This window comes from Streptomyces cavernicola (assembly GCF_029968035.1).
Classification (GTDB): domain Bacteria; phylum Actinomycetota; class Actinomycetes; order Streptomycetales; family Streptomycetaceae; genus Streptomyces; species Streptomyces cavernicola.
In genome coordinates this window covers 1-112,360 of the sequence record NZ_JASCIQ010000017.1, presented here as the reverse complement: position 1 = coordinate 112,360, position 112,360 = coordinate 1, and the positions used below count along the sequence as shown (strand labels likewise).

The following is a 112,360-nucleotide window of genomic DNA, read 5'->3' as shown; positions in this document are numbered from 1 at the left end:
GGGGGCCGGTCGGCGATGTGCGCGTGCGAGGTCAGGCGGCGGGGGCGCCGTTCAGGCGGAAGCGGACCTTCTCGACCTCCGAGGCAACTCCCAGGGCCTCCAGGTCCTTTCCGTCGACGCGCCCGTCACCGTTCAGGTCCTTCACAGCGTCGGGGGCGTCGTCGTACACCCCGTTGTGGTCGAGGTCGTCGATCACCGCGACGGTCAGGACGGTGTCGACGTCCTTGCCCATGATGGAGTCGCCGACGATCCAGGTGTCCCACAGCCTGGTCGCGTCGGCGGACCGGTCGCTGATGCCCGTCACGTTGAACAGGTTGGCCAGGTTGGTGCCGGGGCCGGCGAACTTGCGGTCCGGGTTGTCGATCGTCGTGGAACCGAGGACGACCAGGCCGGGAAGGCGGTCGTCCTGCCCGGGGGAGAACGTGCCGGGCAGCGGCGGCACGTTGTTGTGCCCGGCGGGGCCGGTGAGCTGCGCGCCGCTGAACCCGGCCTGGCGCAGCCCGTCGGGGCCGCCGGGGTAGGACACCTCCAGGTCCACGAACCAGCCCTTTCCCTCGGCTCCGGCGACATCGCCCTCGGCGGGGGCGAACACCTCGACCTCGACGGGCCTGTCGTCCTTCGGCCGGGCCGCGTTGTCGGACTCGGGGGCGGCCACGGCGGCCGCGACCGCGGTGGCCGCGGCGACCACTCCGGCGGTGGCGGCGGCGAACAGGGCACGCTTGGACGGCTTGTGACGCATGTCTGCTCCTCATGTGCTGATGGGGTTGGTGGAGTTGGTGGGGTTATGGGTGTGCGGTCAGGGACGTGCGGGGGGTGGAGTATTGGGGGTGTGGCCGGGGGTGATCCCGGCAGGGCTGCGTCAGTCGTCGTGCGCGTGCGCCCCGTGGTCCCCGTGGCCCGCGGCGGCGGACTTTCCGGTGGCGCGCGCGACGGTCAGACGGTCGTCGTAGACGCCGGTGAAGCGGGCGAAGACCAGCACCTGGGGTGCGGCGCCCTTGGCGTCGGTGGTGAAGTCGACCAGCGGGACGCGCTCTCCCGACCGACGGGCGTAGAGGGTGTACGCGGTCGAGGGCTCAAGTGCCCTTGCGGAGAGCTGGAGTTGGTCGAGTCCGTCGACGGGGCGTGCGGTCACCTCGACATCGGCGTCCGCCGGTGCGTCGGCCGGTGCGTCGACCGGGACGTCGCGAGTGGCCGCGGACAGGCCCTGGCGTCCGAGTCCGGCGTTCGCCGCGGGCGCGGACCGCGCCACGTACACCAGAGCCTGCGGATCCTGGCCGACGTCAAGGGACTTGGTCACGGTGCGGGTACGGGTGTCGATGACGTCCACGCCGTCGCCGCGCTCAAGGGCCACGTAGACCTTGCTGTTGTCCGGGCTGGGCCAGATGCCGTGCGGTGTGGAGCCGGAGTTGCGGATGCGGTCCACCAGTCGGGGGTGCGCGCCGCGGCGCTCGTAGACCAGGGTCTCGTCCCGGCCTCCGACGGTCACGTACGCGTAGGCGGTGTCGGCCGTGGTGACGAAGTTGATGTGGTTGGTCTCCGGCCCGGTGTCGAGCACGGTCAGGACGCGTCCGGCGCGCACGTCGACGACGGTCACCTTGCCCGCCTTCTTCTGGCCGACCCACAGCTCCCGTCCGTCCGGGGAGAGCGCCGCGTCCGGGGAGAACACGTCGCCGATGCCGCGGATACGCTGCACGACCTTCTTCTGCTCGGTGTCCACGACGGCGACCTCCGCGGTCCCGATGTGGTTGACGTAGGCGCGCTCGCCGTCCGGGCTGAACAGGACCTTGCTCGGCCCCTGCCCGGTCCGGATCCGCTTCTTGACGCCGCCGTGCCGCACGTCGACCACGGCCACGGTGTCCTGCCCGCGCTCGGCGGCCCAGAACTCGCTTCCGTCCGCGCTGAAGAAGCCCTCGTGGGCGGCCCGTCCGACGTACGTCTTGGACACGATCTCGTTGGTCGCCGTGTCGATGACGACCGCCGAGTTGGTGGTGACGCTGACCACGCCGAGGTGGCGTCCGTCGCGGGAGAAGCCGAGCCCGTGGACCCCGACCTCCTTCAGGTACTGCGCGCCCAGAACGCCGTCGAGCCGTTGCGAGCCCAGGGCGAGCGTGCCCAGGACCTGGTCCTTCGAGGGGTCGATGACGGTGACGGTGTTGGACGTCTGGTCCGCCGTATAGACCCGGTCGGACGGGGAGACCGCCTGTGCGCCCGGCAGCGCCGGCGCCTGCACCGGGGCGTTCGACCGTCCTGCCGCCGGGGCGCTTTCGGACGACCGCGGCGCCGGCGCACCGCCGCGGTCCGCCATCGCCACCCCGACCCCGCCCGCGGCCACGACCGCCGCAGCCGCGGACGCCGCGACCACGTTCCTGCGGAACTTTCTCGTTCCCACTTCGACCTCCTCCGATGACCGGTTCCGGGTCGTGTACGCCGGGCGGGACGTTCCGGTTCACCGAAGGGTGAATAAAATTCGAGCTGCTTCGTTCCGTATTTCGAGATCGGGCCCTGGCCAGGCGGTATCGGGATCCCGAGGTTGCGGCGTGAGCCGTCCTGGCTCCGGTGACCCACGCCGACGTTCAGGTGCGCATCTCCAGCAAGGGCTTGCCGTCGCGGGTGGCCACGCGCAGGGTCGCGACCTGATCTCGCGGGATCGAGGAGGCGCCGCGCAGCCGGGCGCTGCCGTTCGGCGTGGACGTCCAGACGGCGGCCTGTTCCCGCCGCCCGTCCCGGTCGACCACCCAGGCGACGAAGTGCTCGCCCGCCGGCAAGTCCTCGACGTGCAGGGCGACTTCGGTGCCCCAGGCCCGCGCCTCCAGACTGCCGTGACCACTCGCGGGGCTGCCCGCGAGGGCGGTCAGCGGTACGCCGTCCGGCCCTGGCCCGGCGGGCGCGGCGGGGTGGTCGTGGTTGAGGCCGACGACCCCGACAGTGCCGCCGCCGATGATCAGGCCCGCTGCCGCCGCGGCGGCCACCAGGGCAAGGCGCGGCCGCCGGCCCCAACGGCCACGGCGTCCGTCGGACCGCCCGGCGGACTCGTCGGACCGCTCGGCGCGGGCCTTGGCGACCAGCCCCTCCCACGTGGACTCCGGCGGCGGAACGTCCTCGGGCGGTGGCCCCGCCTGGTGGAGCAGGCCCGGCAGGACGGCGTATGCGGACAGTTCCTCCCGGCAGGAGTCGCACCGCGCCAGATGGGATTCGAGGCGCTCCCGGTCTCCCGCGCCCAGGCCGCCGAGCACATAGGCCCCGAGCAGCGTGTGCAGCTCCTCGTGCTGCTGCCGGTTCTGCTCCTTCACCGCACCACTCCCATTTCCTCCAGCACCGTCCGCAGCGACCGCACGGCGTAGTACGCCCGGGACTTCACGGTCCCTGCGGGAATCCCGAGCTTCGCGGCGGCTTCGGCAATGCTGCGTCCCCCGTAGTACAGCTCGACGATCGTCGCACGGTGCTCGGGTGAGAGCCGGGCCAGCGCCTCGGTCACCAGCCAGCCGTCGAGCATCCGCTCCAAGTCGTCGGCGGCCGCCGCGGACTGGATCGCCTCGTCGTTCTGGACCAGGCGCGGCCTACGCTGCTCCGCGCGCCACTGGTCGGTCAGGACGTTGCGCGCGACCGAGAACAGATAGGAGCGGGGGTTGCCCCGGTGCGCGTCGATGGCGTCCAGATTCCGCCAGGCCCGCAGCAGCGTCTCCTGCACCACGTCCTCCGCGCGCTGCCGGTCGGACACATAGCGCAGCACGAAGGCGTGCAGGACGCCCGCATGTTCGTCGTACAGCGCGCGCAGCAGCTGTTCATCCGCCGTCATGACCCACTTCCGCTCCGCTGTCGTCGGCTCACCACGGGTGGTGTACGACAAACCGGCGCCCCCGGTTCACCACCTCGGCGCCTTCCGGTTTTTACGACAGCGTCCCCGGCCGCTCGGTCCGCCTGCCGGTCGGAGCCGGGTCGGGATATTCGTTGGCCGCCGCCTGTTGCCGGTGTTCATACTGCCGCGATGGATCCAGTGACTCTCGGGACGGACCGTCTGGTGCTGCGGGCCTTCACACCTGCCGACGTGGATGCGGTGTACGAAGCCTGCCAGGACGAGGACATTCAGTTCTACACCCCGGTGCCGGTGCCGTACCGGCGTGCGGACGCGGAGCAGCTGGTCGGTGAGAAGTTGCCCGCTCAGTGGGCCGAGGACAGGGACTACACCCTCGGCGCGTTCCGCAGGGACACCGGTGCCCTGGTCGGCTCGTACTGCCTGACCCTCATCAGCCGTGGCGTCTGGGAGCTCGGTTACTGGGCGGTCAGGGAACAGCGCGGACGCGGGTACTCGGTGGAGGCCGCTCGCGCCCTGTGCGACTGGGGCTGGGCCACCCTCGACGTGCACCGCATCGAGTGGTGGGCCATGGCCGGGAACACCGGCTCGCGTGCCGTCGCCGAGAAACTCGGCTTCACCGTCGAAGGGACCCTGCACCGTCGCGGCATCGCCAACGACGGCAAGCCGCACGACTGGTGGGTGGGCGGACTGCTGAGGCCCTGATGCCGCCAACTCCGCTGTGTTGCGGGGCTGTTCACACCCCCGGGTGCGTCGCCGGCCGGGCCGCCCACGCGGCGGCCGCCGCCCGGTAACTGCCGAAGGCCGAGAAGTCGACCTCGCCCGGCGGCCCCCAGACGACCAACAACCGCAACGACCCCTCCCCCGTGTTACGTACGTCATGCTGCGCACCCGGAGGGGCCAGAACCGCATCGCCCGGACCCAGTCGATACTCGACATCGTCGACCCGCATCACCGCACTGCCCTCGACGACGACATACAGCTCCTCCAGCGGCCGGCCCTCCCCATGGGCGTGCATCCCCTCCCTGCCACCAGGCGCCAGAGTCCAGGACTGAACTGCCACGGGCAGCCGCGTGCGGTCATGGAAGTACCACTGGATACGGGTGTCGGGGGAACCTTCGTGCAGCGCGTAGTCGAAGTCCCCCTCCCCTGCACGTTCGATCATGAGTGGGCTCCTGCGGTCATGCGGCGGTTCCTCCGACCGACGCATGCAAACACTGGATGATCTCCGATGGCAAGGGAGGGGAGCGGACAGCCGGGACGGCCTGACCGTGCCCGCCCTGCAGCCGCCCGACTCCCCCTCTACACCGGCTCCGTGACGTCCCGGTAGTTGCCGAGGAACTTCACCGCGCCCTGCTCCACGCGGTACAGGAACAGGCCCTCGAGCCACTCGAAGGAGCCGTCGGCCGGGTTGAAGCCGAGGGGTTTGGCGAGGCCGTCGTACCGGGCGGCGCGCAGGCGGGTCGTCGTCGAGCCGCGTTCCGGGCCGCCCTCGGACGGGCGGCGCAGGGAGCGGGCGACGAGCAGCAGCGCGTCGTAGGCCTCCAGGGCGAACGGCGCGGCGGGGCCGGGGGCGGGGGCGTCGGGGAAGCGCTCGGCGTAGGCCGCGGTGAAGCGGCGGGCCGCGGGCAGCCGGCTCGCATCGGCGTACGTGGCCACGCACAGCCAGCCCTCGGCGGCGTCCCCGGCCTCCTGCAGGAACGGGAACCGGGACCGTTCGGGGCGGAGGACGGGTTCCGGTGCCATGCGGGGGCCGTCGAAGCCGCCGCGCCGCAGGGCGAGTGCGCACCGGGCGGCGCGGCTCGGCGACGTTCCGGCGTAGACCACCGCTCCGGCGCCGGACTTCCGTACCGCTGCGGCCGCCGCGTCGAACTCCCCGTCGTCCTGGGCGACTTGGTGCACGGTGACGCGGCCTCCGGTGGGCGGGGCCTGCTGGATCCGTTCGACCAGGCCCCAGTCCTCGTCGCCGGTGGCAGCGCGGTCGTCGACGACGGCGGTGTGCGCGATGCGCTCGACGGCGCCGAGGTGGCGGACGAACGCGGTGCCCAACTCGGTGGTGTCGGCGCGGAGTTGGAAGAGGGCCTGGCGTGATCCGAGGTTCAGGAGCGACGGGGACGCGGAGACGGTCACCATGGGCAGCAGCGCCTCCTCGTACCGCTCGGCGGCGGCCGTGAAGCCGGCGTCCCCGGTGGGCCCGAGTACGGCGACGACCGCGCGGTCCGCCACGAACCGGCCCGCCACCTCCGCGGCCGTACGGGCTTCGCCGCGGTCGTCGCGGACCTTCAACTCCAGGTCGAAGGGCCGGTCTTCGGCGGCGTTGAAGTGCGACACGGCGAGCTGTGCGCCGCGTTGCTGCGCCCGGCCCGACTCCCGCTGGTCGCCGGACAGATCGGCGTGCAGACCGATGGTGTGGCGCGGCAGGGCGGCCTTGCCGCCGCCGGTCCGGGCCCCGCGTGCGGCGTAGAGCCCGGCCCCGGCGGCCGCCGCTCCGAGCCCGGCGCCGAGGCCGATCCGGAGCAGCCTCCGCCGGGTGGGGCGGCCCGTCCCGTGCACGGTCGCGGCGGCCGTGCCGTCCTCGGCCGTTGCGCCCGGGTCGGAGGCCGGGGGCTCGGGGACGGGGGGCTCGGGGACGGGCAGGGAGAGGACGGCGGCGGTGCGTTCCGCGACGATGCCGGGCAGCGGGGCGGGCAGCCAACTGCCGTCCGCCACAGGCGAGTCGGCCGCGAGCTCTTCCCGTACGGCCGTGGTGTCGGGACGGTCGGCGGGGGACTTGGCAAGGCAGGCGTGCAGCAGCGGCAGGAGGGCGGCGGGGGCGCCGGTCAGGTCGGGCTCTTCGTGGACGGTGCGGAACAGCGAGCCGGCCACGGTGGCCGCGTCGAAGGGGCGCCGGCCGGTCGCGGCGTAGGCGAGGACGCAGCCGAGGGCGAACACGTCGCTCGGCGGTCCGGCGGTGTCGGACCGGGCCTGTGCCTGCTCCGGAGAGAGGAACCCGGGTGAGCCGATGACCAGGCCGCTGGCGGTCAGCGCGGTGCCGCCGTCGGCGCGGGCGATGCCGAAGTCGATCAGGCGGGGCCCGTCCAGGGCGAGCAGGACGTTGCCGGGCTTGACGTCGCGGTGGACGAGCCCCGCCGCGTGCACCTCGGCCAGCGCCTCCGCGAGCCGGACGCCCAGGACGCGCACGGCCGGCTCGGGCAGCGGGCCGTACCCGTCGACGGCCTCGGCGAGGCTCGGGCCCGGCACGAACGGGGTGGCGAGCCACGGCAGTCGGGCCTCCGGGTCGGCGTCCAGGACCGGCACGAGCCAGCGTCCCGACAGCCGTGCCGCGGCCTGGGACTCGCGCCGGAAGCGCACCCGGAACCGCGGGTCGGCGGCGTGCTCGGCGCGCACCAGCTTCACCGCGGCGTGCGTGCCGTCCGGCGAACGGGCCAGGAAGACCACGCCCATCCCGCCCGCGCCGAGGCGGCCGAGCAGCGCGCGGCCGCCGATCTCGGCGGGGTCGCCGGGCCGCAGCGGCAGCACGGCGGCCGGCCGGCCGCGTGCCTCTTCGCTCATCGGCCCGCCTTCGTCGGGTCGTCGTTCGCCGGGCCCTTCGCCGGGTCGCCTCCGGGCACCGGGCCGAGGAAGCGGAGCTTGCTGTTCTCGACCCGGTGCCGGTAGCAGAGCTCGCCCTCGTAGCGGCCGTTGTCCCGGTTGAAGGAGAGCGGCTTGGTGACTCCGCGGAACTCGGCGGCGCGCAGCAGTTCCGCGAGCCGTGCGCGCTCCGGCGGGCGTCCGTCCCGCGCCGCCCGCACCAGCCGGTCGATCGCCAGGTTCGCCGCGTCGTACGCCTCCACCGCGTACCGTCCGGGCGACGCATCGAAGCGGCGGCGGAACGCGCGGACGAACTCCGCCGCCTCGGGCAGCCGCTCCGGGTCGACGTACGACGTGCCGAGCAGCCAGCCCTCCGCAGCCTCGCCCGCGCCGTCGAGGAAGGCGGCGTCGGCGAGCTCCTCCGTCCCGAGCCGGGGCCCGTCGAAGCCGGCGTCGGCGAGCTTCCGGGCGACGCTCACCGCGCCCTCGGCGTGCCCGGCGTAGACGAACGAGTCGACCTTCGCCCGCAGCATCTCGCCGACCTGCGGCCCCAGATCGTCCAGGCCGGCCGGGACGACCCGCGGGTGGAAGCGCGTCTTCTCCTTGCGCATCGCGTCGGCGACGCCCTGCGTGATCTCCCACGCGACCGGGTCCGTCGTACGGTCCTGCAGCAGCCCCGGGTACGAGACCTTCTCCTGCCGGGTCAGCTGGATCGCGAGCCCGAAGCCGAGCGCGTACACGAGCGGCCTGCAGTGCAGCGGCGCCCGGTACCGGCGGCCGACCAGGCGGAACGCGCCCGGCTTGACGAGCAGCATCGGCAGCAGCGCCTCCTCGTACGTGCCGACCGCGCCGTCGACGCACGCGTCGGACGTGGGGCCGACGACGGCGAGCACGCCACGGTCCTGCACCAGGCGCTGCGCGGCGGACCGGGCCCGCCGCTCGGAGCCGCCGTCGTCAGCGGTCCGCAGGTCGAGCGGGAACGGCTTGTCACGGCGCGCGTTGTACTGCTCGACGGCGAGCCGCACGCCCTGCTCGTGGGCCCGCCCGTCGGACTTGCCGGGGCCGCTGAGGTCGGCGTGCACACCGAGCGCCCAGCGGTCGGCGTCCGGGGGCGAGTCGTCGCCGCGGCTCCACGCCCACAGGGCCGCGCCCCCGCCCGCCGCGAGCAGCGCGCCGCCCGAGCCGAGCAGCAGGAACCGGCGCCGGCTGGCAACACCGGCCGCCGGCACCGCAGTTGACGTCGGGGCCGTGGGGTCCGTCGGGTTCGCCGGGTCCGTCGGGTCCGTCGGCCGGTCGGCGAGGGTCGCCTCGATGCCGGGCAGCGCCAGCATGCGCGCCGAGCGGTCCGCGATGTCCCGTACGACGTGGTCGGGCAGCCAGCCGCCGCCGGGCTCGTCGGCCCCCGCGAGGCGGGACTCGATCTGCTCGGGAGCGGGCCGGGCCGCGGGGTCCTTGGCCAGGCACTCCGTGAGCAGCGCGCGCAGCGCGTCGGCGTCGGGGTCCGCGCCGCCGGTGCCGCCGATCCCGGCCAGGTCCGGCTCGTCGTGCACGGTCCGGTAGAGCATCGCCTCGGCGGCGCCCTCGCCGAACGGGGCCCGCCCGGTCGACGCGTACGCGAGGAGGCAGCCGAGCGAGAACACGTCGCTGGGCGGGCCGAGTTGACCGGTCCGTGCCTCGGCCTGTTCCGGCGAGAGGAAGCCGGGGGTGCCTGCGACGAGGCCCGTCGCGGTGAGCGCGGTGCGGCCGGCGGACCGGGCGATGCCGAAGTCGATGAGGCGGGGTCCGTCGACGGCCAGGAGCACGTTGGCGGGCTTGACGTCGCGGTGGACGAGCCCGGCCGCGTGCACGGCGCGCAGCGCGGCGGCGAGCATCCGGCCGAGGGCGCGCACGCTGTGCGTCGGCAGCGGGCCCGAGCGGCGGACCTCCTCGCCTAGGGACGGGCCCGGCACGAACTCGGTCGCCAGCCAGGGCGTGGGCTCGTCGGGCCCGGCGCCGGTCACCGGTGCCGCCCACGGGCTGACGACCCGTCGGGCGGCCTCGACCTCGCGCCGGAAGCGGGCCCGGAAGTCCGGCTCGTCGGCGAGTTCGGGCAGCACGACCTTCACTGCGGCGAGTGCCCCGGCGGCGGACCGCCCGAGGTAGACCACTCCCATCCCGCCCGCGCCGAGGCGGCCAAGGAGGCGGTGCCCGCCGATCGCCGACGGATCACCGGGCAGCAGCGGCTCGGTCACTTCCGCACCCCCAGTTCGAGGTCGACGCGGGCCGCCATATGGCCGACGGTCTTCGCGCCGACGGCGAACACCTCGTCCGCGGTGTGCCCCTCGCTGCCGTGCACCGCGACGGCCAGGGTCACGGTGCCCAACCGGAACACGTCCCAGACGTACGGGTGCGGGCTGCCCGGCAGTTCGCTGTGGACCTGGCCGCTCTCCTGCAGGTAGTCGGTCGCGCCGCTGGTGTCGGGGTCCAGGTCGCCGCCGGAGCGCAGCCCCGTGACCCGCTCGGCGCCGCTCAGCCGCTGTTCGGGGCAGCGCAGCGGCTCCTCAAGCGTGCGGGCCATCTCCCAGCGGGCGGCACTCTCGGTGCGGTGGACCGTGACCACGGCGGTGACCCGCAGCGGCCCCGCGTCCCCCCTCTCGGGCAGCTCACCGCGCCGGCCGACGCTGACGAAGTCCCCCTCGGAGAGCGGGCGTTGGGCCCACACGCAGTCGTCACCCAGCTCGGCGCTGCGCCGCGGGCTGCCCTTGTAGCCGGAGTCCCTCTCGTACCCGGCGCCCCAGTCCTCCGGCCGCGCGATCACCTTGCGGGCGAGCTTCAGGGCCTCCGCCCGGTTCTCGGGCTGCCGCTCGGGGTCGGGCACGAAGTCCAGGAACCGCTCGGAGGGCTTGTCGGTCGGCGTTCCGGAAGGCTTGCCCGAGGGCTTGTCGGAAGGTTTCGCAGTGGCGGGCGGCCGGGTCCCGCCGGACGGTTCGGCGGCGCTCCCGTCCGCCTCGCCCCCACCGCCCCAGCAACCCGTCACGAGCAGGCCGACGGCCACAACCCCACTGCACAGCCGCACCTGCGCGCGCCTCCGCGCGCTCGCCTTCCGCGCCATCCCGTCCCCCTGAGCACCGCTTCCACCACGGCGAATGTCGTCGTACGGGGCCATCGTGCCCGCTGCCCACGCACCTGCCGACAGCGGGACGGCCACCTGTGACGGAACCGATGCGCGGCGACAGCCACGGCGTTACGCAGTGGATGGCCGGTGCGTGCCCGGCGTGGTCCGCCTGGTCGGTGAGTTCGTCGACGAGCGGTCGGCTGGACCGGCTCGACGCCGGCCAAGACCGGGTTCCGATGCCGTCGGCGTAGGGAGCCGAGTCTCCGCCGGGGGCCAGTGGGGATTTCTCATGAAGATCACTTGCAGTGGCGGTCGAGGGCCAGCAGGCATGACGGCCCTGATCAGCAGCCTGAGGGCACGCACAGTGCGAGGTGGACGTCGAGGCGTCGTGACGTCTCCGCTACCTGACGCGCACCAAACACGCACACTTCGCCTGACAAACTGCGCGGGACATCGCCGTATCGGCGAACAATTTCATGACATAGCGAGGGTCTGAACACATGCGCAAGGCACGTATCGCACTGACGGCCGCCCTGGTCACCACGCTCGGCCTCGGGCTCACGGCCTGCGGTGGCGGCAGTGAGGACGGAGCGACGGAGAAGGAGTCGCCGGCGGCTTCGACGCCCGCGTCGGCCAAGGAGAGCCCGAGCGCCGACGGCGGCGAGAACGAGGGCGGCGACACCGAGCCCGCGGGCGACGTCGCCGCGCCGGGCTCCGAGCTCAAGGTCGGCGACAAGGCGGTCCTGCCCTTCGAGTACGCCAAGAAGAAGGGCACCCTCGCCATCACCGTCACGGCGATCGACAAGGGCGCCGAAGCCGACCTGTCCCAGTTCGGCGCGCGGGCGAAGGGCCTGACTCCGTACTTCATCAAGATGAAGGTGGAGAACGTCGGCGACGCCGATCTCTCGCGCGCGTACGTGCAGTTGAGGGGCCTCCTCGACGGCGGCCAGAGCACCGGCGTCTCGCTGATCGGCGACATCCCGGGCAAGTGCGACAAGGAATCCGCGCCCGCCGAGTTCGCCAAGGGCGCGTCGTTCGAGACCTGCTCGCTCGCCGCGTCGCGCAGCGGTGACGTCACGGGCGCCGAGTTCGACGAGGGCGACGCGTACAGCGACAAGCCGGTCGTCTGGACCGCCGGCTGATCCGTCCCCGTAGCCCTGCGGAAGGGGCTCGGCTCTTCGGAGTCGGGCCCCTTTTCCGTTGCCTGCCTCCACCTGCCCCTGCCCCTGCCCCTGCCTCTGCCTCTGCCCCTGCCTCTGCCTCTGCCTCTGCCCCCAGATCGCACTTGTTGCACTATTGGCAACGCGTTGCGCCCACCGCTACGCTGAGCGATCTTCGTGTCGCCCTGGAAAATCCGAGCGGAACGGAGCAACGGGCAATATGCCGAAGGTTTCTGACTGGCGGCCGGGCCGCGCTGTGACGAAGGTTCGACCGGCACGGCTCTTGGCGGTGATCGCGCTGGCCGTAGCGCTGATCGTCGGCGCCACCACGCTGTGGCCCCGCGGCGAGGCCACAGCCGCGGAGACGGGTGGGACGGGTGGGCGGGCCTCGGCCCAGCTGAAGCACTGGCCGCAGGCCGTGCGCGCCGAGCTGGCCGAGCTCATGGACAAGAACGCCCATCAGGGCCGGTACGCGGTCTTCGACGCGGACAACACCACGTACCACCACGACCTGGAGGAGGCGCTGCTGCCCTACCTGGAGATGAAGGGGGTGCTGACGCGCGCGACGATGGACCCGTCCTTGAAGGTCATCCCCTTCAAGGACACGGCGGATCACCGGGAGAGCCTCTACAGCTACTACGTCCGGCTGTGCGAGATCGACGACCAGGTGTGCTACCCCTGGGTCGCCCAGATCTTCTCCGGTTTCACGTTGAAGGAACTCAAGGGCCACGTCGACGACTTGATGGCGTACGGCAAGCCGATCCCGGCGGAGTACTACGACGACAACGGCCGCCCGACGCCGACCGAGGTCGAGCCCCCTGAGCTGCGCACGGGCATGCAGGAGCTCTACCAGGCCCTGCGGGACAACGGCATCGAGGTGTACGTCGTCAGCGCCGCGAGCGAGGAACTCGTGCGGATGGTCCTGGCCGACCCGAAGTACGGATACGGCGTGAAGCCGGAGAACGTCATCGGCGTCACCATGCAGCTGCAGAACCGCAGGACGGGCGACGTCACCACCGCCCGACAGCGGATCGCCCAGGGGAACTACGATCCGGCCCAACTCGCCGACTGGGAGCTGACCCCGCGACTGTGGGCGCCGCTGACCTGGTACCACGGCAAGCCGGCCGCGATCAGCGAGTACATCGACGAGTGGAAGAAGCCCATCCTCGTCGGGGGCGACACTCCGGCGAGCGACGGGCCGATGCTGTTCCACTCGCTGGACGTGGACCGCGGCGGCGCACGTGTCTGGGTCAACCGCAAGGACAAGTACCTGACGCAGATTCAGGAGATGCAGCGGAAGAACGCCGCGGCGCAGCGCGAGGCCGGACTGAAGGTGACCGCCGACAAGCGCTGGTTCGTGGTCACCCCGGAGGAAGTCGCCTGACGTGTTGTCTGCACCGGTCGGGTGACCGTGCGGAGGGCGGGGCCCCGGCGACAGGACGACTGTCGCCGGGGCCCCGCCCCCGTTCCACGGCCCGCGTCTCTTACCGGAGCGACAGCTCACGACACGCTAATTTGGGGCGCCCCGAAGCAGAGGAGAGCCCCGTGGGCAAGGTGGTCATGTACAGCTCGGTGTCGGTGGACGGCTTCGTCGCGGACGAGAACGACCAGCCCGGACCGCTGTTCGACTGGCTGTCCAGCGGTGACGTCCCGTTGGACGAGAGCGGCGTGCTGAAGGTGTCGCAGACGTCCTACGACTACACCCGGCCGTACTGGGACCAGATCGGAGTCACGGTCGTCGGCCGCCATGTCTTCGACCTGACGGACGGCTGGGACGGGCAGCCGCCGGGCGGGATCGACCACGTGGTCGTCGTGACGCACCGGCCGGCGCCCGAGGGCTGGGACCCCGGGGCGCCGTTCCACTTCGTCAACGGCGTCGAGGCAGCCGTGGCCAAGGCGCAGGAGCTTGCGGGAGACCGCCTGGTCGAGGTCGCCGCCGGCGACGTCGGTGGCCAGGTGCTTGCCGCGGGCCTCATCGACGAGGTGCGCATGGACGTCGTACCCGTCGTGTTCGGGTCCGGCAAGCGCTACTTCGGATCGGTCCACGCGCAGCACCTGCTGGAGGGTCCTGACGCGGTGCTTCAGGGCAACCGGGTGCTTCACCTGCGCTATCGGGTACGCCGAGCCACTCACTGAGCCGAGCGGAGCCGGGCCGACCCGAGCCGAGCCGCGCGCGGCCGTCCGCGCAGCCGCCCGCGCAGCCGCCCGCGCAGCCGCCCGCGCAGCCGCCCGCCACGACACAGAACCTGCTCAAAGCGCATAGGGGTAGAGACCGACCTTCTCCCGGTCGACAAAGAGCTCGACCCACGTGACATCGACATCACCGGGCAGCGGATCAGCAAGGTCCAGCAAGATGCTCGTACCAGCGGACCGCGGCGTGACCGAACGAGGTCCGGACATCGGCCAGCCACCGGCCTCCGGGAGACTTTGCCACCTGCACCACTTCGACCAACACCGCTCGATCATGCAGAGGAGACCGACGCGGCAGCAACGGGCGGCGCAGGACTCTCACTTCGGTGTCGCTGTCGATGACGTCCGAGGCGACGGGGCTGCTCGCCGGGCCTCAACTGCGCCGTACTGACGTCCCGTTCATGGTGCCCGGGACCGGGGCGCCCTGCCCGAAGGCCGCGCAGAGTCAGCCGCTGTCGCAACCGATGCCGTCACCGTCGGCGTCGAGCCGGTGGGGATCGTCGGAGCCGACCCACACGGGGTTGGGTACGTCACGGCAGTCCACATCCGGCGCGCCGGCGGGCGGGCCTGGCGGGAGACCGGCCGGGTTGTCCGCGTCCGGGGGATCTGGCGCGACCGGTTCCGGTTCGGGCTCCGGCTTGACCGGAGGGTTCGGGGTGACCGGAGGGCTCGGCTCGTCCGGAGGGTTCGGCTCGTCCGGAGGGTTCGGCTCGTCCGGAGGGTTCGGCTCGGGGCAGGCCGCCCAGAGACCGGTCGCGGTGGTCTCGGCTTGCTCGCCGTCGCGGCTGATCTCCGGCCACCGGGCGTCGTTCGGCGGGTACAGCTTCGCCTTGGCGTGACCGCTTTCCACCAGGGACGCGTTCACGAACACGCCCTGCTCGTTGAAGAGGTAGAGCAGGTAGCGGTCATAGGGGTCTTTCAGGTCGACGTCACGCTCGTATCGCAGGGCCGACCCCGGGGGCAGCAGCTCCGCCAGTCGCGCGGTGGCCCGCTCGGCGAAACAGGTGCCCTTCTCCGGCGCGTCGATCGCCAGCAGACGCACCCGCGCCACCTCACCGGCAGGCAGCACGTCGCCGTCGCCCCGTACGTCGAGCGTGTCCCCGTCGACGATGCGTACGACGGTGGCCTCCGGGCGCGGAGCAGGAGCGTCGGGATCGCTTCGCCGCGGGCCGGGGTCGGCGGGGCGGGAGGGCGGGGTGGCCGGCGTGCCGCGCTGCCGGTCGGAGTCGGAGGGCGGGGTGGGCGGGGTGGGCGAGGTGGGCGGCGTGGACGTCGTGGCCGGCGGGGAGGAGGCGGGCGCGGACGCGTCCTCGGGGTTGCCGGACAAGCCGATCCCCAGGCCGACCAGGGCGACGAAGCAGGCGACGAGGACGATCAGAACGGTCCGCCAGCGAGGCCCGCGGCCGCCGCCCCCCGCACGCCGGAACCGCCCCCGGCGCGGAGGCCGCGGGCCGTCCGAGCCGGGCGGCCGTCGAAGAGCGCGCGAAGACGCGGGCCGCGGAGTGTTGCGGCGCCAAGCTCCGGGATCGGGTGAAGAGCCCATGTCGTGCCACCCAAAGCGTAGGTATATCGCCTTTCAGTACACGCAGGCGCGGTCGGCGCGACAAGAGCCGAGTGGCCCATATACGCAGGACACGTGGACATACCTTCCGAACCGCCGCACCCGCATCAGTTGTGTGGCCCAGCAGCAGATCCGCAGCCCGGGTGTGGGCCGAACTGCACCGCGCGGTGCTGGACCGACTCGGTGCGAACGGGGAACTGAACTGGTCGCGGTATGCCATCGACTCGGTCAGTATCCGCGCGGTCAAACGGGCCGCTGACCGGACCGAATCCGACCGATCGCGGCAAGCTCGGGTCGAACGATGTCTTGGCTCAACGGCTGCCGCCGGTTACACCGCCGACACGAGCGCAAGGCCGAGCACTTCCTGGCCTACGTCGGCATCGCCGGCACCCTCATCTGCTACCGCCGCTCCACCAACTGAGGTGACGCTCTACCCGAACGGCGTTACGCCCGTGGTTCCCTGGTCGGTATAGATCGCCACGGCGCCGAACGCGACGCCCAGGCCGTCGCTGAGCACCAGCAACCGCCCGGCGAAGCTGCGCACCTCACCGTCCGCGCACAACACCGGCAGGTCAGCTGCAAGATCCTTTACCTGGGGTTCTCGCATAGCCCGGTGGAACCCTGCCCAGTGTGTCTCACGCAGATGCTCGGGCACGATCAGATCCAAGGTGCTGCCGACAGCCTGCGCAGCGGGGTACCCGAACAGTCTCTGACACCCCCCGTTCCACTGCGTGATCACGCCGTGGACGTCGGCGACAACAATCGCCCGACCACACTCAGGCTCCCGCTGAACAACCGCCTCCATGGCTGACACAACGATGCCGAACGAATCAAGACACTGCCTTAGCCGCTGCGTTCGACCACGGGCGACAACCTCGGTGCCGCCAGGGGCACGGATGCCGGAGTCGTCGATTCCTGCGCAGAGTTGATGCTCCGCACGGGCCATGGCCATGAGGCGCAGCCAGGCTGCCCATTCCGCTTGGTTCTCCGGCCGAACTCCGTACATCCGTACATCCGTAGGTGCACCGCATCGGCTGCGGCGGTCGAACCAGGTGCTTCCACCACCCAGGCGCAAGCCGCGGCATCGAGAAAAGCGGCGGCAGGCAAGTTGGCCAACACAGCGCCGCCATCGAGGAGTTCACCGAAACGACCGGCCTGCACGGCGTGCATGGCAAGCCCCTCGGCGGCATACTGAGACGCTTCTGCGATCAGCGCACCGAGGGCGTCCTGTGCGTCGTCGCGGAACCTGTCGTCACGATGCAGTACGCGAATGTGACGTGAGCCGGCACTGTCGTGCGGGGCGGTATCCATCACAACTCTCGGGCCATTGAGGCTCCATGAGTATGCGTTGCTCTGGATCGGTACGAACGCCGGCACGGCGGAGGCCGAGCTTCGCGTAGAGCTCGGTTCCTCAGATGGTCAACGCCTGGGGCTGGGCGGTGAGTTCGTCGAGTGCGCTGGGTCCGGTGACGGCGGAGCTGTTTCCGGGCTTCCTGGTTAGCGTCCCTGACAGGCGTGGTTCGTGGGTGGCTCGGATGCAGTGGGGGTTCTGGTCGTCAGGCGGCGGTGGTGAGGGGTTGTTTGGTGTCGGCCGTGGGGGTCGGTGCTGCGGTGACGGTGTGCTTGGCGGTGCGGCGGCCGTAGAGGTTGTTGGCGATGACGGCGGTGAGGGTGAGGGCGGCGCCGGCGAGTTCGGCGGTGGTGGGCCGGTGGCCGCGGACGGCTTCGACGGCGAAGGCGGTGAGGGGGACGAGGTTGATGAACAGGACGCCGTTGGCGGGTCCGAGGGTGCGGGTGGCGTGGTTGAAGGCGAGGATCGCGACGGCTGTGGCGGGGACGGCCATGTAGAGGATCTGCCACCAGCTGGCGGTGTAGTCGGCGATGCCGGGGGTGGGGATGGCGCCGAGGGCACCGGCGGTGAGCGTGACGATCGCGATGGTGAGGGTGCCGAGGACGCTGGTGACGGCGGTGTAGCGCAAGACCGAGAAGGCCGGGAAGCCGGCGGCGCTGGTGGTGTAGATGACCCAGCCGATCACTCCGGTCAGGATGCAGAGCCCGCCCGCACCTATGCCGCCGGTGAACACGACGAGCGGGTTGCCGTCGCCCAGGACCATGGCCACGCCGGTCAGGGCGAGCAGGACCAGGCCCAGGGTGATGCCGGTGGGGCGCTTCTTGGTGCGGGCCCACATCACGATGACGGTGATGGCGGGCATCGCGGCCATGATCAGGGAGGCGGTGGGGGCCGGGGTGGACTGCAGGCCGACGTAGGTGAGGAGGTTGAAGGCGGCGAAGCCGAGCGAGCCGAGCCCCCAGAGCTTGAGGAACTTCCCGTCGGTGCGCAGCGCCGCGCGGCCTTCGACGGCCAGCAGGGCGATCACGAAGATCGCGGACCCGAGGGCGAAGCGGGCCAGAGTGAGGTGGAAGGGGTCCACGTGGCCGAAGGCGGACTTGGCGACGGTGAACATGCCGCCGAACGCGAGGGCGGTGGCCAGTCCCCCGGCAGCTGCGGCGGCGGTCTTCATCTCGGCCATGTGGGTCTCCCAGTGGTGCGGGTGGCGCAGATTCGCCAGTTCCAGTGTTCGCTTGTTGGCGAACACCTGGGTTAACGTATGCGCATGACCGAGAGCCGGTCAACAGGTGTTCGCCAACTCACGAACACATCGTTCTGATCTGGGAGAACAGTGCCGTGAAGCCGCTCCAGCACCCCCGTGCCGAAGACATCAACATCTATGCGGTGCTCCACGCGCTGGCCGAACCGGCCCGGATGCAGATCGTGCGGACTCTCGTAGAGGCCGGTGGCAAGCCGTGCGGGACCTTCGGCATCAACCTGAGCAAGTCGACCCTGTCCGCGCACTTCAAGGTGCTGCGCGAGGCCGGGATCATCCGCCAGGAGACCGCCCCGGGCAACTCCCGCGTCAACACCCTGCGCCGCGAGGAACTCGACACCCGCTTCCCCGGCCTGCTCGACTCCGTCCTCAACGGGGTCGAGCAGACCGAGCCCGCCCTCCCGTCCGCCTGAGCCCGCGCGGCGCAGGCTGCTCGCCCGAGCCCGCGCGGCGCGGGCAGCCCGCGGTCAGCTGCGTTGTGCCAGGGCGAAGAGGTGGGTGCGGGCGGAGACCGCGTCGGTGGGTGGGGTGTGGTGGGCGGAGGTGAGGGAGTGGACGGTGAAGCCCGCCGCTTGGACGAGGGCGGTGAGGGAGTCGGCGGTGCAGGGCGACGGGACGTACGAGAAGTCGAAGAAGGGGACGGGGGCGTCGCCGTCGGATTCGAGGTGCTGGACGCCTGCGAAGGAGAGGAGGCCGCCGGGGCGGAGCAGGTCGCGGGTCTTCCGTAGTCCTGTGAGGACGCGTTCGGGCTCGCCGAGGAGGCTGAAGTGTGTGGTGGCGGCGTCGAACTCCCCGAGTTCCGCGGCCTGTTGGGGGGACAGGGCGAACAGGTCGCGTTGGCGGAAGGTGGCGCCGGGGACCTGGCGGGCGGCGAGGTCGACCATGACGCCGGAGACGTCGATGCCGGTGACGTCCAGGCCGGCCGCGGTGAGCTGCTCCGCCGTGGGCCTGCCGGTGCCGGAGCCGACGTCCAGGACGCGGGCGCCGGGCGCGAGACGGGCGATGAGCGCGGCGCAGGCGTCGAGTTGACCCTGGTTGTGGGCGAAAGCGTGGTCGTAGCGCTCGCCGATGCGGTCGAAGACGGCTTCGGGGCTGATGTCGTGCGGAGGGAGGGGTGCGGGAGCGGGCGCGGCCATGGGGTTGCGTCTCCTCGGGGTGGGGCGGCGGATTCCGGTCGCGGGCTGAGGGTCGCCGGGGTTGCTGGGGGTCAGAGTTCCACCGGGAGGGCCTTCGGGAGGCGCTTGATCATGCCCCAGCTCCAGATCAACTCCCGTGCGGGGCAGGCCATTACGAGTTTCGGCAGCCGGGTCAGCAGGGTCTCCAGGCCGATGTGGGCATGCAGGCGGCTGAGGCTGGTGGCCGGGCAGTAGTGGCGGCCGCCGCCGAAGGTCAGGTGGGGGTTGGCGGCGCGGTCGAGGTCCAGGCGCTCGGCGTCGGGGAAGACGGCGGGGTCGTGGTTGGCGCCCTCGACACAGACCAGTACGAGGGAACCGGCTGCCACCAGGGTGTCGCCGAGCTGCACGTCGGCGGTCGCCAGGCGGGGCAGGGCGTCACCGATCGAGAGGTTGCGGCGGTACAGCTCCTCGATGGCCTGCGGCATGAGTGCGGGCGTCTCGCGAAGCCGCGCCGTCGCCTCCGGGTCACGCGCCAGGAGCATGATGGCGTGGCCCAGGAAGGCGGCGAGGCTCTCGTAGCCGGCGACCATCAAATTGCAGCCCACATCGCAGAGTTGAGCCTCCGTCAGGCCGTCCTGCGGACGGTCCTCGCGCAGCGCCGCAAGGCGGGGCAGCAGCCCGGCGGCCGTGCGGTCCGGGCGCAGCGCCGTGGCCATGACGGCGCGCAGCTCGTCCCAGTTGCGGGCCGCTTCATCGGGGGTGTATGCGCTGGTGCCCATCGCTACGTCGGAGCATCTGGCGAGCCGCGCGTCGTCGGCGTCGGACAGGCCGAGGATCTCCACCATCAACCGGGTGGAGAGCGGGGATGCGTAGTCGCTCCAGAGGTCGGCCGGGCTGCCCTCCGCCACGGCCTTGTCGAGGAGTTCGCCCGCGGTCGTCTGCAGGAAGCGTGTCAGCTGGTCGTTTCCGCGTGGGGAGAGGGACTTCATCACCTCGCTGCGCAGCCCGGCGCTGGTGATGTTCGCCATGTTGCTGACCGCGTCCGGCGGGAACGCGCGCGCGTACTGCTGCGGTACGCCGTCGTCGGCCGTCGCGTGCAGGCTGAAGCGGGTGTCCGTGAGGACCTGGTCGCACAGTTCATGGCTGGTGACCAGCCACGCCTCGTCCCCGGCCAGGGTGACGACCCGGGCCACCGGCCGGTTCGTCCGCAGCCAGTCGCATTCGGCGGGGACTTCGTCGCCGCGCTGGGAGAACGGGAAGCGCAGCGGAAGTTCATCGACCGTCATCGGAGAGGGTTCCCTTCATTGAGCAGGACATGGCCTTGGTTGTCCGCGGCGCGCAGCACGCTGCGGCCGGTGTAGATCAGGTCGGCGAACTCGACGGGTGCGTGGTAACTGACAATGGAGGAGGGCACGTTGAGGATGCTCGGGGTGTCGACGAAGAACGGCAGCTCGGCGATGAGGTACTCCATGGCCAGAGCGGTGTCGAGACCGTCAGCCGCGTCCTCCCCCACGTCGCCGGCGGCTGCCCTCAGCGCGCGGCGGGTCATGCCGAAGCAGACGCGGTACAGCTCCTCGTCCTCGGCGAGCGCCTTCTCCGCCCTGGCCCGAAGTTCCTTGTACGCAGGGGAGTTCGCCAGCTCGGACAGAAGCCGGGTGCGCTGCCCGTCGACCGGTACGCCGCTGCGCTCCCAGGCCCGGCGAATCCTGCGCCGGACGCCGGAGACTTCCTTGCGGGCCTTGCGGGCCGCCTCCTCCTCCGTATATCCGAGTGCGCGGTAGGTGAAGACCAGCCCGTTGTCCGGGCACACCACGTCCAGGCTCCGGAAGGCCGCGTGGCCCCAGCGCATCAGGCGCGCGAGGTTGGCGATGCTGAAGTAGCTGTTGCCGGGGCTGACTCCGATGAGCAGGTGGTCGGCGAGGTCGAGTACGCGCTTGCAGTTGGGGGTCAGGGGGACTGCCGTGAATGCGGGCAGGACGGACGGGTGCGGGGGCGGCAGAGCCATGCAGGAGTTCCACGTGGTGAGAGCGCGGGGACGCGCGCCTGGGGACGGGAGGGGGAAGGCGGGAGCAGTCAGGGAAGCGGCTGTTCAGACGGTCGTTTCCGTGAGCGCCGGGTCCGGGTCCAGGTCCGGGTCCGGGTCCGGGCTCATGTTCTTGAGGCCGTGGGCCGTCTCCAGCACGAGGCCTTCGAGGAGCTCCGCGAAATCCATGTTCTCGATGGGTGCGAAGAGGGCCGTTTCGATCTGCTGTCGTACGGATGCCAGGGCGGGGTTGTGCACTCCGCTGTCCTCAAGGATCCGCAGCGCCCTGCGGGCCGCGTCCATGAAGCGGAAGGGTCCGTACGCCGGCGGCTGATGCGGCAGGCCGATCGCGCTGCTGAGGAGGAAGGCGGCGAGTACGGCGATGTCCTCAGCCGATTCGGGCGGCAGGGCCTTGTCCCAGGCGCTCATAGCTGATGACCTCGTTTCTGTTCCGGCGGGGCGGGGAGGCGGGTTCCTGCGCCGGATGTCCGATCGGCACGACGAAGTGGGCTTCGATGTGCGAGGGGAGTTCCAGGAGCCGGCTGATCGCGGAACCGCGGAAGCTGCTCACCGGGCAGGCGCCCAGGCCCTGCGCGTGAGCGGCGAGGAGCAGGTTCTCCACGGCCATCGCCAGGCAGAGCAGGCTGTGTCCGCCGCCGGGGTCCTCCGTGCACCGCTGCCGGTCGACGCAGGCGACGACGATGGCCGCGGGATCGCCGATGATTCCCGGGGCGAAGGCTCTGACCCGCCGTACGTTGGTCCTTTCCCGGACTGCTACGAAGGCCCACGCCTGGCGGTTGGCGGCGGTCGGCGCGGCGACCGCCGCGTCGAGCATCCGGTCCAACAGGGCGTCGTCCACAGGGGCGTCGGTGTAGTGGCGGACCGCGCTGCGTGTGCGCAGCACTTCGAGGACGGCGTCGGTCGTCGTGTCGGCCGTCGAAGGTAATTGATCACTCAGCACACCAAGATCGTAACTCTGGGTGATCAGCACTGCCGTGCGTGACACGCTCAGGTGTTTCAACGTCGAACGCGCACGCGTGAGCGGAGGATTCAGCCGCGGCCGAGGCGGTACACGTGGTAGGTCATGTTGGCCCGCGCGGCAGTGCCGTCCCGGAGTGGATCGTGCGCAGATGCGTGGCGTCCTTGAAGGCGACGGCCAGCGAGTCACGGGCGATCAGGTCGGTGGTCTTGACGGCGATCAGGCAACTCAGCCCGGCGCGGGACCGGATGATGCCGTCGAGGATCTCGGGCACCGGCGGCGACGTGCGGAGCAGGTCGAGGCCTTCGGCGGTGACGGCCGGGCCCCACGGCGGCTCGACCAGGTAGATGTCGCGCGGCCCACGGGGCGGGAGTTCGCGGAGCAGGTCGCGGTAGTCCCCCCGGCGGAGTTCCACCGCGGCGCCGATGACGTCGAAGTTGTGACGGGTCGCCCGGTGCACGTCCGGGTCGAGCTCGGCGGCGAACACGGGGCGTCCGAGGCGCACGCCGATGTGGAAGCCGAAGTTCCCGGACCCGCAGAAGAGGTCCGCGACCATGGCGTCCGCCGCCGGTGGCAGCGCGTCCTGAAGTTCGGCGAGCGCGTCGGCGACAGCCGCGCAACTGTCGTCCGTACAGCACTCGATGAGCGTACGGCCGAGGATCGTGAGGCCCTCGGCTTCCATGTCCGGCGCGGAGATCCCGTACAGGGAAAGGCCTTCGGCCCGGCCGAAGACGAGGCGGGCGGCGGCGCACACCTGCGCACCGGTCAGCTTGCGATTGCGGGAGGGGCCGAGCAGCTCGTCGCGAAGGTCGAGGGCGCTGCGGTGAGCGGCCGGCGGGTGAGGGTCGGGAGAGCGGGTCATGGGGATCGGCTCCTGCCGCCGTTGCGGGCTGCCCATGGGCTGTCGACGGGCTGTCAACGGGCTGCCACTTCGCTACGGAGTGTAGCGATGGCGGGGAGCCGCACCCGGCCACTCGCAGCCGCTCCGGTGCGGCGTTTCCGGACCGGCCGACGAGCCCGAACTGCGCCGGCACCGTGCCGAGATGACGTACGACGGCGACCGGGCCGTCAGGGCTCGTAGGGGCCGCCCCGGAAGTACAGGCTCCTGTGCACTCGGGGGCGGTCACCGCGGCCGAACGCGGCGTCGGAGCGGTCGGCGGGCGCCGTCCGTGCGGCCAGCTCCCGCAGGGTCTGCAGGCCGGCCAGCACCTCCGAGCGATGGTCCGACCTCTTCATCCACGCCGGCAGCCGGCCGAACATCGCCCTCGTCGGCCGTACACCACCACGCTCTCGCAGAAGCGCCGCGACATAGGCGGACAGCGCATCGACGTGCTCCTCGTTGAACGCCCACAGGATCCGGCCTGCGCAACGGGTCTGCAGCCACAGAGGCCTCTGGAAGAACGGCTCCTCGCTACCACCCAGCACCGCACCGACCAGACCGGCTCCCCGCACCTCGGGGTTCCAGTCGGCGACGGCACCGCACCCTCCACAAGCCAGGCGACGCGGGAGGAACAGGAGCTCTCCGTAGTACCTGAGATCGGGAGTGCCCGGCCGGGGAATCACGAGTGCGCGGCCTCCGCATCGCGGACAGACCACGAGTATCCGACCCGCGAACCGACTCAGCGGAACCCCTGGGTCATGATGACGAGCGGAATCGGTACGCGGCTCGGAATCCATGCCGGACACCCTCTCAAGTGCGCGAGACGGCCTAGGGGGCGTCTCCCCGATCTTTGCGGGTGCGGAGCCGGAGGAGGAACCGTCGGCTGCCGCTGGTGCCCGCGTCCCCGCCGCTCCGCTGGCCACGGCGGCCAGGGCGGCGATGCCGGCGGTGATCAGCTCGCGCGCAACGGCCGCGCCCCCTGGCCCTGCGTCACTTGAATTCCAGCTCCGTGCCCTTGGGCACGATCTGTATGTCCAGGTCGATCTTGATGCTCGAGCCGACCACGGCGATGTTCCGGGCCAGCATGGTCTGCCAGTTGATGGTGTAGTCCTCGCGGTGGAGTTCGGTGGTGGCGCGTACGGCGCCGCGGGTCTCGCCCTCCATGCCGACCCGCAGGCCGTTGTACTCCGCGTCGAGGGTCACCGTACGGGTGACTCCGTGCAGGGTGAGGCCGCCGGTGATGGCCCAGTGGTGGCCGCCGCGGTGCACGAAGCGGTCGCTGTAGAACTCAAGGGTCGGGAACCGCTCCACGTCGAGGAAGTCCGCGGAGCGCAGGTGGGTGTCGCGCATCCGGACCTTGGTGTCGATGGAGGCCGCGTCGATGACGACGTGCATCGCCGACCTCTCCATGGTGTCGCCGATCCGGATGGCGCCGGCGAAGTTGCCGAAGCTGCCGTACACGCGGCCGAGGCCGATGTGCCGGGCGCTGAAGCCGATCCGCGTGTGAGCCGCCTCGATCTCCCATTCGCCCGGTTCGGGCAGCGGCAGCGTGGGCGCGGCGTGCAGGGTGATGTCGCCGAGGGGGACGAGGGTCCCGCCCTGCCTCACGGAGGCGTCTCCCCGGTACGGGGTGAAGCCGTTGCTGGAGATCGCCATGCGGTATTCGCCGAGGGGGACGAGCACGACGACCCAACCGAACGGATCCGTCTCGCCCTTGACGACCTTGCGGCCCCGGCTGTCGCTCAGCGTGTACTGCGCCTCCCGCACGGGCTCGCCGAAGGGGTCGAGGACGCGGAAGGTGAGAAGACCCGCGTTCGGTGGCAGGGGGAAGCCGGAGAGCGGGTCCTTCCCCTGGTTCACTCCGGTCTGTCGGCCCAACAAGCGGCTGATCACTGTCTGGTACCCCTGTGCAATCGATCCTGCGAGAACAAGCGCGCACCGCCATCACCAACGGCGCTAGTTAGTACAGCATTTGACCATCGTGGGCCGTCAGCGCCAAAACACGACCGCGGCACCGGCCGGGCTCGGCCGGCGCGACGGTCATTCCTCGGAGCTCGACGGTCATTCCTCGCAGGAGGAGTACTTGTTCAGGTCTTGCGGGTCGGGTCGGAATCGGTTCTCCCAGGTGCCGGGGTAGGCATCGACCAGTGCGGGCAGTTGGGCCTTGACATCGCGGGCCCACTCCTCGGTGAGATAGGTGCGCAGAGCGTTCCGGAGTTTCTTGCAGTCGCCTTGCCAGCCCTCCTGCAGCCCGATGCCGTACCTGTTGAAACTCCCGTACGACACGTCGGGGACGACCTTGAGCGGCGCCTTGCTGTTCTTGTGCTGCTCGACATATCCGTAGAGCAGCGCCTCATCGGTGAACACGGCATCGACATCACCCTGCTGGACCTTGCGCACGCAGGTCGAGTAGTCGGTCTCCATGTGCAGAGTCGTCTTGGGGGGCAGGGCGACGTTCTCCGACGTCGAGCCCTCGACGGTGCAGAGGCTCTTGCCCGCCACGTCCTTCGTGCCCTTGATGCCCTGGTAGTCCTCGGCGACGAGGAAGCCCTGCCGGGTGACGAAGTAGGGGCCCACGAAGTCGACCGTCTCGTCCCGCTCCGGGGTGATGGAGTAGGTGGCGATGACCAGCTCCGACTCTCCCTCGATGAGGGTCCGCTCCCGCTTGGCGGACACCACGTCGTGGAACTTCGATTTGAAGCCGATCTGTTCGCCGAGGTAGGCGGCCAGGTCGACCTCGAAGCCGCGGTCGGTGTGCTCGCTGTGGAGGGCGAATCCCGGTTGGTCGATCTTGCCGCCGATGTGGACGGTGCCGTCGAGCCTGGTTCTGTCGCCCGGTTCACCGCAGGCCGTGACGGTGAGCAGCAGCGCGACCGCCACGGCCCGTGCGGAGCGGTGCGTCGAGGGGCGGCGGAAGCGCGGGCGGCGCGGAGAGTACGTGATCGCTGTCAATGGGCGCTCCTAATCGTCGAGTTGCGCCGAGGCGACCGACAGGTCCAGTTCGCAGCCCTGCTCGGCGCGGAGCCGGATGGTCAACCGGACATCGGTCAGCCCCTGACCCAGGTCGAAGGTGAATCCCGTGTCCGCGGCGCCGGTCTGTTCCTGAGGCTTGCCGGAGCCCGCGTCGAGCGTCACGGTCAGTTCGCTGCTCGGTACGCACACCGGAGCCGCGGGGTCGTGCTCGGTGACGGCGAACGTGATGCTGAGCCGTGGTCTCGGTTCGTCGGCGCGCACTCGGGCGTTGACACGGTCGCCGTTCTTCAAGGGGCCCTCGGGAGCGAGGGTGACGCGGTGTTTCACGTCGACGGCACGGCTGTCCAGGTATGCCCACGCGCCCAAGGCGGGCAGCCCCACGATCAGTACGGCGAGCGGAATGACGACGAGGACGAACGGCGGCCACAGCGGCCGGTTTCCGTCCGCGTCCGAGCGCCGGATGAGCGGCAGCATGGCGGCGGCGAAGGCCAGCAGGGCTCCGGCGGTCACGCCGACGGTCGTGGCGTCCCCGCCGAGCGCCAGCCAGATGGCGCTCGCGCCCAGGACGGTCACGAGATCAGCCAGGAGCAGGAGGACGAGCAACCGGTCGTCGGTGAGCGCGTCACGAATCCGCGAGGCCGCACGCCGGAGCCAGGCAGAACTCCGTTGCGCCCGGTCGCCCCCGAGGGCGCTGCGGATGCGCGCGGCGGCACGCCTGAACCACCCCGCCGGACGTCGCGGATCGGTCTCGCCCAGCGGATCGGTGTCGCCCATCGGACCTGCCCCCCGTGTGCTGCCTACTCCCTGTCCCTGCTCCCTGGTCACGCGTGGTCTGTGTGGCGCAGGGCACACATCATGCGCCACACCAGAAGAATACGGGCGGGTCCGCCGACACAACAGGGCGTGTTCCAGGGACAGTTGAGGCAGGAGCGTACGCGCGCAAGGCGGGCACAGTGCGGGGCCGGCGGGCGCCGGGGCCTCGGCGTACGGGCGCTTCTCACGGTACGTGCACGGGGTCGGGCCACAGTCGGCCGCGGGGGCGACGGGCGCCGGCGAGGGGGTTTCGCGTGGCAATCCGGGTTCTCACAGAGTGAGAACGGGGTGTGCGCGGGAGGTGCCGGTGCGGCACGGTCGTGGTCTCGTGCGGGGCCGGGGCGGCGTCTGCGGTGGCGTGGCTCGCTGCGCACGGGAGGCGGTGATGCCGTGTGGGCAGGTCGAGGGAGGCTTCGTGGCGACAACGATCCCGGAGGGGGCGGGCCGGTCCGACGGGTCGTCGGGGGGCTCGTTCCAGCGTGGGCTCAATGTGCTGATCACCGTGGCCGAGTCGGGTGAGGCCCGGGTCGAGAAGATCGCTGCCGATGTCGGCATCCCGGTGAGCACCGTCTACCGGTATCTGCGCACCCTGCGCGAGCTGGAGTTGGTGGAGGAGCGCGCGGGCGTCTACGCCCCCGGCTGGCGGCTCCTTGAGATATCCGGCCAGCACCTCACCCACACCCGCCTCGTCGAGCTGGGCCACGGGATGCTCCAGGAGTTGACGGACACGACCGGCGAGACGGCCGTGCTGACGGTGCGGGTCGGCACCCAGGCCATGTGCCTGCGGCAGACGCAGTCGGCCCACCCGATCCGGATGGCGTTCCGCATCAACCAGCTGCTGCCGCTGTACGCGGGTGCGGGGCAGCGGGTGTTGCTGGCCCATGCGCCGCGTACCGTCATCGACCACGTACTGCAGCAGCCGCTGCGCAGCATCACCGACCGCACTCCGGGACGGGACCGGTTGGCGAGCGAGATCGAGCAGATCCGGCGGCAGGGATTCCTGGTCACCCGGGGCGAGTTGAGCGAGGGCGCGGTGGCGGTGGCGGTGCCCGTCGTGGCGGGGGGCGAGGTGTTGTGCGCGCTGACCGTGGCCGGGCCGGAGAACCGGTGCGGATCCGCCTGGCGCCGGAATGCCCGCAGCCGGCTGCAGGCGGCCGGGCTGCAGCTCGGCGAGATCCTGGAGCACCGGGCCGCGCCGCTGCCCAGCGGTTGAGCGACGGCCGCGCCGCTGCCCAGCGGTTGAGCAGCGGCCTTGCCCGCCGCTGGACCGGCCCTCGTGCCAGGGCTCACGCTCACGCCGGAGTGATGCGTACCGGCAGGTGCTTCCAGCCGCGGAGCGTGTTGTGCAGGAACGGCACCGGTTCGGCCGTGAGCTCCACCGTGCGGACCCGGCGGGCCAGTTCGGTGAACAGCACGTCCATCTCCAGCCGGGAGATCGGCTGCCCCACGCACTGGTGGATGCCGATGCCGAACGCCAGGTGGCCGGAGGCGTCCCGCTCGATCCGGTACGCGTCCGCGTCGTCGCCGAAACGGCGCCGGTCGCGGTTGGCCGCCCCCATGAACAGCGCGATCTTCGTGTCCTCGGCGAGGCGCACACCGTCGATCGTCGTCTCGCACGCCGTGGTGCGGAAGAACGACTGGAACGGGGACTCGAAGCGCAGCGCCTCGTCGATCGCGAACCGGGCCGACGAGGGGCTCTCATGCAGCGCCGCCCACTCTGCGGGGTTGGTGACCAGGCACTTCATGGTGTTGCCGATGGCCAGGACGGTCGTGTCCAGGCCCGCCGAGAGCAGTGCGCGCACCAGCCGGGTGGCCTCGTCCGGGGTGACCACGCCCTGGTCCGCGTACTCCCAGATCTTGGCGCCGAGGCCGTCCGAAGTCAGGTTCTCGCGGGCGCAGTTGCTCATCACCCACTCCACGGTCCCCTCGCCGGCGGCGAAGTACGCGTCGTAGCGGGCGTCCTCGGGGCCGAACGCGGAGAAGTTCATGGCGCCGTGGGGCAGCAGGTTCTCGGCGCGCCCGTCGCGGGGGATGCCGACCGCGTTGCCGAACACCTCGATCGGGAACAGCTCGGCCAGTTCGGTGACCGCGTCGAACTCGCGCTGCTCCAGGAGCCGGTCCACGAGGTGCACCGCGTACTCCTGGAACGCGGCGCGCAGCACCCGTACGTTGCGCGGAGAGATCACCCCGGCCATCGCGGTGCGCAGCGGGGTGTGCAGGGGCGGGTCGGAGTCGAGGATGCCCGCGGGGCGCCACGGCGGCTGCTGGTGGTAGTTGCGCGGCCCGACCCCGGCGCCGGAGATGAACGTCTCGTGGTCGGCGAGGATCTGCCGGCACTGCTCGAACCGGGTGAAGGCGTGGACCCCGTACTTCTCCAGCCACACCGCGGGTCCGGCGTCGCGCATGCGGGCGAACAGCGGATAGGGATCGGTCAGGTTGGCGTCGTCGTACGGGTCGTCCGGGACGGACGTGGCTGACGCGGCTGACGTGGCTGACGCGGCTGACGTGGCTGACGTGGCGGCAACCATGTCGTCGGCGGTGTCGGGCATCGGGCTCCCTTCGGGTCGGTACGGGTGGGGACGTGCGGAACCGTAGGCGCGCGGCGGCGTCCGGGACACGGCCGTTATCACCTGCTGAGAACGGCCGTTGCCGCACCCCGGGCGACGTCAGCACGATGCGGGTGATCCGGGGACCGGAAACGCGCCCCGTGAACGCCGAGTTCGTAGAAGTCGTAGACATCGCAGAAGTTGCAGAAGTCGGCGAAGCCGGAGACGTCGGAGACATCGGAGACGGAGGAGCCCATGTCGGCGCAGCAGTTCGTGACCGTCACGGTCGAGGAGGTGACGACGGAGGCGGCGGGTGTCGTCTCCCTCGTCCTGGCGGCGCGCGACGGACGAGCCCTGCCCGGGTGGACGCCGGGGGCCCACATCGACGTGGTGCTCTCGCGTGATCTGATCCGGCAGTACTCCCTGTCGTCGGCCCCGGACGAGGCCCGCTGGCGGATCGCGGTCCTGCGCGAACCCGACGGGCGGGGCGGCTCGGCCCACCTGCACGACCGCGTCCGGGTGGGCGCCAGGCTCCTGGTGAGCACCCCCCGCAACACCTTCCCGCTGGACCTCGACGCGGACCGACACGTCCTGGTCGCCGGGGGCATCGGGATCACGCCCCTGCTGCCGATGGCAGCGGCCCTCGAAGCCGCGGGCAGGCCGTGGACGCTCCTGTATCTGGGGCGTACGGCCGCCTCCATGGCGTTCACCGAGGAGCTGGCGCGGTACGGGGACAAGGTGAGGTTCCACCGCGACGACGAGTCCGGCGTCATCGACGTCACGGCCGAGCTCGACCGGCTCGGAGCGGCGCACGCCCGCGTGTACGCCTGCGGTCCGGCCGGACTGCTCGCCGCCGTCGAGGGCTACGCCGAGTCCCGTCCCGGCAGCCGGCTCGTGGTCGAGCACTTCACCGCCGCCCCCGATGCCCAAGGGGCCCTGGACGACCGGCCGTTCACCGTGGAGACCCGCGACGGCCGCGACATCGCGGTCGGCGCCCGCCAGTCGATCCTCGACGCGCTGTCCGAGGCGGGCGTACGGTCGCTCAGCTCCTGCCGGGAGGGCGTGTGCGGGACCTGCGAGACGGGGGTGCTCGCGGGCGAGCCGGACCACCGCGACCGGGTGCTCGGCGACGAGGAACGCGCCGCGGGCGACACCATGATGATCTGCGTCTCACGGTGCCGGGGCGATCGCCTGGTCCTGGACGTATGACAGCCGCCGACCGCCGACTCACCCACGCCTTCGAGAAGTTGCCCGTGTGACGAAGCACGGACGAAGCACGGAAGAAGCGCAGAAGAAGCGCAACAGAAGCACCGCAGAAACGCCGCAGAAGCACGGAACCAGTGTCAGGAGGAACCCATGACCGAGCCAGTGTCCCTGGGCGAGGCGCCCGTCTCGCTCGACGACCTCGTCGCCGTCGCGCGGGCCGAGCGGAGTGTCGTCGTGGGCGAGGCGGCCGTCGAGGCCATGCGCGCGAGCGAGCAGTGGGTTGGCTCGATCATCGAGGACATGCGGGCCGGTAAACCCGTGGAGCCCATCTACAGCGTCAACACCGGCTTCGGCTCGCTGGCCGGCCGACAGGCGTTCGGCACCGCCGAGGACGCCGCCGAGCTGTCCCGCAGGCTGATCGTCTCCAACGCCAGCGGCGTGGGCCGCTACCTGGACCAGGAGGTCGTACGCGCCGCCATGCTGATCCGGGCGGCGAGCCTGACGCGCGGATACTCGGCCGTACGGCCCGAGTTGCCGGGGACTCTCGCGCGCATGCTCGCCGCCGGCGTGCACCCGGCGGTCCCGGAGTACGGCTCGCTCGGCGCCAGCGGCGACCTCATCCCGCTGGCCCACCTGGCGATCGTGCTGTCCCGCCCGGCGGGCGAGGACGCCGAGATCGACAGCGGCGAGGCGTTCTGGGACGGCGAACTCATGAGCGGCGTCGCCGCCATGAAGCACGCCGGGATCGAGCGGATCACCCTGCGCGCCAAGGAGGGCCTCGCCCTCACCAACGGCACGTCGTTCTCCACCGCGCAGGTCGCCCTCGCCGTCGCCGACGCGGAGAACCTGCTCGCCACCGCCGAGATCACCGCCGCGATGTCCATCGAGGCGCTGATGGGCTTCGGGGACGCGTTCCTCCCGCAGATCCACGAGGCCCGCGGCCATCGGGGGCAGATCGAATCCGCCGCCCGCATCCGGCAGTTGCTCGGCGACAGCGGGCTGATCGACGGCGACGTGGACCGCGACCCGACCCGCAGGCCGCCCCAGGACGCGTACTCGCTGCGCTGCACACCGCAGGTGCTCGGACCGGTCCGCGACACCCTGCGCTTTGTGCACGGCATCGTCGAGACCGAGATCAACGCGGCCACCGACAACCCCCTGGTCTTCCCGGACCTGCCGGCCGGCCGCTCCCTGAAGGCGGTCTCCGGCGGCAACTTCCACGCCGAGTACCTCGCGTTCGCCGCGGACTTCCTCTCCATCGCCGTCACCGAGATCGGCAGCATCGCGGAGCGCCGGCTGTTCCGCCTCGACGACGGCTCGCTCAACCGGGGTCTGCCGGACATGCTCGTCGCGAGCGAGAAGGTCGGCATGGACTGCGGGTACATGCTGCCGCAGTACCTGGCCGCGGCCCTGGTGTCGGACTGCAAGACGCTGGCCCACCCCGACAGCGTCGACTCGATCCCGACCTGCGCGAACCAGGAGGACCACGTCTCGATGGCGAACAACGCCGGCCGGCACGCCCGGCAGGTCGTCGCCAACATCGAGGCCGTCGTCGGCATCGAGCTGCTGATGGCCGCGCAGGCCCTGGAGCTGCGTCTCGCCGAGCAGGACGCCGACCCCTCGGTGCTGTCCTCCGCGAGCCGGGCGGTCCTCGACATGCTGCGTACGACCCGCTCCGCGGACGGCCGGGCCGTCGACCACCTCACCCAGGACGTCGTCATGTACCCCAGGGTCCGCGCGGCCATCGACCTCGTGCACCGCGGCACGGTCGTCGGGGCGGTGCGAGCCGTGCATCCGCCGCAGCCGGCGTGACCTGGCGGCCAGGTGACTCGCAGCCCCTCGCTCGTTCAGCGCGCCATCGTCGCCAGGACGTCCTGGCCCAGCCGCTGGAGTACGTCCGTGGCGAGCCGGTGGCGTACGAGTTTGCCGTCTCGGGTGGAGGTCACCAGGCCCGCGTGGCGCAGCGTGCGGAGGGCCCGGGAGACCTGGGGTTCGGTGGAGCCGAGGCGGGCGGCGAGTTCCGATGTGGTGATGGGTTCGCCGAGGAGGTGGCGGCAGAGTTCCATACGGGCGGGCGAGGTCAGGGCCATCAGCCGTCGGTGCAGGTCCTTCAGGGTGAGTTGGTCGCCCAGCGCGGTGTCGCGGGACGCGTATTGGACGACCACGCAGGACCCGTGCTCGCTCTTGACCGTCAGGTGCGGCCGGACCCGGGCGGAGGGGACCAGGACGAGGGGGCGTGGGGCCACCTTCACTTCGTCGATCTGCAGCTTGTCGAGGCGTACCCGTTCACCGGGGCCGACGCGGGACGCCGTCGGGAGGAGTTCGGTGAGAACGTCCGCGGGTGAGCGGGTCGCGAGGCGGCGACGGACCGTACGGGAGTGGTTCTCCAGGGTCGGCCGCAGGGTGCGCCAGTCCTCGGCGAAGAAGGCGGCGTCGGCGGCGCGCAGGACCGCGAGCAGCCGGCCCCTCAAGTCCCTCGGCGCCGCGATCAGTTGCCGCGCCAGTTCGCCGCGGGCGTAGGAGCGGCGCAGGCAGCGGCGTACGTAGTCGTCCGATGCGGTGGCGCCGGGGCGGAGTTCGCGGGCCGGGGGGACGGACTGTGCGGTGGTGCCGAGGACGCCGGGGGCCACCAGGTCGAGGAACGCGTCGGTCGGCAGCGCCTCGACCGCCGCGAGTTCCTCGTCCAGGTTCGCCGCGAGCGGCAGCGTACGGGGGAAGAAGAGGCGGCAGCGGAAGCGGGCCCACAGCGGGGCGAACACGGACAGTTCGTCGTGCAGTGCGGGGCCGCCCGCCTCGGCGGCTCGGGCTGTCCAGGCGGCGGCCTCCGGGTGGTGCTCGGGTTCGGCGAGCACGTGCAGGCTCGCCATCAGTTCCGACAGCGCGGAGGGCCCGGCCACCAGGTCGGTGGGGCCGAGCCCGCCGAGGTCGAGGACGATGCTCACGCGGTCAGCGTACGGGGGCGCTCAGCGCACCGGTGCGCCCGGACCGAGCGGGATGCCAAGCAGGTATCAGGCGAAGAACAGCAGCACCCAGACCGCCAGCATGATCAGCGCGACGGGCAGGGTGAAGGAGATCAGGGTGCCGATGCCGGCCTTGCGGCGCAGGGTCTGGAGGTAGCCGACGCAGAGGATGAACGAGGTACTCATCGGGGTGATCGAGTTCGTGCAGGAGTCGGCGATGCGGTAGATCGCCATGGTGGTGGCCGGGTTGGTGCCGAGCAGCATCAGCAAGAGGCTGACGGTGAGGGCCGGTTCGCCCCTCCTCGACAAGCGTCCCCACCGACTCCGCCTGTGAAGAGCCACCACAATGGCGAGATGCGATCACCCGAGCTCACCGAGGACGCATACGAGCGAACGGTCGACAGTCTGCGTGGCAAACGCCTTGCTGAAGTGACCTACTACCCGCTGAGCTGCGGGGACGACGGCACAGAGGTCGAGGAGTGGGACTTCGGGACGTGGCACCAGCCCACGATGGGCGTCGGTCTGCTCACCGAGGACGGCACTCGGTACTCAGCAGTGTGGGGTGACAGTTTCGACCACTACGGCCTGGAGCTGTTCCGAGAGCCGGTGTCCAGCCGGTTGACCATGATCGGACAGCCCGGAGGGACACCGGCCGTGGTGGTGACGGACCATCCTTGTTGGTCCGGGCTCGTCGGAGTTCCGCTCGTGGGTGCGGGCGTTCTCTGGTCCGAAGGTGACGCCGGACTCCGGCTTCCGGTCGCTGTCGAGCTTCGTACGCCCGCCGCCACCGCGTGGCTCGTCGCGGGCAGCCCGGCCCGGTGGCCGTCGGACGGACGTTTCCGCCTGGGCACGGACGACGTGCTGGCCGTCTTCGAGCGTGCCTGGCGAGACCCGGGAGCCGCACTGCGCGCATGCGTCGAGGTGCCGAGACCAGCGAACCTTGTTTCGCTGGACTCAGTGACCCTTCACAGAGCAAGGACCGATTATGGGATCCGACGAGACACGGGAACGCCTGCAGCAGATGCGTGAGAAGGCCCGCGAACTCGAACAGGCCGCGGAGCGCACCTCCGACCCACAAGAACGGCAGCGTCTCCAGGAGAAGTCCCGCAAGCTGCAGTCCCGTTCCGAACAGGAGAGCGCCATGCAGGCCGGCGACATCTACCCCGAGGAGTAGGCCCCTTCGCGCCGAGGACCGCCCTGGGTAGGAGCGGCATGCCAGACTCGAGCGGTGATCGACATAGATGAGTTCACGCGTGACTGTCGGCCGTCGATCCGGGGTCTCGTGGAGCACCTCGGCGGCGAGGAAGCAGCGGTCGCGTTCGACGCCGACCCGCGCAGCGCGGTCGGCGTCCTGGACGACTACGTGCTGAGGCTGCCGCTCGCCGAGTTCGAGACGGAGGACTGGGTCGGCCTGCACACCGACCTGACCGCGTTCGTCACCGTGGTGCTGCTGGAGACGTACGGCGGTACCTGCCGGATACGACCGGACGACGCTCTGCCTTCGGGCGGGGAACTGGTCATCGATGTCGTCGGCCCAGGCCCGGACGCCGAACCGCGCACGATCTCACCGATCTCCCTCGTGTACGAGTACCTGGTGCCCGTCCCCCAGCGGATCCCGCGGTTGCTGGAGGCCGTTGAGCGAGCGGCGGGTCCCGCCGTCCGCTGAAGCCTGCCCTCCCGGCGCGCCCGCGCGCTGTCGGGGCCGGCAGTCCCGTTCGGTCGGCGGCGGTCAGCGTCTGTGACGCCATACGTCCAGGAGATCCCAGTAGTACGGCGAACCCTCGTCCACGGCGTCGTAGGCGCGCAGCACCTCGTCGCCGCGCGGGTCGTCGCGCAGGGCCAGCCGGACCGCTGCCGTGATCCGTACGCCCTCGTCCTCGTCGGTGAGGCATGCGGCGAGGGCGTCCGCGGGACCGGGCGAGTCCGCGGGGGCGTGGCCGAGCGCTGTGCAGGCGGTCTCGCGCACCATGGCGTACGTGTCCCGGGTGCATGCCGTGACCGCGGCCACCGCCTCGGGGTGGCCCTTCGCGACCTGTCCGTGCAGGCCGGAGACCGCCCGTTGCCGGACCTCCGGGTCGGGGTGCCGGGTGAGCACGGGCAGGTGCTGCTCGGCCCGGGGGTCGAAGGCAGCGGTGAGCCCGGCGGTCAGGGCGCGCATCACCCGTACGTTCTCCTCCTGCTCCGCCCAGGGCAGGAGCCGGTCGACGATCGGCTCGTCGAAGGACTCGTCCTCGCTCTCGTCGAAGAGGACGATCTGGTGGAGCAGCGAGGCGCCGAAGTACCGCGCCAGCGAGTCCGGATGGTGCCGCAGAGCGGCGGCCGCCTCCCGGACGGGCCGGTCGTGACGCTGCTGGAGCGCGGACGTCGTCGCCCACCACACCTCGTGGTCGACGTCCGGTTCGGACAGTGCACGGGACATCAACGCGTCGAAGGACGGAGCGATCCCGTACTTGGGTTCCAGCATCGTGAGGATCGCGGTGTGCGCGGTTCGGACCGTCAGTTCACCGATCGACAGTTCCTCGCAGGTCGTATCCGACTCGCTCCGGACGACCCTGCGCCTGACCGGTCCCGATGCCCCGCTCCGGCGGCGCAGCTCGGCCACGGCGTCGGTCTCGTGCCAGTACCGGGCCAGCGCCAACGCATCGCGCCCCTCCGCGTCCTCGTGCCACAGCCGCGCCCCACGGCCGATGAGCACCGTCACGATGTCGTACGCGCCCCGGTCGACGGCGCGCAGCAGAGGCGTGCGGCCGTCCGGGCCGCGGCGATCCAGCCGGGCCCCGTTCGCCAGTTCCTCGACGACCGCCAACGCGAAGGCGTCCACTGCGAGACACAGCACGGGCGTACCGGTCCCGTCGACGGCGTCGGGATCAACTCCCGCCGCCAGCAGCCCTCGTACCGCCTCGGCGTCCCCGCTCCGCACCGCCGCCAGGAATCGCCCTGCAGCCACGACTCCCTGCTCCCCTCCCCCGCTCCTCATCGCAGAGTGCCTCCGCCCTCCACTCGGGGCGTCTCTCGTGGTCGGCGCTGCCACCACCAGGCGGCGTGGTCCGTCGCCCCGCTCACCGGGGCCCCCGGAACCGTCAGGCCGGTGAACTCCGCGTCCAGGACGGCCAGTCGGGCATCGAGGTCGAGACGGACCGGGGCGGGGAGGCCGAGCTCGGACAGGTCGTCGCGGGCCTCGAGGTCGTCCGCGTAGAGGTCCCGGCGGTACGTCCCGTCCGGAGGCCACCCCTCGGCCATGCGGCGCACGAGCCGTTCCCAGTGGAGCAGGGCTGCACGGGCCCGGTTCTCCGGGGCGTCGCCCGGGAGCGTGCCGTCAGGGTCGGCGCACGCCCGGAAAGCGTCCGTCGCCGGTGTCGCCAGCGGTACGGCGCGCAGCTTCTCCGGCAGCGGCTCCACGACGGCCCCGCCCAGCCCCGGAACCGGCGCCTCCGCCATCGTCACCCGCCACGGCTCGTGCTCGTCGTCCGGCTCCACCACCCGTACCCGGATCACGTCACCCGCCGGCGTCGCCGCCGCGTAGTCGTACTCACCGACCGGATACAGCACCGTGCGACCGGCGAGACGCGCGAGACGGCCCGCCGCCTCCGCCTCGTCCGGCGGCGACGCCATCCACTCCTGCACGTACACCTGCAGGAGCAGCCGCACGTCACCCACGACCTGTCGGTACTCGCACAGCACCGTCGCTGTCCAGTTCCGCTCGGCGCCCTCGTCCGCCGCATCCGCGAGGTCGATGTCGTCGGGCGTCACACCCCAGACACCGGCAAGCAGCCGAGCCAGTTCACCCACGCCCGGCGAACCGACGATCAGCAGCAGACAGCCCATCAGCAAGTCCCGTCCTGTGCCGTCCCGTTGTGCCCCGTCCCGTTGTGTCCCGTCATACCAGGCTCGCCCGGTACCCGACCCCGCCGGCCCCTGTGTGCCCGGTGGTTATCGTGTACGTCTGCGCACAGTGGGCCGCCGGCTCGCGAGGGGGCGTGTAGGTGCCCGTGCGACCGCGAACAGACGGTCGTGCGGGCCGAGTTGATCGGGAGCGATGTCCGGCCGGGACCGGTCGAAGACGGGGGAGACAGCATGGTGCAGCCGCTCACAGCCGATGATCCGCGTGAGGTCTCCGGCTATGTGTTGAGGGGACGTCTCGGCGCGGGCGGGATGGGCGTGGTGTACCTCTCCTACACGCGCGGTGGCCAGCCGGTCGCGCTCAAGGTCGTGCGGCGTGAGTACGCCGAGGACGCGGAGTTCCGGCGCCGGTTCGGCCGTGAGGTGGAGGCGGCACGGCGGGTGCAGGGCGCGTACACGACGCCGGTGCTCGACAGTGACGCGCAGGGTGAGCAGCCGTGGCTGGCCAGTGCCTATGTGCCGGGCCCGTCCCTGGCGGACGCGGTGCGTACGCACGGCGCGCTGCCGACCGGGACCGTGCTCTCCCTCGTCGCGGGCATCGCCGAGGCGCTCCAGTCGATCACGCCGAGGGCGTCGTACACCGCGACCTGAAGCCGACGAATGTGCTGCTCGCCTCCGACGGGCCGCGCGTCATCGACTTCGGCATCGCCCGCGCCACCGACGCGACCGCGCTCACGGGTACGGACGTACGGCTCGGCACGCCCGCGTACATGTCGCCGGAGCAGATCACGGGGAGTCCGGCCGGGCCGGAGATCGACGTGTTCGCGCTGGGGATGGTCGCGCACTTCGCCGCGACCGGCGGGCACCCGTTCGGCGAGGGCCAGGGGCACGCCATCCTGTACCGGATCGTCTCCCTCGAACCCGAACTGGCCGACTGCCCACCGCAGTTGCGGGAACTGATCACGGCCTGCCTGGCCAAGGACCCGGCGCAGCGGCCCTCGCCCGCGGAGGTCATCGAGCTGTGCCGGCGCGGTGGCGACGGCGCCGACTTCGAGCGCGGGCAGGGCTGGTGGCTGCCGGACGGCGTCGCCGCGGAGGTGACGCGCGTCGAGAACACCGTGCCGCCGGCGCCCGTGGGTCAAGCCCCTGTCCAGCAGAGCTCCCCCGCCCCCTCCCCCGCCCCTCCGGCCGCGGCACCCGCGGCGGGGTACGTGCCGACCGAGCCCTCGGTGCCGCCCACCGCGGCGCCGTCCTCGGCTCTCTCCGCAGGACAGTCGACGGCTCCTGCGCGGCGGGAGGGCCGGAGCCCGGGTCTGGTGATCGTGGGCGCCGCGCTGGCCGCCCTGGTGTTCGGCGCGGGTGGCGCCTATCTCGTCAACCTGCTGTCCGAGGAGGAGTCACCGTCGAGCGCCGGTTCCGGCTCGGGCTCGGGCTCTGGCTCCGGCTCCGGCTCCGGCTCCGGCTCTGCGAGCAACGGATCGCGGGGCGACGGGAGTTGGCAGCTCGCGAAGAAGGACGAGCGGCTCATCCTCCGGGCCCCGTCCGGCAACCCCGACCCGTTCTCTGACTGTTCGGGTGCTCCGTCGACCTTCGTGGACCTGGACAAGCTGTCCGTCGTCACCGGCAGCAACCACTACAGCTACGAGGGCGACGACAAGAGCATGGAGTACCTGTACTGCGGTGACGACGGCACCGTGGGCGACAGCGGCATCAAACTGCTCGACGGCAAGGGCGTCATGGGCAGCGTGGACCGGCGTGACGTGTCGGCGGCCGAGTGCCGGAACGCGGCCCGCGAAGCCGACCTCGACAACCCCATCACGACGCGGCAGATCCAGAACGACTCGGTCCTCAAGGCCGGCATGGGCTTGTGCGTCGAGACGGAGCAGAAGAACGTCGCGCTGCTCTGGATCGACCGGGTCGACAAGCAGCCCCGGAACAACAACCTGCGGACGTACGTGACGACGGCCTCCCTGTGGAAGCCCAAGTAGGCGTCCCACCGCCGGCTCTGCGCGGGCTCGCATCGTCAGGGTGGCGCCGGCCCCCACGACCCGGGAAAGCTGCCCGGTAACGCCTACGGGTCGGGGGGCGGGTCCGGCGCGGGTCAGCTCTCGCTGAAGCCCGACCGCTCACGGAACCGGCCGACGGGGCCCGGGTCGGTGAAGCGGCCCTCGTCCAGGACGACCCGGCCGCCGCTGACCACGGTGCTCGGCCAGCCGGTGAGGTCGAGGCCGCCGAAGGGTGAGAAGTCCGAGCCCTGGTGCAGGGCGGCGCCGTCCACGCGGCGGGTCTCCGTCGGGTCGAAGAGGACGAGGTCGGCGTCGTAGCCCACGGCGATCACGCCCTTGGTGCGCAGGCCGTTGATGCGGGCCGGTGCGGTGGCGAAGAGTTCGACGAAGCGCTCCACGCCGAGGCCGCCGCGGGTGACGACCGCCGTGTACGCGGCCGGCATCCGGGTCTCCACGCCGGGCAGGCCGTGCGGCATGCGGCGCATGTCGTGGCAGCGCTCGCGCTTCTGGGCGAGGTCGTAGCAGGAGTGGTCGGAGGCGATCGTGTGGACGTTGCCGAGCGCGACCTCGGCGCCCAGTCCCCGTACGGTCGCTTCCGGGCGCATCGGCGGGCAGCAGGCGAACTGCTCGGGCGAGTCGGAGTCGTACACGGACTCGTCGAGCAGCAGGTAGTGGGGGCAGGTCTCCGAGAAGACGCGCAGGCCGCGGGCGCGGGCCTCCGCGGCGGCCCGGACGGCGGCCGGGGTGGTCTGGTGCACGAGGTACACCGGCGCGCCGGTGTGCTCCGCGACGGCGATCATCTCGCGTACCGACGCGTCCTCGGAGAGCTCCGGCCGGGACCGGGGCAGGTGGCCGATGGCGAGGAGGCCCTCGTTGGCGCAGGTCTCGGTCTGGTCGACGACGATCGCGTCGTGCTCGCAGTGCAGGTAGGTGAGTCCGTCGAGGCGCACCATCTCCTTCATCACGCGCAGGATCGTGTCCTCGTCGGCCATCGTGGTGCCGCGGTTGGTGGTGTAGAGCTTCACCGACCGCACGCCGATCTCGGCCATCTCGTCGAGCTGCGCCGGGACCGTGGCGTCCCAGGCGAGGACGGAGCCGTGCAGGGCGACGTCGCAGCGGGCGCCCTCGATCAGGTCGAGCTTGTTGCGCAGCGCCGCGATCGGGGTCTCGCCGCGGTCGGCGGGGATGCCGAAGTCGATGATGGTGGTCGTCCCGCCGTGCAGGGCCGCGGTGGTGGCGGTGCGGAACGTGTCGAGGGACTTGTAGTCGCCGGTGATCTGCTCGACGTGGCAGTGCGCGTCCACGCCGCCGGGTATCACCAGCTTCCCGCCGGCGTCGATCGTCCTTGCCGCCGAAGGGAGTTGGTCGACGTCCTGGGCGAGCAGGGTGGTGATCCGGCCGTCGGTGATGCCGATGTGGCCGTGCACGCGGCCGTCGGCGTTGACGATCTCCGCGTTCGTGATGAGCAGGTCCAGGTCCAGGGTCATGCGGTTCTCCAGGGGCAGGGCGGGGTCGAGTGGCTTGTGCTCAGGCGCGGTTCTGGGCTGCGTCGAGTGCCGCGGCGAGTTCCGGGGACAGGCCGCGGTGCGGTTTGGCGGGCGGGCCCGCGTACGACCCGGCGCGGGCCGGGCCCGGCGCGAGCCGCACCAGCGCCTCGGCCTGGGCGATGCCCGCGGAGACCCCGTCGACGACCGGCACCGGGATCTGGTCGGCGACCTCGCGGGCGAGTCCGGCGAGGGGTGCGCCGGCGAGGATGACGACGTCGGCGCCGTCCTCCGCCACGACCTGGTTGGCGAGGCGCACCAGGTCGGGGCCGAAGTCGTCCTGGACGGTGCCGATGCCGTTCAGCGGGTCCCGCAGCGAGCGGATCGACGCGAGCCGCCCGAGCAGGCCGTTGCGCTCCACGCAGTCCCGGTACCAGGGGGCGATGCGCTCGGAGATCGCGACGATCGACATGCGCGCGCCGAGCAGCGATGCGGTGGCCAGCGCGGCCTCGGTGATGCCGACGACGGGTACGTCCACGAGTTCCTTGAGGGCGGGCATGCCGGGGTCGCCGAACGCCGCGACGACGACGGCGTCGGCGGTGCTGCCCGCCTGGGCGATCAACTCGGCCACGGCGGGCCCGGCGAGCATCGATTCCAGCCGGGTCTCGATGTAGGCCACGCCGCTGTCGGCGGTCCGCATCACGATCTCGGTGCCGGGGCTCGCCGCGCGCCGCGCCTCGGCCTCGATCAGGTCGGAGACCGACTCGCTGATGTTGGGGTTGATGACCAACAGCCGTCGGCGCGCGCCGGACGGCGCCTTCGCCGGGCCCGGCGAGGGCGCGGGCACGGGCCGGTCCTCGGTGTAGCCGTCGAGGGTGCGGTGCCGGCTCGCCTCGACGTGGGCGGTGGCGAGGGCGGCCGCCCGGTCGGCGTCGCCGTCCGCGATCGCCTCGACGAGCGCCTCGTGCTCGGCGAACTGGCGCTCGTAGTCGTGGTTGATGCCGTACATGACGCGGAGCCGGCCGTCGACGGGCTGCAGTGCGGTGCCGAGGTGGGGGTTGCCCGCCATCTCGACGACCCGGTTGTGGAACTCTGTGTTCACGGCGACGATCTCGCGGTGGTCGCCGCCCTCCACCGCCGCCCGCATCTGTTCGAGCAGGCGGTGCAGGGCGCGCACCTCGCCGGGGGTGGCGCGTGCCGCGGCGAGCCGGAAGGCCATCGCGTCCAGCGCCTCCCGCAGGTTGTAGAGGTGCTCCAGGTCGTCGCGGCTGAGGCTGGCGACGACGACGCCCCTGCGGGGGACGGTCACGACGAGCCCCTCCGACTCCAGCATGCGGAGCGCTTCGCGGACGGGGATCCGCGAGGTGCCGTACTCGTCGGCGAGGCGCTGCTCGACGAGGCGTGCGCCCGCCGGGTAGCGGCCGTCGGAGATACGGTCGCGGATCTCGTCGCGGACCTGGTCGCGCAGCGTGGACTCGCTGCTCGTCGCTCGGTCGGTGGTCATGTTCGTCCTCACGTTCTCGGGCCACTGCGGCCGTCGCCTGGGCGACAGTGTCGCGCTTCCACCGCGGCCGCCACGCGCAGGGTCATGGCGTCCGCCCCGTACCGGGCGGCGACTTGGAGGCCCACGGGCTCGTCCCCGCGCTCGACGGGCACGCTGACCGCGGGGTGCCCGGTCAGGTTGAAGGGCGCCGTCAGACGGCAGTAGCGCGGCAGGTCGTGCTCCGGCTTCATCGTCGCGAGCGGCAGCGCGCCGAGGGCCAGGGTCGGCGAGCACAGCGCGTCGATCCGCTCCCTGTCCAACGCGGCGTCGACGGCGTGCCGTACGTCCTCGCGTACGCGGCGGGCGCGGGCGGTCTCGTCCTCGGTGATGCGCTCGGCCCGGTCGAGGAACTCCCGTACGCCGGGGGCGTATTCGGCGCGTACGTGTGCGGGCACGTCGCGGTGGTGGGCGGCGGCGCCGGACGCGCCGATGGTGCCGTGGGCCTCGGGCACGAGGTCGAGCTCGGGGATCTCGAACCACACGATCTCCGCGCCGGCCGCGGCGAGTCGGTCGAGGCCGCGGCGCACGGCGGCGTCGACGGCGGGTTCGAGGTCGCGGAAGAAGTAGCCGACGCAGCCGATCCGCAGGCCCGCCACGCCTTCGTCCGTGCGCACCGGGTCGAGTCCGGTGAGCGCGGCGAGCAGGAGCGCGGAGTCGGCGACGGTGGTGGTGATCCAGCCGACGTGGTCGTTCGTGGTCACGCCGGGGACGACGCCCGCGGTGTCGACGAGGCCGTGGGTGGGCTTGAGGCCGACCAGGCCGTGCAGCGCGGCCGGCTTGCGGATCGAGCCGCCGCCGTCGGTGCCGATCGCGGCCAGGCTCGATCCGACGGCCACCGAGACCGCGCCGCCGATCGTGGATCCCCCGGCGTACCGGCCGGGGTCGTGCGGGTGCCGTGTGGGCGGTTCGTCGAGTCCGTAGCCGAACTCGTGGGTGTGCTGCTTGCCGGTGACGATGCCGCCGGCGGCGCGCAGTCGGCGTACGACGGCCGCGTCCTCGTCGGTCGGGTGGGTCCAACTGTGCGAGCCCGCGCGGGTCTTGAGGCCTGCGGTCGCGATGAGGTCCTTCACCCCGACGGGGAGTCCGTGCAGCGGGCCGCGCTCCGCGGCGGGCGTCGCGTCGGCCGTCCGGGCGGCGGCTCTGGCGGCCGCGGCGTCGAGTGCCACGTAGGCGTGCACGTCCGGTTCGGTGGCCTCGGCCGCCGCGAGGACGGACTCGACGATCTCCTGGCTGGTGGTGACGCCGGACGCGAGGGCGTGGGCGGTGTCCACGAGGGTGGGTCGGGTTCGCATCGTCAGCACCGGCATCCCGTCGGGCCGTCCGCGGGGGCCCAGCCTGCGATGTCGGTCCACAGCCGCTCGGCGCGCTTCTGCGCGTCGTGGAGCACCGCGACCGGGTCGACGGTCAGGACCTGGCGGTCGCGTACGACGAAGTCCCCGCCGATCATCACGGAGTGGATGTCGGCCGACTGCCCGGCGAAGAGCAGGCTCGCGACCGGGTCGAGGACGGGCGCGAGGTGGGGCCCGTCGAGGTCGACGAGGAGCAGGTCGGCGAGCTTGCCGGGTTCGATCGAGCCGAGTTCGTGCTCGCGGCCGAGGGCGCGGGCGCCCTGGATGGTGGCCATCTCCAGTACGTCCATGGCCTTGATGGAGTCGGCGTTGCCGTCGCTGATGCGGTTGACGCAGACCGCGAAGCGCATCTGCTCCAGCATGTCGTGGACCATGTTGTCGGTGCCGAGCCCGACCCGTGCGCCGAGGCGGCGCAGCTCGGCGACGGGGGCGATCCAGCCGCTCTTGGCGTTGACGGCGGGGAGTTGGCAGACGGTCGCGCCGGACTCGGCGAGCAGCGCGGCGTCGCCGTCGTCGAGGAACGCGCAGTGCCCGGCGATCAGGTCGGGGCCGAGGACGCCGGTGTCGGCGAGGTGCTGCACCGAGCTGCGGCCGGTCAGCGCCCGCACCTGGGCGACCTCGCCGGCGCTCTGGGCGAGGTGCGTGAACATCCCGACCCCGGCCTCGTCCGCCAACACCCTTGCCCGGCGCAGCAGTTCGGGGCTCGCGGTGTCGGGGCCGTGCGGTCCGACGTGGCAGGTGATGCGGCCCTCGTCGTAGCCGTGCCAGTCCTCGATGAGGCGCGCGTTGGCCGCGAGGAGCCGCTCGCCGCGCTCCGTGTCGTACGTGTAGGCGCCGTGCCGGACGCTGAACAGGTCGGCGTCGTGGACGCGTTCGCTGACCACGGCGCGGAGGCCGATCTCGGCGAGGGCCCGGACGTTCGACTGCGCGTGGATGTAGTTCTCCACGATCGTCGTGGAGCCGAAGGCGAGGGCCTGCATCGCGCCGAGCCGCGACATGACGTACGTGTCGTCGGGCGACATGACCACGCCCTGCGGGATGTCGCGGCGGTAGATGGGGGCGCCGCCCATGTCGTCGCCGATGCCGCGGGTGACGCCGATCGCGCAGTGGACGTGCAGGTTCACGAAGCCGGGCAGGAGCATCTGCCCGGACGCGTCGACCTCGGTCGCTCCGGGGTACTGCCGGCGGAGGTCGGCGGTCTTGCCGACGGCGGCGATCCTGCGCCCTTCGACGGCCACCGCGCCGTCCTGGATGACGGTGCGTCTCTCGTCGACGGTGATGACTGTGGCGTGGGTGAGGAGGGTGAGGTCGGACATGGTCGTCTCCTGGTTCTGTGGTGCGTACGTCGTCGAGTCAGGGGCGCGGACTGGCGGTGTCGGGCGGGTACTTGTCCCACCACCACCGCGCGATGTCGAGGCGCCGGGTGAACCACACGTCGTCGTGGCCGAGCATGTACTGGAGGAGTTCGCGCAGGGCGTGCGCGCGGGCGGGCTGGCCCATGAGCCGGGCGTGCAGGCCGATGCTCAGCATCCGGGGCCGGGTCTCGCCCTCTTCCCACAGCAGGTCGAAGGCGCGCCTGCCGTAGTCGAGGAACGATTCCGGCCCGGACCAGGACTGCCCCGGCAGGAAAAGCCCGTCGTTGAGGGTGAACGAGTACGGGATGACGAGGTGGTCGGTGTCCTGCACCTGCACGTAGTACGGCACGTCGTCGGCGAAGGAGTCGCTGTCGTAGAGGAAACCGCCCTCCTCCACGAGGAGTTCGCGGGTGTTGACCGATGCGGGCTGCCGGCTGTACCAGCCTCGCGGGCGCTCGCCGCAGGTGGCCTCGATGGACTCGATCGCCATGTGCAGCCGCTCGCGCTCGGTGTCGCGGTCGAGTGTGCTCACGTTCTCCCAGCGGTAGCCGTGGCAGCACACGTCATGGCCGCGCTCCCTGATCCACGCGCCGACCTCCGGGTTGAGTTCGAGTGCCTGGGCGCAGCCCTGGACGGTGATCGGCAGGTCGAGCCCGTCGAGGATGCGCTGCAGGCGCCAGATGCCGGCGCGCGAGCCGTACTCGAAGATCGTCTCGTTGCCGAGGTCCCGGACCGGGAGCGGCGGGTAGTCGAACTCCTGCGGGATCTCGTTGCGGCCGTCGACGGGATAGCTGAACTCGCTGCCCTCCTCGTAGTTGACGACCAGACAGACCGCGACGCGCGCCCGACCGGGCCACTCGATCGCGGCGCCGTCACGGCCGTAGCCGATGAGGTCGCGGCCGCCGGGCGCGGAGGGGTTGGGGGACATGGGATCTACTCCTCGATGGTCAGGGTCGGTACGGTTCGACGGTCAGGGTCGGTACGGCTCGAACGTCAGGGTTGGTGCTGCTCGTTGGTCGGAGTCGGTACGTTGCCGGCGTCGATCGAGCGTTGCCGCAGGTCCCTGCACTCGTCGGCGAACGGCCCGGTGGCCACGTCGAGTCGGGGACCGCTGGTGGCGACGGCGGCCGCGAACCCGGCCGGGTCGTACGCGCCCCACGGCCGGTCGTCGGGGAGCCGGGTGCCGCCGACGACGACGCGGCCGAGCCGGTACACGAGGCAGGCACCGAGGCACATCGGGCACGGCTCGAACGTCGTGTACAGGGTGGCGTCTTCCAGGGAGCGGCCCGGTGGGCTGCCGTGAACCGGCGCAGCGCCACCACCTCTGCGTGGGCCATCGGATCGCCGCTGGTCATCGCCTCGTTGCCGCCGCGGGCCAGGACGTCCCGGCCGACGACGATGACGGCTCCGACGGCGAGGTCGCCACGAGCGCCGGCGTCGGCGGCCTCGCTCAGGGCGGCCCGCAGAAACGAGCGGTCGGTGTGCGCGGTCGGTGTCACGGCTGCGCTCACCCCTCGATCTCGCGGAGGTCGGCCGCCGCGGTCTCCCGGGCGGCGGCCACGCAGGCGACCAGGATCGCCAGGAGCACGGCGAGGTAGACCGCCACCGGCACCCACGTGTCGTACGCGGCGACGAGGGCCGCGGTGATGATCGGGGCGAGCGCGCCGCCGAACACACCGGCGCTCTGGAAGCCCAGGCCCGCGCCGGTGTACCGCACGCGGGTCGGGAACAGCTCCGGGACGAAGGCCGCGAGGGGGCCCCACATCGCCGCGATGAAGAAGTTGCCCACGGCCGGGGCGGCGTAGACGAGCGCGTCGTTGCCGGAGTCGAGTACGGGGAAGAAGGCGAAGCACCAGGTCATCGCGCCGACGGCGCCGATGATCAGGATGGGCCTGCGGCCGATCCGGTCGCACAGGTGGCCCCACAGCGGGATGCTGACCGCCTGGCTGACGGCGCCGAACAGGACGGCGGTGAGCAGGGTTTGACGGTCCACGCCGATCTGGGTGGTGCCGTAGACGAGGATGAACACGTTGAAGACGTAGAAGCAGACGTCGCTGCCGATGCGCGAGCCGATGGCGAGGAGCAGCGGCCGCCAGTGCCGGGTCACGACCTCGACCAGGGGTGCCTTGCGGGACTCCTCGGTGGCGGCCTCCTCCTCGAAGAGCGGCGACTCCTGCACCTGCCGGCGGATCCACAGGCCGATGAGCACGAGGAAGGTGCTGAGCAGGAACGGCACCCGCCAGCCCCAGGCGAAGAACGCCTCCTCCGACACCATGAAGGTGATGACGGAGAACACCCCGTTGGCGAGCAGCAGTCCGAGCGGGCTGGCGATCTGGACGAGCGAGCCGAGCAATCCGCGTTTGCCGTCGCTGCTGGACTCCCCCACCATCAGGGCCGCGCCGCCCCACTCGCCGCCGAGGCCGATGCCCTGGATGAAGCGCAGCAGGACGAGGAGCAGCGGGGCGAGGATGCCGATCGACTGGTAGGTGGGCACCAGACCGATCAGTCCGGTCGCGGCGCCCATCAGGATCAGGGTCAGGATGAGCACGTTCTTACGGCCGTACTTGTCGCCGTAGTGCCCGAAGATCGCCGCGCCGAGGGGGCGGGTCACGAACGCGACGGAGTACGTGACGAGGGAGAGCATCGTCGCGGCCGCGGGGTCGCTGTCGGGGAAGAAGAGCTTCGGGAAGACGAGGGCGGCCGCCGAACCGTAGATGAAGTGGTCGTACCACTCCAGGGTCGTGCCGACCGCGCTCGCGCCGATCACGCGTCTGAGCGCCTTCCGGTCGGTGCGCGTACCGGTGTCCGGGGCCTCGGTCTCGGTCCCGGTCTCGGGAGCAGCGTGCATGCTAGCCTCCAAAATCGGCTGTTCGGGTACGTCGCTGCCGAGGGATTTCGCAGGTCACACGGCGACGACGGGGAAGGACACCGACCCTGCACGGCCCTGCCCGACGCGGCGGGGCCGTGCTCCTCGATCGGCGGGCGACGGCTCTTCCGGGCTGTGGAGTGCCGTCGGCTTTCTCGGATCTGACCCGGCCTCAGATGCTGATGCGCGGTCAGTCGCTTGCGTACTCACGGTCCTGATCGGACCGGTCGAACCCTGCGTACGACGTCGAGTGGAAGCTCGCCGTCCGCTACGCCCTGTTCACGTTCCCGGTGTTTTGGGATACTGCTCGCGCTGCGCAGGTCGCGTCAAGCCATACGGGATACAAAAATGTGGGGGTGGTCCGGCAGTACGGAATGCGGGGGGTGGTCCGGCAGTACGGAATGCGGGGGGGGTGGTGCGGCGGTGCGGAACTCGTTCCTCGTCCCGGCGGTGCTCGGCGCGAACATCATCGCGGCGATGCAGGTCGGCAAGGTGCCCGCCGCACTGCCGCTGGTCGGCGACGACCTCGGGCTCTCCCTCGTCCAGACCGGCTGGGTCCTGTCGCTCACCAACCTGATCGCGGCGGGCGCGGCGTTCGCGGTGCCCGCGCTCTCGACGCTGGTCGGCGCCCGCCGCCTCGCCCTGCTCGCGGCGGCCTGCCTCGCCCTCGGCAGCCTCGCGGGCAGCGCCTCCTGGAACGCCGCGACGCTCTTCCTGACCCGCGTCGTCGAAGGCGCGGGCCTGCTCCTGATGATGATCAGCGGGCCGACGCTGCTCGCGCAGGTCCTCGCCCCGCACCGCCTCCGGATCCTCCTCGCGCTGTGGCCCATGTGCATGCCGGTGGGGATCGCGGCGACCCTCGCGGCCACGCCCACGCTGGTGGAGGCGGCGGGCTGGAGATCCGTGTGGGCGGCCGCCGGACTCGCCGCGGCCGCCGCGGGAGCGGTCCTGGCCGCGGCCACCCGAGGGCTGCCCACCCCGCACACCGCATCTGGGATCCCAAACGTGGGGCGGATGCTGCGCCAGCCCGCGCGACGGCTCGCACTGCGGCCGCTGCGATGGTGCGCGGCGATCTCCCTCTGCTACTCGGCCGAGCACCTCGGCGTCCTCGGGATGCTGCCCTCCGTACTCGGCGAGCGCGCCGGCGCGGAGGCGGTCACGCTGCTCACGGCGGCGGCGTTCCTGGCCAACGGCATCGGCGTGTCGGCCGCGGCACTCCTCCAACTCCGCGGCGTGGCCGGGTCGTTGCTCCTGCTCCCGGCCGCCGTCCTGATGATTCCGTGCCTGTGGGTGGTGTACGCCCCCGACGCCCCGCGCCCGGCCCTGATGGCGGCCGCATGGACCTTCGCGGCACTCGGCGGCCTCATCGCCTCCGCCGTCATGGCGGGCGCCGCACAGTGGGCGTCCTCACCGACAGAGGTCTCGGCGGGCGTCGCCGCAGTCATCCAGTCCATCAACCTCGGCCAACTGGTGGGCCCACCCCTGGTCGCACTCACCGCCGCGGGGGCGGGTTGGGCGGCCACACCTGCGGTGTTGATGGTTCCGGCGGGGGTGGTGTTGGTGGGGGGTGTGGTTTTGCGGCGGTGCGTGGGGGCTTATGGGGGGTGAGGTTTGCGGGGGATGAGGAGTCACTGGCCCCAGCCGTCCAGTGAGACTTCCGATCCACCGTCGAGATAGCGATGGAGGGCACTCGCAGTGGTGTCGACGAATTCCTCGGGGATGGCTCCCGCATCGACCCAGCAGACCCGCGCGTGCTTGTGGGGCTCACGATTCTCCGGCTCGCCCGACCACTCATGCGCGGCGAAGACTACGGTCAGGAAACCGTTGGGCGCTTCGACACCCCACGCCCCGTGAATGATGTGGGCGACCTTCAACGCTTCCGGCTTCACCGTCAGGCCGGTCTCCTCGTACAGCTCGCGCACCGCGGTCTCGGTGATGGGTTCTCCGCGCTCGCTCTTGCCGACGGGCAGGTCCCACATGCCCTGGGCGAACTTGGCGTTCTGGCTGCGTTGGAGGAGGACGACGCGGTTGGTCGCCTTGTCGTGGACGATGACAGCGGCGACCAGCAGGGTCATGGAGTCGAGGGCGGGCTTGAGGGCTTTGTGCTGCTGGTCGTCGGTCGTCGGCTGAGCCACGGTGATCCCTTCGTCGGCCTGGTGGTCGGGGCAGCTTAGGTGAGCGCTTCGCGTGCGCGGCGGGCGAGTTCGGCGGCACCCGGTACGCCTCGACGCTGGTAGACCGCGAGGGTGGGGCTCAGTGAGGTGATCGCTTTGCGGGTGCGGTCAGACGTCATGCCCTCCATCAGCGTCAGGGCGAGCGTCCAGGTGGCCACGGCTTCGTCCGCGCGGGCCTGGGCTGCGAGGCTGTCGCCGAGATCTGCGTACGTGAGGGCGTGGACGCGCTTGTACTTCGCTGGGTCCCAGCGGGTGAGGGCGTCGCGGTGTTGCTGTTCGGTGCCGATGTGGTCGGCGAGGTCGGTCAGCGTACGGGCCGTGTGACTGGCGACGGTGCCGGCCGCCGGTCCGCTGACGCGGGAGTAGCTGGGCTGAGGGCCGTCTTCGCGGAGCAGGGCGTCCTCGGCGGCCAGGAGTGCACGGGCTGCGGGGGGCTTCTCGCCGGTGGCGGCATAGGCGCGGGCGTGGGTGATGTGGAGCAGGGCCTCGGTCTGGCCGTCCACCTTGCCGGTTCCTCGACTCAGGGCCGCCTCGGCCAAGTCCACGCAGTGGTGGGGTTGTTTGAGGCTGAGGGCCTGGTGGGCGAGGGCTCGCATCATCCAGGCGGCGTGGCCTCGGGGGTCGGCTTCGCAGGCAAGCTGGTATCCGACCTGGTAGTAGCGCTGGGCGGCGCCTTCCTGGCCGAGGTCGTGGTGCTTCCACCCTGCGAGGTAGGCGAGTTCGGCGACGGCTCCGTAGGCGGCCCGTCGTAAGGCTTCGGTGGGGAAGCGGGCACGGAGCATGGGGGCTGCGGTGTCGGCGAGGTAGGCGGTGACGGTGGTGAGGCCGTGGCCGCCGCCGAGGCGTTCGTCGGCTGCGCTGAAGGCCGCCGTGATCTGCCGTACGACCTCGACGTCCTCCGTGCCGACCAGCGTGGTGCCGGTGCGGGCTCGGAGCATGCGGGCAGCCGCCTCGTGGTCGTACGCGAGGGGCATTGCGACGCCGGCCGTCGTGAACGTGGCGATGGCGAGGAAGCGGCGACGTTCGACGTCGGCGCGTCCCAGGTCCGTGGCTGCGATCACCGGGTCCGGCTCGGCGTCGCCTGTGGACTCGGCTTGCTGCAGGCCGAGTTCGGTCTGGGTGATCGTGCGGCCCACCCGGCGGGAGAGCGCCTCCGCCAGGTATTGACCGGTTCTGCCAGTGGGTCGCCGGACACCGTTGGTCCAGTGCGAGATCGCTGCCTTGTTCGTCTGGAGCATCTCACCGTTCTCGGCGGCGATGCGGCGCACGTCCTTGGCCAATGCGTCGTACGTACATCCCGCTGCGTCGATGGCGTCGCGCAGGCGGGAGTTGGGCTCTCTCGGCGCTGCCACGGTCGCCTCCGATCCAGGGCCGTATACCGCGTATACCGCTTCAGCTCCCCTTCACCATATCCACTGTGCGTGACGGCAGGTTCACTAATCATCAGCCGCCCGGACGGTTCCGCACACTGACCGTGATCCAGGCTCCCCCTTGGCCGGGCGGCCCCAAGTTCCGCACGCCTGCTTCGGGTTCGGGCATTCCTGTGCCCGAACCCGGCCCAACAGAGACGGAGACACCGGTGACCACCACCGAGACGACTGCCATCACGGTCGAGCTGCCCACCGCCTTCGACGCCCGCTGGAGCCGCCTGCCCGGCATCCGGGTCGAGGGGCGACGCATCACCGTCGACCCCGCCGAGTACTTCTTCCGCTTCGAGTCCAGCACGTGGCTCGTCACCGACTGGGAGTTGGTCAAGTCCCAGCTCCTGGACGTGAACGAGACGACCGAGAGCGCGGTCGAGCAGCTCGCCCTGGACTTCATCCAGCAGCACAGTCAGTCCACTTCGGACGCGGCCCGCGTGCTGGAGACCGCGTACGAGGTGTACGCCTTCCTGTTCCGCGACGAGCACCTCGCTGGTCTCGGCCTGCCGCAGATCACCGCGGACCACCTGCGGATGCTGCGCGAGGCAGCCACGCTCATGGCGCTGAACAAGGTGGAGCTGGACGGGCACATCTCCAACGTCGGCCCGTGCTGGTTCTTCCCTGCCGCCACCTCCGTCGTCTTCGACCTGGACGACGAGATGGGCGGCCTGCTCGACGAGGTCTACCACGGCGGCTGGTTCAACGAGCACCGCCGCATCGAGTCCATCAAGGCCCACGCCGCCCTCGGTGGCCGACTCGTGCACGGCTGCCAGTCCGTGCCGGACCAAGACCGGCGGTGTCGTCGCGCCCTACGGTGCGTCGATGGCCAACTTCCGTGACGACCTTGCCCAGTTCAAGGCCGGATGGATCGAGCAGGTCTACGCCCACCGCGTGACCGGACCCACCGCGTAGCCCTCCCCGACAAGGCTCCGGGGCGGGCAGGTGCGAACTTGCCCGCCCCGGACGCCTCCAAGCGCAACGGAGCCCCTCCACCATGGACGCGCATCTCAGCACCAAACTCCTCGCCGATCTCCTCACCGACCTGCTCACCCTCGCCGACCGGCCACAGCCCCAGCGCGCCGACATCCGCGTCTGGTCCATGTCCGGCGTCGAGCGCCTGACCTTCCCCGACGGCACGACGGCCGTCTTCAAGTACGCCAAGAAGCCCTTCGACCACGAAGACCAGGCCCTGCGGCTCGCCCGCGCCCTCGGCGTCCCGGTCCCGCAGCTGTACGCCTCCGCAGCCCGGAACGGCTGGCTCGGGATGCTCCTCGAAGACCTCGGCACCCCGGTCCGCGAGGCCGACGACCTCGACGGCGCCCCCGCAGCCGTGGTCCTGCACCGCACCCGCAGGGCGTTCGGCCTGCCGATCCTCGACCAGGAGGGCCTGCGCGCCCTGCCCGACCGCGCCCTGGACCACCTCGACCGGCTCCGCAAGGCCGAACGCTGGCAGGACGCCGACGACATCGAGGAAGCCCTCGACCGGATCGCCCAGGCCGCCGGGCCCCGTTCGGCGGGGGCCATGCTGGAGCCGTTCGGCTGGGTGCACTCCGAGTTCCACCCCACCAGCCTCCACATCGGCCGGAACGGCTGGCGGCTGCTCGACTTCGCCCGCGCCTTCACCGGGCCCGGCCTCCTCGACCTCGCCAGCTGGCACGGCACACTCGACGACCCCGATCCCGTACGCCTGCGGGTCTTCCTCGACCAGTACGTCGTCGCAGGCGGCGCCCCCGACGCCCTGGCGAAGCGGGGCGGACTGCCCGCCGAGCAATGGGCGCTGGGCTGGCACCGCATGTGGGCCGTGGAGTGGTTCATGGAGCAGTCCATCCGCTGGATCGACGACCCGGCCACGGACCCGGCCTATCTCAAGGTCGTACGCCGCCATCTGACCGATGTCGCACGGTTGTTGGAGGTCTAGGTGCTTGCACAACCTCTGACATCCCCTTGGCACGCGCACGCCGTCCAACGCACCGCCGCCGACCCCGCCGAACCCTTGGACGTACCGGCCCGGATGGAGTGGACGACTCGCCCCGGCAGCGGCCCGGGTGCCGAATCACTCGGCCACGACCTGCGCGGCAAACGCATCCTCGAACTCGGCTGCGGCCCCGGCCACAACGCCGCGCACCTCGCCGTCCGGCACGGTGCGCGGGTCACCGGCGTGGACCTGGTCGCCCTCCAGGTCCGCCGGGCCCGCACGCACTACGGACGCCTGAACAACCTCACCTTCACGGCGGGACACGCCCTGCACTACCTCCAGTCGGCCACCGGCCAATTCGACGGGATCTACTCCGTCTTCGGAGCCATCGGCCTCGTAGCCCCGGACCTCCTGCTCCCGGCTGTCGCCGGGCGTCTGAAGCCCGGCCGGATGCTCGCCTTCTCCGTCCCCCATCCACGGCGCCGCGGCATGCGCCCCTCCGGCGACGACTGTCCCCGCCGCGACCACATCGCTCTCCCCGACCGCACCCGACTGCCCTTGGCGCGCTGGGAGTTCGACGTACCGCGCTGGGAGAAGCACCTCGACCGCGCCGGCCTCCGGCTCGCCTCGGCACAGGAGTTGCACGACATCCGGCTCAGCCCCTGGCCGACCACGCTGCTGATCTCCGCCCGCCGACTCTGAGCAACGCACACACCCCGGAGGAACCGATGCTCAGCACTGCCTACCTGCTCCTTGACGTCGACGGCGTCCTCATCCCCTTCCCGACCGCCGACGGGACCGAACCCTCCACCCACCACCGCCACGATGTCGTCCCCAGCGGGCACAGCTCCGACAGCACCGTGCCCATCTGGCTCAGCCCGGCCCACGGGCCCATGCTCATGAACGTCTTCCGCACCGGCCTCGTCGCCCCGGTCTGGTGCACGAGCTGGCGACAGGACGCCACCACCCTCCTCGGCCCGCTCCTGGACCTCCCCGCCCTGCCCCACGTGGACCTGCCCCGCCCACAGATCACCACCAGCCACCCCAACGGCTACCTGTGGAAGCGCGACCACGTGGACGCTTGGCTCGGCGACGCCCCGGCCGCCTGGATCGACGACGACTTCACCGACCTCGACCACGACTGGGCCGCTCGTCGCACGGCCGACGGGCGCCCCACTCTCCTCGTACAGCCCGAGCCGCACACAGGGCTGCTGGCCGAGCACTTGCTGAGCGTGGTGGGCTGGGCCGCCGGTCTGTCAGGCGACAGGGGCGAGTACGTGGCTGCCTAACGGGCCTTCTTCGGCTTCGGTACGCGCCCCAATGCCGGCCGCAGGACCGGTGCATGGCGGGACAGGAAGGTCCACAGCTGGTCGGCGACCGGGCCGTGGGGGCGGTCGCGGCGGCGGGCGGCCGAGAGGTCCTCGACCACGCCGGGGAAGTGCCGGCCGGCGATGGAGAGGAGGCTGCCGGCACGCAGTTCGGTCTCGATCAGGAACCGCGGCAGGTGGCCCCACGCCATGCCGTGCAGGATCAGCTCCTTCTTCATGAGGTGGTCCGGTACGGAGCTTCGGGGCGCGCCCTCGACGAGGAAGTGGCCTGGTTCGGCCGGGTTGCGTGCCGAGTCCCGGACCACGCACTGGGTGAAGGCCTGCATCCGCTGCGGGGTGATGTCGGTGTCCGGGGCGAAGGGCAGGAAACCGGGCGCCACGACGGGCACCAGCGCGACGCGGCCGAGGTCGATCGACTCCATCCGCACGTCGCTTTTGGGGACGCGGTGCACGACGAGGTCGGCCTCGTCCTCGAGGAGCCGCTCCCAGGGGCCGGTGATCGTCTCGAACTGCAGGTGCAGCCGAGTCTGCGGGCGCTGCGCGAAGAAGCGGCTGAGCAGCTCCAACACGGGGGGAAGGGGGCACAAGTCGCCGAGCACCACGCGCAGTTCGGCCTCTTCGCCCATCGCCAACTGCTCGGCGTAGGTCTGGAGTTCCTCGGCCTCGTGCAGCAGGAGGCGCACTTTGCGGTGGAAGGCCCGCCCCGCCTCGGTGAGCTGAACCCGGTAGCCCGAGCGGTCAAGGAGGTCCAGGCCCAGTTGCCGTTCCAGCTTGGCGACTGCCGCGAACACGGAAGGGTGCGAGCGGTGCAGTCGCTCGGCGGCGGCCTGGAAACCGCCGTCGAGCACCACGGCGTTGAAGCACTGCAGTTCGTGGAGCGTGAAGTTCGAGTTCGACATTGTCCAGGGAACCTACAGGGCTCGTTCGATCTTTGTAATAGCTGTCTGCAGGCGGCGTTCCTAGGCTGAGTGCGTAACCAACCGCTGGATCACTGGAGTTGGCATGACTTCTCAGCCCTTTACCGCCATCACCACCGGCGACGGCGTCCGTATCGCCTACCGCTTCGACGGTGACGAGGACAAGCCGGTGCTGCTGCTCTCGAACTCCATCGGCACCGACCTCCACATGTGGGACGGCCAAGTGCCCGCTCTGACCGCGCACTTCAGGGTGTTGCGCTACGACGCTCGGGGCCACGGCGTCTCCGATGTGCCGAGCGGCCCGTACTCCCTGGACCGCCTCGGACGCGACGTGGTGGAGCTGCTGGACGGCCTGGGCCTGGAGCGGGTGCATGTGCTCGGGCTGTCTCTGGGCGGGATCGTCGCGCAGTGGTTGGGGATCCACGTACCGGAGCGCGTCGAGCGCCTGGTGCTCTCCAACACCGCCGCGTCCCTCGGTCCGGCGAATCAGTGGGATCGGCCGATCGCCGACCTCCTCGCGGCCCCCGACATGCGGGCCACCGCGGAGATGTTCCTGCACAACTGGTTCCCGGACCACATGCTGCGAGGCGACGACGAGGTGGTCGAGGGCTTCCGCCGCACCCTGCTCGGCACGCGGCGCGAGGGCGTGGCCGGGAGCTGGGCCGCGGTCCGCGACTACGACCTGCGTCGCACGGCCACGCTGATCCACAGCCCGACGCTGGTCATCGCGGGCGAGCACGACACCGTCACATCCGCCGGGCACGGGCAGGAGCTCGCCGCGACCGTCCCCGGCGCGCGGTTCACGGTCCTGCCCACGGTGCACATGGCGAACGTCGAAGCGCAGGAGGAGTTCCTCGACGCCGTCCTCACCTTCCTCACGGAACCGTCCTGACGGAACGTCCGCACGGAACAGTCCTCACAGAACCGTCCTGACGGAACAGTCCTGGCGGCCACCGCGTAAACCCCGTCACGGTCACCGCGTAAACCCCGTCACGGTCACCGCGTGAACCCCGTCTCGATCTTCTTCCGTACGAGCCCTTGTCGCACGGACTGTATGCGAAATACGGTCTGCGGTATTCCTTGGTCTCCTGCGGCAGGAGGTACCTTCCCGTGCGCCGAACAGCGCTTCCAGCAGCGGCAGTTGGGCTGCTTCTTGTCACCACCGGGGGCTGCGCATCGCTGCAGTCGCCGGCGACCGAGGTCGACGGAGCGCACATGGCCGACGGCCGGGAGGCCAGGGACGGGGGCACGTTGACCGTCGCCCTGGCCTCGGACCCCGACAAGCTCGACCCGTCGCTCGCCCAGACCCTCGTGGGCCGGACCGTGTTCGCGTCCATGTGCGAGAAGCTGTACGACAGCGACGAGGACGGGCAGCTCGTGCCGCAGTTGGCCACCGAGCTGCCGGAGATATCCGACGACGGCCGCACCGTCACCTTCGACGTCCGCGAGGACGCCACCTTCAGCGACGGCACCAAGCTCGACGCCGACGCCGTAGTCACCTCCCTGAAGCGGCACCGCGACATCGCGGGCTCCGCACGGGCCACCGAACTCGGCCCCGTCGAGGGCGTCGAGGCCACCGGGCCGTACTCGGTGAGGATCACGCTGAAGCAGCCGTACACCCCGCTGCCCACCGTCCTCGCCGACCGGGCGGGCATGGTCCTTTCGCCGAAGGCGATCGAGAAGTACGGGAAGAACTTCACCAACCACCCTTCCTGCGTGGGCCCGTTCAAGTACAAGGAGCGCGTCGGCGGCGACCGGATCGTGCTCGTCAAGGACGACAAGTACTACGACGCGGACGCCGTGCACCTCGACCAGGTCATCTACCGGCCGATCCCCGACGGCAACGTCCGGCTCGCCAACCTCCGCTCCGGGGACGTCCAGATCGGCGACCAGATGACGCCGGTCGAGGTCACCAGCGTGCTCACCGACCCCAAGCTGAAGCTCTTCAACTCGCCCTCCATGGGCTACCAGGGCATCGGCATCAACGTCGGCAACACCAAGGGCCTCGGCGAGCAGCCCGGCAGGATCGACACCCCGCTCGGCCGTGACGTCCGCGTCCGCGAGGCCTTCGAGAAGTCCCTCGACCGCAAGCTGATCAACAAGATCGTGTTCCAGGGGATGTACGAGCCCGCCTGCGGCCCCGTCTCCCCCAAGTCCGCCATCGCACCCGGCGTCCGGGCGAGCGAATGCCCCGAGCGCGATGTCGAAGGCGCCAAGAAACTGCTCAAGGAGGCCGGGGTGAAGACGCCCGTCCGCTTCGAGTACACGGTCAACAACACCCCCGAGGACATCCGTCTCGGCCAGGTCGTGCAGTCCATGGCCAAGGACGCCGGATTCCAGGTGTCCCTGCGGCCCATGGAGTACGCCTCGATGCTGGAGGAGACCGACTCCGGCCGCTACGACGCCTTCCGCAGCGGCTGGTCCGGACGGCTCGACCCCGACGGCAACATCGCCAGCTTCCTGACCACCCGGGGCGCCATGAACGCGTACGGACTCGGCGACGAGAAGATCGACGAGCTGATCGCACGCGGTCGCACCGAGGGCGACCAGGGCGAGCGCGCGAAGATCTACCGCGAGCTCACCGAGAAGGTCAACGCCGAGCACACCCTCATCTACCTCTACCGGCAGAAGAACTACGTCGTCGCCGGGAAGGACATCGCCGGACTGCGGGTCTACGGCGACGGCCTGGTCCGCGTGAAGTCTGCGGGGTACGCGCGATGAACCACTATCTCCTCAAGCGGCTCCGGCAGTCGCTGATCACCCTCTTCCTCGTCAGCGTCGTGGTCTTCGCGGGCGTCCGGGCGATCCCCGGCGACCCGGCCCTCGCCCTGGCCGGCGAGGAACGCAGCCCCGAGGCGCTCGCCGCGATCCGCGAGCAGTACGGCCTGAACGACTCGATCTTCGAGCAGTACTGGCGCTTCGTCTCCCACGCCGTCACCGGCGACCTGGGCGTCTCCGCGCGCACCGGCCTCCCGGTCGACGACGCGATCGTGGGCGCGCTGCCCGTCACCGTCGAACTCGCGCTCCTGTCCCTGCTGTTCGCCGTGGTCGTCGGCATCGGCGCGGGCGTGATCGCGGCCGTGCGCCGCGGCCGCCCCTCGGAGTGGCTCGCCAACGGCCTTGCCCTGCTCGGCCTTTCGGTGCCGAACTTCTGGCTCGGCATCGTCCTGGTCCTCTCCCTCGCCATCGCCGTACCCGTCTTCGCGGCCTCCGGTTACGTGCCCTTCGGCGTCGACCCGGTCGACAACCTGCGCCGCATGGTGCTGCCCGCGATCGTCCTCGGCTCCGGGCTCGCCGCCGTCGTCATGCGCCAGACCCGCGCCGCGATGCTCGACTCGCTGTCCGCGGACTATGTGCGCACGGCCCGCGCCAAGGGGCTCAGCCGCAGGCAGGTCATCGGCAGCCACGCGCTGCGCAACTCCCTGGTCACCGTCGTCACCATCCTCGGCCTGCAACTCGGCCAGCTGATCTCCGGCGCCGTCGTCACCGAGCAGATCTTCGTCCTGCCGGGCTTCGGCAAGCTCACCATCGACGCCGTCTTCACCCGCGACTACGCGATGCTGCAAGGAGTCGTGCTGTGCACCTCGGCGGCGTACATCCTGATCAACCTCCTTGTGGACGTGGCGTATTCGGTGATCGATCCGCGGATCCGGCTCGGAGGTGCTCCCCGATGACAACCCCGACAACCCCGACGACCTCGACAACAGCGCTGACGAGCCCGACACGCGCCCGCCTCGCCCGCGCGGCAGGCGGTACCCGGACCCGCGCCCTGCTCCGCGACCGGCTCGCCCTGACCGGCGGGGTCATCGCGGCGCTCTTCGTCCTTGCCGCGCTGCTCGCCCCGCTGATCTCCCCGTACGACCCGGCGCAGGCCGACTTCGAGAACGCGCTCGCCCAGCCCTCCTGGTCCCACTGGCTCGGCACCGACGACCTCGGCCGCGACCAGCTCTCCCGCGTCTTCCACGGGCTGCGCGCCTCGCTGCAGGTCGGCCTGCTCGCGGTGGTCCTGGCGTTCGTGGTGGGCGTGCCGCTCGGGCTGCTCGCCGGGTACTACGGCAGGTTCGCCGACTCGACGGTGTCCCGGATCACCGAGACGATGCTGGCCTTCCCGTTCCTGGTGCTCGCCGTGGGCCTGGCCGCCATCCTCGGCCCGTCCCTCCTGAACGCCACGATCGCGATCGGCATCTCGCAGGTCCCGGCCGTCATCCGCATCACCCGCGCCGAGACCCTCCGCCTGAAGAACGTGGACTTCGTGGCCGCCGCTGTCGCCAACGGCGGCGGCGACGGCACCGTCCTCTTCCGGCACATCCTGCCCAACGCCGCTTCGGCGCTGACCGTCCAGGCCACCGTCGGCATCCCCGCCGCGATCATCGGCGAGGCGCTGCTCAGCTTCCTGGGCCTCGGCGTGCAGCCGCCCGAGCCGTCGCTCGGCGTGATGCTGTCCTCCGCCCAGTCCTTCCTGGCCGCCGCGCCCTGGATGGCGGTCTTCCCCGGTCTCGCGATCGTCGCCGCGACGCTCGCCTTCAACCTGCTCGGCGACGGCCTGCGGGACGTCCTCGACCCCCGTGGAGCGACCCGATGACCGAGCCTGTACTGAAAGTGAGCGACCTGTCCGTCTCCTTCCGGTCCGGCGGGCGCACCGTGCACGCCGTCGACGACATCAGTTACGAAGTGCGGCCCGGCGAAGTCCTCGCGGTCGTGGGCGAGTCCGGCTGCGGAAAGTCCGTCACGTCGATGGCGACGATGGGCCTGCTGCCGCCGACCGCGACGGTCACCGGCTCGGTGCGGCTCGGCGGCCGTGAACTGGTCGGCGCGAGCGAGAAGGAGCTCGCCCGGGTCCGCGGCAACGACCTGGCGATGATCTTCCAGGAGCCGATGACCTCGCTCAACCCGGTGCTCACCGTGGGCCGGCAGATCGGCGAGGTGCTGCGCAGACACCAGGGCCTCAGCCGCAAGCAGGCCGCCGAGCGCGCCGTCGAACTCCTCGACCTGGTCGGCATCCCCGCCCCGCGCCGACGCGTCGGCGAGTACCCGCACCAGCTGTCCGGCGGCATGCGCCAGCGCGTCATGATCGCCATCGCCGTCGCCTGCGACCCGTCGGTGCTCATCGCCGACGAGCCGACGACCGCGCTCGACGTGACCGTGCAGGCGGGCATCCTCGACGTACTGCGGTCGCTGCGCGAACGCCTCGGCACCGCGATCGTCCTGATCACCCACGACCTCGGCGTCGTCGCCGACATCGCCGACCGGGTCCTGGTGATGTACGCGGGCCGCGTCGTCGAACACGGCGAGGTGCATGAGCTGTACGCGCAGCCCCGACACCCTTACACCAACGGCCTGTTGGGGGCCGTGCTCAAACCCGGTGCGGAGGGCAAACGGCGGCTGCCCGAGATCCCCGGCCTGGTGCCGAGCCTGGAGGCCCAGCCGGACGCGTGCACCTTCGCGCCCCGCTGCCCGCGCGCGACCGAGAGGTGCACCGCCGAGCGCCCGCAGCTGGACCGAGCCGCCTGCTGGCACCCGCACGAGGTGGAGGCCCGATGAACGACAAGGCGACCGGGAACGCGGCCGAGCACGCCGCGGAGACCGCGTACGAGCAAGCCCTCGAACTCCGCGCCCTCACCCGCCACTTCGGCCCGGTGCGCGCCGTCGACGGGGTCAGCCTCACCGTCGGCCGGGGCGAGGTCGTGGGCCTGGTCGGCGAGTCCGGCAGCGGGAAGTCGACCGTCGGCCGGATCGCCGTACGACTCGACGAGCCGACCTCCGGCAGCGTGCACATAGCCGGTACGGACGTGACGAACCTGTCGCGGCGTCGACTGCGGCCGCTGCGCCGGAAGTTCCACCTGGTGTTCCAGGACCCGTCCTCCTCGCTCGACCCGCGCATGACGATCGGCGAGATCGTCGCCGAGCCGCTCAGGCTGCACCGCATCGCCAAGGGCGAGGAGGCCCGCCGGCGCGTCGAGAAGCTCCTGCAGCAGGTCGGCCTGCGCCCCGAGCACGCCGACCGCCACCCGCACCAGCTCTCCGGCGGCCAGCGGCAGCGCGTGTCCATCGCCCGCGCCCTGTCCTGCGAGCCCGACCTGGTGGTGGCCGACGAGCCGACGTCCGCGCTCGACGTGTCCGTGCAGGCCTCGGTGTTGAACCTGATGGCGGACCTGCAGCGGGACCGCGGCTTCGGCTGCCTGTTCATCACCCACGACCTGGCGGCGGTGGAGTTCCTCGCCGACCGGATCGCCGTGATGTACCTCGGGCAGATCGTCGAGGAAGCGCCCACGGCCGCACTGTTCGCCGACCCCAAACACCCGTACACCCAGGCGCTCCTGTCGGCGGCGCCCGTACCGGACCCGGGGGCGCAGCGCACCCGCGAGCGCATCGTCCTCAGCGGCGAACTCCCCAGCCCCCTCGATCCGCCCGCCCGTCGCCCGACCACCACCCCGGCAGGACGCCCTTCGCGCGGCGTGTTCGACAGCTGCCGCTTCCACACGCGCTGCCCGCTCGCGGAGGACCGCTGCAGGACCGAGGTCCCGGCCCTGCGCACCCTGCCGGACGGGAAACGGCAGGCGGCCTGCCACCTGGTCGCCGAGGACGGCACCGCGCCCGACGCGGCGGCCGCGAACACGCACAACTGACCTGGAGCCTGGACATGTTCACCACCCGCCCGACCCTGCAAGGCACCTTCGGCATGGTGTCCTCCACGCATTACCTGGCTTCGCAGTCCGCGATGGCCGTCCTGGAGGAGGGCGGCAACGCGTACGACGCGGCCGTCGCCGCCGGTTTCGTCCTGCACGTCGTCGAGCCGCACCTCAACGGCCCGGCCGGGGAGGTCCCGATCATCCTGGCGCCCGCCGGCGGAACACCGCAGGTGCTGTGCGGCCAGGGCGTCGCCCCGGCCGGCGCGACGATCGCCCACTACCGGGGCGAGCTCGGCCTCGAACTCGTCCCCGGCACGGGCCCGTTGGCCGCCGCGGTGCCGGGCGCCTTCGACGCCTGGATGCTGCTGCTCCGCGACCACGGCACCCGAACGCTCGCCGAGGTCCTCAAGTACGCCATCGGTTACGCCGAGGACGGCCACGCGCCCGTCGAGCGCGTCGGCGAGACCGTCGAGACCGTACGCGAGCTGTTCGAGGCCGAGTGGACCTCGTCGGCGGACGTGTACCTGCCCGGCGGCCGCTCCCCGCAGCCGGGCGAGCTCTTCCGCAACCCGGCGCTCGCCGCCACCTGGCGCCGCCTGCTCGCCGAGGCCGCGCACGACGACCGCGAGCAGGAGATCGAGAACGCCCGCGAGATCTGGCGCGCGGGCTTCATCGCCGAGGCCCTCGTCGCACAGGCGCAGCGGCCCACCATGGACACCAGCGGCACGCGCCACACGGGCACACTGACGGCCGCCGACCTGGCCGGCTGGCAGGCCACGTACGAGGCGCCCGCCACGTACGACTGGAACGGCTGGACGCTGTGCAAGGCCGGCGGCTGGAGCCAAGGCCCGGCCTTCCTGCAGCAGTTGGCGCTGCTTCCGCCCGTCGAGGAACTGCCCGCGTACGGCTCGGCGGAGTACGTCCACCTGCTGATCGAGGGCTGCAAACTCGCGATGGCGGACCGCGAGGCCTGGTACGGGGACGCGGCCGAGGTCCCGGCCCCGGCGCTCCTCCCGACACTCCTCTCGGACGGCTACAACGCCGCGCGGCGCGCGCTGATCGGCGAGAAGGCCTCGTACGAGCTGCGCCCCGGCAGCCCCGAGGGGCGCGAGCCGAAACTCAGCCGGCAGGCTCTCGCGGTCGCGTCGGGCGAGCCCGGCTTCGACGCGATGGGCGTACCGGCGGCGGGCGCGGGCGAGCCGACGGTCGCCGAGGACGGTGCCACCAGGGGCGACACGTGCCATGTCGACGTCGTCGACCGCTGGGGCAACATGGTCGCCGCGACGCCCTCCGGCGGCTGGCTCCAGTCCAACCCCGTCGTCCCCGAGCTCGGCTTCCCACTCGGCACGCGCCTCCAAATGGCCTGGCTCGACGAGGACTTGCCGAACTCTTTGACCCCGGGCAGGCGCCCCCGTACGACGCTGACGCCGTCACTCGCGCTCAAGGACGGCGTCCCGGTCATGGCCTTCGGCACCCCCGGCGGCGACCAGCAGGACCAGTGGCAGCTCCACTTCTTCCTGTCGGTCGCCCTGCGCGCCGCCGTACGCGGCTCCTGGGACCTCCAGGGCGCCATCGACGCCCCGAACTGGCACAACGACTCCTTCCCCGGCTCCTTCTACCCGCGCGGGATGCGCCCCGGCAGCGTCACGGTGGAGTCCCGCATGCCGGCCGACGTCATCGAGGACCTGCGCTCCCGCGGCCACGACGTCACGGTCGGCGACCCCTGGTCCGAGGGCCGCCTCTGCGCAGTCGCCCGCGACCCGCGCACGGGCGTACTGAGCGCGGCGGCGAACCCGCGGGGGATGCAGGGGTATGCGGTGGGGCGGTGAGGTTGGGCGGCCTGGGGAGGTCAGTGCTGCGTACGTTCGCCGAAGACCATGCGGTGTCCGCGGGCCGTGTCTGCGTATTCGCGGACCCGGGTGAAGAGGCCGGCACGGAGTTCGAAGACGAAGCAGTAGTCGACGCGGTAGGGGCTGCCGAGCCCGCGTCCCGAGTCGCGGCGGAGTGCGGTTACGCCGACCAGTCCCACCTCCATCGGGAAGTCCACGCGTTCACCACGATGACCCCTACCACGTTGGCCGGGGCCCCTGGCGTGCAGGCGGACGACGTGGCGTGGGCGGGGCACGACTTCGGTGTGACGAGCTGAAGCTCACTACTGCCGTCACTGCTCAATCCGCAGCCGCTGCACGACAACTAGGCTGTGTTTTATGCCGGATTCAGTCGACGCCCACGCGCGGAACCTCTCCGCCTCGGACCGCGGTACCTGGAAGGCCGCGGTGGATGCTCTCGTCGCGCTCGGCGCAGAAGCCGTCGACCATGTGTTGCCGTACGTCCGCGAGGGCGGCTCGGCGGGCCTCGGCGACGCCGAGCCTGTGCTGCGGCGTCTGGGCACGGAGGCGGAACGCCGTCTTCGGCACATCCGGCGGCAGGGCCCCGGCCGCCTGCGCGGCAAGGCTCTGGTGGCCCTGGCCGCACTCGGCGGCGGCGAGAGCCTCGACCGCGCCGACCGAAGCGCGGTGGAGCGTCTCGTACGGATCAAACTCCTCGCGGAACTCCCCGTCAGGCTCCCTGCGGACACGGGCCGTTGGCTGGCGTTCCCCGCAGACCGAACTCAGGACGCCGTATCCGTTCTGGGACTGCACGACCTGCGCCCCGCCACCACGGAGATGGGCGTGGCCGCCGCCACGAGGTTCACCGACCGCATCGAGCTGCCGCACCCGCAGGGCTCACCGGGATCCCAGGGCTCGCAGGATTCGGCCCACCGAGTCTTCATCACACCCGAGTTGACGAACAGAGACAGGACACTCCCGATCAGGAACTGGCGGCTCCTCTGGGGCGACTCGTTCATCGACGACCACAGCGGTTTCACGCTCGCCGACAGACTCAGCCGGAAATGCGGTGAAGCGCACTTCTACAGCGTCGACCCGTACCACGAGGCCGAGAACTGGTACGTCGCCCGCGACGGGCGCCTCGTGCGGGGCTACAGCACATACGGAGACCCGCAGTTCACGGGAGACCCGCTGCCCTTCGAGATCAAGTACCGGGACGACGCATCGGACCCCCGGGAAGCCGCGGAATACGCCAACGGCTGCCCCTACACGAGCGCCGCCGCCCGCAACCTCTCCGTCCACTGCGGCTTCGTCCCTGAAACCCGTACGCAGGGACACGGATGGATCTCCGGCACGCACCCCGACGTACCCACATCCCGATTCCCCGGCGCGCTCCCCGTCTGAGACCGGGCAGCTCCTCCACGGCGTACGGGACGGACGGCCGAGGACCGCCGCCAACTCCCGCACAGTGATGACAAGTTCCGACAGAAAGGCACGGCAGATGTCCGAGAACAACACCTCGGCCCAGGTGGTGTCGGTCCCGGTGGGCCGGGTGGTCGGTGGCCGCGAGGAGGTCTACGACGACGACTGGGGCAAGGTCGAGTCCGTGATCTGCCTGGACGGCGAGCAGTTCGGCGAGGACGCCCTGGCCGGCCTGGACGCGTTCTCGCACCTGGAGATCGTCTACCACTTCGACCGCGTCCCCGTGGCGAAGATCCAGAGCGGCGCCCGTCACCCGCGCGGCAACACCGACTGGCCCCTGGTCGGCATCTTCGCGCAGCGCGGCAAGAACCGGCCCAACCGCATCGGCGTCTCCCGCTGCCGCCTGCTGCACGTCGACGGACTCGACCTGCACGTCCAGGGCCTGGACGCGGTCGACGGCAGCCCCGTCCTCGACATCAAGCCGTACATGACCGAGTTCGGGCCGCAGGGCGACACCGTCCAGCCCGACTGGGCCACCGACATCATGAGCGCCTACTACTGACCGGTCGAGGGCCCCGCGGGGACGACGTCACGCTCTCCCGTACGTACCCGTCTGGGCGCTCGGGTCGGACGGCACGGTGTGCGGCTGAGGTGTTGCCGTCCGGGTCTCGGGTGTGGGAGCGCTGCGCTGAATCCACAGGGCGGCTCCGGCGAGCAACACGGCGCCTCCCAGCAGCCAGGGGAGGGGGCCGGCCGGAAGCAGGCCGATGATCAAGCCGGTGAGAGCTGCCACCAGTTGCAGAGCCAGAGATTGGATGGACAGCGCGGTGGCCCGGCCCGCACTGGCGACGCGGCGGTGCAAGAGGTCGTTCTCGCTCGGCCCCGCCGCGCCCAGCCCGAGGTAGACCAGGGCGTAGCCGATGGCCGCGAGGAGCAGGGAGGCCTTTCCTGTGAACGCCGCGGTGGCGCCGAGCAGAAGCAGGCCTGTCGCGCTTGCGCCGAGGCTCACCAGGACCGCACGTTCGGAACGTCCGGCGAGCCGAGCGGTCAGCGGTGCGAGGTGGCTGCCGATGCCCGCGCAGATGAATCCGGTGCAGGCGAGTGCGGCGAAGAGCACCGCCCCCGACTCCGATGCGCCCGTGAGAGCCGCGGCCCGGCCCGGCGTGAGCAGTTCGATCACGGCCAGGGCACTGCCGGCGGCTCCTGCGCTGAGGAGCACCCGGCGGACCAGCGCGTCGCGGCCTCCCAGCCGCAGTCCGTCCACGACGGTCGCCGGGATGCCTCGGAGTACGTCGTGCAAGGTGGCTGCCGGTCGGGACGGCTCCCGCAGCGCGGTCAGGACGTACAGCACGAAGGCGGCCTCGACCACCGCGCCAAGGAGCATCGGAACCGAAAGGGGAAGCACCAACTCGGCGCTCGCCTCGCGCAGTTGGGCGCCGAGGTCGGGGCCGAGGCCGAGCAGCCAGGGCAGGGCGCCGCCGAGGAGGGTGCCGGTGGCGAGTGCGGCGGAGGTCGCGGAGGAGCCGCGGGCCAGTCCGGTGCGCAGATCGGCGTCGGGCCCGGAGTGTGCCTGGACGGTGTCGACGTACCAGGCTTCGGCCGGTCCGCTGGACAGGGCACGGCCCGCGCCGAGCAGGGCCATGCCCAGGCCGAGCAGCCAGGGTGCGGTGCCCAGGCCCCCGATGATCAGGGCGGTCAGGTTCAGCAGGCCTGCGGTGGCCAGAACCGTACGGCGTCCCAGGACGTCGGACAGTCCTCCGGTGGGTAGTTCCAGCGCGGCGGCGGTGAGGGAATGCGCGGCGAAGAAGCCCGCGATGGCCGTCATGGTCATACCGCGCTCGGTGAACAGCAGGATCTGGGGCGCGATGGCCAGTCCGAGAGGCAGCCAGAACAGGACGCAGACCGTGATGTAGCGGCGGCGTGCGGCGCGTATGTCCAGCGGTTCCGTCATGACGCGTGCTCGGCGTCTGCCGCCGTGTCGGGAGATGTGTCCGGCTCCGCGGCCCGGTCGCGCGGCGCCAGGGGGAGCCCGGCGGTGAGGAGCACGACCTGTGCGGCGCGCGGATCCAGCGCGTCGCGGGCGGTCAGTTCCTCCAGCTTCCGTTCCAGGAGCTCCCAGAGTTCGGTGAGCGACTCGGGGGTCATACGGGGCATCAAGTCGCTGATCCCGGAAGGCTCCACCCACTCCTGTCCCAGCCGCCCCTCGGCTATGTCGGCCTCGTGCCGGTCGAGTGATCTCTCCAAGTGCTCGATCTGGGCCCTGCGCGACAAGCTGACGTAGGCGCGGCTTCCGGGTGAGGCCTCCATGGCTTCGTTGCTCCAGGAGGTCACGGCGTGCACGGCCTGCCAGCGGCGCTCCCGCCCGTCACGGTGCTCGGCTTCGGCGACGAACGCGTACTTCGCCAGGACTCGCAGGTGATAGCTGGTGGACGCGGACGACTCCCCTGTGCTGGCCGCGAGTTCGGTGGCGGTGGCCGGACCGTCCTGCCGCAGCAGGCCGAGGAGTCGGATACGCAACGGGTGCGTGAGGGCCTTCAGGGCTGCCGCGTCCTGCTCGGGATCGAGTACGCGTCTCTGTTCGTCGCTGACCATGGCGGGAGGCTAGAGCGCGCAGCTGTTTTCCAAAAGTGTTTTTGCAGAACTTCCTTTGCGATGTGGTTGGCGGTCCCTGGCCGGCGCGCTGTTGAAGGTGGCCGCTTCCCCTGCTTCTGGTCAACTTCCGCCAGGGGCATGACAGTTCGGAGGAAAACCCTGGTCAGCGTGACGGCGAGCCCTATGGCCAGGCCAACCGCCGCCGCACCGCTGAAGGGAACCAGGCTGAAGCGAGCCTGAGCGAGTGCAATCTCGACCTGGCACCCCAGGTCACGGCGCCGTGACCGGTCTGCCGTTCACGGCCAACTCAGCGTGGCACCAGTGGAGTTCACCCATCCGACCTCGCGCACCTCGACCTGTCCTTCAAGGGCTTGGCCGAGGCCGTTCCCCGTCCAGCCGTCCCGACGGCACAGATCGGCGACGTACTTCTCGAAGTCCTGCCAGGACAGCGCATCGACCTCAGGCATCGGCAACTCCCGCTCTCTGGCCTCTTCCTGCGCCCGCCACTGCCGGTCCTGCCGGACCGCGCGCCGGTGCGCCCTCCACAGCGCGCACCCGCCCCCGCCCACCACGGCGACGGCGAGCACCACCGCCAGGACGGGGACGGATGGCCTGGGCCCGGTCGCGGTCGGCGAGGACAAAGTGGCGTCTTCTGGTCGGTCCTGGCCTACTGGCGGCCCCTGCCTGACCTACTGACGCCCCCCGATCCGCTCCGTCCGCGTATGCCGGTACGCGTGCCGGTACTCGGACGTCTCCGGGTCGACGGTGTACGCGTCCGTGGTGACGCGGTCGGCGTTGATCGAGAGCATCATGAAGCCGAGGGTGTCGTAGGCCGCCCAGAGCTCCTTGTTCTCGGGCCGGTCGGCCTTGCCCTTGGTCTTGGCGGCGGCGCCGCAGACGATCTGCTGGGTGCCCTGGTGGTCGGCGGCGGTGTCCAGGATCTGGAGCGTGTGGTCGTGGCCGGAGAGGATGAACTCGGCCTTGCCGCAGACCACTTCCTCGTACAGCTTCTTGACGTGCTTGCCGCTCATGTAGTCGCCGCAGGTGATGCCCTCGTACGCGCCCGCGTTGCCGTGCGTGCCGTTGTTGCGCAGCGGGTGGTGGGCGAAGACGAACTTCCAGCGGGCGTCGGACGCGGCGAGTGAATCGGCCAGCCAGGCGCGCTGCTTGTGGGCGAAGGGGCCGTCCCAGTGGTACTCGGGGTCGGTCTGCAGGACGTACGAGGAGAGGGGTGTGGTGTCGATGGCGAAGAACTCGGCGACGGGGGCGTGTTGGGGGACGGCCACGGAGTAGTGGCGGTCGGGCATGTACCAGCGGGCGGAGTGCCGGTGGTAGGCGATCTCGTGGTCGCCGCGGGAGGGGCGGCCGCCGCTGCCGGGGATGATGCCGCTGGTGTCGTGGTTGCCGAGCACCATCAGCCAGGGGACGTCGATGCCCTTGTTGGGTTCCTCGAACTTCGTGCTGAACTCGTCGTCCAGTACGTCCTCGGGGCCGTTCTCGTAGATGTTGTCGCCGAGTCCGATGGCGAGGTCGACGCCGCGCTTCTCGCACAGCTTGCGCGCGGCGGCCGCGACGGCGAACTGGGCGGGGGTGCCGGTGCCCGCGTCTCCCGTGACCAGCACGTTCAACTCGCGCTTGGCCGGCAGCGGGAACTTGGCCGTGCTGTCCTCGGCCGCCATCGCCTGCCGGCCGAGCGCACCGAGGGCCACGGCGGTGCCGACGCCGCCCACCCCCGCGAGCATCGCGCGCCTGCTGATTCCCTGGGACTGCATCCTGTGTCTCCTCGTCGGTCGGGCTGGGGAGATGAATTGAAGGCTCCCCCGCCTGAAGGTGGGGGTTCCCGTCCGTCCTGGCGGCCGGACGCCGCTTGCACGGCACCTTCGGGCGTGTGTGGGGATTCATGGCTCAGGCCGCCTGCGGGAGCAGCGCTCCCACAGGTCTTGCGCCCTCAGCACCATCCGGGTTCCAACCTGCCCGGACCAACATCACGCGCGCGGAGTTCTTGTCCCTGGGCAAGACGGCTCCGCACGCGGTGCAGGCGTAGGTTCTCTCGGAGAGCGGAAGTGCGTGCTTGGTTCTCGCTCCGCACTGTGCGCAGTCCATCGTGGTGTGCGCGGGATGCACGAGGCGGATGTTCCTCCCGTGCTTGCGGCCCATCTCGATCAGGGCCTTCTTGGTAGCGCCGATCGCGGCGTCAGCGGCCTTGCGGGCCATGGTGGTTTTCGCGAGGAACTTCGGGCGGAAGTCCTCCACCGCAACCTTGTCGTGATCGCGGACCACCCTCTTCGCCCACTTACGGCCGGTGTCCTCGCGCTGCCGGGCGATCTTCTTGCAGGCCTTGGCCCGCAATTTCTTCGCCTTGCGGTAGCCCTTCGAGGCAGCCTGGCCTTTCTTCGGCCTGCGCCGGGCCATCATCCGGTCGTACCGCGACAGCTTGGCCTGGGCCTTCCTTCCGTGCTGGGCGTGAGGAAGGTCGTGGCCGTCGGACGTAGTGGTCGCGGTCTCCGCCACACCCCAGTCGATGCCGATCACCCGCCCGGTGGCGGGCAGTTCATCGGTCACGGCCCTGGTCACGAACGACGCGTACCAGTGCCCGATGCTGTCGCGGTACACACGCACCGACGAGGGCGGCCCAGGCAGTTCCCTCGACCACACCGGCCGTACGACGATCCCACCCGCCAGATGCAGGCGACCGTCCTTCAGCCGGAAGCCGCGCTTCGTGTAGTTCAGCGTCGGAGAGGTCTCGCGCTTCCGCTTGAACCGGGGCATCCCAGCCCGCTGTCGTACCGGCAACCGGTCCGTGATGTCCTTCAACGCCTTGGCGCGGGACTTGCCGAAGTCACGTATGAGCTGCTGCTGAGGGACAGACGAACCCGCGCGCAGCCAGGCTGTGCTCTTGCGGGCCTCGGTCAGCATCCGGTCGAGCCGGGCCGGCCCACAAGCCAGCTTCTCGCCGCTCGCCTTCGCCGCTTCATCCACGGCCTTGGACTTCGCGACGCACTCGTTCCAGATCCAACGGCAGCGCTCCCACTCGGCCTCCAGCGCACGCTGCGCCGAACCGGACACGCGCAGACGGTACGTGTACCGAGCACACCCGGCACCATCCGCCTTCGCTCCCGCAGCCATGCACATCAACCTACCCGGGAGGACTGACAGTTGAGCCCCGTCGATCAACTCGGAGCTCCTCACGAGCACCGATGGTGGACGCCGAATCGCGCCCAGCGGCGATTCGACTTGCACCGCCTTGCTCCGCAGGAGTCCGATTCCTCCCCGCCCTGAAGGATGGGGCACCCTCGGAGGAACCCGGTGAATCCCGACGGCACCGCGAGGGCCAGGTTACCGACCGGTTACTTACGTCACACTCACTGGTTACCGGATGGTAAGTCCGCATAAGCTCCTACGAGTTTTGCCTGCTGTCCGCCCAGGCCGCACCCCGGGCGCCGGACAGCGAGCGGGCTGCCATCCCCCACGCGGCAGCCCGGAACGACAGAGAGGACCCCGTCCGGATGAGCGCCGTACGCAGACGCCGCAGGACACTGCTTCCGCTGGCCCTGGCCTTCTGCACCGCCGCCGTCGGCACCGCGGCCGCAGCCGCGACCCAGAGCGCCGCACCCGCCCAGGACTCCGGCAAGGAGTCCGGCAAGGAGTCCGGCAAGGAGTCCGCGGAGCGGGCCGGCCACGGCCAGCAGCGGCCCACCTGGGCCATCGCTCACCGCGTGCTCACCACTCAGGGCGTGACCGCGGCGCTCCGGGACGGCGCCAACGCCCTGGAGATCGACGCCACGGCCTGGAAGGAAGGCTGGTGGGCCGACCACGACGGCACCCTCACCAGCTACGGCGACACGATGGCCGACATGTTCGACCAGGTGGCCAAGGAGCATCGGACGGGGCGTCAGGTCTCGTTCGTCTGGCTGGACATGAAGAACCCCGACTGGTGCGAGAGCAGTGATCCGAAGCGGAAGCAGTGCTCTGCGGTCGCGCTGCGGGATCTGGCCCGCAACAAGTTGGAGAGCCAGGGCATCCGGGTGCTCTACGGCTTCTACGGAACCGAGGGCGGCCGCGGCTGGAAGGACGTGACGGGCAGCCTGAACAGTAAGGAAGGCGTCGCCTACAGCGGCGACTACGCGGACGTCCGAGACGGTTACGCCGAGCACGGCGCGGCCATCGCGCAGAACCAGCGTGTGATGGACAACGGCCTGTTCAGCATGGCCCTGAAGTTCGGCAGCATCCGCGCGGAGCTGCAGGCCGGCGGGAAGGCCCGGGACCGCGGCGAGCTCGCCCGCACGGTCGGCTGGACCGTCGGCCCCGGCGACCGGGAGCGCGCCGAGACCCTCCTTGACACCTCCGCCGACTCCGACGGCGGCGCCGCCGTGGACGCGCTGATCTACGGCAACCGGATGTCCTGCTACCCCGACGGCGTCAGCGGCCTGAAGGGCTGCGGCACGGACGACAGCGGCGTACGGGAGTCGCTCTCGTACATCCGCGACTACGTCGAGGCGCACCCGGACAGCCGCCGCATGGCCACGAGCCGGGACATCCCCTTCGGCAGCTGAACCGCTAAGGTCACGTCCCTGTTCATGACAAGACAACGGGGGGCGTGAAGTGAAGCGGGAGACACTGGTCAGGCGGGGCAGACGAACGGGTGCCGGGGTGCTGGCGCTGCTCGTCGTCGCCGCGGGGTACTTCTACTTCAGCGGTGGCTACGACAGGTGGCGCGACGAGCGGTCCGTGGCCGATGCCTGTGACGGCGCGGTGTCCGTCGAGCACACGCGCGCGCTGCTCGGCACCGACGACGTCAGCGGCAGGACGAGCCACAGCGACGTGGCGGGAGGGAAGTCTTCGGACGAGGGCAGCCCGCCGGTCACCTGCTGGCTGGACGGACCCGGCGGGTACCGGCAGCGGGCCGTGGTCACGATGGAGTGGCGCTCCAAGGCGTGGGGCCCGCACACCGTCTCCGGGCGGGACGCCACCTCTCCCTACACCTCCGTCCCCGTGCCGATCGGCGCCGGCTGGTCCGGCATGGTGAACGTCGACGACGACGGCGCGACCGCGACCGTCGTCTCCGACTGCCGGAACACGAACGGGCCGCGCGCCGGCGACAGCCTGACCGTGTTCGTGAGCCACTGGGGCCCGCAGTCGTACCAGGAGCCGGCGCAGCGCGTACGGCTGGCCCGGTTCGCGACGAGGACCGCGGACGCCGCCGCCCGCGAGTACGGTTGCGACGCCCGGTCCGGCGGACGCGTCGAGCAGGTCGAGCCGCTGGCTCACCGGCGGGAGACCTACCCCGCCGCGCCGTCCCTCACCGCGGCGGACGGCACGTGCGCAGGCGTCACACCGGGTTGGCTGATCACGCGTGCCCATGAGACAGCGGTCGGCCGCGCGCCGGTCGAGGACTGCCTGCTGATCGACGACAAGGGCCGGTCCTTGTTCCGCCTGTCCGCCTATTACGGAACCTTCGCGGACGACCAGCGCTGGAAGACGCAGACCGGCAGGGAGTTCGAGTCGACCGACCCGCTGCGGACGGACTACCTGTTCCGGGCGGAGGCGACGTGCCCTGGCTCGCCACGGGAGGCGGTGTTCGCCATCGACTACCGCGCCTACGACAACGACCCCGAGCCGCAGCGCCGTTACGCGCGAGAAGCACTGCAGCAGTTCGCCGAGCGCTCCGCGGGCGAGCACGGTTGCACCGACGTGAAGCTCGCCTGATCGATGGGTTCAGCCCGCCTCATCGATGGTTGCGGGGGGGCGTCGGGACGGGCCGTCGCCCTCCACGGGGGTCAGATCCAGCGGTAGTTGGTGTCGTCGTGCTCGACAGTGCGCAAGCGAGCGCGGGTGGAATCGTCGATGTGGACGCGAAAGACCAGGTGGAGTTTGCGAGGCGGGGTGGAACCGGGGCGGGTGACCATGGCGTCCTGAATCCAGGTCAGCTGCGGGACACTGCCCGCGTCTGCGAGGCCGAGGCCCAGTTCTTCGTCGAGTTCACGCGCGAGGGCCCGATGGACGGGCTCGCGGGGTTCGACGTTACCGCCCGGCAGGGTGTACTGGTCCTGACCGTCCTTGGTGCGGTGGATGAGGGCGGCCTCATCGCCGTTGAACAAGGCTGCGGCGACGCGGATCTTGATACGGGTGAACGGCTCGGCAGAGCTCACTGAGGGCGCCCGTGACCAGGTGCATCGCGATGCGCCCGATGGACGCTGACGGCGTAGCCACCGCCCTCGTAGGGTTCCGCGTCCCAGGTCGCGAAGCGGTCGACGAGGGTGAGGCCGGCCTCGGCGCAGTAGGCGTCGTACTCCTGCAGGGTGATGCTGGGCGGTACCGGCAGGTGGGCTCGGTCCAGGCCGAATCCGGCGACGAGGAGGCCGCCCGGACGCAGCACCGCGGCCAGGCGGCCGACCACTGTGGCCTCGGTGCCCGTCGCGAGGAGCGGGAAGATGTTGCCGGCGGCGACCACGAGGTCGAAGCCGGCGTCACCTTCACCGTCACCGTCACCAGGGAGGTCCGCCGGGTCGAGTGTGGCCAAATCGGCCTGGATCCAGGGGAGTTCAGGCGCCTGCTTGCGCGCCACGGCCAGCATGGAGGCGTCGAGATCGACCCCGACGCAGTCGTACCCGAGCTCCGCCAAGCGGATCATGACCCGGCCGGTGCCGCACCCGGCGTCCAGGACGCGCGCCCCGGCGGGCACCAGCGCGGCGCAGAACTGGGCCTCGCCGTGCATGTTCTTGCCGCTGTCGGCCAGCGCCGCGAACCTGGCGGCGTAGTCCTCGCCGGACGTCCCACCGGTCAACTCTTCCCATCGGCTCATGGAGGAAAGGGTAGGCGAGGCGACGTGGGGACGTGGAATCCTGCGCCCCTGCTGCTCTTCCGTCGAAGCGGGACGCCTAGGCTCGTCCCATGGCCGATGGGGACATGCGCAAGGGGCGTTGCGGGGTGTGCGGCGGCGGCGAGGTGTACTGGGGCGAGTACGTGGCACAGGCCGGGATCCGCCCGCCGGGAGCAAGCAGCCTCAGAGCGAGGAATCCGGTGTTCGACGCCTACGTCTGCGCAGCCTGCGGGCATACGCAGCTGCATGTGCGGCTGGACGCGAAGATGGCGTCGTTCGTCCGGCGCAGACTCAACCGGGTGCCGCCGCAGCAGGGTTAGGGCTCCTCGGCGGCGGGACACAGGCTAGGGTCGCCCCTCGTGAACAGCTTCCTGGATGACCTGCCGTTGCCGGAGTTGCTGCGTACGCCTGACGAGGTGCGGATCCCCGGCGATCTCGAGTTCTCCGACCATCATGAGAAGGCTGCTGACGCGGTCATGTACGGGTATGCGGTCGCCGGCGGCCACATGCTTCTCACGTTCTGGCATGCCCGCCTGCACGAGGTGATCTACCAGACCCCGGCGGAGTCCGACGAAGACGCGTCACGGCGGAACGACCGGCTGTTCGCGCACTACGGACAGGGCGACCGTTGGAACGAGATCGTCGACAACGGTTTCGGCAAGACCTATCGCCGCGCCGATGAGCAGAGGTACGCGCTGTGGAGTTACGCGATGGACTTCACGACCTTCGGGACGATGGAGTTCCACCAGGTCAAGTGGTGACCACCCCCTAGGCCCCGCCTGGGCCCCGTACCCCCCGAACCCCCCGGACACCGAGAGGCGTCGGCCCGTCACGTATCAGGCCTGGCCGGAGGCGAGGAAGGCGCAGGCGTTGCCGACGTCCTCGGCGCTGCCCCAGCGGCGCATCGGCACCCAGGCGCGGGCCCGCTCCTCCCGCTCCTCGTCCACCACGCCTGCTGCCGCGCACCAGTGCCTCGTTCGCGGCCTTGGGCAGGGCCGACAGGCCGTCGTCCACGGGGAACCAGTCGTGGCGCGGCGGCCCGCCCCGCCCCGTTTCCCACCCACCGGGAAACCCGCCTCGCTCGGGCCCGCCGGGCTCCCTAACGTGCCGGGACCGGGCGCTCGTCGCGTACCGGCAAGAGGCTCGTCGCGTACCGGCAGGAAGAAGGAGGCTGGGGATGGTCTCGCTGGAGGAGCGTGTCGCGCGGCTGGAGGCGCGCGTGGAGATCGAACAGCTCAAGTACCGCTATCTGCGGGCCTGCGACCGCAAGGATCCGCAGGGGTTCCGGGACTGCTTCGTGCGCGCGGGCGCCGACATCGACTACGGCGAGCTGGGCGCCTTCGCCGAAGTCGAGGACCTGGTACGGCTGTTCACCGAGATCGCGCTGGCCCGCCGGGAGCAGGGCCATCTCGTACTGGACATGCACCACGCCGTGCATCCGCAGATCGACTTCGTCTCGGCGACGGAGGCCACGGGTCGGTGGACGCTGCGGTTCCGGCAGCTGAACCTCGCCGAGGAGACGGAGCGGGTGCTCTGCGGCGAGTACGAGGACCGCTATGTGGTCGAGGACGGCGAGTGGCGCCTCGCCAAGCACCACTTCCGCACCCTGTGGTCGCTGACGCGGCCGCTGCCCGAGGGGTTCCGCGTCGAGGAAGGGGAGTTCGATGACGTCGTACGAGGATGACTCCCGGGGCGGGCCGGAGAGGCGAGTTGCTCTGGTGACGGGCGCCGGCAAGGGGGTCGGCCGGGGCGTCGCCGTCGCGTTGGGCGCACACGGCTGGACGGTGTACGTGACCGGGCGCGGCGAGCCGGGGCCCGGCAGCCCGCAGGCAGAGACCGTGCGACGGATCGAAGCGGCCGGCGGCACGGCGGTCGGGCTGCGCTGCGACCACCGCGACGACGCGCAGACCGAGGCGGCGGTCGAGGCGGCCGTACGCGCGCACGGGCGTCTCGACCTCCTGGTGAACAACGTGTGGGCGGCGCCGGACGGCTTCGGCGGGTTCGACGCGCCGTTCTGGACGCGGCCGGTGGACGACTGGGAGCCGTTGGTCGGCGTCGGCCTGCGGGCGCACTACGCGGCCTCGGTGTTCGCGGCCCGGCACATGACGGCGCGCGGCAGCGGACTGATCGTCAACATCTCCTCCTTCGGCGCCCGCGCCCACCTGCACTCCGTGCCGTACGGGGTGTCCAAGGCCGGCCTGGACAAAATGGCCGCCGACATGGCGCACGAGTTCCGCGAGGCGGGCGTGGGAGTGAGCGCGGTGTCCCTGTGGCCGGGTCTGGTGCGTACGGACGGGCTCGTGGAGACGGGCATCGAGGAAGTCGCCGGGTTCCGGCTCGCGGACGCGGAGTCGCCCGAGTTCGTCGGCACGGTGATCGCCCGGCTCGCCGACGACAAGGAGCTCGCCTCGCGGCGCAGCGGGCACACCTTCGTCGTCACCGAACTGGCCGCGGAGTACGGCGTCACGGAACCGGACGGCCGCCGTGCGGTGTCCCACCGGGAGTTCTTCGGGGGTGGGCCGCTGTACTGAGCGCGGGCCGGCAGGTGACGTCGGCTTCGGTCGCCGGCGTCACCTCATCCGGCCCCCGCCCCCGCCCCGCCCCCGGCGCGGTCGAGCGCAGTCGACCCGCGGCCAGGCCGGCCTTCACCGGATGGCTCGGTCAGCGGCCGCCGGCGAGGGCGGCCGACGTGTCGAAGAGGGCGAGTTGACCCGGGCTGGCTCTCCGGGTCCTGGCCTGTTCCACGAAACGGCCCAACTCCGCGCGGACGGTGGCCGAGTCGATGCGCTCGATCACGGGCAGCGTGGCCTCGACGATCTGACAGGCGTCGTCGAGGCGGCCCGCGCCGGCCAGGGCGGTCGCCTGCCGAACTGCGAAGCGGGCTTGGGAGTTGCTGTCCGCCGGGACGGCCGGCCGGCGTCGGAGCTCGGCGGCGAAAAGGTCGGCGGCCGGCTCGAAGCGACGGAGGCTGAGCATGCAGGACGCCTCGATGAGCCGAGGGTTGCCGTTCTCGATGCGCGGGCCCCAGTGAGGGGGCGGATCGCCGGTGGCCTCGGCGGCGTGGCTGCTGAACCGCTCCAGTGCCTCCCGGCAGGCCCCCGCGTCGCCGAGGCGCGCATGCCCCTGGGCCGCGCGTCGCGCGGCGTGCGCGCGGATCACCGGGTCGGCCGCCGGGTGCCCGGCCGCCTGGTCGGCGAATCCGATCGCCGCATCGGTGTCACCGCGATGCTGGGCGATGAACGCCTTGCGGACCAGGGCGTACGCGGCCACCGTCTCGTCCCCGCCGTGTGCGCCCCAGCGGACCGCGAGATTCGTCCAGCGCAACGCCTCCGCGGTATTTCCCGCCTCTTGTGCCATCCACCCGGTGTATTCGGCGAACTTCGAGGCCAGCAGCCAGATTTCGGCTCGCTGCTCGCCGGCGGCGTGCGGACCGGCGTCCGTCAGGATCCGCGTGATCGACTTCATCGAAGAGAGGACGAACCTCGGTCCGGTGGATCTGCCGATGTCCTTCAGCTCCCCGAGGACCCGCTCGTATCCGGCGACCACGGGGCCGGCCTCGACGACCTCGGCCCGGGGCTCGCGGCGGCCGGCCCCGGCCAGCTCGACGAGTCGGCCGCCGGTGCCCAAGGCCGCGTCACATGCCGCCGCCACAGCGGGCGTCGGGTTGCGCGATCCGCTCTCCAGATTGCAGATCTGCCCTTCGGACACGTTCGCGCGCCGGGCGAACTCGCGCACGCTCCACCCCCGACGTGCCCGGAGCGTGGCCAGGACGACGCCGAAGTCGCCCGGCGGCAGACGCGTGCCGGTCGATCTCCCCGCCGAGACCGTCCCTGCCGCGCTTTCCACCGGGTCCATACCGGCCAGCGTACGGAGCCTCACGTCCGCTATTCAATCCTTCGCGAATAGCCACCGAGCGCGTACTCCCGCCCTAGGGTGAGCACGAATCCTGACGTCAACTCGCGTCAGAAAGGGGGCAGTTGTGCCGCGTGTCTTCCTCAGTTTCCGCAAGGCGGACTCCCGGTGGATGCGAGACCGCGTCCACCGCGCACTGTCCGGCCGCTTGGGCGCCGACGAGATCTTCAAGTCGGGCCGGTCGATACCGCCCGGGGCCGATTTCGCCGAGATCCTGCGGCGGCAGGCGGCCGAATGCGAGCTCATGTGCGTACTGATCGGGCCGGGGTGGCTCGACGCACGGGGCGAGGACGGTGTGCGGCTCCTGGACCGGGCTCACGACTGGGTCCGCGTGGAGATCGCGACAGCTCTACGGGCGGGAAACCGCGTCGTACCGGTCCTGCTGGGGGACGCGACGATGCTGCCCGACGCATCGGCGCTGCCGGCCGAGATCGCGGAGCTGGCCCGCCTGCAGTTCGTCCGCGTTCCGGAGACTCATCTGCCGGACGGGCTTGCGCACTTGGGTGACGCGCTGACCGCTCTCCTGTCCGGCGCCGACACCGATACCGGCCCCGACACCGAGCCCGCTGCCCGACCCGGGCAAGGGACGGCGCCGACCGCCGCCGCCCCGGAGCCGTCGGTGACCATGACCGCCCATGTGTCCGGTGGCGGCAGCGCCTACCAGGCGGCCCGTGATCAGACGATCAGGCTGGCGTGAGGAGCGGACGATGGACCATCCCGGAGCAGAAGACGCCGGGCGGATCGGGCCTTACGCGCTGCTCGGCCGGCAGAGCACGGTCGTCCGCGGGTGCGAAGTCCTCGCGGCCCGCACGGACGAGGGGCGGCTCGTCACGGTCACGGTCGTGGGGCCCGAACTCGCCGCGGACCCGGGGTTCCGGGATCGGTTCCGTACGGCCGTCGAGACGGCACGGACGCTGTCCGGCGCCTTCCTCGTACCGGTCGTGGATGCCGACGTCGACGCGCCGGTTCCCTGGCTGGCGACCGGGTTCACCGCCGGACTGCCGCTCCGGCAGGCGGTGGACCGGCACGGACCGCTGTCCGAACCCGCTCTGCGGATGCTCGCCGACGGCCTCGCCCAGGCGTTGGCCGTACTCCACGCGGCCGGGGCGGTCCACGGCGAAGTGAGCCCGGACTCGGTGCTGTTGACCATGGACGGGCCCCGCATCACCGCTCTGGGGATCACGGGAGCGGACGCCGCCCCGGCCCCCTCGCCGACGGACGACATGTTCGACCTCGGGTCGACCGTGCTGTTCGCGGCCTCCGGAGAGGAGCCGGACCAGGACGCCCTCCCCGTGTCGCTGCGCGAGGTGATCGGCGGCTGCCTGTACCCGGAACCGCCGGACCGTCCCACCGCGGAGCAACTCGTCGAGTACCTGAGGCGGCAGAACTTGCCTTCCTTGGCGGGCAGTTGGCTGCCGCCTGCGGTGACCGCCGACATGGCCGCCGCGACCGCGGCGGTGGGGTCGGTGTCCGCCGGGGACGGCGCCGGGGGTTCGGTTCCTCCGCCGGTGATCGCCGCCGGCGCGGGCGTCAGCCGTCGGAAGCTCATCATCGGCCTGGCCGGGGGCGCGGCCGTGCTCGGCGGAGCCGCGGCGGCATTCGCCCTCTCCGGCGACTCGTCACCGGCACCCGGCGGCCGGGCCGGCGGGCCCGGGTCCAGTGCGCGGCCGGGCTCTCCGTCGGGCAGGCCGTCCACGTCGGCCTCCGCCTCGCCGTCCTCGAAGGACGAGCCGGAACCGGTCGTTCTGGACGGACCCGACGCCGCCAAGGCCTGGTCAGGCGCCGGAAAGAACGCCCCCACCTGCCTGGAGGCGTCCGACAAGGTGGTCATGGTGGTCACGGACACCGCCACGTCCTTCCTGGACGCCGCAACCGGGAAATCCGTGAACCCGAAGCTGAACACGACCAACGACTCCGGCACGAGCAGCGGCAAGTACCCGACGGCGTACGCGGACGGAGTCTTCTACCTGCTCTGCGACACACCGAGTAAGTCAGGCCTCCTTGCGGCGTTCGACGCGACCAGCGGGAAGGCGAAGTGGGCGACCAAGATGGCCGACGCCGATCCCGGCGGCGGCACGGATGTGACGAGGTACGTGAGCAGCTATGTGGCGGTCGCAGGCAACACGGTCTATGTATGCGGGAGTTTGCTCGAGATTGACGGAGAGTTCTCGGCCGAGGATCCGACGACCGGCTACATCCGTGCGTTCGACGCCGCCACCGGCAAGCGACGCTGGCAGGTCAGAGGCACGGACATCAACAACGTGCTCGTGCCGCCCTCCGGTTCACATCTGCTGGCCGCCTCGGCCGTGCCGGGTAAGCAAGCCGGCCGCGTCCAGATGATCGACGCCGGCAGGAAAGGCGCCCGCGGCTGGAAGGTGTCCTTCCCGTACGCCGGGTACTACTTCAGCACCGGCTGGCCGCTGACGTGCTTCGCCGCCGGACTGTTCCTGTTCGCCGGCGGCGACGGCGACAAGCTGTTCGCCGTCGACGCGGCCACGGGCGACGAGAAGTGGCATCAAGTCTTCGCCGCGAAGGACGGGGGCAAGGCCCGGATCGGCGCCCCGTTCGCCGGCCTTGACGGCGCGACCGTCTACGTGCCGGTCGGCAGCGACCTGGTTGCCCTGGCCACGGCCGACGGCAAGCTGCAGTGGATCGCGAGGCTCGACGGGGCCAGCGACATCGGCGGTTCCAACCTGTTCAAAGCCTCCCTCCGGGTCTCCGGCAGAAGCGCGCAGTGTTCGGCCGACACCGTCTTCGCCACCGACAGCGCCAAGACGCTGTGGGCCATCGACGCGGCCACCGGCAAGGCCCGCTGGAAATACACAGACCCCGGGCAGCCGGACGTGGGGTTCCTGTGGACGGTGGGCGGCGACCGCGTGTTCATCGCGTCCCACCTGACACTGACCGCGATCGCGGCCCACGGGCGGTAACCGCGGCCCACGGGCGGTAAGAGACGAAGGAGAAGACATGGAGACGAGTGTGGAACTCGCCGGCCTGGCATCGGTGGCCGCGGCACGCCTGATCGATCTGCTGGCGACGGACGGCTGGACCGCGGTCAAGTCCTCGGTCCTGTCGCTGTGGCGGTCCGCGCACCCGGAGCGCGTGGAGGAAGAACTCGACGATGCGCGCGGCGAGTTGCTGCAGGCGCAGCAGACGGGCGACGGGCAGGAGCTCCAGGGGCTGCTTGTCGACGAGTGGCAGGCCCGCATCATCCGGCTGCTGGCCACGCGGCCGGACGCCGTCGACGAGCTGCGCGCGCTGTTCGGCGCGGAACTGCGGGCTGCCGAAACCCCGGAACAGCAGGTCACGGGCTCGATGACGCTGGAGGCACACGTCTCCGACGGCGACGCATTCCTGGCCGGCCGGGACATGACGGTCACCAGGGGCGGACAGGCGTGACGGAACGCAGCACCGGCGCCTCGCCCTCCGAGGGGACGCCTTCCGACGGGCCGCCCTCCTCCGACGGGCCGCCCTCCAACGGGCCGCCCTCCAACGGGCCGCGCCCCGACGGCCCGCCCCTCTGGCAGCCGAAACGGCTGGAGGCGACCGTGACGGGAGGGGGCAGTTCCTTCCAAGCCGGCCGCGACCTGCACGTCCGCGTCGGCGACGAGGGGCGCAGAACCGTGCCCGGCCCCGGCGCCGACCAAGTGCTGTGCCCGTACCCGGGATTGGCCCCGTTCGGCGCGCAGCACAAGCAGTGGTTCTACGGCCGCGAGCGGATGGCTCACCTCGTGTGCGAGCGGATGGACGCCCGGATGCGCGAGGGCGGCCCGCTGGTGCTGATCGGCCCCTCGGGGGCCGGGAAGTCGTCCCTGCTCGCGGCCGGAGTGCTGCCGGCCCTGGCCGACGGCCGGCTTCCGGTGGCGGGTTCGAGTACCTGGCGGCGGCTGCTGCTGACCCCGACGGCGTCCCCGGCCCTGGCACTGGCGGCCGCCGCCGGCCTGGACGCCGAGGCCGCCCGGAGCACGGCACCGGAGTGGCGGGCCGACCCCGAACGGTGCCTCGCCGAGCTCCGTGAGATCGCCGGAGCCGACGGACCGGCGCCCACCGGGGAGTCCCGCTCCGCGGGCCTGGTCGTCGTGGTCGACCAGTTCGAGGAGGTCTTCACCGCCTGCGGCGACGAGACCGAACGGCAGTGGTTCATCGACATGTTGGACCGTCTGGCCCGGCCCGCGGGCGGTGCGGCCGTGGTCCTCGGAGTGCGCGCGGACTTCTATGCCGCGTGCACGGCCCATCCGCAGCTCCGGGCGGCGCTCCAGGCCGGACCGGTCCTCCTTGAGCCGATGACGGAGGACGAACTCAAGCAGGCGATCCGCCGCCCGGCCGGCAACGTGGGACTCGACGTCGAGGACGGCCTGGTCGAGGTGCTCCTCGCGGACCTGGGCGCGGCCGGGGGCCCGGTCGGTACGAGCACCACGGGCCGACTGCCGCTGCTCGCACACGCGTTGCGGGCCACCTGGCAGCAGCGCCACGGCCATACGCTCACCGTGGACGGATACCGCGTCACCGGCGGCATCCAGGGCGCCGTCGCCACCACGGCGAACCGGCTCTACGACTCCCTGCCGCCGCCCTGCCACGAGGCCGCGCGGTGGGTGTTCCTGCGGCTCGTCATCGTGGGACGCGACGCCGACGACAGCCGCCGCCGCGTCCGGTACGAGGAGCTGCTGCGCCACGCACCGGACCGGGAAGCAGCCGAAAAGGTCCTGACCGAATTCACCGGTGGCCGGCTGCTGACCCGGGACCAGGACGACACGGTGGTGATGACCCATGAGGTACTCATCCGCGCCTGGCCCCGGCTGCGGGACTGGATCGAACACGACCGCAACGGGAACCTCGTACGACAGGATCTGGAGGAGGCGGCCGCGCTCTGGGAGCAGGCCGGCCGGGAGACCGCCGTGCTGTACCGCGGCAACCGCCTGGAGGCCGCCCTCGCCTGGGCCGAGACGCACGGGCCTGAACTCAGCGGCGTCGCACGGGCGTTCCTGGCAGCCGCCCGCCACCACCAGCGGCGCGGGCAACGGCTGCGGCGCGGCGCGGTCGCCGCCATCACCGCCCTGGCCGTGCTCGCCTCGCTGGCCGCGGTGTTCGCCTTCCAGCAGGAGTCCCAAGCCCGCGAAGCCGCCGCCCAGGCCCTGCGATCCCGCAACGAGGCCATCAACGCCGCCGTCACCTCCGCGTCCGTGCAACTGGCGCCGACCGATCCCTCGCTGTCCGCCCAACTCGCCCTGACCGCCTACCGCATGGACCCGACCTCGAAGGCGGCGTCCCGGCTCATCTCGACTCAGAACACACCGCTGGCCACCCGGCTTCCCGGCCCGCGCGGCGTGGTGTACACCGTGGACTACAGCCCCGACGGGCACTTGCTGGCGGCCGGGAACGTCCGCCAGAACCTCGTCCGGCTGTGGGACGTCTCCGATCCCGGCCGTCCGGTGGCGCTCGGCAAACCCCTGCCCGTGGACCGCCACGTCACCTCGATCCGGTCGCTCGCGTTCAGTGCGGACGGCCGGACGCTGGCCATCGGCGGCGACACCACCGGCCACGGCAACGCCGGTTCCGGCGGATTCGTCGAACTGTGGAGCCTGACCAGCCCCAGCCACCCGGACCTGCTCGGCCAGCTGAAGAGTCCCCACATCAAGGGCTTCGACGCGGCGACCACCGTCGAATCGCTGGCGTTCAGCCCCGACGGCCGCACCCTGGCCGCCGGATGGCACGCCGGACTCGTCAGCCTGTGGAACGTCACCGACCCCGACGACGTCCCGCCCGCGGCAGCGCCCCTGAGCCTCGACTGCCCCAAGGTCTTCTCCCACCGCGTGGCGTTCAGCCCCGACGGGCGCACCCTGGCCGCCGCGTGCGACGACGACGCCGGCACCATCCGGCTGTGGAACACCGCCGACCCGGCCCACCCCGACCGCGGCCGCTCCGTGAAGGCCGGACGCCACGTCAACTCCCTGGCGTTCAGCCCCGACAGCCACACCCTGGCCGCCGGTTCCAACGACAGCAGGGTCCGTCTGTGGAAGGTCGCGGACCTCGGCCACCCCACCCCGCTGGGCAAGCCGCTGACGGGTCCCGCCCAACCCGTCATGTCGCTGGCGTTCAGCCCGGACGGCCACACCCTGGCGGCCGGCAGCGCCGACCACGCCGTCTATCTGTGGAACGTCAGCCACCCCAAGGCCATCGCCCCGCTGGGTCGGCCGCTGACCGGTCCCGGCGACGCGGTGACCGACCTGGTGTTCAGCCCCGACAGCCGCACCCTCGCCGCCGGGAACACCGACGGCAACGTCGATCTGTGGAATCTGCCGCCCACCCGGATCATCGGCGCCGGCGGCAACGTGGCATCCGTGGCGTTCCGTCCCGACGGGCGCACCCTGGCCGCCGGAAACCAGAACGAGACCGTCTCGCTGTGGGACACCGCCGACCCCCGCCACCCCGTGCCCCGGGGCGATCCGCTCACCGGTCCCGAGGACCCGGTCAACGCCGTGGCGTTCAGCCCGGACGGGCGCACCTTGGCCGTAGGCGACAGCGGCGGCAAGGTCACCCTGTGGAACACCGCCGACCCCAGCCGTCCCGTTCGCCTCCGTGAGACCCTCACCGGGGCGGACGGGCTCATCTTCTCCGTGGTGTTCAGCCCGGACGGCAAGACCTTGGCCGCGGCCGGCGACGACGAGGACGGCAGCATCGCCCTGTGGGACGTCAGCGACCCTGCGAAGCCCGTCACCAAGGCCGAGATCTCCAACGACCGCACGAGATCCGTCCAGTCCCTGGCGTTCAGCCGCGACGGCACGATGCTGGCGGCGGGCGGCGACGGCAGCAACGGCGAGGTCGGTCTGTGGAGTACGACGGACCCCGGGGTCCGCATCGGGAAGCCGATCCCCCAGCCGACCGCCACCAGCACCTGGGTGGCGTTCAGCCCGGACGGCCGCACGCTCGCCACCGGCAACAGCCGCGGCACCGTCACCCTGTGGGACGCCACCGACCCCCACCACCTCACCCGCAGAGGCAGTCCCCTGACCGTGCCCGGCGGCAGCCTGTGGTCGGTGGCCTTCAGCCCCGACGGGAACACCCTCGCAGCGGCCGGCCACACCGACGACGGCACCATCAACCTCTGGGACGTCACCGATCCCGACCGTCCCGCCCCCATCGGCCGGCCGCTGACCGTGGAGACCGGATTCGCCGCCGTGCTCGCGTTCAGTCCGGACGGTGACACCCTCGCGGCCACCACCGACGACGGTGTGGCCACGCTCTGGGACCTGAAGGTCGAGTCCGCCATCAGCCGTGTCTGCGACGCGAGCTCCGGCGCTCTGAGCCGCCGGCAATGGACCCGATACGTTCCCGAACTGCCGTACGACCCGCCCTGTGCGACCACCCGGTAGGGCCTGGCCGGGTGGCAGCCGGCGCCGGCGACCCGGGCCTCAGGTCCTGGTTCCGTCGTTGCCGTCCGACCCCGGCCAGCCGGCCTCTTCCGGCATCGCCTCACCCGCGCTGAGGTGGTCGAGGACCTCGGCGAGTTCGTCGCAGGCCTGCTGGACCGAGCGGCGGGTGGCCCGCTGCTCGGTGACCAGGGAGGAAAGGAGCAGCGCGGTGAGGGCGGCGGCGCCGTTGAAGGCCTGGAGCTTGACCATGACCTCGACGTTGGACATGTGCATGAAGGCGCCGGTCTCGGTGTTCGCGGCGAACGTGGCCAACACGGAGGCGAACAGCGCGCACACCATGCTGTCGAACAGCCGAAGGCGCAGCGCCGCCCAGATCAGCAGGGGGAAGATGAGGAAGAGCAGGCTCATGGGGCTGTCGGCCGCCAGCGGGACGAGGGCGACGGCCACGAGGAACAGGCAGCCTCGCTCCTTCCACCGCCCGATCGCGAGGGGCCGGGTCGGCGCCAGGAGCAGCAGGAGCAGTGGGGTGACGAGCAGGACGCCCATCGCGTCGCCCACCCACCAGGCAAGCCACAGGGGCCAGAAGTCGTCGCTGGCCAGGTCGCCGGTCAGGAGTTGCCCGCCCACCCCCATGGTCGCGCTGACGAGCATGGCGGCGAGCGCGCCGAGGAAGACCAGCGCGAGCCCGTCCCGCAGGCGCGTGATGTCGAGCCGGAACCCGACGCGGCGTAACAGCAGGACGGCGCAGAGCGGGGCCAGTGTGTTGCCGGTGATGTTGATCAGTGCGGTGGGCTGCAGCGTGGTGAGCGAGGCGATGACGAGGGCGGCGCCGGCCGCGATGCCCGGCCAGACCTGTACGCCGTAGACGAGCAGTGCGGCCACGGCGACGCCGGTCGGCGGCCAGATGGGCGTCACCACCACGTCCTCGACACCGAGCGCGCCGAGCAGCCCGAGGCGCCCGGCCGCGAAGTACAGCACCGCGACGGCGAGTGCCTCCAGCGCCGTTTTCGCGGGCCGCCGCAATCGTTCTGCATCCACCACTCGGCTATCAGACACCGGCGGCGCGCCCGCAGCCATCCGCACCACGCGGGCGGCCGATGCGATCACGGCTTTCGGTGTCGCTCTCCTCCGGTCTGGTGCCGCTCACCTCTGCGGTGTCTCGGAGTTCGGCAGGAGCCTGCCCCTGGTGCCGCCGTCGTGGCCGACGACGAGGACGGCCGCATCGTCCTCGTGCCCCACCGTGTCCGCCATCTTCATGACGGCCTCGGCCAGCCCGTCGATGCCCACACCCGCGACCACGGAGAGCTGCGCGAGCCGGGCGACCTGCCTGAGGCCGTCGTCCAGGTTCAGCGACGGCCCTTCCACCACTCCGTCGGTCAGGAGTACGAAGACGCCCCCCAGGGTCAGCTGATTCCGCGACACGGGGTACTCGGCGCCGGGAAGCACCCCGAGCGGCGGCCCCCCGTCCCCGCCGGAGACCCCGGACCGGCCGTCGGCGGTCGCCCAGATGTGGGGTATGTGGCCGGCCCGCGCGGACTCCAGGATGCCGCTGACCGGGTCGAGGCGCAGGAACGTACAGGTGGCGAAGAGGTCCGAGCCCAGGGAGACGAGCAGGTCGTTCGTGCGGCGGAGCAGCTCCCCCGGGTCCCCGGTGACGGAGGCGAGGGCGCGCAGTGCGACACGTACCTGACCCATGAACGCGGCCGCCTTGATGTTGTGCCCCTGGACGTCGCCGATGGACATCGCCACGCGGCCGTCCGGCAGGGTGAACGCGTCGTACCAGTCGCCGCCGACGTTGAGCCCGTGCGTGGCGGGCGTGTACCCGACGGCGACGCTGATGCCGGCTGGGTGCGGGAGGTCCCCGGGGAGCATGCCGCGCTGCAGTTCCACGGCGAGCTCGACGCGGGAACGCTGGGCGGCCGCCAGCTCGCGTGCTCGGGCCGTCATCAGCCCGAGCCGGTGGAGCAGCTCCTCGCCGTCGTCGACCGACCCGCCGCGGGACATGGCTCACTCCGGTTCAGCGAGAGCCCCTCGCATCAGTTCCTCCCATGCCGGCCACGGGCAGCTCGAACATGGCTCGCTCCCTCCTACCCTGCCCGGAGTCCGCCCGAGCCGCACCAGGAGCGGACCACGGTCGTACGCGGGCACGGCCGGCTCGCGGGCCCTCGTCGCAGCCTGGTCGGATCCGGGGCGGCGGTGGTCATGCGATGTTCGGCTGAGGTCACCGTATGAGGTCTGAGGGCCGCTGTGGTGATCCTTCGGCGCGGTGGTGTGCTGCGCTTTTTTGTGCTGGTGCGGCGGGAGTTGACTGGCCGGGTCCGCCCTGTTCTGAGCTCTTGAGGAGTAGTGCATGTCGCAGCTGACCGGCCCGGTTCCCGACACTGTGTTTCCGCGTCTGGGCTGGGTCGACGACCTGGTCGTCCCGGCGCTGCGGGAGGCGGTCGGGGCGCTGCCGGCCGCCGAGGCCCGGGTCGCCGGGTACCACCGGGGGTGGACGGAGGCCGACGGGGCTCCGGTGGAGTCGACGCCCCGGCGCGGGAAGGCGGTCCGGCCGGCGCTGACTCTGCTGTCCGCGTTGGCCGTCGGCGGCAGTGCGCGCGATGCGCTGCCCGGTGCCGTGGCCGTGGAGCTCGTGCACGACTTCACCCTGCTGCACGACGACGTGATCGACGGGGACGCGCTGCGCCGGCACCGTCCGGCGGCGTGGTCGGTGTTCGGGACGTCGGCGGCGGTCCTCGCGGGGGACGCGCTGCTCGTCGCGGCGATGCGGGCGGTCTCCGACGTGCCGTGCCGGTCGGCCGCGGCGGTGGCCGAACTGGTGGGCGCGCTGATGGAGTTGGTGGAGGGGCAGAGCGCCGATGTGGCGTTCGAGGAGGCCCCGGCGGTGTCGGTGCCGCAGTATCTGGGGATGGCCGGCGGCAAGACCGGGTCGCTGATGGGCTGCGCCTGCGCGTTGGGCGGGGTGCTCGCGGGCGCGGACGGTGAACGGGTCGGCGGGTTGCGGGAGTTCGGGCGTCGGCTCGGTGTCGCCTTCCAGTGCGCGGACGACGTGCTCGGCATCTGGGGCCGGAGCAGGCGCAGCGGCAAGCCGGTGGGGTCCGACCTCGCGGCGCGCAAGAAGTCGCTGCCCGTGGTGGCGGCGCTCGCCGGTGAGGGCGCGGCGGCACGGGAGTTGCGGGCGCTGTACGCGTCGCCGCATCCGTTGGCCGAGCAGGAGGTCGTCGTCGCGCGCGAGTTGGTGGAGCGGGCCGGGGGGCGGGAGGCGGCCGAGGAGGAGGCGCGGCGTCAACTGGCCGAGGCTCTGCGGGCGTTGTCGTACGCGCGGCCTTCGGCGGATGTGTATCGCCAGTTGCAGGAGATCGCCTGGGCCATGGTGCGGAGGGACGCCTGATCTCCGGGCGCTGCGGAGGCGTGACTTTGGGCCGGGTGGGCCGTTGTCTGTGCAGTGGGGCGTTTTGTGACGTCTGTCCGGCTGCCCCCGTCGCCCCGGGAGGGGACTCTTCGTGAGGAAACGTAGTGGGGTTGTGCACCTGAGCGAGTCCATTCCGGCCCCCCTGCAGGGCGACCTCCCTGCGGTGTCCGCGTACGGGCTGCAGGTGGTCCGGGGCAGTCACACGGTCCTGTCGGGTGTGACCTTCGTGGTTCCGCGGGGTTGCATCGTGGGTCTGCTCGGCCCGAGCGGTTGCGGGAAGACGACGTTGCTCCGCTCGGTGGTCGGTGTGCAGCAGGCCACCTCCGGCCATGTGCAGGTTCTCGGACATCCGGCGGGGGCCGCGCAGTTGAGCACCCGGGTCGGGTACGTGACCCAGGCTCCGTCGGTGTACGCGGACCTGACCGTCCTGGAGAACCTGCGCTATTTCGCGGCGGCGTTGGGGATGCGGGGCTGGCGCCGGGAGGACGCGGTGGTCCGCGTGGTCAAGGAGGTCGACCTCACGGGCTATGCGGACCAGCTGGTGTCCCGGCTGTCCGGCGGGCAGTACTCGCGGGTCTCGCTGGCCGTGGCGCTGCTGAACAAGCCCGACCTGCTGGTGATGGACGAACCGACGGTGGGGCTCGATCCGATGGTGCGCCGGGAGTTGTGGGTGGTCTTCCAACGGCTGGCCGAGGAGGGCACGACGCTCCTCGTCTCCAGCCATGTGATGGACGAGGCCGACCGCTGCGACCGGCTGTTGTTGATGCGCGCCGGGCGGCTCCTCGCGAGCGCCCCGCGCTCCACGGTGCTGGAGCGCACCGGCTGTACGGGGACGGAGGAGGCGTTCATGCATTTGGTGGAGGCTGCCGAGGCGGCGGAGGCCCGGCAGCGTCAACAGGCCGCCGCGCAGGCCCTGTTGCCGGATCTGGCGGGTCTGTACGGGCTGCACGAGCAGGGCGGCGAGGCCGACGCGGAGCGTGCCGCCTTCTCCACCGCGGACACGCGGCTGTGAGCCTCGGCCGCCTGGTGGAGAGGCTGCCGTTCTCGCCGACCATCACGGCTGCGACGGCGGTGCGGGTGCTGCACCAGATCTCCCGCGACAAGGGCAGTACGGCGCTGCTGCTCGGCATTCCCTGCATGCTGATGGTGCTGCTCAAGTTGATGTTCCACGACTCCGAGTCCAGCTTCGAACGGATCGGGCCGCAGGTCTTCGGCATCTTCCCGGTGATCGTGATGTACCTGGTGGCGTCCATGTCGACGCTGCGGGAACGCACCACCGGCACCGCGGAACGGCTGCTGACCATGCCGGTGCGACGGCTCGACATCGTGCTCGGCTACAGCTTCGCGTTCGCGTTCCTCGCGCTGCTGCAGGCGGTGATCTCCACCCTGTTGTGTGTGGGGCCGCTGGGTCTTGACATCGAGGGGCCCGCCTACCTGCTGATGGTCATCGCGATGCTCGGCGCTCTTCTCGGTCTCGCCCTGGGGTTGCTGGTCAGCGCGTTCGCCCGGAACGAGTTCCAGGCCGTGCAGTTCCTGCCCGCGGGCGTACTGCCGCAGTTCCTGGTGTGCGGGCTTTTCGTGCCGCGCGACGAGATGCAGGGGGCGCTGTCGGCGGTCGCCAAGGTCATGCCGATGACGTACGCCGTGGAGGCCGCGGGCGAGGCCGCCGCGCATCCCGGTGTCACGGGGGTGTTCGTGCGGGACGCGCTGCTGATTCTGGTGTGCGTGATTCTCGTACTCGTCGCCAGTGCGGCCACGCTCAAGCGCTGATATCGCGGAGCTTTTAGCAGAACTTTCAGCTGAACTTGTAGCCGAACTTGTAGCCGAACTTTCAGATCCGGGAATTACCTGCGCCCGTCCCCCTCGCATCCGGGGCGATGCGAGGGTGACGGGCGCTTGGCGCTCGGCGCGGAGTCGCTCAGTCCCGCATGTCCCACGACATGCCGCCGGAGATCGTACCGCTGCTCGGCAGGTCGAACGGGCCGAAGTGCAGCGGGGATTCGTCCTGCACCGAGTAGCCGGGGACGCCCGGCTCGGGGAAGGCCGCGGCGGCGGAGGCGGCGCTCGCACTGCCCGCGGCAAGCGCGAGAGCCATAAGCGAAACGGCGGCCAGACGGCGAAGCTGCATTGACATGAAAATCCTCCTGGGCGGGGTGAAGAAGAAAGCTAGGAAAGGGGATTATGGGTACCCTATTCGGCGTCCACTGTGCCTGGGTATCGGAAATGCCGCCGCACGTCAAAGGCGGAAAAAGCGAAAGTGGGAAAACCATGACTGTGCCGTTCCGTACGGCGGTCTTCGCGATGGGGGTCGTTCTCTCGACGGTGTTGCCGGCGACGGCGGCAGCGACGGCCCAGGGCAGCGGCGGCGGGGCCGCGGCGGACGTGGTCGCCGAGGTCAACCGGCGGCGTGCCGAGGCGGGTTGCGGTCCGCTGCGGCTGCGGGCCGACCTCACCCGGGCCGCGCAGGCGCACAGCGCCGACATGGCCCGCCACGGACGCCTGGACCACATCGGCTCCGACGGCAGCCGCCCGCACGAGCGGATGCGGGCAGCCGGTTACCGGGCCCGCCATTCCGGGGAGGCCATCGCGTCCGCCTCGGGAGACGCGGGCACCGTGACGGAGTTGTGGATGGAGAGCCCGGGGCATCGCGACCTCATCCTCACCTGCCGCTACCGCGATGCGGGCGTCGGCCGGGCCGACCGCGCCGACGGCCCCTGGTGGACCCTGGACCTGGCCACCGGGCCCTGACGGGCAGTCAGTTGAGGTCCTCGTCCCACCACCAGGCGACGCCGGGCGCGCCCGCCGGCGGGCCGGGCCTGAGGTCACTCGGCTCGTCGGCCCACACCAGCCGGGTGTCCTCCATCTCGTCCGGCCAGTGGCCCTGGCTGAGATAGCGCGGCACCCTGAGCCCCCACTCGTTGTTGCCGCGCACTCCGTAGCGCAGGCCCTGCAGATACGTGGCGAGGTCCGCGCCGGCGGTGGGCCGCACCCGGTCGTGGAGTTCCAGGAAGCGGCGCAGGACGCGGTCGCGCAGCCCGTTGGCCTCGTCGACGGCCTGCTGCAGCGGCAGGCCGCGCTCGGCCATCAGCACGGTGTAGATGTTCTGGTCGGCGTGCCCCCGGCTCAGTTCCTTGTGCAGGGAGTGCCGGTCGTTGTCGAGCGAGGCCACCATCAGGGCCATCTCGGTCAGCGCGGCGACCGCGGGGCGGTGCATCTCCCGGTCGGGCACCTCGGCCCCGGTGGCCAGCTCCAGGAGGGCGAACGTCGGGAAGCCGCCCGCCGCGAGCATCCGCATCGACAGGAACTCGTCGAGCGCGGGCATGCGGCCCACGGCCTGGTTCCCGATCTGCCAGGCGACCCCGGACAGCCAGGCCCGGTGGGCGTGTACGAAGCGGGCGACCTGCGTGGGCGGCGCGAAGGAGCGAAAGCTTCGCGTGATGTCCTGCAGGGCGCGGGCGTAGCGGTCCTCGGGCTGTGCGAGGCCGGTCTCGCAGGCCCGCTGCACCTGGCCGGCGAGGGCGTTGAACTGTGCGGGGCGGCTGCTCAGCGGACCGCTGTCGCAGCGGGCGTCGTCGAACGCGAAGCCCCAGTACACCCATTGGACGGCGGCGAGGAGTCTGTCGTCGTCGGCCACCGGGGCGAAGCGGGCGAAGAAGTCGGCGCTGTGGGTCGCCACGACCCAGGCCTTCTCACGTTCCGACGCACACATGCCGCTGTCGTCGATCCATTGCACCGCCCGCCTCTCGACGTCGTGGACATGCGGGTGCAGGGAGGACTCCAACGGGCAGTAGACGGGCGGCAGTTCCACGTCGAGGGAGTGGGCGGCCATGGCGGCGGCAACCTTCCGGTCGGGGGCGGCGGGCGGCCACGATCATGTGGGAGCACACGCCGAGATCCGTCGAGGCATGACCGTCGTTCCGAGGCGTCAGTCGAAGAGGCGACCCAGGGCTCCCCGTTGACCCGCCGCGCTGCCGCTGCCCTTTAGATCACACTTACCGCAGGCCTGTGACCAGGCACGGAGCACCTCGTTGAAGCGGGCATGCGATTCCGTACCTGCCAGCGTGCCGCTGTTCTGCTTCTGATCGTCGCCTCTCTCCAGAGCGGTGCGACCGCACTCGCCGACGGGAAGGGGCCCGGCGGTCAGGGCGCCTCGAAGACGGCCCCCGTCGATCCCCTGGCGCCGTTCTCCCAGGGAGCCTCGGCCCTGGCCGGCATGGCGGCGCCGTTCGTCAACGCGGCCAGCGACGCCATGTTCCCCAGGCGCTGACCCTGCCTCCTCCCCCCCCCCCCCCCGGCGGAACAGCGCCGGGCGCCGGGCGTCAGGCGAGGTTCTCGGTGAAGAACGCGTCCAGCCGGTCGAAGGGGATGAGCTCCTTGCGGTCGTACAGGTCGACGTGGTCCGCGCCCGGGACGATCACCAGGTCGACGCTGTCGGGGGCCTTCGCCCGCACGTCCTCGGAGTAGTACCGGGAGTGCGCTTCGGCGCCGGCCACCAGGAGGGCCTTGCGGGGCGCCAACAAGTCGATGTTCGTCATCAGTTGGAAGGCGAAGAACGACATGGGCGTGGTCGCGGTCCACGCGGTGGTGGAGTTGATCGAGCGCGGGTGGTAGCCGCGCTCGGTGCGGTAGTAGTCGAAGAAGTTCGCCGTGACCGGGTCGGCGTCGGCCGGGAGGGTCTCGGGCAGGACGCGGTCCGAGGGGGCGACGTCGCCGTTCTCGTCGAAGGGCACCTCGTGGGAGAGCCGCGCGTAGGTGCCCTTCTCGGCGTCGGTCCAGCGCTGCCGGCTGAGGTGCTCCACGACCTTCCGGCGCTGCTCGGGCGTGTAGTAGTCCTCGTGGCCGCGGGACATGCTGCGCGACATGTCGTACATCGAGGCCGTGGCGACCGCCTTGATACGGCTGTCGGCGGCCGCCGCTGTGAGTGCCATGCCGCTCAGGCCGCAGACGGCCTGCGCGCCGATCCGGTCCCGGTCGACGATCTTCTGCAGGCCGAGGAAGTCGACGGCGGCGCTGTAGTCCTCGGTGTAGACGTCGGGCGAGGCCACGTCGCGCACCGTGCCGCCGCTCTCCCCGGTGAAGGAGGGGTCGAAGGCGAGGGCGACGTACCCGCGGCGGGCGAACTCGTTGGCGTAGAGCCCCGACGACTGTTCCTTGACCGCGCCGAACGGGCCGCTGACCACCAGGGCGGGCAGCTTGCCGCTCGCGTTCTTCGGTACGTAGAGGTCAGCGGCGACGTCGATGCCGTAGCGGTTCCTGAACCGCACCGCGGTCCGCTCGACGTTCTTGTCCAACGCGAAGTCGATCGGTGGAGGAAGGGGCGCGACGGTCGGCGGGTGCCGTGGCCGGTGCGCGATTCGAGGAAACCGCTTCTGTACCGGGCGTGACAGGTCGGGTTTGTGGGGGGTACAAGCTCGCCCCCCTCTACCCCGCCCGCACGCACAGGTGCGGCCCCGCTCGGAGGAGGGGGCCGCACCTTGTGAGTTCAGGCTGTGCTCAGACGGAGAACGATCCGGTGCCCGGCGCCACGTGGGATCCGTACCCGGGCATGATGGTGAGCCCCGGGGTCACGCAGAACGGGTCGGCGTGGACGGTCACCGGCTTGTCGGTCCGGTTGGTCAGCGTGTGCGCGGCCAGCGGCAGCTTGTGGCAGCCCTGCGGGTTCTCGTAGGTGTCCAGAGGCTGGAATTCGGTGGAGAAGACGACGACATCTCCGGCGTCGGCGGCCTGTGCGGGCGCCACCATGCCCAGGGTCGAGGCCGCTGCCGCCAGAGAGATCAGTAGTGCTCGTGAACGCATGGTCTTTCCTCACCACGATCGATCCCGCTTCCGTCGCGGGCACACTGCACAGCTACCGTGCGGGCAACTTCAAGATCCGGCTCGCTCGGAAGGTTCACCCTTCAGGCCGCACCCTCCGGTCGAGGGCGCCACGCGGGCGCGGATCGGCCATGTGGGTTCGACTGCGGTGCGGTTCGGGGCGGTTGAAGCGGTGTCAGGTCTGAACGCGGAGCGCGGGCGGTCAGAGGCGGTGCACGGGGGCGGTGTCGTCGGTCCAGTGCCAACTCGCCGGGCTCCACTGCTTCTTGAGGGCGGTGCGCTCCTTGGCGTAGGCGCGCAGGGCGTCCTCCGCCGCCTGGCCGAGGTCGCCGAGCGAGTCGGGGCGGGGGATGCGGAGCAGCAGGTGCTGGGTGCGGTGGACGAGGATCAGGTCGCCTGCGGGGGTGCAGTCGGCGAGGGTGAAGTGCTTGAGGAGTCGGTAGCGCTTGTCCTCCAGGTCGAGGCGTTGGGCCCGCACCCCTGTGGCGGTCCAGGCGAAGAGGCCGTAGCGGTTGAGGTGGTAGATCCGCTCGCTGACGGGGTCGGCGACGATCTCGAAGCAGTGGCCGGTGAACGGCGAGTCGCGGTGCAGGTGCATGCCGCCCAACTGGCCGACGAACTCCCCCTGGTCGCTGATCAGCGTGAACGCGAACCTCTGGCCGCGACTTCCGCCGCGGTAGATGTGGCCGTAGACGGGGACGACGAACAGGTCCTCCCGTACGACAGCGGGCCGGCCGAGGCGGGCGTCGCGCCAGTCCCACAGCCGGGCGGTCGGCTCCAGCTCGGTGAGGTGTTCCGTCAGCGAGGGGCGCGGCCGGTGGCCCATGCCGACCGGCTCTCCCTGGTACAGCACGCCGGGCCGCAGCTCCGCCTCGGTCTGCCTGACGGGCTCGGCCTCCATGGCGGCGAGGGCCCGCAGGACCGGCTTCGCGTACGGGGTGAGGGGCTGGTCGGTGATCGACACGATGTTGTCGAGCAGCGAGCCGTAGCTGTAGAGCCCGAACTCGCCGGTCGTGCACAGCAGTCGGCCGGCCGGGGTCGTGCTGATCGACGAGGCGAACGGGTCGTGCGGGCCGTCGTCGTGGCGTCGGCGGGGCATGGCGTGGCGGGCGGTCACCGTCGTGAGATCCGGGGTGACCAGATGGGTCTGGTCGCCGGCCCCGGTTGCCGCGAGCGTCCCGTCGGGCAGGACGCACAGCGCCTGCGCCCACCACAAGTCCTCGCCGAGGCCGGGCAGTCGGCCACCGAAGGTCGTGTCCTGGCGCAGGTACTCGGTCTGCCCGGAGACTCCGACGGCGAGCGGGGTCCCGTCGGGTGCGTGCCTGCTCACCAGCACGTAGCTGAAGTCCGCCTTCGCCGGGTCGGCCTCGTCGTCCGCCACACCGTAGGTGTGCCGGTGGACCCGGGAGAGGACGTAGAGCTCTCCGGAGGGGGCGGTGGCGACGTCGTTGACGTGCATGCCCCAGCCCTGGGTGTACTTGCGGTCCAGGTCGATCGCGTGGTGCTCGACGAGCGCGGACGGCAGCGGCACGGGTATGGCGTAGGTCATGGGTGCCATTCTCACCGGCACCACTGACAACTCCGGTGGGCCTGCCGGGGGTTGGGCCGGCTGCCCGGCGGGTCGCACATGAAGCGCCCGCCGGGCCCGGCGCACCGTTCGGCTTACGCGTCCTACGCGTCGAAGACGACCGGGCTGCCCTCCTGGCGGGCCTGGCTCTCGGAGTAGGTGACGGTGTGGACCGTCGCACCCGTGCCGTCGAGGAGGCTGATCGTGCCGCCGCGGTTGCCCAGCTGGAGGCCGTCGGCGGCGGCGACCGTGAAGGTGGCGCCGGGTTCGAGGCGCTGAGCGGGCAGGGGTACGCGGCGTTCGTTGCGGTCGGCGAGGTGCCAGCCGCCGAGGTCGACGGCGGCCTGCGAGGCGTTGACCAGGGTGATGGTCTCGCGTTCGGGCGCCGGCCCCTGCGGGTTGACCAGGGCCGAATGGATGCGTACGGCAGGGGTGTTGCCGTCACCCGGGCCGCCGGGCCCGGACGGGTCCGTGGGCTCGGACGGCTCGGTGGGCTCGGAGGGCCGGTCGTCCGCGTCCTCGGCGTGGCCCGTCGAGTCGTCGGTGTTCCAGGACTGGGACTGGAACGCGAGGAAGAGCGCGATCCACTGGTCGTCGGCGGGCAGGTGGATCAGCAGGGCGCCGTCCTGCCAGACCCCGTCCTGGTCCTTGAACCGTTCGCTGTTGCCCTGGTTCATGTGGACGTCGTGGACGCCGTTGCCGGGCTCGAAGCCGAAGATCTTGTCCGGTGTGCCGCCCTCGGGGCCCCAGCGCTCGCCGAAGACGTACAGGGCCGCGTCGGCGTCCGCGATGGCGCGCTGGACGTGCTCGTCGAGGACGTCGGCCAGGTCGTTGTCCGGCCCCGGCTCGTCCGCCGGGAGCTTCTTCATGTCGGCGCGGTCGAGCATCTCGCCGCGTACGTAGTCGAGTGCGGCGCCGCCCGCGTCCGTGGGCAGCACCGTCCAGCCGCTGCCCGCGGCGGGGAGCTTCTCAAGGAGGGCGTGCGCGAAGTTCTCGTCGACGAGATACAGCAGTTCCGAAGGGGACTCCTGCGACTTGACGTTGACGGCGGCGCGGTAGTGCGTGCCGGCTTCGTCGACGAGGTGGATCTGGAAGTGGGGCGTGTCGTCGGCGGCGCCCTCGCGGCGTCGGTCGACGGCACGGGCGGCGAGCACGCCGTAGCTCTTCAGCGGCATGGGTGTTGCTCCTCCGGTGTTCTGGACGAGAGGTTCTGGGCGGGAGTGCGCCATCCGGAGTACATCGGTGACGCACCGCGCACGCGAGTTGACACGCTGTCGGTCCGGTGAATTGCGCGTGCAGCTCTTGCGAACGGCCGGGAGGGGCGGGGTGAGGGTGCTGACGCTCCGTCAGAAACCGTTGAAGAACCCGTGCACGCGGCTGATCCGGCCGCCCTCGAACCAGGCGACGTCGAAGCCGCTCACCACCGGCACTCCCCCGGCCGGTCCGACCTGCCAGGCGAAGTGGACGGAGCCGTGATGGGTCAGCACCTGGTCGAAGGTGAAGAGCATCCCGGTGAAGTTCTTCCTCGCGCCGGCGATGTACTCGCCGATGGCGGCGGCCCCTTCGGCCACGACGGTCGGGTCGGTGTAGGTCGCGCCGGGGGTGAACACATCGCCCACGGACGCCCGCCGGACCTCGTCGTCGGACTCGTTCCAGATCGCGATGTACGCCTCGACCAGCTCGGTGACGGCACTCTTGTCCATGGCGGACGACCGTATCACCGGGGGAACGCGGGCCCGCTGCCCGACTCCCCTCAACTGCCCTCAGCCGCAACGGAGTTGTGCCGGGCCGGGCGTCAGTCCCGGCCCGGCTCGCCTCGCGGGAGCAGCCCCGTCAGCACGGCACGGATGCCGGGCTCCGGGTCGAAGTCCTCGGTGGGCAGGGTGACTTGGTGGAAGATCGCGCCGTCGACGTAGTCGAAGAGGATCCTGCCGTGGGCGGCCGGGTCGGTCGAGCCGAGGGATTCGAGCCAGGGTGCGAGCAGGCCCCTGAGGGACTCCTGCGCGCGGGCGAGTGAGGTGCGGACCGCCGGGCGGGCGAGGCCTTCGAGGGCGAGGGTGTAGCGGGCGGCGGTGCGGTGCCGGGCGGGGCCGAGGGCGTGCCGGACGAGTCCGGCGAGCGTCGCGCTCAGCGCCTCGGGCCCCTCGGGCGTGCGCTCTGAGGTGTGCTCCGGGGTGCGCTCGGCGGCGAACTCCGCCCAGTCGCGGGCGTCGAGGGTTTCGAGGTGGTCCACGACGCCGGCCACGAGCAGGTCGCGGCTGCGGAAGTGGTTGGACGCGGTGCCTGCGGGCGCGTTCGCGGCGGCGTCGACGGCCTGGTACGTGAGGCGCCTCAGCCCGCCCGTGCCGAGGATCTCCACGGCCGCGTCCAGAACTTGCTCACGCCTGCCCGCCATACGAATCCGGCTCCGCTCCGTCGACCGCCGCGCTCGCCCGACCGCTACACCCGCAGCGACGTGCACTACAAACATAGTGCGAGCACTACAAACATAGTAGCCTCCCGGGCATGACCGGAACAGCGATCGTCGTCGGCGCCGGGATAGGCGGTCTCGCCACCGCCGTCGGACTGCGCGCCGCGGGCTGGGACGTCGAGGTGCGCGAGCGCGCCCCCGCCCGGCCCGCCACGGGGACCTCCCTCGGACTCTGGCCGGGCGGACTCCACGCCCTCGACGCCCTCGGCCTCGGCGACACGGCCCGCGCACGCTCCCGTGCGGCGGCCGACGGCAGGTTCGTGCGGGCCGACGGCGCCCTGATCGGGAACGTCGACATGGCGGCGTTGCGCCGCCGTACCGGCGACGCCGTGCGGGTGATCTCCCGTCCCGCGCTCCTCGGTGCGCTCTCCGACGCCCTCGACGACGGCGTCGTCCGCTACGGCGAGCCCGTGCCCGACGTACGCGCCCTGACTTCCCGGTACGACGTGGTGGTCGCCGCCGACGGACTGCGCAGCCGGGCCCGGACCGTCCTCTTCGGCGACGCGCACCGGCCCCGCTACTGCGGCGTGACCGCCTGGCACGGCACGGCCGACGTCGACGCGCCGGGCATGACCGAGACCTGGGGCGACAGCGCGCGCTTCGGCGTCACCCCGCGTGCGGGCGGCCGCGCGAACTGGTTCGCCTGCGTGCGCGCTCCCGAGCGCGCGACCCCGGCGGGCGGTGAACTCGCCGCGCTGCACCGCCGGTTCGGGGGCTGGCACCCGGGCGTGCGCGAGATCCTGGACCACCTCGGGGAGGCCTCCGTACACCGCAACGACCTGTACGACCTCGCCGTGCCGCTGCCCGCCTACGTCAGCGGGAACATCGCCCTCGTCGGCGACGCCGCCCACGCCATGACCCCCGACCTGGGGCGCGGCGCCTGCGAGGCCCTGGCCGACGCCGTCGCCCTGACCCGCCGGCTCACCGCCCGCACGCGGGTGCCGGAGGCCCTCACGGCCTACGACGCGACCCGCCGCCCGGCCACCCAACGCCTCGCCCGCGCCGCCCGCCTGCTGAACCGGGCCGTCCACACCCGCCTGCCCGTCGCCCCGGCACGGGACGCGGCGATGCGGCTGTTCCTGACGGCGGGCAGGCCGCCTGCTTGAGGCGGCGGGTCCCTGTGAGCCGCCCGGTTGAGGCGGCGGGTCCCTGAGCCTTGTCGTCAACTGCCGGTCGTGGACGCCTTGTTCGAGATGGGGGCCGCGTCCGGATCGGTGGTGCGGCGCGGTGTCCCGGGTCCTTCCGCGGGCTTGGACCTCGCAAGCCACAGGCCGGTGAACACGGCGGTGGCCGATGTGATGGCGCCGGCGGCGAGGAAGGCGCTGTCGAGGCCGGCCTCGAAGGAGGCGCCGTCGGACTGCCGGGTGCGGACGACGGCTCCGAGCACCGCCACACCGAGCACGGCGCCGATCTGCCGGGTGGTGCTGCTGACGCCCGAGGCGAGGCCGCCCTCCTGCGGGTCGACCGCCTGGATGGCGGCTCCCGTCAGCGGGGACATGGTCAGGGCGAAGCCGGTGCCGACGACCGCGAGGCGCCACCACACGTTCCCGTAGCCGGTGTCGGCGTGCACCGTGCCGAGCGCGAGGAGTCCCAGTCCTGCCAGGGCCAGGCCGGCGGTGACCACGACGCGGAAGCCGTGGCGGGCGGCGAGCCGGCCCGCGTACGGGCTGACGACCACCATGGCGAGGGACATCGGCAGGGTCTGCAGGCCTGCCCACAGGATCGAGCTGCCCTGGACGTACACGAAGAACTGGGAGAAGAAGAACGACGAGCCCATGAGCGCGAACCCGACCACCACCATGGCGGTGTTGGCGACGGTGAACAGGCGCTCCCTGAACAGCCGTAGCGGCAGCATCGGGGCGGCGCGGCGGGCTTCGACGGCGACGAAGGCGGCGAGGAGGACCGCCGCGGCGGCGAAGCTGCCGAGGATCACCGGCGAGGTCCAACCGCGGGCGCCGCCCTCGATGAGTCCGTAGGTCAGCACGCCCACGCCCAGGACGGAGAGCACCGTGCCCGGGACGTCGATGGCGGGGGCGCTCGGGTTGCGGCTCTCTTCCAGGGTGCGCAGGCCGACGACCAGCAGGACCACGCCGATGGGCAGGTTGACCAGGAAGATCGCGGGCCAGCCGAAGGCCTCGGTCAGCACGCCGCCGGCCACGGGCCCCACGGCGAGACCGATGCCGCTGAGCCCGGCCCACAGCCCGATGGCCTTCATGCGTTCCTGCGGTACGGGATGGGCGGCGGCGAGCAGGGCGAGCGAGGCGGGGCTGAGCGCCGCGGCCCCGATGCCCTGCAGCACCCGGCCGGCGACCAGCCAGCCGAGCGAGGGCGCGAGGGCGCACACCAGCGAGGCGACGGTGAACACCGCGACGCCGGTCAGGTACACCCGCTTGCGGCCGAACCGGTCGGCGAAGACACCGCCGGACAGCAGCAGCATGGCGACGAGGAGTACGTACGCGTCGACGATCCACTGCAGGCCGGTCAGGCCCGTGTGCAGGCGCTGCTGCATGTCGGGCAGCGCCGCCCCGACGATCGTGTTGTCGAGCAGCACCATGAACTGGCCCAGACAGGTCACCGTGAGCAGCACGGCCCTGCCGGGTCGGCTGCCTACGGTCGCAGGCGGTACGGCCATGGAGATCCCCCTCGGTCGGTGGTCGCGCCCGGCCGCGGTCACCCCGGACCCCGGACCCCGGACGGCGACACACCTGAGCGCTTTAAAGCAGTCGATGGCTGCGTTAGTGGACTGTGCGGACTGTAGGGAGATCCCGTCGTAAACGCAAGTCTCGACTGCGTTAAGGTGGGGGCATGAACGAGCGACAGCGAGCCCAGCGGCCCGGCGGACGCAGCGCCCGCGTCGGCGCGCAGGTGCACCAGGCCGTCACCGACCTGATCAGCGAGCGCGGCTACGGCAACTTCACCGTCGGCGAGGTAGCGGCCCGCGCGGGCGTCGCCGACAGCAGCGTCTACCGCCGGTGGGGCAACCTGGAGTCCCTGCTCACCGACGTGGCGCTCACCCGCCTCAACGCCCGGTCGCCGATGCCCGACACCGGAAGCCTGGACGGCGACCTGCGCACGTACGCGGCCCAGGTCGCCCGCGAGATCACCGGACCCGACGGTCTTGCGGTGGTGCGCCTGGCCGTCGCCCTGTCGGGCGACGGCCCGCAGGGCCTGAAGGCCGGTGACGACCTGTTCGCCGAGCGCATGCGGCAGCTGCAGGCCGTGCTCGACCGCGCCCGCGAGCGCGGCGAGCACACGCCCGACGGACTCGACGCGCTCGCCGTCCTCGACCACGTCCTGGCCCCGATGTACATCCGCGTCCTGTTCGGCCTGGTCCCGCTCGCCCCGGACTACATCGACGGGCTCGTCGACCGACTGCTGTGACCTCGACCGGCCGCGTCAGGGTCAGGGATCAGGGGTTCAGGGGTTCAGGGGTTCAGGGAACAGGGTTTTCACGGTTCCAGGTCGACGACCCCCTTGCCGTCCCGGATGTCCAGCGGCACCGAGACCTGGTCGTGCGCGATCAGCCAGGCGCCGTCGGTCTTCCGCAGGCAGAAGGTGGCCCGGACCCACATCCCGCGCACCGAAGTGCCGTCCGCCAGCGTGCCGCTGAGACGCCCGAAGCCGTGCGCGTACGCCAGGTCGTCGCCCACCTCGGCCCGCAGGTCCCGCACCTCGTAGGCCACCTCCTTGAAATACGTGAAGACCCGCGCCCAGTTCTTGAGCTTCGCGTCGATCCCCACGTGCTGCAGCGGCGGGTCGGCGTCGAAGGACACGACGTCCGTCGCGTAGAGACGCCTCAGTCCTTCGAGGTCCTTGGCCCGGAGCGCGTCGACGATCCCGTCCACGTGACGGCGGATCTCGGCCTCGTCCGTCTCGCGCTGCGTGGGCGCGGCCGCCCGCCGGTCCGCGCTTCGGGCGACGACGTGGTCGAGGAGGGCGTCCAGGGCGCTGACGTGGTGGTCGCCCGGCTCGAAGACCGCCCGGTCCTTGAAGTCGGCGTGCAGGGACAGCGACACCAGCGGTGACACCGCACCCATGCCGAGGAGCTCGCACAGCGCCCGCAGCTGCCGGGCCGCACGGGTTCCGCCGCCGATGCCGTACGAGACGAACCCGACGGCCTTGTGGGCCCACTCCGCGTGCAGATAGTCGATGGCGTTCTTGAGCACGCCGGGGACGGCGGCGTTGTACTCGGGGGTGACCATGACGAACCCGTCGAAGCCGGCCACGGTGTCCGCCCACTCCCGGGTGTGCTCGTGCTCGTACCGTCCGGCGAGCGCGGGCAGCGGCTCGTCGAGATGCGGCAGCGGGTGGTCGAGCAGGTCGATCACCTCGAACTCCGCGTCCGCACGGCGAATCGCCGCCCGCTCGTGAACCCAGCGGGCGACCTGCGCGCCCTTGCGGCCGGGGCGGGTGCTGCCGATGAGTATGCCGATCCTGGGGATCCTGGTCATCGCTCTCTCCTCAGGTGTCCGCCCGGGTGCTCCGGGGCGATGGGGTCTTCGCGAGGTGTCTTCGAGCAGTACGACGACACAGCCCCGCGAAACGTCGGGCAGAGCGGGCCTCACCATCGGGCGATCCGGGCGGTACGCAACCCCGACAAGCTCCGGCGGTGGGCGGCTGGTTGCCGCGCAAGTCCGTTGTCAGTGGGCGCTGTTACGTTCTGTGACATGACCGATCGCGCACTGCAGCTGCTTCGACAGGACCGCCGCCTGGCCGAACTGGCCGCGTTCCCCTTCGACTTCGACCTGGACCGCGCCGCCGACAGCCACGTAGAGGAGGTCCGCCTCGCCTCGGGCGGTCCGCTGGAGACGCTGGCCGGGGACGACACCGGCGGCACGTACTTCGTGTGCGCCGACGGCTCGGTGCTCCACGCCGACTCGGAGGGCTCCGCGGGGATCATCGGCGCCGACGTCGACGAGGCCCTGGAGCTCATGATCGGCCTGCCCGGCTGGCGCGGATACACGCAGCTGTCGCCGGACGACGGCGAGGAGAAGATCCTGGCGCGCGTCGCGAAGACCGAGGCCGAGATCCGTGCGGACTACGGAATCGACGAGGAGCGGGCCGAGCTCCGAGCGGCCCTGGGCTTCCCGGAACGCTCCCCGGTCGAGCTGATAGGCATGCTGCATGCCGCACTGCTGCGCACCGAACCGGACTTCGTCCTGCTCAACGCCGAAGAGGGGTGTGCGTACGAGCTGTTGGGGCCGGCCGGTGCCCCGCTGTGGGAGCCGGTGCTCGCGGCGGGCCGCGCCGCTCTCGCCCGGCTGCGGGAGGGCGACCGCGCGGTGTGGCGGACGGTCGCCGAGGACCCGGTGCGCCGCCGAGTCGCCCTGCGGGCCGCGCAGTTCGACCGCGCCGAGGGCGACGGAGAACTCCTTCGGCATCTGCTGCGGCACGAGGCGGAGTCGTCGATGACGTTCGAACTGCGGCTCGCGGCCGTGCTCGTGGGGCTGCGCGGGGACGTCGGAGACCTGCCGCTGCTCGCGGAAGTCCGGGAGACGGACTTCGACACGGCGTGCGGCCTGAGCGACCTTCCCGAACCGGGCGCGAGCGCGGACGAGTTGCGGCAGTGGGCGCGCGCCCTCGACGAGTCGACGTTCGGGACGGACCCGTCGGACGAGCCGCTCTCCACCTGGACCGACCTGGCGCGGGACCAGGGGATGACGGAGCTCGCGCGGGCGACGCTGATCCGCGAACTCGACGGCATCGTCATGGACCAGAGCAGACTCCTGGACCGGAGCGGCCCCCTGGACCAGGGCAGCCCCCGCCGCCCGGAGGCGCCCCGCGCCCTGGCCACGGCACCGCTGCGCGGACTCGCCCGGGAATTCGAGGAACTCGGCGACCTGCCCCAGGCGTTGCGCGCCCAGCGCCTGTACGCCGCCCTTCAGGAGACGGCACGGGACCGGGCCTCGGCCGGGCACACCCTGGCCCGCCTCGAACGGGAGGCGGGCCGGTTGCCGCAGGCCGCGGAGAGCCTGGCCGCCGTGCGCGAGGCCCTGACCACCTCGGGCGACGACTCGCTGCGCCACTGGCGGGAGGTCAACCTCGGCAGCTGGATCGTCGAGGAGCACTACCTGCTGACCTGCGCTTTGGCCGGCGCGGGCCGCCCCGAGGAGGCCCGCGCCCTCCTCACGGCCGCCGACGCCCTGCTCGGCGAGCTCTCGGAGAACGCCGCGGACGGCGTCCGCGAGCTGGCCGAGCGAACCGCCGCAGGCATACGGGAGGTGGAGGCTGGCTGAGAGCGCCGCTTAGTTGTGCTCCTCGTCGATGGTGACGGCGGCGCCGTTGTCGAGTTCGACGATGACCCGCACGCCGCCCTTCTTGGCCGCGGCTTCGAGGTCGCCCTCGGTGCAGCGCTTGTTCTCGCCGTTCTCGCCGCAGATCCATCCGTTGCCGTTGATGGTCGTGGCGGTGGCGCTGAAGAAGGAGATCCGGGAGCCGTCGCTGTCGAGCAGGGAGTACTTGCCCGGGGCCAGGTAGCCGAGCTCGCCGGAGCGGGTGCCGGTCGGCTTGCCGGTGCCCGAGTCGCCGTCGCCGCCACCGCTGCCCGCGTGGTCCTCGACGACGCTGACCGCGATGCCCTTCTCCAGCTTCACCGTGGCGGAGACGCCCTCCTTGGCGGCGGCCTCCAACTGCTCCTCGCTGCACGGGGTGGCGGCCTGCCCGTCGGCGTCGCCGCAGATCTCGCCGGCGCCCTGGATGTCGGTGTCGGTCGACGTGAAGAACGCCTGCTCGGTGTCCTTCAGGTCGGTGACGGTGTACTTACCGGGCGCGAGGTACGTGACGGTGCCGAACCAGGTGCCGGTCACGCCCTTGCCTCCCGCAGGCTTCGTGCCCGAGCCGCCGCCGGACTGCGACTTGGCGCTGTCGTCGCCGGCCTCCCCCGCGCTGTCGGACTTGCCCTTGGCGTCCGAGTCCGAGGCCGACGACCCCGAACCGCTCGACTTCCTGCCCCCGTCCGCATCTCCCTGACAGGCCGTCAGCAGACCGGTCGTGGCGATCAGGGCAGCTGCGGTGAGGACGGCCTTGCGGCGGTGGCTGCGAAGCATGATGCAGTTCCCCCAGGGCGGTACGAAGGTGTGGCCCGCCGATCGGCAGGCCGTGCTGTGCACGTGGTCGATCTTGAGCGTGCCCGATCCGGTGGGCGCGGGGGAAGCGCTGTTACGAGGTGCTGACGTAGTCGATGGGCCACTGCCACACGGAACATGACGCACGACACACGGCACACGGAATGCCCCGCGCGGCAGCGGCGGCTCGGCCGGACCGAGTGGTTGCCGCAGGCGGCGCGGGGCTTGCCCCGTCAGGTGGTCGTCAGATGGTCGTCAGGTGGATGTCAGCGGACGCCGAGGGCGACGATCTGGGTGACCGCGTCCTCGACGAAGTTGTCATCGCTGATCAGGAGCAGCGTCCGCTCGCCGTTGGGCAGCGTCGGCCCCCACGTCATGCCTTCGGTGTTGTCGACCGTCGACAGGCCCAAGTCGTCGAAGTCCGCGACCAGTTGCTTCCGCATCGGCACGACGGGCTGCCCGTTCAGCGAGGGCACGTTCCGTACGTCGGTCGCGCCGCGCGTCGTGGCATCGTAGAGGCGGATCTTGTAGCCCGAGCCCGCCACCCAGGTGCGTTCGAGTACGAGGTACCGGTCGGGGTCGTCGGGGAAGGCGAGGATCGCGGGTGCGCCGGTGTCCGGGCCCCAGGGGCTGGTCGGGTCGGAGGGGGCGAAGATCTTCTCCAGCGGGTAGGCGAACTGCCCCCGCACCTGACCGCGCCGGTACTGCTGGGTGACGCGGATCAGCGCGCCGTGGTCCAGGTCCGGCACCGGGCCGTCCTGGATCAGGGGGCCTTCGACGGCGCTGGTGAGCAGGCCGCCCCGCGGGTCGAACGTGATCGCCTCCACGCCCTGGTTCCGCCGCATGCCCCAATCGCCCATGGTGATGAGGTAGTTGGGCGGCAGGACGTGCTTGCCGCGGTAGTCGCCGGTGCGCCCGGCGAACTGGATCGACGGCTGGATCACCGGGGCGCTCGGCTCGCTCGGCCGGTCGCCCTCCTGCGCCCACACGTACTGGCAGCCGCGCGGGTCGACGCGCAGCTCCTCCGGGTCGACGACCTTGCCGTCGCCGGCGCTCGCGGGCGGGTGGACCGAGCCGTCCGGCTGCCGGAAGGGGTGCGTGCCGGTGAAGTCGACGGAGTGCACGCCGTTGCCGTCGACGCCGATCCTCGCGGTGTAGAAGCGGGCGGGCTGCAGCTGCGAGCGGTCGTCGCTGATCATGACGTACTGGCCGGTGCAGGGGTCCCGGTCGATGCCGGACAGGCCGCCGACGGTGGTGTTCTGGAAAGGGAGCTTGTGGGGGACGATCTTCTCCCCCAACAGACGTGCCTGCGCGCCGATTCGGCCGGAAGCCGCGGCCTTGCGGTCGGACGGCGCGGCCTTGCGGTCGGATGCTGCGGAGTTGCGGTCGGACGGTGCGGCGTTGCCGTCCTGCGGAGCGGCCACCGCGGGGGTGATCGTCGCCGCCAGGGCCAGGGCCGCGACACATGCGCGGCGGACCAGGGAAGTCTTCATGGCGTTGATCTTGGCCGGGTGGGCGGGATTGTGCAGTCGCCCAGTGGGGTGATCAGCCGTGCGGACGTACAGGTGAACGGTCTTGCGAGGTGGGCTGGACGGCGATCAGTTCAACTCCGCGTCCGGCGGCGGAAGGTGACGGGGTGACACCACCCTCACCGGCGGGGAGCGTCAGTCCTGGTCGAAGTAGGCGCGTGCGGAGGCGACGAGGGCCGGGTCGGGGTGGGCGCCGTTGAGGAGGTCGATGCTGTGCACCGTCTCGCGCATGTCGCCGTCCGTGTCCGTGACGAACAGCACGGGCCGCCATACGGGGTTGGCCTCGCGCACGGCTGCCAGGACGCGGGCGTCGCCGAGGGCGCCGTCGAGGGCTGCGCGGGCCCGGAGGCACCACTCGTCGTGCAGGGCGTCGTCCTCGCCAAGTGAGGCGTGGGCCTCGTACAGGGCCTCGCAGAGGTCGCCCGTCGACTCGACTCCGTCGTCCGGGGTCACGTCGTCGTCCAAGTCCGCCCATTCGTCGGGCCACCAGCGGTAGTAGTCGGCGTCCGCCGCGCTGTCCTCTGCGTTGTCCTCTGCGTTTTCGAGGAGTGCCGTGAGGGCTTGTTCGGTGTGGGCCACCAGGCGCAGCGTGACGACGTCGCTGTCGGTGGTGAGGGCCAGCGCGTACAGCTCCTCCGAGGCGCGGCCCCTCAGCATCGGGCCGACCGTCGCGCACAGGGAGGCGACGATCCGCTCCTGCAGTGCGGACATAGCGGCTGGGCTCAGGGCGTCAATCGGCATGGCGGGCCTCGCGGTTCTCTCGTCGGTCATCGGTCGTCGCTCGTCAATCGTCGGCTGTCAGGGACAGGTCCTGGAGGAGATCTTCCACGTCCGCCGCCGCGCCCCGTGCGTACGCCGCGTCGAACGCCGCGTCGTCCAGGACTCCCCGTACGCGTGCCTCGATGCGGGCCACGTCGTCCCGTTCGCCCTCCGCGAGGGGTGCGCCGACCGAGCTGCGGGTTGCCGCGGCGGCGCCGAGGAGGAGGGCGGCGTGCTCGGCCGCACCTGCCAAGGACCGCGCTCCCGCGAGGCCTTCGAGGCTGAGGGCGCGGGCGCGGGCCCCGCTGCCGTAGGCCACGGCCAACCCGTCGAGCTGCAGCTTCAGGGCCGTCGCCGCGTCGCCGCGCAGTTCGGCGGTGAAGCCGAGTTCGGCCAGGATCAGGGCGGGCGTCTCCGGCTCGTAGCCCATCTCCCGGTGGATTTGCAGGACATGGCGCATATGGGACTCGGCGGTGTCCAGGTCGCCCTCGCGGCGGGCGCCCAGGCCGAGGCCGATCTCCGCGTACTGCTCGCCGAACCGGTCCGACTGGGCGACCGCTAGGCGGCGGGCCCGCTCGTGGAACTCGCGGGCGCGGGGGAAGTCGCGGGTGAGCAGGGCGATCCGGCCGAGGCCCGCGAGCTGGAGGGACACCTCGGGCCAGAGTTCCAGGTCCTCGGCCATCCGCAGGCCCTCGCGGCGCAGCCGGCCGGCCTGGTCGTAGTCCCCGGTGACCTGCGCCAGGGCCTGGAGTTGCGCCATCGCGCGCAACTGGCCCCACCGGTCGCCCAGTTCGCGGAAGAGGTCCAGGCTGTGCTCGCCGTACCGGCGTATCGCGGCGAAGTCGCCGGCGAGCTGGGCGTGGAAGGCGCGGCTGGCGAGCGCGGCGGCCGTGCCCCAACGGTCGCCGTACGAGCGGAACGTGGCGAGGGCGGACTCGATGAGCCGCAGACTGGGCGCCGGGTCGCCGACCCCGTACAGCTCGGACGCCACGAACCACTCGGCGCGGGCCCGGCCGAGCGGGTCGTCGACCTCTTCGTACGGTTTGAGCGCCTCGCGGTACTCGCGGACCGGGTCGGAGCTGCCGCCGAGGATCAGGCGGAAGCCGCCGAGCCAGCCGGTGGCCCTGGCCCGGAGTGCGGCCGGGACGTCCTGGCCCGAGCCGCTCGCCAGGGCCTGGGTGAGCCAGCGCCGGGCCTCGCTGTTGCGGCCGCGCAGGAACCAGTACCAGGACAGGGCGCCCACGAGGCGGAGGGCGCAGGCGGCGTCGCCGGTGCGCAGGGCGCTCTCCAGGGCGGCGCGCAGGTTGGCGTTCTCGGCGTCGAGGCGGCGCAGCCACTGGCGTTGCCCGTGGCCGCGCAGGTGGGGTTCGGCGCGTTCGGCGAAGGCCGTGTAGTAGGCGCGGTGCGCGCGCTGCAGAGACGTCAACTCCCCTGATTCCGCGAGGCGTTCGGCGGCGTACGCGGAGACGGACTCCAGGAGGCGGTAGCGGGGGCCCTCGCCCGCGGCGCTGTCGGCCATGACGAGCAGGGAGCCGTCGACGAGGCGGGCCAGGAGGTCGAGGACGTCTGCGGAGTCCACGCCGTCGCCGACGCAGAGCTCCTCGGCGGCGGCGAGGGTGCAGCCGTCGGCGTGCACGGCGAGGCGGCGCAGCACGGCCTGCTCCTGCGCGCCGAGGAGGTCCCAGCTCCAGTCGATCACGGCGCGCAGGGTGCGCTGGCGGGCCGGGGCGTCGCGCGATCCGACGGCGAGGAGGTGGAAGCGGTCGTCCAGGCGGGCCGCCAACTCGTGGACGCCGAGGGCGCGTACGCGGGTCGCGGCCATCTCCAGGGCGAGCGGGATGCCGTCGAGGCGGCGGCAGATCGACACGACCGCGTCGAGGGTGGATGCGTCGAGGGCGAAGCGGGGCGCGGCGGCGGTGGCGCGGGCGACGAACAGCTCGACGGCGCTGAACTCCCGTACGCCCGCGACGCCGAGGTCCTCGGCAGCGGCGGGGCTGGTCAGCGGCGGCACCTCCTGCAGGCGTTCGCCGGTGATGCCGAGCGGGACCTGGCTGGTGGCGAGGACGCGCAACTGCGGTGCGGACTTGAGGAGTTGGCCGGTGAGCGCCGCCACCGGGTCGGCGAGGTGCTCGCAGTTGTCGAGGACGAGGAGGGCCGGACGTCCGCCGAGGGCGTGGGCGATGCGGGCGGCGGCGGTGGGCGGCGCGTCCCCCGGCTGCGCGGTGTCGTCCCGCAGTCCGAGTACGGCGCCGACGGCTTCCTCCACGTCGGTGGGGGCGGTGGGGCCGTCGGCGGAGGCGTCGGCGGAGGCGTCGGCGGAGGCGTCGGCGGAGGCGTCGGCGGTGGCGTCGAGTGCGGCGAGCTCGACGAGGTGGACGCCGCCGGGGAACTCCGCGTCGGCCTGTCCTGCGGCGGCGAGGGCGAGTTGGGTCTTGCCGACGCCTCCGGGCCCGGTGAGCGTGACGAGGCGGTGGGCCGCGAGGAGCCCGCGCAGCTCCGCGAGGGCCTCGCCGCGGCCGATCAGCTCGGTCAGGGCGGCGGGCAGGTTGCCCGGCGGGCGGGCGGCGGAGGTGGCGGGGGCCGGCGCGGCGACCAGGGCGGGGTCCTGGGCGAGGATCGACCGGTACAGGGCCGTCACCTCGGGGCCCGGGTCCACACCGAGCTCCTCGGCCAGGCGGGTGCGCAGGTCCGTGTGGTGGCGCAGCGCCTCGTCCTGGCGGCCGGCCAGGTAGAGGGCGCGGATGTGGGCGGCGCGCAGCCGCTCGCGCAGCGGGTGCAGGGCCGCCAGGTCGCTCAACTCGTCGGCGAGGAGGACGTGTTCGCCGAGTTCGAGGCGGGCCTCGGCCTGTTCCTCTACGGCGGTCAGGCGCTGTTCCTCCAGGCCCGCGGCGGCGGCCCTGGCGAACTCCGCGTCGGCGAAGTCGGCGAAGGCGGGGCCGCGCCACAGGGTCAGCGCGTCGGCCAGGAGGGCGGCGCGGGCCCGGGGTTCGGCGGCGGCGCGGGCGCGGGCGAGGAGGTCCTGGAAGCGGTCGGCGTCCACCGTGTCGGCGGGGGCGCGCAGTTCGTACCCCGTGGTGCGCGACAGCACCAGGTCCCGCCCGCCGGGTTCGGCCGCCTCCAGGGCGCGGCGCAGCTGCCACACCTTCGTCTGCAGCGTCCCCTGCGGGTTGTTGGGGAGCCTGTCGCCCCACAGGTCCTCGATCAGCCGGTCCGCGGAGACCGGGCGGCCGCGGTGGGCCAGGAGGTGCGCGAGGAGAGCGCGGACCTTCAGCTCGGGGACCCTGACCTCCGCCCCGTCGGCCGTCCACACCCCCAGCTGGCCCAGCACCCCCAAACGCATGCGCCCAGGCTAACCAAGGTGCTGCCGCGCCGGGGGCGGACGGTGCACGCCTAGGGCGAACGGAGAGCGGCCCCCGGCGCAGGTCGTTCTCCCCACCCCGCCCCTTCCCGAAGTCCTGCCGGACGGGCCTCCTCAAACGCCGGAGG

The 112,360-nt window shown here is 71.6% G+C and carries 105 protein-coding genes and 3 pseudogenes; 46 read left to right on the top strand and 62 right to left on the bottom strand.

Annotation, left to right across the window (positions count from 1 at the left end):
* Positions 1-31 precede the first annotated feature (31 nt).
* From QIS96_RS17740 to QIS96_RS17725, 4 genes are all read right to left on the bottom strand, one after another.
* Positions 32-739: a hypothetical protein gene (locus QIS96_RS17740; RefSeq protein WP_282543594.1), complete on the bottom strand. Its 708-nt coding sequence runs from the start codon at positions 737-739 to the stop codon at positions 32-34.
* Positions 740-859: 120 nt separating this feature from the next.
* Positions 860-2,389, bottom strand: a complete 1,530-nt coding sequence (locus QIS96_RS17735) for a beta-propeller fold lactonase family protein (protein ID WP_282543593.1) — start codon at positions 2,387-2,389, stop codon at positions 860-862.
* A 184-nt stretch (positions 2,390-2,573) separates the two neighbouring features.
* Positions 2,574-3,290, bottom strand: a complete 717-nt coding sequence (locus QIS96_RS17730; RefSeq protein WP_282543592.1) for a zf-HC2 domain-containing protein — start codon at positions 3,288-3,290, stop codon at positions 2,574-2,576.
* Complete coding sequence (locus tag QIS96_RS17725) at positions 3,287-3,796, bottom strand: sigma-70 family RNA polymerase sigma factor (RefSeq protein WP_282543591.1); 510 nt, start codon at positions 3,794-3,796, stop codon at positions 3,287-3,289. The genes QIS96_RS17730 and QIS96_RS17725 overlap by 4 nt, the downstream gene beginning before the upstream one ends.
* 189 nt (positions 3,797-3,985) lie before the next feature.
* Between QIS96_RS17725 and QIS96_RS17720 the strand changes: the two genes are divergently transcribed.
* Positions 3,986-4,516: a GNAT family N-acetyltransferase gene (locus QIS96_RS17720; RefSeq protein ID WP_282543590.1), complete on the top strand. Its 531-nt coding sequence runs from the start codon at positions 3,986-3,988 to the stop codon at positions 4,514-4,516.
* Between the two features lie 31 nt (positions 4,517-4,547).
* On the opposite strand, the gene QIS96_RS17715 is transcribed toward QIS96_RS17720, so the two are convergent.
* The 4 genes from QIS96_RS17715 to QIS96_RS17700 all read right to left on the bottom strand — a co-directional run bounded on the left by QIS96_RS17715 (position 4,548) and on the right by QIS96_RS17700 (position 10,415).
* On the bottom strand, positions 4,548-4,976 hold the full coding sequence (locus QIS96_RS17715) for a cupin domain-containing protein (RefSeq protein WP_282543589.1): 429 nt from the start codon (positions 4,974-4,976) through the stop codon (positions 4,548-4,550).
* 137 nt (positions 4,977-5,113) lie between these two features.
* Positions 5,114-7,363: a bifunctional serine/threonine-protein kinase/ABC transporter substrate-binding protein gene (locus tag QIS96_RS17710; RefSeq protein ID WP_282543588.1), complete on the bottom strand. Its 2,250-nt coding sequence runs from the start codon at positions 7,361-7,363 to the stop codon at positions 5,114-5,116.
* On the bottom strand, positions 7,360-9,612 hold the full coding sequence (locus QIS96_RS17705) for a bifunctional serine/threonine-protein kinase/ABC transporter substrate-binding protein (protein WP_282543587.1): 2,253 nt from the start codon (positions 9,610-9,612) through the stop codon (positions 7,360-7,362). The genes QIS96_RS17710 and QIS96_RS17705 overlap by 4 nt, the downstream gene beginning before the upstream one ends.
* Positions 9,609-10,415 carry a hypothetical protein gene (locus tag QIS96_RS17700; protein ID WP_282543586.1) on the bottom strand — a complete coding sequence of 269 codons (807 nt, stop codon included), beginning with the start codon at positions 10,413-10,415 and terminating at the stop codon, positions 9,609-9,611. The genes QIS96_RS17705 and QIS96_RS17700 overlap by 4 nt, the downstream gene beginning before the upstream one ends.
* A 560-nt stretch (positions 10,416-10,975) precedes the next feature.
* On the opposite strand from QIS96_RS17700, the gene QIS96_RS17695 reads away from it, so the two are divergent.
* From QIS96_RS17695 to QIS96_RS17685, 3 genes are all read left to right on the top strand, one after another.
* Entirely contained in the window at positions 10,976-11,617 is a 642-nt protein-coding gene (locus tag QIS96_RS17695; RefSeq protein ID WP_282543585.1) for a hypothetical protein, read from the top strand.
* 238 nt (positions 11,618-11,855) lie between these two features.
* Positions 11,856-13,019, top strand: a complete 1,164-nt coding sequence (locus QIS96_RS17690) for an HAD family hydrolase (protein ID WP_282543584.1) — start codon at positions 11,856-11,858, stop codon at positions 13,017-13,019.
* A 161-nt stretch (positions 13,020-13,180) separates the two neighbouring features.
* Positions 13,181-13,771, top strand: coding sequence for a dihydrofolate reductase family protein (locus tag QIS96_RS17685; RefSeq protein ID WP_282543583.1), 591 nt, complete (start codon positions 13,181-13,183; stop codon positions 13,769-13,771).
* Positions 13,772-14,270: 499 nt separating this feature from the next.
* Here the strand turns inward: QIS96_RS17685 and QIS96_RS17680 are convergent, their stop codons facing one another.
* Positions 14,271-15,152, bottom strand: a complete 882-nt coding sequence (locus QIS96_RS17680) for a thermonuclease family protein (protein WP_282543582.1) — start codon at positions 15,150-15,152, stop codon at positions 14,271-14,273.
* A 371-nt stretch (positions 15,153-15,523) separates the two neighbouring features.
* Between QIS96_RS17680 and QIS96_RS17675 the strand changes: the two are divergent.
* Positions 15,524-15,683 (top strand): annotated as a pseudogene (locus QIS96_RS17675) (IS5/IS1182 family transposase); the annotation flags it as partial.
* A 133-nt stretch (positions 15,684-15,816) separates the two neighbouring features.
* On the opposite strand, the gene QIS96_RS17670 reads toward QIS96_RS17675, so the two are convergent.
* A complete protein-coding gene (locus QIS96_RS17670; protein WP_282543581.1) occupies positions 15,817-16,338 on the bottom strand; it encodes a PAS domain-containing protein in 522 nt (173 codons plus the stop codon).
* Positions 16,339-16,406: 68 nt separating this feature from the next.
* Here QIS96_RS17670 and QIS96_RS17665 point away from each other — a divergent pair, with 68 nt between their 5' ends.
* Entirely contained in the window at positions 16,407-16,667 is a 261-nt protein-coding gene (locus QIS96_RS17665; protein ID WP_282543580.1) for a hypothetical protein, read from the top strand.
* 275 nt (positions 16,668-16,942) lie between these two features.
* Here QIS96_RS17665 and QIS96_RS17660 read toward each other — a convergent pair whose 3' ends face one another.
* Positions 16,943-17,983, bottom strand: a complete 1,041-nt coding sequence (locus QIS96_RS17660) for a DMT family transporter (protein ID WP_282543579.1) — start codon at positions 17,981-17,983, stop codon at positions 16,943-16,945.
* Positions 17,984-18,072: 89 nt separating this feature from the next.
* On the opposite strand from QIS96_RS17660, the gene QIS96_RS17655 reads away from it, so the two are divergent.
* A complete protein-coding gene (locus QIS96_RS17655) occupies positions 18,073-18,405 on the top strand; it encodes an ArsR/SmtB family transcription factor (protein WP_282543578.1) in 333 nt (110 codons plus the stop codon).
* 54 nt (positions 18,406-18,459) lie between these two features.
* Here QIS96_RS17655 and QIS96_RS17650 read toward each other — a convergent pair whose 3' ends face one another.
* The 10 genes from QIS96_RS17650 to QIS96_RS17605 form a co-directional block, all read right to left on the bottom strand.
* Positions 18,460-19,128, bottom strand: a complete 669-nt coding sequence (locus QIS96_RS17650; protein WP_282543577.1) for a class I SAM-dependent DNA methyltransferase — start codon at positions 19,126-19,128, stop codon at positions 18,460-18,462.
* Between the two features lie 71 nt (positions 19,129-19,199).
* Positions 19,200-20,393, bottom strand: a complete 1,194-nt coding sequence (locus QIS96_RS17645) for a cytochrome P450 (protein ID WP_282543576.1) — start codon at positions 20,391-20,393, stop codon at positions 19,200-19,202.
* Complete coding sequence (locus QIS96_RS17640) at positions 20,390-21,112, bottom strand: tRNA-dependent cyclodipeptide synthase (protein ID WP_282543575.1); 723 nt, start codon at positions 21,110-21,112, stop codon at positions 20,390-20,392. Before QIS96_RS17640 ends, QIS96_RS17645 begins: the two co-directional genes overlap by 4 nt.
* Before the next feature lie 84 nt (positions 21,113-21,196).
* Positions 21,197-21,559 (bottom strand): DUF6092 family protein, encoded by a 363-nt coding sequence (locus QIS96_RS17635; RefSeq protein ID WP_282543574.1) that lies wholly within the window; start codon positions 21,557-21,559, stop codon positions 21,197-21,199.
* Entirely contained in the window at positions 21,519-22,136 is a 618-nt protein-coding gene (locus tag QIS96_RS17630) for a nitroreductase family protein (protein WP_282543573.1), read from the bottom strand. Before QIS96_RS17630 ends, QIS96_RS17635 begins: the two co-directional genes overlap by 41 nt.
* Positions 22,137-22,212: 76 nt before the next feature.
* Positions 22,213-22,971 carry a class I SAM-dependent RNA methyltransferase gene (locus QIS96_RS17625; protein ID WP_282543572.1) on the bottom strand — a complete coding sequence of 253 codons (759 nt, stop codon included), beginning with the start codon at positions 22,969-22,971 and terminating at the stop codon, positions 22,213-22,215.
* Positions 22,972-23,177: 206 nt separating this feature from the next.
* Positions 23,178-23,561 carry a hypothetical protein gene (locus QIS96_RS17620; RefSeq protein ID WP_282543571.1) on the bottom strand — a complete coding sequence of 128 codons (384 nt, stop codon included), beginning with the start codon at positions 23,559-23,561 and terminating at the stop codon, positions 23,178-23,180.
* A 418-nt stretch (positions 23,562-23,979) separates the two neighbouring features.
* A complete protein-coding gene (locus tag QIS96_RS17615) occupies positions 23,980-24,882 on the bottom strand; it encodes a YceI family protein (protein ID WP_408907205.1) in 903 nt (300 codons plus the stop codon).
* Positions 24,883-25,050: 168 nt separating this feature from the next.
* Complete coding sequence (locus QIS96_RS17610) at positions 25,051-25,941, bottom strand: transporter substrate-binding domain-containing protein (protein ID WP_282543570.1); 891 nt, start codon at positions 25,939-25,941, stop codon at positions 25,051-25,053.
* A gap of 9 nt (positions 25,942-25,950) precedes the next feature.
* Positions 25,951-26,736: a hypothetical protein gene (locus QIS96_RS17605; RefSeq protein WP_282543569.1), complete on the bottom strand. Its 786-nt coding sequence runs from the start codon at positions 26,734-26,736 to the stop codon at positions 25,951-25,953.
* A gap of 454 nt (positions 26,737-27,190) precedes the next feature.
* On the opposite strand from QIS96_RS17605, the gene QIS96_RS17600 reads away from it, so the two are divergent.
* A complete protein-coding gene (locus QIS96_RS17600; RefSeq protein WP_282543568.1) occupies positions 27,191-27,988 on the top strand; it encodes an IclR family transcriptional regulator in 798 nt (265 codons plus the stop codon).
* 79 nt (positions 27,989-28,067) lie between these two features.
* Here QIS96_RS17600 and QIS96_RS17595 read toward each other — a convergent pair whose 3' ends face one another.
* Complete coding sequence (locus tag QIS96_RS17595; RefSeq protein WP_282543567.1) at positions 28,068-29,324, bottom strand: cytochrome P450; 1,257 nt, start codon at positions 29,322-29,324, stop codon at positions 28,068-28,070.
* A 252-nt stretch (positions 29,325-29,576) separates the two neighbouring features.
* Between QIS96_RS17595 and QIS96_RS17590 the strand changes: the two genes are divergently transcribed.
* Positions 29,577-30,530 (top strand): PDR/VanB family oxidoreductase, encoded by a 954-nt coding sequence (locus QIS96_RS17590; RefSeq protein ID WP_282543566.1) that lies wholly within the window; start codon positions 29,577-29,579, stop codon positions 30,528-30,530.
* Between the two features lie 147 nt (positions 30,531-30,677).
* A complete protein-coding gene (locus QIS96_RS17585; RefSeq protein WP_282543565.1) occupies positions 30,678-32,339 on the top strand; it encodes an HAL/PAL/TAL family ammonia-lyase in 1,662 nt (553 codons plus the stop codon).
* Positions 32,340-32,374: 35 nt separating this feature from the next.
* On the opposite strand, the gene QIS96_RS17580 is transcribed toward QIS96_RS17585, so the two are convergent.
* A complete protein-coding gene (locus QIS96_RS17580) occupies positions 32,375-33,469 on the bottom strand; it encodes an ArsR/SmtB family transcription factor (protein WP_282543564.1) in 1,095 nt (364 codons plus the stop codon).
* Between the two features lie 66 nt (positions 33,470-33,535).
* A complete protein-coding gene (locus QIS96_RS17575; protein WP_282543563.1) occupies positions 33,536-33,751 on the bottom strand; it encodes an AbgT family transporter in 216 nt (71 codons plus the stop codon).
* Positions 33,752-34,472: 721 nt separating this feature from the next.
* On the opposite strand from QIS96_RS17575, the gene QIS96_RS17570 reads away from it, so the two are divergent.
* Positions 34,473-34,661 carry a DUF6381 family protein gene (locus QIS96_RS17570; protein WP_282543562.1) on the top strand — a complete coding sequence of 63 codons (189 nt, stop codon included), beginning with the start codon at positions 34,473-34,475 and terminating at the stop codon, positions 34,659-34,661.
* Positions 34,662-34,715: 54 nt separating this feature from the next.
* Positions 34,716-35,153 carry a hypothetical protein gene (locus QIS96_RS17565; protein WP_282543561.1) on the top strand — a complete coding sequence of 146 codons (438 nt, stop codon included), beginning with the start codon at positions 34,716-34,718 and terminating at the stop codon, positions 35,151-35,153.
* Between the two features lie 63 nt (positions 35,154-35,216).
* On the opposite strand, the gene QIS96_RS17560 is transcribed toward QIS96_RS17565, so the two are convergent.
* Both QIS96_RS17560 and QIS96_RS17555 read right to left on the bottom strand, forming a co-directional pair.
* Complete coding sequence (locus tag QIS96_RS17560) at positions 35,217-36,434, bottom strand: HEAT repeat domain-containing protein (protein WP_282543560.1); 1,218 nt, start codon at positions 36,432-36,434, stop codon at positions 35,217-35,219.
* Positions 36,435-36,460: 26 nt separating this feature from the next.
* Positions 36,461-37,318, bottom strand: coding sequence for a hypothetical protein (locus QIS96_RS17555; RefSeq protein ID WP_282543559.1), 858 nt, complete (start codon positions 37,316-37,318; stop codon positions 36,461-36,463).
* Between the two features lie 243 nt (positions 37,319-37,561).
* Between QIS96_RS17555 and QIS96_RS37715 the strand changes: the two genes are divergently transcribed.
* Together QIS96_RS37715 and QIS96_RS17550 are read left to right on the top strand one after the other, a co-directional pair.
* A complete protein-coding gene (locus QIS96_RS37715) occupies positions 37,562-37,978 on the top strand; it encodes a protein kinase domain-containing protein (RefSeq protein ID WP_408907204.1) in 417 nt (138 codons plus the stop codon).
* Between the two features lie 11 nt (positions 37,979-37,989).
* Positions 37,990-39,315 carry a serine/threonine protein kinase gene (locus tag QIS96_RS17550; RefSeq protein ID WP_349017392.1) on the top strand — a complete coding sequence of 442 codons (1,326 nt, stop codon included), beginning with the start codon at positions 37,990-37,992 and terminating at the stop codon, positions 39,313-39,315.
* 113 nt (positions 39,316-39,428) lie between these two features.
* On the opposite strand, the gene QIS96_RS17545 is transcribed toward QIS96_RS17550, so the two are convergent.
* From QIS96_RS17545 to QIS96_RS17515, 8 genes and pseudogenes are all read right to left on the bottom strand, one after another.
* Entirely contained in the window at positions 39,429-40,820 is a 1,392-nt protein-coding gene (locus QIS96_RS17545; RefSeq protein ID WP_282543557.1) for a dihydroorotase, read from the bottom strand.
* A 40-nt stretch (positions 40,821-40,860) separates the two neighbouring features.
* The gene (locus QIS96_RS17540) at positions 40,861-42,321 is read right to left on the bottom strand and encodes an aspartate/glutamate racemase family protein (RefSeq protein ID WP_282543556.1); all 1,461 of its coding nucleotides are present in this window, start codon (positions 42,319-42,321) and stop codon (positions 40,861-40,863) included.
* An 8-nt stretch (positions 42,322-42,329) separates the two neighbouring features.
* Positions 42,330-43,652, bottom strand: a complete 1,323-nt coding sequence (locus QIS96_RS17535) for an amidase (RefSeq protein WP_282543555.1) — start codon at positions 43,650-43,652, stop codon at positions 42,330-42,332.
* A gap of 2 nt (positions 43,653-43,654) precedes the next feature.
* The gene (locus tag QIS96_RS17530) at positions 43,655-45,025 is read right to left on the bottom strand and encodes an amidohydrolase family protein (RefSeq protein ID WP_282543554.1); all 1,371 of its coding nucleotides are present in this window, start codon (positions 45,023-45,025) and stop codon (positions 43,655-43,657) included.
* 37 nt (positions 45,026-45,062) lie between these two features.
* On the bottom strand, positions 45,063-45,992 hold the full coding sequence (locus QIS96_RS17525; RefSeq protein WP_282543553.1) for a polysaccharide deacetylase family protein: 930 nt from the start codon (positions 45,990-45,992) through the stop codon (positions 45,063-45,065).
* A 65-nt stretch (positions 45,993-46,057) separates the two neighbouring features.
* Positions 46,058-46,342 carry a tRNA-specific adenosine deaminase gene (locus QIS96_RS17520; RefSeq protein ID WP_282543629.1) on the bottom strand — a complete coding sequence of 95 codons (285 nt, stop codon included), beginning with the start codon at positions 46,340-46,342 and terminating at the stop codon, positions 46,058-46,060.
* A gap of 2 nt (positions 46,343-46,344) precedes the next feature.
* Positions 46,345-46,563: pseudogene (locus QIS96_RS37870) on the bottom strand (deaminase); the annotation flags it as partial.
* An 8-nt stretch (positions 46,564-46,571) separates the two neighbouring features.
* Entirely contained in the window at positions 46,572-47,912 is a 1,341-nt protein-coding gene (locus QIS96_RS17515) for an MFS transporter (RefSeq protein ID WP_282543552.1), read from the bottom strand.
* A gap of 441 nt (positions 47,913-48,353) precedes the next feature.
* Between QIS96_RS17515 and QIS96_RS17510 the strand changes: the two genes are divergently transcribed.
* Positions 48,354-49,538 carry an MFS transporter gene (locus tag QIS96_RS17510; protein ID WP_282543551.1) on the top strand — a complete coding sequence of 395 codons (1,185 nt, stop codon included), beginning with the start codon at positions 48,354-48,356 and terminating at the stop codon, positions 49,536-49,538.
* Between the two features lie 20 nt (positions 49,539-49,558).
* Here QIS96_RS17510 and QIS96_RS17505 read toward each other — a convergent pair whose 3' ends face one another.
* The gene (locus QIS96_RS17505) at positions 49,559-50,065 is read right to left on the bottom strand and encodes an NUDIX domain-containing protein (protein WP_282543550.1); all 507 of its coding nucleotides are present in this window, start codon (positions 50,063-50,065) and stop codon (positions 49,559-49,561) included.
* Positions 50,066-50,100: 35 nt separating this feature from the next.
* Complete coding sequence (locus tag QIS96_RS17500; protein ID WP_282543549.1) at positions 50,101-51,456, bottom strand: tetratricopeptide repeat protein; 1,356 nt, start codon at positions 51,454-51,456, stop codon at positions 50,101-50,103.
* A gap of 227 nt (positions 51,457-51,683) precedes the next feature.
* Here QIS96_RS17500 and QIS96_RS17495 point away from each other — a divergent pair.
* The 4 genes and pseudogenes from QIS96_RS17495 (at position 51,684) to QIS96_RS17480 (ending at position 54,729) form a co-directional block, all read left to right on the top strand.
* Positions 51,684-52,437 (top strand): annotated as a pseudogene (locus QIS96_RS17495) (hypothetical protein).
* Between the two features lie 82 nt (positions 52,438-52,519).
* Positions 52,520-53,443, top strand: a complete 924-nt coding sequence (locus QIS96_RS17490) for a phosphotransferase family protein (protein WP_282543548.1) — start codon at positions 52,520-52,522, stop codon at positions 53,441-53,443.
* A complete protein-coding gene (locus tag QIS96_RS17485; RefSeq protein ID WP_282543547.1) occupies positions 53,444-54,142 on the top strand; it encodes a class I SAM-dependent methyltransferase in 699 nt (232 codons plus the stop codon).
* Between the two features lie 26 nt (positions 54,143-54,168).
* A complete protein-coding gene (locus QIS96_RS17480) occupies positions 54,169-54,729 on the top strand; it encodes an HAD domain-containing protein (protein WP_282543546.1) in 561 nt (186 codons plus the stop codon).
* Here QIS96_RS17480 and QIS96_RS17475 read toward each other — a convergent pair.
* Entirely contained in the window at positions 54,726-55,667 is a 942-nt protein-coding gene (locus tag QIS96_RS17475) for a LysR family transcriptional regulator (protein ID WP_282543545.1), read from the bottom strand. The two genes, QIS96_RS17480 and QIS96_RS17475, sit on opposite strands and share 4 nt — an antisense overlap.
* A gap of 103 nt (positions 55,668-55,770) precedes the next feature.
* On the opposite strand from QIS96_RS17475, the gene pcaD reads away from it, so the two are divergent.
* The 7 genes from pcaD to QIS96_RS17440 all read left to right on the top strand — a co-directional run bounded on the left by pcaD (position 55,771) and on the right by QIS96_RS17440 (position 64,143).
* Positions 55,771-56,577 (top strand): 3-oxoadipate enol-lactonase, encoded by an 807-nt coding sequence (gene pcaD, locus QIS96_RS17470; protein ID WP_282543544.1) that lies wholly within the window; start codon positions 55,771-55,773, stop codon positions 56,575-56,577.
* Positions 56,578-56,900: 323 nt separating this feature from the next.
* Complete coding sequence (locus tag QIS96_RS17465) at positions 56,901-58,406, top strand: ABC transporter substrate-binding protein (RefSeq protein WP_282543543.1); 1,506 nt, start codon at positions 56,901-56,903, stop codon at positions 58,404-58,406.
* Complete coding sequence (locus tag QIS96_RS17460) at positions 58,403-59,359, top strand: ABC transporter permease (RefSeq protein WP_282543542.1); 957 nt, start codon at positions 58,403-58,405, stop codon at positions 59,357-59,359. Before QIS96_RS17465 ends, QIS96_RS17460 begins: the two co-directional genes overlap by 4 nt.
* Complete coding sequence (locus QIS96_RS17455) at positions 59,356-60,267, top strand: ABC transporter permease (RefSeq protein WP_282543541.1); 912 nt, start codon at positions 59,356-59,358, stop codon at positions 60,265-60,267. Before QIS96_RS17460 ends, QIS96_RS17455 begins: the two co-directional genes overlap by 4 nt.
* Positions 60,264-61,226 carry an ABC transporter ATP-binding protein gene (locus tag QIS96_RS17450; RefSeq protein WP_282543540.1) on the top strand — a complete coding sequence of 321 codons (963 nt, stop codon included), beginning with the start codon at positions 60,264-60,266 and terminating at the stop codon, positions 61,224-61,226. The genes QIS96_RS17455 and QIS96_RS17450 overlap by 4 nt, the downstream gene beginning before the upstream one ends.
* A complete protein-coding gene (locus QIS96_RS17445; RefSeq protein ID WP_282543539.1) occupies positions 61,223-62,311 on the top strand; it encodes an ABC transporter ATP-binding protein in 1,089 nt (362 codons plus the stop codon). Before QIS96_RS17450 ends, QIS96_RS17445 begins: the two co-directional genes overlap by 4 nt.
* Before the next feature lie 14 nt (positions 62,312-62,325).
* Entirely contained in the window at positions 62,326-64,143 is a 1,818-nt protein-coding gene (locus tag QIS96_RS17440) for a gamma-glutamyltransferase family protein (RefSeq protein ID WP_282543538.1), read from the top strand.
* A gap of 20 nt (positions 64,144-64,163) precedes the next feature.
* Here QIS96_RS17440 and QIS96_RS17435 read toward each other — a convergent pair whose 3' ends face one another.
* Positions 64,164-64,361 (bottom strand): nuclear transport factor 2-like protein, encoded by a 198-nt coding sequence (locus QIS96_RS17435; protein WP_282543632.1) that lies wholly within the window; start codon positions 64,359-64,361, stop codon positions 64,164-64,166.
* Positions 64,362-64,521: 160 nt separating this feature from the next.
* On the opposite strand from QIS96_RS17435, the gene QIS96_RS17425 reads away from it, so the two are divergent.
* Both QIS96_RS17425 and QIS96_RS17420 read left to right on the top strand, forming a co-directional pair.
* Entirely contained in the window at positions 64,522-65,547 is a 1,026-nt protein-coding gene (locus QIS96_RS17425) for a hypothetical protein (RefSeq protein ID WP_282543537.1), read from the top strand.
* A 97-nt stretch (positions 65,548-65,644) separates the two neighbouring features.
* The gene (locus QIS96_RS17420) at positions 65,645-66,127 is read left to right on the top strand and encodes an SAM-dependent methyltransferase (protein WP_282543536.1); all 483 of its coding nucleotides are present in this window, start codon (positions 65,645-65,647) and stop codon (positions 66,125-66,127) included.
* Positions 66,128-66,154: 27 nt separating this feature from the next.
* Here QIS96_RS17420 and QIS96_RS17415 read toward each other — a convergent pair whose 3' ends face one another.
* The 5 genes from QIS96_RS17415 to QIS96_RS17395 form a co-directional block, all read right to left on the bottom strand.
* Positions 66,155-67,516: an MFS transporter gene (locus QIS96_RS17415; RefSeq protein ID WP_282543535.1), complete on the bottom strand. Its 1,362-nt coding sequence runs from the start codon at positions 67,514-67,516 to the stop codon at positions 66,155-66,157.
* Complete coding sequence (locus QIS96_RS17410; RefSeq protein ID WP_282543534.1) at positions 67,513-68,157, bottom strand: helix-turn-helix domain-containing protein; 645 nt, start codon at positions 68,155-68,157, stop codon at positions 67,513-67,515. The genes QIS96_RS17415 and QIS96_RS17410 overlap by 4 nt, the downstream gene beginning before the upstream one ends.
* 296 nt (positions 68,158-68,453) lie before the next feature.
* Positions 68,454-68,798 carry a PDDEXK family nuclease gene (locus QIS96_RS17405; protein ID WP_282543533.1) on the bottom strand — a complete coding sequence of 115 codons (345 nt, stop codon included), beginning with the start codon at positions 68,796-68,798 and terminating at the stop codon, positions 68,454-68,456.
* A 48-nt stretch (positions 68,799-68,846) separates the two neighbouring features.
* A complete protein-coding gene (locus tag QIS96_RS17400) occupies positions 68,847-69,929 on the bottom strand; it encodes a metallophosphoesterase (protein ID WP_282543532.1) in 1,083 nt (360 codons plus the stop codon).
* Positions 69,930-70,062: 133 nt separating this feature from the next.
* On the bottom strand, positions 70,063-71,283 hold the full coding sequence (locus QIS96_RS17395; protein WP_282543531.1) for an RNA-guided endonuclease InsQ/TnpB family protein: 1,221 nt from the start codon (positions 71,281-71,283) through the stop codon (positions 70,063-70,065).
* Between the two features lie 380 nt (positions 71,284-71,663).
* On the opposite strand from QIS96_RS17395, the gene QIS96_RS17390 reads away from it, so the two are divergent.
* Positions 71,664-72,710 (top strand): PI-PLC domain-containing protein, encoded by a 1,047-nt coding sequence (locus QIS96_RS17390; protein WP_282543530.1) that lies wholly within the window; start codon positions 71,664-71,666, stop codon positions 72,708-72,710.
* Between the two features lie 97 nt (positions 72,711-72,807).
* Positions 72,808-73,863: a hypothetical protein gene (locus QIS96_RS17385; protein ID WP_282543529.1), complete on the top strand. Its 1,056-nt coding sequence runs from the start codon at positions 72,808-72,810 to the stop codon at positions 73,861-73,863.
* A gap of 71 nt (positions 73,864-73,934) precedes the next feature.
* Here QIS96_RS17385 and QIS96_RS17380 read toward each other — a convergent pair whose 3' ends face one another.
* Positions 73,935-74,306: an NUDIX domain-containing protein gene (locus tag QIS96_RS17380; RefSeq protein WP_282543528.1), complete on the bottom strand. Its 372-nt coding sequence runs from the start codon at positions 74,304-74,306 to the stop codon at positions 73,935-73,937.
* Positions 74,303-74,959 carry a class I SAM-dependent methyltransferase gene (locus tag QIS96_RS17375; RefSeq protein ID WP_282543527.1) on the bottom strand — a complete coding sequence of 219 codons (657 nt, stop codon included), beginning with the start codon at positions 74,957-74,959 and terminating at the stop codon, positions 74,303-74,305. Before QIS96_RS17375 ends, QIS96_RS17380 begins: the two co-directional genes overlap by 4 nt.
* A gap of 89 nt (positions 74,960-75,048) precedes the next feature.
* Between QIS96_RS17375 and QIS96_RS17370 the strand changes: the two genes are divergently transcribed.
* The 4 genes from QIS96_RS17370 to QIS96_RS17355 all read left to right on the top strand — a co-directional run bounded on the left by QIS96_RS17370 (position 75,049) and on the right by QIS96_RS17355 (position 77,508).
* On the top strand, positions 75,049-75,297 hold the full coding sequence (locus QIS96_RS17370; RefSeq protein WP_282543526.1) for a hypothetical protein: 249 nt from the start codon (positions 75,049-75,051) through the stop codon (positions 75,295-75,297).
* A gap of 39 nt (positions 75,298-75,336) precedes the next feature.
* Positions 75,337-75,738: a hypothetical protein gene (locus tag QIS96_RS17365; protein ID WP_282543525.1), complete on the top strand. Its 402-nt coding sequence runs from the start codon at positions 75,337-75,339 to the stop codon at positions 75,736-75,738.
* Positions 75,739-76,154: 416 nt separating this feature from the next.
* Entirely contained in the window at positions 76,155-76,661 is a 507-nt protein-coding gene (locus QIS96_RS17360; protein ID WP_282543524.1) for a nuclear transport factor 2 family protein, read from the top strand.
* Positions 76,642-77,508 carry an SDR family NAD(P)-dependent oxidoreductase gene (locus tag QIS96_RS17355; protein ID WP_282543523.1) on the top strand — a complete coding sequence of 289 codons (867 nt, stop codon included), beginning with the start codon at positions 76,642-76,644 and terminating at the stop codon, positions 77,506-77,508. The genes QIS96_RS17360 and QIS96_RS17355 overlap by 20 nt, the downstream gene beginning before the upstream one ends.
* A 130-nt stretch (positions 77,509-77,638) precedes the next feature.
* Here the strand turns inward: QIS96_RS17355 and QIS96_RS17350 are convergent, their stop codons facing one another.
* Positions 77,639-78,832: a helix-turn-helix domain-containing protein gene (locus tag QIS96_RS17350; protein WP_282543522.1), complete on the bottom strand. Its 1,194-nt coding sequence runs from the start codon at positions 78,830-78,832 to the stop codon at positions 77,639-77,641.
* Positions 78,833-78,956: 124 nt separating this feature from the next.
* Between QIS96_RS17350 and QIS96_RS17345 the strand changes: the two genes are divergently transcribed.
* From QIS96_RS17345 to QIS96_RS17330, 4 genes are read left to right on the top strand one after another with little or no spacing between them, the layout of a single operon-like run.
* Positions 78,957-79,586 carry a toll/interleukin-1 receptor domain-containing protein gene (locus QIS96_RS17345; RefSeq protein WP_282543521.1) on the top strand — a complete coding sequence of 210 codons (630 nt, stop codon included), beginning with the start codon at positions 78,957-78,959 and terminating at the stop codon, positions 79,584-79,586.
* A 10-nt stretch (positions 79,587-79,596) separates the two neighbouring features.
* Positions 79,597-81,819 carry an outer membrane protein assembly factor BamB family protein gene (locus QIS96_RS17340; RefSeq protein ID WP_282543520.1) on the top strand — a complete coding sequence of 741 codons (2,223 nt, stop codon included), beginning with the start codon at positions 79,597-79,599 and terminating at the stop codon, positions 81,817-81,819.
* A gap of 37 nt (positions 81,820-81,856) precedes the next feature.
* Positions 81,857-82,288: a hypothetical protein gene (locus QIS96_RS17335; protein WP_282543519.1), complete on the top strand. Its 432-nt coding sequence runs from the start codon at positions 81,857-81,859 to the stop codon at positions 82,286-82,288.
* The gene (locus tag QIS96_RS17330) at positions 82,285-86,259 is read left to right on the top strand and encodes an nSTAND1 domain-containing NTPase (RefSeq protein ID WP_282543518.1); all 3,975 of its coding nucleotides are present in this window, start codon (positions 82,285-82,287) and stop codon (positions 86,257-86,259) included. Before QIS96_RS17335 ends, QIS96_RS17330 begins: the two co-directional genes overlap by 4 nt.
* A 39-nt stretch (positions 86,260-86,298) precedes the next feature.
* Here QIS96_RS17330 and QIS96_RS17325 read toward each other — a convergent pair whose 3' ends face one another.
* Positions 86,299-87,300, bottom strand: coding sequence for an MASE1 domain-containing protein (locus QIS96_RS17325; protein ID WP_282543517.1), 1,002 nt, complete (start codon positions 87,298-87,300; stop codon positions 86,299-86,301).
* 102 nt (positions 87,301-87,402) lie between these two features.
* A complete protein-coding gene (locus QIS96_RS17320; RefSeq protein ID WP_282543516.1) occupies positions 87,403-88,263 on the bottom strand; it encodes a PP2C family protein-serine/threonine phosphatase in 861 nt (286 codons plus the stop codon).
* A 346-nt stretch (positions 88,264-88,609) separates the two neighbouring features.
* Between QIS96_RS17320 and QIS96_RS17315 the strand changes: the two genes are divergently transcribed.
* The 3 genes from QIS96_RS17315 (at position 88,610) to QIS96_RS17305 (ending at position 91,441) form a co-directional block, all read left to right on the top strand.
* Complete coding sequence (locus QIS96_RS17315) at positions 88,610-89,650, top strand: polyprenyl synthetase family protein (protein ID WP_282543515.1); 1,041 nt, start codon at positions 88,610-88,612, stop codon at positions 89,648-89,650.
* Positions 89,651-89,834: 184 nt separating this feature from the next.
* Positions 89,835-90,683: an ABC transporter ATP-binding protein gene (locus QIS96_RS17310; protein ID WP_408907206.1), complete on the top strand. Its 849-nt coding sequence runs from the start codon at positions 89,835-89,837 to the stop codon at positions 90,681-90,683.
* Positions 90,680-91,441 (top strand): ABC transporter permease, encoded by a 762-nt coding sequence (locus QIS96_RS17305; RefSeq protein ID WP_282543514.1) that lies wholly within the window; start codon positions 90,680-90,682, stop codon positions 91,439-91,441. Before QIS96_RS17310 ends, QIS96_RS17305 begins: the two co-directional genes overlap by 4 nt.
* Before the next feature lie 148 nt (positions 91,442-91,589).
* On the opposite strand, the gene QIS96_RS17300 is transcribed toward QIS96_RS17305, so the two are convergent.
* Positions 91,590-91,805, bottom strand: coding sequence for a hypothetical protein (locus QIS96_RS17300; protein WP_282543513.1), 216 nt, complete (start codon positions 91,803-91,805; stop codon positions 91,590-91,592).
* A gap of 134 nt (positions 91,806-91,939) precedes the next feature.
* On the opposite strand from QIS96_RS17300, the gene QIS96_RS17295 reads away from it, so the two are divergent.
* Positions 91,940-92,419, top strand: coding sequence for a CAP domain-containing protein (locus tag QIS96_RS17295; RefSeq protein ID WP_282543512.1), 480 nt, complete (start codon positions 91,940-91,942; stop codon positions 92,417-92,419).
* Positions 92,420-92,426: 7 nt separating this feature from the next.
* Here the strand turns inward: QIS96_RS17295 and QIS96_RS17290 are convergent, their stop codons facing one another.
* The gene (locus tag QIS96_RS17290; protein WP_282543511.1) at positions 92,427-93,500 is read right to left on the bottom strand and encodes a terpene synthase family protein; all 1,074 of its coding nucleotides are present in this window, start codon (positions 93,498-93,500) and stop codon (positions 92,427-92,429) included.
* A gap of 210 nt (positions 93,501-93,710) precedes the next feature.
* Here QIS96_RS17290 and QIS96_RS17285 point away from each other — a divergent pair, with 210 nt between their 5' ends.
* Positions 93,711-93,938 carry a hypothetical protein gene (locus tag QIS96_RS17285; RefSeq protein WP_282543510.1) on the top strand — a complete coding sequence of 76 codons (228 nt, stop codon included), beginning with the start codon at positions 93,711-93,713 and terminating at the stop codon, positions 93,936-93,938.
* Between the two features lie 52 nt (positions 93,939-93,990).
* Here the strand turns inward: QIS96_RS17285 and QIS96_RS17280 are convergent, their stop codons facing one another.
* The 6 genes from QIS96_RS17280 to QIS96_RS17255 form a co-directional block, all read right to left on the bottom strand.
* Positions 93,991-94,962: an alpha/beta hydrolase gene (locus tag QIS96_RS17280; RefSeq protein ID WP_282543509.1), complete on the bottom strand. Its 972-nt coding sequence runs from the start codon at positions 94,960-94,962 to the stop codon at positions 93,991-93,993.
* 202 nt (positions 94,963-95,164) lie between these two features.
* Positions 95,165-95,467, bottom strand: coding sequence for a hypothetical protein (locus QIS96_RS17275; RefSeq protein ID WP_282543508.1), 303 nt, complete (start codon positions 95,465-95,467; stop codon positions 95,165-95,167).
* A gap of 220 nt (positions 95,468-95,687) precedes the next feature.
* Positions 95,688-97,034, bottom strand: coding sequence for a hypothetical protein (locus QIS96_RS17270; protein ID WP_282543507.1), 1,347 nt, complete (start codon positions 97,032-97,034; stop codon positions 95,688-95,690).
* A 122-nt stretch (positions 97,035-97,156) separates the two neighbouring features.
* Positions 97,157-98,227, bottom strand: coding sequence for a DUF2278 family protein (locus tag QIS96_RS17265; RefSeq protein ID WP_282543506.1), 1,071 nt, complete (start codon positions 98,225-98,227; stop codon positions 97,157-97,159).
* Between the two features lie 171 nt (positions 98,228-98,398).
* The gene (locus tag QIS96_RS17260; RefSeq protein WP_282543505.1) at positions 98,399-98,755 is read right to left on the bottom strand and encodes a nuclear transport factor 2 family protein; all 357 of its coding nucleotides are present in this window, start codon (positions 98,753-98,755) and stop codon (positions 98,399-98,401) included.
* A gap of 92 nt (positions 98,756-98,847) precedes the next feature.
* Positions 98,848-99,447 (bottom strand): TetR/AcrR family transcriptional regulator, encoded by a 600-nt coding sequence (locus tag QIS96_RS17255; protein WP_282543504.1) that lies wholly within the window; start codon positions 99,445-99,447, stop codon positions 98,848-98,850.
* A 110-nt stretch (positions 99,448-99,557) separates the two neighbouring features.
* Here QIS96_RS17255 and QIS96_RS17250 point away from each other — a divergent pair, with 110 nt between their 5' ends.
* Positions 99,558-100,628, top strand: a complete 1,071-nt coding sequence (locus QIS96_RS17250; RefSeq protein WP_282543503.1) for an FAD-dependent monooxygenase — start codon at positions 99,558-99,560, stop codon at positions 100,626-100,628.
* Between the two features lie 56 nt (positions 100,629-100,684).
* Here the strand turns inward: QIS96_RS17250 and QIS96_RS17245 are convergent, their stop codons facing one another.
* Positions 100,685-102,154: an MFS transporter gene (locus QIS96_RS17245; protein ID WP_282543502.1), complete on the bottom strand. Its 1,470-nt coding sequence runs from the start codon at positions 102,152-102,154 to the stop codon at positions 100,685-100,687.
* Between the two features lie 173 nt (positions 102,155-102,327).
* On the opposite strand from QIS96_RS17245, the gene QIS96_RS17240 reads away from it, so the two are divergent.
* A complete protein-coding gene (locus QIS96_RS17240; protein ID WP_282543501.1) occupies positions 102,328-102,903 on the top strand; it encodes a TetR/AcrR family transcriptional regulator in 576 nt (191 codons plus the stop codon).
* A 68-nt stretch (positions 102,904-102,971) separates the two neighbouring features.
* On the opposite strand, the gene QIS96_RS37705 is transcribed toward QIS96_RS17240, so the two are convergent.
* Positions 102,972-103,973, bottom strand: a complete 1,002-nt coding sequence (locus tag QIS96_RS37705; RefSeq protein WP_349017391.1) for an NAD(P)H-dependent oxidoreductase — start codon at positions 103,971-103,973, stop codon at positions 102,972-102,974.
* Positions 103,974-104,189: 216 nt separating this feature from the next.
* On the opposite strand from QIS96_RS37705, the gene QIS96_RS17225 reads away from it, so the two are divergent.
* A complete protein-coding gene (locus QIS96_RS17225; RefSeq protein ID WP_282543500.1) occupies positions 104,190-105,758 on the top strand; it encodes a hypothetical protein in 1,569 nt (522 codons plus the stop codon).
* A gap of 9 nt (positions 105,759-105,767) precedes the next feature.
* On the opposite strand, the gene QIS96_RS17220 is transcribed toward QIS96_RS17225, so the two are convergent.
* The 4 genes from QIS96_RS17220 to QIS96_RS17205 all read right to left on the bottom strand — a co-directional run bounded on the left by QIS96_RS17220 (position 105,768) and on the right by QIS96_RS17205 (position 112,214).
* On the bottom strand, positions 105,768-106,568 hold the full coding sequence (locus QIS96_RS17220) for a hypothetical protein (protein WP_282543499.1): 801 nt from the start codon (positions 106,566-106,568) through the stop codon (positions 105,768-105,770).
* Positions 106,569-106,852: 284 nt separating this feature from the next.
* Positions 106,853-108,079 (bottom strand): esterase-like activity of phytase family protein, encoded by a 1,227-nt coding sequence (locus QIS96_RS17215; protein WP_282543498.1) that lies wholly within the window; start codon positions 108,077-108,079, stop codon positions 106,853-106,855.
* A 171-nt stretch (positions 108,080-108,250) separates the two neighbouring features.
* The gene (locus tag QIS96_RS17210) at positions 108,251-108,826 is read right to left on the bottom strand and encodes a DUF4303 domain-containing protein (protein ID WP_282543497.1); all 576 of its coding nucleotides are present in this window, start codon (positions 108,824-108,826) and stop codon (positions 108,251-108,253) included.
* Positions 108,827-108,899: 73 nt separating this feature from the next.
* Complete coding sequence (locus QIS96_RS17205; RefSeq protein WP_282543496.1) at positions 108,900-112,214, bottom strand: AfsR/SARP family transcriptional regulator; 3,315 nt, start codon at positions 112,212-112,214, stop codon at positions 108,900-108,902.
* Positions 112,215-112,360: the final 146 nt, after the last annotated feature.

Excerpts from the sequence above, each read along its gene's own strand:
- QIS96_RS17740 (WP_282543594.1), bottom strand. The coding sequence starts at position 739 with ATGCGTCACAAGCCGTCCAAGCGTGCCCTGTTCGCCGCCGCCACCGCC.
- QIS96_RS17725 (WP_282543591.1), bottom strand. The coding sequence starts at position 3,796 with ATGACGGCGGATGAACAGCTGCTGCGCGCGCTGTACGACGAACATGCG.
- QIS96_RS17720 (WP_282543590.1), top strand. The coding sequence starts at position 3,986 with ATGGATCCAGTGACTCTCGGGACGGACCGTCTGGTGCTGCGGGCCTTC.
- QIS96_RS17715 (WP_282543589.1), bottom strand. The coding sequence starts at position 4,976 with ATGATCGAACGTGCAGGGGAGGGGGACTTCGACTACGCGCTGCACGAA.
- QIS96_RS17710 (WP_282543588.1), bottom strand. The coding sequence starts at position 7,363 with ATGAGCGAAGAGGCACGCGGCCGGCCGGCCGCCGTGCTGCCGCTGCGG.
- QIS96_RS17695 (WP_282543585.1), top strand. The coding sequence starts at position 10,976 with ATGCGCAAGGCACGTATCGCACTGACGGCCGCCCTGGTCACCACGCTC.
- QIS96_RS17690 (WP_282543584.1), top strand. The coding sequence starts at position 11,856 with ATGCCGAAGGTTTCTGACTGGCGGCCGGGCCGCGCTGTGACGAAGGTT.
- QIS96_RS17670 (WP_282543581.1), bottom strand. The coding sequence starts at position 16,338 with ATGGCCATGGCCCGTGCGGAGCATCAACTCTGCGCAGGAATCGACGAC.
- QIS96_RS17650 (WP_282543577.1), bottom strand. The coding sequence starts at position 19,128 with ATGGCCGCGCCCGCTCCCGCACCCCTCCCTCCGCACGACATCAGCCCC.
- QIS96_RS17645 (WP_282543576.1), bottom strand. The coding sequence starts at position 20,393 with ATGACGGTCGATGAACTTCCGCTGCGCTTCCCGTTCTCCCAGCGCGGC.
- QIS96_RS17640 (WP_282543575.1), bottom strand. The coding sequence starts at position 21,112 with ATGGCTCTGCCGCCCCCGCACCCGTCCGTCCTGCCCGCATTCACGGCA.
- QIS96_RS17635 (WP_282543574.1), bottom strand. The coding sequence starts at position 21,559 with ATGAGCGCCTGGGACAAGGCCCTGCCGCCCGAATCGGCTGAGGACATC.
- QIS96_RS17625 (WP_282543572.1), bottom strand. The coding sequence starts at position 22,971 with ATGACCCGCTCTCCCGACCCTCACCCGCCGGCCGCTCACCGCAGCGCC.
- QIS96_RS17605 (WP_282543569.1), bottom strand. The coding sequence starts at position 26,736 with ATGGGCGACACCGATCCGCTGGGCGAGACCGATCCGCGACGTCCGGCG.
- QIS96_RS17595 (WP_282543567.1), bottom strand. The coding sequence starts at position 29,324 with ATGCCCGACACCGCCGACGACATGGTTGCCGCCACGTCAGCCACGTCA.
- QIS96_RS17590 (WP_282543566.1), top strand. The coding sequence starts at position 29,577 with ATGTCGGCGCAGCAGTTCGTGACCGTCACGGTCGAGGAGGTGACGACG.
- QIS96_RS17585 (WP_282543565.1), top strand. The coding sequence starts at position 30,678 with ATGACCGAGCCAGTGTCCCTGGGCGAGGCGCCCGTCTCGCTCGACGAC.
- QIS96_RS17575 (WP_282543563.1), bottom strand. The coding sequence starts at position 33,751 with ATGCTGCTCGGCACCAACCCGGCCACCACCATGGCGATCTACCGCATC.
- QIS96_RS17570 (WP_282543562.1), top strand. The coding sequence starts at position 34,473 with ATGGGATCCGACGAGACACGGGAACGCCTGCAGCAGATGCGTGAGAAG.
- QIS96_RS37715 (WP_408907204.1), top strand. The coding sequence starts at position 37,562 with ATGGTGCAGCCGCTCACAGCCGATGATCCGCGTGAGGTCTCCGGCTAT.
- QIS96_RS17545 (WP_282543557.1), bottom strand. The coding sequence starts at position 40,820 with ATGACCCTGGACCTGGACCTGCTCATCACGAACGCGGAGATCGTCAAC.
- QIS96_RS17540 (WP_282543556.1), bottom strand. The coding sequence starts at position 42,321 with ATGACCACCGACCGAGCGACGAGCAGCGAGTCCACGCTGCGCGACCAG.
- QIS96_RS17535 (WP_282543555.1), bottom strand. The coding sequence starts at position 43,652 with ATGCGAACCCGACCCACCCTCGTGGACACCGCCCACGCCCTCGCGTCC.
- QIS96_RS17530 (WP_282543554.1), bottom strand. The coding sequence starts at position 45,025 with ATGTCCGACCTCACCCTCCTCACCCACGCCACAGTCATCACCGTCGAC.
- QIS96_RS17525 (WP_282543553.1), bottom strand. The coding sequence starts at position 45,992 with ATGTCCCCCAACCCCTCCGCGCCCGGCGGCCGCGACCTCATCGGCTAC.
- QIS96_RS17515 (WP_282543552.1), bottom strand. The coding sequence starts at position 47,912 with ATGCACGCTGCTCCCGAGACCGGGACCGAGACCGAGGCCCCGGACACC.
- QIS96_RS17490 (WP_282543548.1), top strand. The coding sequence starts at position 52,520 with ATGGACGCGCATCTCAGCACCAAACTCCTCGCCGATCTCCTCACCGAC.
- QIS96_RS17480 (WP_282543546.1), top strand. The coding sequence starts at position 54,169 with ATGCTCAGCACTGCCTACCTGCTCCTTGACGTCGACGGCGTCCTCATC.
- QIS96_RS17475 (WP_282543545.1), bottom strand. The coding sequence starts at position 55,667 with ATGTCGAACTCGAACTTCACGCTCCACGAACTGCAGTGCTTCAACGCC.
- pcaD (WP_282543544.1), top strand. The coding sequence starts at position 55,771 with ATGACTTCTCAGCCCTTTACCGCCATCACCACCGGCGACGGCGTCCGT.
- QIS96_RS17465 (WP_282543543.1), top strand. The coding sequence starts at position 56,901 with ATGGCCGACGGCCGGGAGGCCAGGGACGGGGGCACGTTGACCGTCGCC.
- QIS96_RS17460 (WP_282543542.1), top strand. The coding sequence starts at position 58,403 with ATGAACCACTATCTCCTCAAGCGGCTCCGGCAGTCGCTGATCACCCTC.
- QIS96_RS17455 (WP_282543541.1), top strand. The coding sequence starts at position 59,356 with ATGACAACCCCGACAACCCCGACGACCTCGACAACAGCGCTGACGAGC.
- QIS96_RS17450 (WP_282543540.1), top strand. The coding sequence starts at position 60,264 with ATGACCGAGCCTGTACTGAAAGTGAGCGACCTGTCCGTCTCCTTCCGG.
- QIS96_RS17445 (WP_282543539.1), top strand. The coding sequence starts at position 61,223 with ATGAACGACAAGGCGACCGGGAACGCGGCCGAGCACGCCGCGGAGACC.
- QIS96_RS17440 (WP_282543538.1), top strand. The coding sequence starts at position 62,326 with ATGTTCACCACCCGCCCGACCCTGCAAGGCACCTTCGGCATGGTGTCC.
- QIS96_RS17425 (WP_282543537.1), top strand. The coding sequence starts at position 64,522 with ATGCCGGATTCAGTCGACGCCCACGCGCGGAACCTCTCCGCCTCGGAC.
- QIS96_RS17420 (WP_282543536.1), top strand. The coding sequence starts at position 65,645 with ATGTCCGAGAACAACACCTCGGCCCAGGTGGTGTCGGTCCCGGTGGGC.
- QIS96_RS17415 (WP_282543535.1), bottom strand. The coding sequence starts at position 67,516 with ATGACGGAACCGCTGGACATACGCGCCGCACGCCGCCGCTACATCACG.
- QIS96_RS17410 (WP_282543534.1), bottom strand. The coding sequence starts at position 68,157 with ATGGTCAGCGACGAACAGAGACGCGTACTCGATCCCGAGCAGGACGCG.
- QIS96_RS17400 (WP_282543532.1), bottom strand. The coding sequence starts at position 69,929 with ATGCAGTCCCAGGGAATCAGCAGGCGCGCGATGCTCGCGGGGGTGGGC.
- QIS96_RS17395 (WP_282543531.1), bottom strand. The coding sequence starts at position 71,283 with ATGGCTGCGGGAGCGAAGGCGGATGGTGCCGGGTGTGCTCGGTACACG.
- QIS96_RS17390 (WP_282543530.1), top strand. The coding sequence starts at position 71,664 with ATGAGCGCCGTACGCAGACGCCGCAGGACACTGCTTCCGCTGGCCCTG.
- QIS96_RS17375 (WP_282543527.1), bottom strand. The coding sequence starts at position 74,959 with ATGAGCCGATGGGAAGAGTTGACCGGTGGGACGTCCGGCGAGGACTAC.
- QIS96_RS17370 (WP_282543526.1), top strand. The coding sequence starts at position 75,049 with ATGGCCGATGGGGACATGCGCAAGGGGCGTTGCGGGGTGTGCGGCGGC.
- QIS96_RS17360 (WP_282543524.1), top strand. The coding sequence starts at position 76,155 with ATGGTCTCGCTGGAGGAGCGTGTCGCGCGGCTGGAGGCGCGCGTGGAG.
- QIS96_RS17355 (WP_282543523.1), top strand. The coding sequence starts at position 76,642 with ATGACGTCGTACGAGGATGACTCCCGGGGCGGGCCGGAGAGGCGAGTT.
- QIS96_RS17350 (WP_282543522.1), bottom strand. The coding sequence starts at position 78,832 with ATGGACCCGGTGGAAAGCGCGGCAGGGACGGTCTCGGCGGGGAGATCG.
- QIS96_RS17340 (WP_282543520.1), top strand. The coding sequence starts at position 79,597 with ATGGACCATCCCGGAGCAGAAGACGCCGGGCGGATCGGGCCTTACGCG.
- QIS96_RS17335 (WP_282543519.1), top strand. The coding sequence starts at position 81,857 with ATGGAGACGAGTGTGGAACTCGCCGGCCTGGCATCGGTGGCCGCGGCA.
- QIS96_RS17320 (WP_282543516.1), bottom strand. The coding sequence starts at position 88,263 with ATGTCCCGCGGCGGGTCGGTCGACGACGGCGAGGAGCTGCTCCACCGG.
- QIS96_RS17315 (WP_282543515.1), top strand. The coding sequence starts at position 88,610 with ATGTCGCAGCTGACCGGCCCGGTTCCCGACACTGTGTTTCCGCGTCTG.
- QIS96_RS17300 (WP_282543513.1), bottom strand. The coding sequence starts at position 91,805 with ATGTCAATGCAGCTTCGCCGTCTGGCCGCCGTTTCGCTTATGGCTCTC.
- QIS96_RS17295 (WP_282543512.1), top strand. The coding sequence starts at position 91,940 with ATGACTGTGCCGTTCCGTACGGCGGTCTTCGCGATGGGGGTCGTTCTC.
- QIS96_RS17290 (WP_282543511.1), bottom strand. The coding sequence starts at position 93,500 with ATGGCCGCCCACTCCCTCGACGTGGAACTGCCGCCCGTCTACTGCCCG.
- QIS96_RS17285 (WP_282543510.1), top strand. The coding sequence starts at position 93,711 with ATGCGATTCCGTACCTGCCAGCGTGCCGCTGTTCTGCTTCTGATCGTC.
- QIS96_RS17275 (WP_282543508.1), bottom strand. The coding sequence starts at position 95,467 with ATGCGTTCACGAGCACTACTGATCTCTCTGGCGGCAGCGGCCTCGACC.
- QIS96_RS17270 (WP_282543507.1), bottom strand. The coding sequence starts at position 97,034 with ATGACCTACGCCATACCCGTGCCGCTGCCGTCCGCGCTCGTCGAGCAC.
- QIS96_RS17265 (WP_282543506.1), bottom strand. The coding sequence starts at position 98,227 with ATGCCGCTGAAGAGCTACGGCGTGCTCGCCGCCCGTGCCGTCGACCGA.
- QIS96_RS17260 (WP_282543505.1), bottom strand. The coding sequence starts at position 98,755 with ATGGACAAGAGTGCCGTCACCGAGCTGGTCGAGGCGTACATCGCGATC.
- QIS96_RS17255 (WP_282543504.1), bottom strand. The coding sequence starts at position 99,447 with ATGGCGGGCAGGCGTGAGCAAGTTCTGGACGCGGCCGTGGAGATCCTC.
- QIS96_RS17250 (WP_282543503.1), top strand. The coding sequence starts at position 99,558 with ATGACCGGAACAGCGATCGTCGTCGGCGCCGGGATAGGCGGTCTCGCC.
- QIS96_RS17245 (WP_282543502.1), bottom strand. The coding sequence starts at position 102,154 with ATGGCCGTACCGCCTGCGACCGTAGGCAGCCGACCCGGCAGGGCCGTG.
- QIS96_RS17240 (WP_282543501.1), top strand. The coding sequence starts at position 102,328 with ATGAACGAGCGACAGCGAGCCCAGCGGCCCGGCGGACGCAGCGCCCGC.
- QIS96_RS37705 (WP_349017391.1), bottom strand. The coding sequence starts at position 103,973 with ATGACCAGGATCCCCAGGATCGGCATACTCATCGGCAGCACCCGCCCC.
- QIS96_RS17225 (WP_282543500.1), top strand. The coding sequence starts at position 104,190 with ATGACCGATCGCGCACTGCAGCTGCTTCGACAGGACCGCCGCCTGGCC.
- QIS96_RS17220 (WP_282543499.1), bottom strand. The coding sequence starts at position 106,568 with ATGCTTCGCAGCCACCGCCGCAAGGCCGTCCTCACCGCAGCTGCCCTG.
- QIS96_RS17215 (WP_282543498.1), bottom strand. The coding sequence starts at position 108,079 with ATGAAGACTTCCCTGGTCCGCCGCGCATGTGTCGCGGCCCTGGCCCTG.
- QIS96_RS17210 (WP_282543497.1), bottom strand. The coding sequence starts at position 108,826 with ATGTCCGCACTGCAGGAGCGGATCGTCGCCTCCCTGTGCGCGACGGTC.
- QIS96_RS17205 (WP_282543496.1), bottom strand. The coding sequence starts at position 112,214 with ATGCGTTTGGGGGTGCTGGGCCAGCTGGGGGTGTGGACGGCCGACGGG.